The following is a 112,568-nucleotide window of genomic DNA, read 5'->3' as shown; positions in this document are numbered from 1 at the left end:
GTCGATGTTGCCGTGCCCGGTGGTGACTGCGGTCATCATATCGCCCACGCCTTCGTGCAGGGCTTTCTGGATTTCAGGCACTAAACGGTCGGGCAGATTCAGGCCAAACTTCAGGAAGGTATCGTCAATGTTGTCGAAGTTATCGACCAGTTCCAGACGGTGGTAATACAGCGCCGCCATCTCTTTTAATTCGTCGTTGTAGTGTTTCAGGGTGTAGGCGCTGCGTTTCCCGCAGGCGATGATTTCGACGTCCGGCAGGGTATGCAGAAAATCCACCACTTTGCTGAAATGCTCCGGGGAAAGTTCGCAGTTAAATACGTCTTCTCCGGCATCTCGTACCCAGCCGCCATTTTCAGCGACGAAGGCAATTTCATGCGCGATCTCCGGGAAGAAGGATATAAGCTGCCAGTACTGGTTGCCGCTGGCGACCACAAAACGAATGCCCTGATCCTTCATCTTTTGATACTGAGCGAGAAAGCGCGTGCGGTTATAGCGCTTTTCGTCGCTGAGAAACGTTCCATCCATATCCACGGCAATCAGTTTGATGCTCATGAGGCACTCTCCGTTACAGGTTCAGATTCAGGTTTGGCGACCGCGCGGGCAACCAGTGCGGCGATAATCACCAGGCTCAGTACCGCCAGCATGGCGCTACGCAGGCCATAATGTTCGCCGAGGAAGCCGAGCAGCGGCGGGCCAACCAAAAAAGCAAGGTAGCCTGTTGTCGCTACCACGCTGACGCGCGTTGGGGCATCCGGGCCAGTGTCGCTGGCGGCGGAAATGGTAAGAGGGAAGCCCAGCGATGCGCCAAGTCCCCAGAGGATCACCGACACGCCAGCAATCCAGTCCACATCCACAAAGATGATTAATGCGATGCCCAGCGCACCCATGATGGCGCTGGCGCGGACGACTGCCACGCGGCTGTAGCGATCGATAAACCAGCCGCCGGTGAAGCGTCCTACCGTCATGCCCAGCGTGAAACCTGCGTAAATCAGTGAGCCAGAAGTTGGGCTGAAGCCGTGTCCGTCCACCATCAGCAGCGGCAGCCAGTCGTTGGCTGAGCCTTCGGCAAACGCCATCGCCAGCACCACCACGCCAATCAGCATCAGCTGACCATCACGATAAAACGGCACGCCTTTCTCGTGATGTTCTGCATTCTCCGACGAGTTTTTGCCCGTGCCTTCGGGAATGGCTTTGATAGCAATGATAATCGGCGCAATGCCAACGAGAGCCGCCAGCAGAATGTGAATCGTGGCGGACAGGCCAAAGGCGGTCAGCGCCATGCCGATACCCGCGCCGACCAGCGTGCCGAAGCTGTAAAAGCCGTGCATCATCGGCAGCACGGTTTTATTCATTTCACGCTCAACCGCTGCGCCTTCGACGTTAATCGCCACTTCAGCCGCGCCAAAGCTGCCGCCAAACACCATCAGACCAAAGGCAAAGAAAACAGGGGAGGCGAGCCACAGCGCGAGGCTTAACATCACCATGCCGACCAGTGCACAGGACATGGTGGTGCGAATAACTTTGCGGGTGCCGAAGCGCTTAACCAGCCACGCCGAGCAGAGAATGCCGCTCATCGAACCAATCGACAGACCGAACAAGACGATGCCCATGCCCGCGGTGTTAACAGACAGAATGTCACGAATGGCGGGCGTACGCGTGGCCCACGAAGCCATCAGCAGCCCCGGTAAAAAGAAGAACATAAAGAGGGCCCACATGCGCAACTGCAGGGCTCTGCGTGAAGAGTGCGACGTCATCCGTAAACAGCCTGTGAAAAAAGAGGGAGAGACAACACTAGCAAGGTTGTGTACATTTGTACACAAATCGCAGGAGGAAAAATTATGGCTCGCCGACCGAACGATCCGCAACGCCGGGAAAGGATCCTGCAGGCCACGCTGGACACCATTGCTCGTCACGGTATCCAGGCCGTCACGCACCGTAAAATTGCCGATTGCGCTGATGTGCCGCTCGGCTCAATGACTTATTATTTCAGCGGCATCGATGCCTTACTGGAAGAGGCGTTTACAGGCTTCACCGACGCCATGCTGGTGCAGTACCAGGCATTTTTTGCCGAGGTGAAGGCGCCCGAGCAAGCGTGCGATGCGATTACCGATCTCATCTTTAGCGCACAGGTAACGACCACCCGCAATATGGAACTGATGTACCAACTGTATGCCTTTATCGGCTGCAAACCTGCGCTCAAGACAGTGATGCAAAACTGGATGCAGGGCAGCCAGAAGGTGCTGGAGCAGTGGTTTGATCCGGCTACGGCTCGCGCGCTGGATGCGTTTATTGAGGGCATGACGCTGCATTTTGTCACCGACCGTAAACCGCTCAGCAGGGCAGAAATCCGCGAGATGGCTGGAAGGATAGCGGGGCTGTAACGTGCTGAACCTGTTGAAAGCTCGGTGCTCGTAAACTCAGTACTTCAAACCCCAGAAAACAAAAAACCCATTTATGTAAACGGGTTAGTAAAAACAATGACTTGTAATATATTCAATAAGTTAGGTTGGTGATGAAATGTGGCGATTAGGGGGTAATGCCAACCGCTGTCGCCACTTTGTCGCCACTTATGAATTCACCTTGTCGTGTTGCCATAGGGGAAGATTCCTGCTGAAGAGTGATTGTTCGCAGGGGGTGATGAGTTCAATTTTTTTTAGTTTGCGAGGGATGAATTGGCAACGATTAGTACGTCGATTAAGCTTAATTTTCGCAACACCGATTTGGTATGTTCTCCATCCAATGGTCCTGAATATTTCTGCTTCAACTGTTCCAAGGTGCTTCAGTCTGCCTCGAACATAGAATGTCTCATCTAGATTAATTGAACATGTTAACTCTCCGCTTAAATTCCAGTCTCCTTGTGCCTTTTGTAAGCGAAGCAATAAGTTATATGGATAATGTATTGATATGTCACCCTCATTTCCCCATTCAACATCAACTAACTCTTTATAAGCCTTGGACTTTATCGATGAAATTATTGGTTGATATGCTGCAGGTATAACTATAAGTGCAGCTACAGCTCCAATAACTGAAAAAACATCCGCAATGCTGGCCATGAACCGGACACTCTGATTAAAAGATTGTCGATATTTTAATGGATTAATTGTCCAGTTCAATAGTTTGATTTGTTGCTGGTAATGTGGCTAACGGATTGAAGCGTAGAGCTGTTTCAAGGTGATCAGGGGCCAGATGAGCATAGCGCATGGTCATTTTTATGTCGTGGTGGCCTAGGATTTTCTGCAGGGCAAGGATGTTTCCTCCAGACATCATAAAGTGTGCTGCGAACGTATGGCGCAGGACGTGGGTAAGCTGCCCGCGCGGAAGCACGATCGAGGTTTTCTCCATCACCGACAAAAACTGGAAATAGCAGTCCGTGAAGAATTTGAATCCGTCCAGGGCAATGATTTCTTCATACAGCTCTTTGTTGATCGGAATGCTACGGTTTTTTTTGCCTTTGGTCCTGACAAACGTGATTCGGTACTTTGTGACCTGAGAGCGTGTGAGGTTCACCGCTTCGCGCCAGCGTGCTCCGGTGCTTAGGCAGATTTTGACAACCAAAGCGAGAAGGGCACTTTGACGATGGCAGTCGTCCAGGAGTTCTGTTATTTGCTCATGTGTCAGCCAGGCCATTTCTTTCTCGGCGGTGGTGAACTTGCGCATAGTTTCTAATGGGTTCGGTTGTGTCCATTCTCCCAGACGTGAAAGCTCACTGAACACGCTGCTAAGATAGCTTTGCTCAAGGTTGATAGTTACCGGGTCAGCGCCATTCTTCCACTTCTCGTTAAAGTAAATCTCACCGGAGAGACGTTTGTCGCGGTAGTGGGCGAACTGCTTAGCGGTGAAGTCGGCAGCCAGGGGATCTTGCAGGGCAGCGACAACTAATTTTAGCTTGTTATAAACACGTTCCCCGGCAGTAAGGGATTTGCCGTGCAGGTTATACCAAAGCGTGACCACCTCGCTTAGTCTGCGGCGATCTGCGGCTTCACCCAACCAGGGCTTGTTGGCGGCCTCTTCCATAGTGTGCCGCTCAAAAGCCAACGCTTCGCCTTTGGTAGCAAACTGCTTACGCACACGGCGTCCACTACGCCCGGCAGGGTAGCATTCACAAATCCATTTTCCTGTGGTGAGTTTTCGTACTGCCATAAAAAAGCCCTCATGTCTGAGGGCTAAATTTAACTGTATGTTTGAACAGTGGTCAATGTATGTTTACGTGAAATCACCCATGTCAGGCAACAACGAGCTCTTCGTTTGCAACCTGCGCTGCTGTGCGTTCATTCTCAATTGCTAGAGATTCTCTATATTCCTTGGCATCAGCAAACATCGTCCAATGCGCATCGATATTCATATTGGCTACAGTTGATTTAATATCTTTAATGCCGACATTGAAAAATTCTTTTCGAGAATTGACCTTGTTAACCTGTTTTTCATTAAATACTTTATGCAAGTGATTCTCTAATGATGGTGCGTCATCACTGTAAATCATTGCATGTACATCAAAGGCGAATGGAACACTGGCATCACCAAGTTCACGAACACGGTCTAGTGGTTCAAGCCGACGTGTCATCCCAATTTTATACACATCTTCACCGAACGAACCTATATTACTAATAACATAGACATGACCTGAACGTGTCTGTTGAGCCATTGAAATAGCACGCTGATTTTTGGCCTCAGCTTCTTCGAATTTAATTTGTAATTCAGCCAGTTTTTGCTCAAGAGCGAGTCGTTGCTCTTCACCTGCAAGCATTAGTTCTTTAGTCGCTTTGTCAATAGCCTGCTGAATTGTTTTCTCTTCTTTTTCAGCTTCTTTTATCGCTCTCTCATATTCGCGGCGAGCTTTTTCTTCTTCGCGCAATTGCTCTTTGATGCGCCTTTGTTCTTCTTTTTCTTCGAGCATAATTTCATTAACTGCAACGCCCCATTTAAGTTCGTTGAGTCGGGCTTGTAAGTATATATCAGTGATCTTGGCCGACCTAAAAGCGGAGCCGTTATAATTCACAAGCTGAAATGCGTCCTTAATTTCTTGGGAAAGTTTACCGTAATTATTATGTTTGATTTTAGAAAGCGTACTATCAACTTTTCCATTGAACGCATCTAAAACAAATTTTATTGCAGTATTACGTCTATTAGGTTCGACATATTCACAACTTGCCGCTTTGCTCGTTTTGATTAAAGATTTTGTTAACTCTCTCGCTTTTTGGAGTTCTCTGCCTGTATCAGTAAATTCATAATTCTCTGCAAGTTCATCCAAAACGCTTCGATTTGGAACTATCCATTCATCGCCGTACCCTTCAATTTTATTTTTCATTGACTTGGCTACAGCTTGGTAGGTTTCTGCAAACTCTTTCGCTTCATATGCAGAACCTGCAATTTCTTTTGCTCGGACCTCCGCATCTGAGATTATTTTCATTGCATTATCATTTGCGTTGGAAATTAGTTCATCAGCTTTACTATTTGCGTTATCTAACCGCTCTTTAGCTTTCAAACGAGCCTCACGGGCATCTTTGGTGATTGCTACTGCTTCGCTGTTCGCGTTGCTTATCGTGAGCCGGGCTTGGTTATGAGCTTCATTTACAGCTCTGGCAGCCTTTATTTGGGCTTCTTCAATTTTTTCTTTGGCTATTGAGTCAGCAGTTTTTATCTTTTTCTCAGCATCCAGGACTGCATCATGTAACTCTTGATACTGCCATAAGGGACCTGCTTTTCCTTCAAGTTCAGAGTGCTCTCGAACGGCTTGAGCTAAATTTTCTTCGGTTTGGCTAAGCTTCTCTTGGTTTTCATGTAACTCATTTGTGAGGGCTGTATTGCTCGCGATAAGGCTATCGACCTCCACCTTATGCTTTTTGCCTTTCTTCACCAGAATCACTGTCAGGATTGGAGAAAGTAACGCTAATACGAGTACTACTGTGACAAATAAATCCATTTCATAATCCTTTACTCGATCAGTTTGAAACTGTTGTGCTTCTCACACATGCAATTACTTCAATATCCGAAAAAGCACACTCAAAACTATTGTCTGTAGTGGAAATTTTAATCATTCCCTTAGGCAGTCTGGTGATCAGTCTAATGGAATACGTCCCATCGATATTGATCAACCAGTGCCCATCCAGCACTTCTGTAAACTTTTGCTCACAGATGTATGTGGTAGGTCCATCGAGAACGACAATCGGGGCCGAGAGCTTCGCAGGAAGAAATGATGAGTCAAACACGTATGATCCATCTTCAATCATTTTTCCCGCAGTAATACGAAACTTCACAAGCTCTTCAGTAGTGGCAGTTTGGGAGCTTTGTTTAAGACCTTGTCCGGTGGTTAACCAATTGAGAGAGATACCTGTTTCAAGAGCACATTGGATTATCCAATCGGCAGGAAAGGTATCCCGCATGTACCGGTTAGCCAAAGTACTTTTCGATATCTCTAAATGATCAGCTAAAGCCTGCCGCGTCGTAAAACCATAAGCCTCGACCAACCGTTCAATCGCAGCCTTACCACCCTGATTGGGATTTATTTTGATCTCATTTGGGTACTTTAATGTTGACATATCTCTTATGCGATCCTAGTATCAATTACGTTCCCATTTGGGGACTTGTCACGATTACTACAGGCTCACCACAAGCCAATAGGAGATGTTGCATCATGACCCCTAACATTTCAATCACTCTCAATACACCGCACGTCACAATTGAGCGCTACAGCGAGCTTACTGGCCTGCCAATCGACACCATCAATGACATGTTGGCTGATGGCCGCTTGCCTCGCCATCGCCTACGTAAAGATAAAAAGCGCGAAAAAGTGATGATTAACATCGTTGCTCTTACCGTAGATGCGCTCTCAGATTGCAATGTAACTATCAACTAGTTCCATTTTGAGACTTCACGGAGCAACTGACTATGTTTGACTATCGCATATCAAAACATCCCTATTTCAATGAAGCCTGCCGGGCTTTCGCTTTACGCCACAACATGGCGAAGCTGGCAGAACGTGCAGGTATGAACGTTCAAACCCTGCGTAATAAGCTCAACCCGGAGCAACCACACCTGCTGACTGCGCCAGATATCTGGCTGCTAACCGATCTGACTGAGGACTCAACACTGGTTGATGGCTTTCTGGCACAGATCCATTGCCTGGCGTGTGTGCCCACCAATGAAGTCGCACGGGAGAAAATGCCTCAGTACGTCCTGAAAGCCACCGCTGAGATCGGACGTGTGGCTGCCAGTGCGGTTTCTGGTGTGCATTTGAACGCGACGACTCGTCGGCAGGTTGTTGAAAGTGTCAATTCCGTTACTCGGCTTATGGCTCTTACAGCCATTTCTCTGCAGGCACGGTTGCAGGCTAACCCAGCGATGGCGAGCGTGGTCGATACCGTTACGGGCCTTGGCTCATCGTTCGGGCTGAGCTGAGGTGTTTATGCTGAACAACGAACCATCATTTGCGTCGTTATTGGTTAAGCAAAGCCCTGGAATGCATTTCGGTCACGGCTGGATTGTAGGAAAGGATGGTAAACGCTGGCATCCGTCCCGCTCACAGGCGGAATTACTGGCTGGCCTGTCTACCACGAAGAAGGGGAAGCCATGGCTATTGAAGGCGCTTCAACGACTCGTTCGATAAGCCCAGGGGAGCGCTATGAGGGACTGAACCACATAGCCGAATTACGGGCAAAGGTATTCGGTCATAACGTTGAGTCAGAGCTTGAGCGGTTTATTGAAGATATGAGCGACCCACGGGACGCCAACAATAAACAAAACAAGCGTGCATTAGCCGCCATCTATTTTATGGCAAATATTCCGGCAGAACGTCACAGCATCAAAATTAGTGAGCTGACGACTGACGAAAAGCGGGAGCTGATAAAGGCAATGAACCATTTTCGTGCAGTGGTGAGCTTATTCCCTAAACGGCTAACCATGCCGAATTAACCCACAACAGAAATTAATGGCGTAAACCCGCCGGGCATTCTTTTGCCCAAATTCAGGAGAAACACGATGCGAAATATTGAAACTAGAACCACCAAAACCGGACCAGATGATGCCGGGCTTAACCTGATGTTGACTGAGGCGCGCATGGAAGAACGCCGGGGCCGCGCTGATGTATTTGCTGCGCATCTTGAAAAACTGGCAGTGCATATCACCCGAGACAGACTCAATGGCACTGAGGCCGCAGAGCTTCTGCGTAATGCTGCTGAAACAATCCAGAACGAAGCGCAGGAGATCCACTGATGGCTAATTCAATGGACCTCGTGCAGCAGCGTGTAGAAGAAGAACGCCAGCGCCACATCCACACCGCCCGCAACAGAACGCCGGGCGTTTCCCGTGTGCTCTGCATTGATTGCGATGCACCGATCCCGCCAGCTCGTCGCCGTGTCATTCCTAGCGTGCAGTGCTGCATTACCTGTCAGGAAATCGCAGAGCTGAAAGGCAAGCACTACAACGGAGGTGCTGTATGAGCACCATCCTGAAATGGGCGGGCAATAAAACCGCTGTCATGCCTGAGCTGATGAAGCATCTGCCAGCCGGTTCTCGCCTGGTTGAACCGTTCGCGGGATCGTGCGCGGTGATGATGGCGACAAACTATTCTCATTATCTTGTCGCGGACATTAACCCTGATCTGATTAATCTCTATCACCAGATTAAATTGAACAGTGAGAGGTTTATTGCTTACGCGCAGGGATTTTTTGAGGGCGCGAAGGGCGAGACTGCTTATTACAACACCCGGCAGGATTTTAACCATTCATCGAATGTATGCGATTTCTGGAAAGCTATATTTTTCCTTTATCTTAATCGCCACTGCTATCGTGGATTATGTCGCTACAACCTGAGCGGACATTTCAATGTCCCTTACGGAAACTATAAAAAACCATACTTCCCCGAGAAGGAAATTCATGCATTTGCCGAAAAGGCCCAACGTGCCACGTTCATCTGCTCCAGCTATGACGAAACGCTGGCAATGTTGCAGGCGGGTGATGTGGTTTACTGCGATCCGCCTTATGACGGTACTTTTGCGGCATACCACACGGCAGGATTTACTGAGGACGATCAGTATCACCTGGCGTCTATTCTTGAGCGTCGTTCATCAGAAGGTCATCCGGTTATTACTTCCAATAGTGATACCTCCCTGATCCGTTCCATTTATCACAACTTCACCCGGCACTGCATCACCACAAAGCGAAGCATGGGTGTTGAGGCCGGAGACAGTAAGTCTGCAGCGGAAATTATTGCTGTTTCTAAACAACGCTTTTGGGTTGGATTCGATCCGGCGAGAGGTCCTGATTGTTCTGCAGTGCATGAGGTGCACGCGTGAGCCATCACGATGTTAAAAACTGCGGCGGCGCATCTGATGCCACCGCTGCTTTTGCCTGGAATGCCCCGAAAAAAGCCATCAATCCATATCACGACCCGGCAGAACTTGCGCCGGGTTCCGCGCTTTCAAACCTGATCACTCTCTACGCCGCGGATAATGAGCAGGAAAAGCTGCGCCGCGAGGCATTGAGTGATCAGGTATGGGAACGCTATTTCTTTAATGAGTCCCGTGATCCTGTCCAGCGAGAAATGGAGCAGGATAACCTCATTAGCCGCGCCAAAATGGCGCGGGAACAACAGCGAGCAAATCCCGACCTGGTGATTATCGCTGATGTAAGCGCTGAGCCATCCCACATCAGAAAACCGCTTCTGGAACGGATTAAATACTTTCATGGCCTGGGCAGGGCAAAGGCGTATTCCCGCTATCTGCGCAAAACTATCAGGCCATGCCTTGAGCGCCTGGCGCGTGTACGTGACAGCCAGGTGTCTGCTTCCTTCCGTTTTATGGCAAGCCATGACGGGCTGGAAGGCTTGCTGGTTTTACCTGAAATGAATCAGGACCAGGTAAAGCGTCTATCTACCCTGGTCGCCGCCCACATGAGCATGTGTCTGGATGCGGCTTACGGTGAACTTTTTGTCACGGATGACGTGAAACCCGAAGAAATCCGCCAGGCATGGGAAAGGGTAGCGGCAGAGGCGATGCGTCTTGATGTGGTCCCGCCAGCATTTGACCAACTGCGCCGTAAAAAACGCCGCCGTAAGCCTGTGCCCTATGACCTTATTCCGGGATCGCTGGCGCGGATGCTGTGTGCAGACTGGTGGTATCGCAAGTTATGGCGGACGCGTTGCGAGTGGCGCGAGGAGCAACTGCGCGCCGTCTGCCTGGTCAACAAGAAAGCGTCCCCGTATGTCAGCTATGAAGCTGTGATCCATAAGCGCGAACAGCGCCGCAAGTCGCTGGAGTTTTTCCAGTCGCATGAACTGGTGAATGCTGAGGGCGACACGCTGGACATGGAAGACGTGGTGAACGCCAGCAACAGCAATCCGGCGCACCGTCGCAACGAGATGATGGCCTGCGTTAAAGGTCTGGAGCTTATCGCAGAAATGCGCGGTGACTGCGCCGTGTTCTACACCATCACCTGTCCGTCACGCTTCCATGCAACCCTCAGAAACGGCAGGCCAAATCCAAAGTGGACCAGTGAAACGGTCCGGCAGAGCAGTGATTATCTGGTCGATACCTTCGCCGCATTCCGTAAGGCCATGCACAAAGCCGGGCTGCGCTGGTATGGCGTTCGCGTTGCAGAACCACACCATGACGGCACCGTACACTGGCACCTGCTGTGCTTCATGCGCAAAAAAGAGCGCCGGACCATCACCGCGCTGCTACGTAAATTCGCCATCCGGGAAGACCGCGAGGAGCTGGGGAACAATACGGGGCCGCGTTTCAAGTCTGAGCTGATTAACCCCCGCAAAGGCACTCCGACAAGCTACATCGCAAAATACATCAGCAAGAACATCGATGGACGCGGGCTGGCTAAAGAAGTCAGCAAGGAAACGGGCAGGTCATTGCGCGACAGCGCGGAGCTCGTCACCGCCTGGGCATCACTTCATCGCGTCCAGCAGTTCCGTTTCTTTGGCATCCCGGGCCGTCAGGCATACCGCGAGCTGCGTTTGCTGGCGGGTCAGGCTGGCAGAGTGCAGGGCGATAAAAAAGCAGGTGCACCGATTCTGGAAAATCCACGACTTGATGCTGTGCTGGCTGCTGCAGATGCCGGGTGTTTTGCCACCTACATCATGAAGCAAGGCGGCGTACTGGTTCCTCGCAAACATCACCTGGTCAGAACGGCATACGAACTTAACGATGAGCCGAGCGCCTACGGCGACCACGGTATTCGTATCTATGGCATCTGGTCCCCGATCATTGAGGGCCGGATCTGCACGCACGCAATCAAGTGGAAGATGGTCCGTAAGGCCGTTGACGTTCAGGAGGCGGCAGCCGACCAGGGCGCTTGCGCCCCTTGGACTCGTGGCAATAACTGTCCCCCTGTTGAAATTTTGAACCAATCAGGGGGCGAATTACCTGATACCAAAGAGCCGGAGGCGTTGCCTGACTTCCATGATTTGAGTGCGAAGGAACGGCGGGAGCTGACGGCCCGGCTGAGGCTGGTAAACCCGAAACGGCGGAAAGGATATAAACAAGAAATTACGGATCACCAGCGCCTGCAGCTCGATGCGGAACTGAGGTCCAGAGGCTTTGACGCGAGTGAAACGGAGGTGGATCTGCTGCTGCGTGGCGGCAGTATCCCGTCCGGTGCCGGGCTGCGTCTTTTCTACCGGAACCAGCGCCTGCAGGAAGATGACAAATGGCGGCAATGGTATTCATGAGCATTGGCTGATCAGCATGGTTGGTGATTCCTCTCAGAAGTATCTCATTGAAAGACAAAAAGCATTTTACATCCGGAAATTTCTTCTATACTGTATGTATAAACAGTGGATATATATACAGTTATTTATTCAGTAGTACCGATAGGAGGGAAGATGCAGGACTATTTCTTGGAGTCGTTGAAGCTCCAGCGCATTGATTTTTTTATCAAGCTTGTAGCGGCTAGTGAGTGTGATGATGAGGAAAAACGGTTGGCTATCCAGTGGGTTTCTGAGTTAACGGATGAGTTGATGGCGAAAATTCGTGCTCATGAATACAACCGCTCAATGGATCTTCCCAGTTAGTAGCAGGAACGTTGCTGGCGTGAGAACTTGATTCTGACGTCAGCAACTTTGAACTATGGCAAGCTAGATTAATTTCTCCGTTAGAACTAAATGCTAGCTTACACATTAATCGCATTTATTATTTTAGCTTACTGATTGATTGAGTACATTTTGAATATAACTCATGGCTGCCGTTGTTTTTTCAACATTAGTAAACAATCGAGCGAGATAGGCACCGTCATGATTTTGAGTTAGATAGAGCTCTGTAGAGCTTGTTAATGTATTGAATTTTAACTGTAAAGCGCTATCGTCATAGGAAGCAATTGTTCTTGTTTTCCACGACGGGTCAAGTTTAAACATCATGGCCGAAATATATCTGTTTCCGTGTGTTAGTATTCCGTAAAGTTTTTTATCGCGCTGCCGATTAATAGTTGAAAGCTTCTCATGTATTTTTCTTTCGATAATCTTGTTGAAATTTACTGTGTTAATTACTGTTACTCCCGAGACTGTAGAGTTGAATGTTGAACGATACAATGAACCCTCTAGGTTCTCAAAGAATTTACCGCGCTGTGATTTTAATGTGACAACTGTACTTGGTGTTCCGTTTGCACAAACTAAAGCATTTAGGGCTTCATCTATTGTTATTGTTTTCTCTGTTGTAACTTGAGCCTCATTAGTGCGTAGTAATTGGTATATGTAACCTTCAACAATAAGGTCTTTATTAAGCCTGACCTGTTCATGCTCTTGTGACGCAAAGTCTCGACCTAACACTCTATTTTGATGGTTATTAGCGCGCGTTATATTTTTAACCAGATCATTATCGTCTGTAACAATAAATCGAGCCTGCAATCTAATGCTCCGCAAATAGTCATCAGGTAAATTGTGTTGCTTACCAACTAGACCAATAGAACTTACTGTTTGTGCTCCATTAATAATGCTTATGTTATGAAAGGTAAAGAGGCCTCGAGCATTGTCAGATGTATTCCTCCGATGTGCATTCGCTTCCCTTACTAATACAGTGATTCCATTATTATAGAACCAAAAATTGCTTGGTTCATCTAGTACGGTTTTCTTAATTGAGTCATTAACATCAGTTTGCCCAAGTATGTTTCTGATGTTTTTGGAGAAAAGTTGTGTTCCGTGTGTAGACCACCATTCAGAAACTTGTTCTCCAGTAACCACTCCAAAGTAAGCATTATATGGCTCTGATACTTTCCCATACTCCATCATTTCAACATCTTCAAGATTGATGGCAGAGAGGGATTGCCCTTGGATCGCACTTGAAATATCCTCAGCTGAAAATAGATGTACTTGGAACGGATAATCAGATGAGGGTAGTGTCGAGGTGTTTACACACGCATCATCATTTAACTCAGACTGCCATGTCTGCATGTCAGCTAATATTTGATTTGCTGCACCGGTTTTACCTGTGTGTGCCATAACAAAATAAAACTTATAATCTATTGAATCTAGAGCTACAGCTATATCTTGAGAAATTGAAGAGACACGTTCATCAAAGCGATGATATTCCTCTCTTTGTAAATATGAACAAGCATCTTTGAATCTAAGAAAATCATTTAATGACCATGTGCTATTTCCACTTTGGTTATATTTTGCTTGAACACAAATAACTTTTTTTTCTACATGGGATACATATATTGCGTCAATTCCGCCATCACTCGAACTATCGCATACAGCATTGCCAGCTTCAATATCATCAGTCGCGCCATAGCATTGAATTGCGAAAGCAGCTATCGCCCGGCTTGTCATTTTCTCATTATACTGGCTACTTCCTACCGCGCATTCTCGGGGATCAATGTGCGCCTCGAACCGTTCGAGGAGTTTTTGCCCTATTCGGCGAGCTTGAACACCTGCGGTAGCAGAGGCTGGTATGCTATTAGCATTTTGAGGTATGTCAGTAACAATCGTCATTGCTTGTTTTTCTCAATATTCTAAAATGACTTCAATACTACAAAAATCAATAGGCTGCAATGTCGTCAGTCATAGTTCACCTGCTTCCTGAGAATTAATATTTAGTAACGCTTGTTAATCACTGACGCATTACGTGCAGCCAGACTCGGGAGTTGCGAGTCTAGGATCAGGCCAAATCTGTTCTCAATGATGCATACATATGCTGCATGAATACGCATGATCGTTTGAGGATAGTCACGGCTGAGGCCCCCCAGAACTGGCGGGCTTTTGCTTATGTCATGCAGGTGCATGAAAACCGCTACATAAAGCGGGCAGGCGTGGCGGGGATACGAGCGCGCGCTGGTGGGGATATTGTGTCTTTAGTAGAGTTATACGGTAGAATTTGAGGAAGGCATTTTTCGCAAATGAGGTGTGAATAGATGGACGTTGTTACTGGGTTGTTGGATTTTTTTAGAAAGATTCCAACGGCACTTCTTGTGGCCATTACATGTGGCTTAAGTCTGATCCTTTTTTTGCCTGAATCTTTAGCTGCTAAAGTTGCGGTTGATGGTTTCCGCAAAGAATACAGAAATTTCATAGGTCCAGCATTTTTATTGGCTGTATCTTTTTTAGTTGCAAGAGTGTATCAATTTTTTCATGATTTATATGGTGATAGGCAAAGGCAGAAAGTACGTATCTCTTATTTGGAGAAGTTAACTCCTGAGGAGAAGGGATATCTCTGGTCATATATCATTGATGGCGAAAACTCACTAATGTGTGGTCCTGACGATGGTGTAATGGGGGGGTTGGTCGCTAAGCGTATTACCTATAGAGCTGCAAACGTGGGCAGTATGATTGACGGATTTGCTTTCAATTTGCAGCCATGGGCGCGCGAGCATTTACAAAGTAACACTCATTTATTGGATGGAGCGGTTGGTCGGGCAATGACACCGGGTGAGAAACTAGGATTTAGACGTAGATTTTAACCAGCCACCCACACGCGATGTTTGACTGGTTAGGCCGCCGGGTTAATTTATTCAGCGTTCAACTGATAGGATTCGAAAGATACAATCGGCTCGCCTACCCATTCATTAAGTTCTTCAAGCCGCTTTTGTAGGGGATTTAACTCATTTCGCACAAACACTCGGCTTGCCTTCTCCACATCCCCAAACCCCCCAACATTACTTGGCATAATCCCCATCATCTGCGGTGGTACACGGTGTGCCGCCATCATGTCATCCCGGCTCACGTTCTTAATGTTCAGAAACTCATCCTTGGCAGCCACTTCTGACAGCGGGATGATCTGAATGCCGTCCTTCTTCCCGTTGGGTGAGTACATAAACAGGTTGCGGAAGTTGCCCGGCCCTTTGGCGCTTTTCATGGCCTGCCGGATGTTGTTCACGTCCTCCTGGTTCTGCGCGGCGTCGGTCATGTACATGATGAACCCCGCGTGGCTGCCGTTGATGTAATACTTCCGGCGGAAAAGCGTGGCTGACTCATTGAGCAGGGCAGAAGGAATGGCGGAGAGGTATTCCGGCAGGCCGTAAATCTCCTGGTTTAAGTCCGGCTCCATCAGGTGAAAGATACTGCCTTTGGTGAACTCATACGGCTGCGTGGTCAGACCATATTGCACAAACCAGTAAGTATCAAGGTCGATTCCGCGTCGGGTGTATTTCGCCAGTGATGGCTCAAGTGACAGAATCCCGCCCAGCCGGTTAGTGCGTTTCTCCAGATAGGCGTTACCAAATACCAGATAGTCCTGCACGAAACGGCTGAATGCCTGCTGGCTAAGCAGTGGATGTGGGATAAACGTGCTGGTCAGAATATTGCGCTTAACGGCAATCGGTGAGCTGTGATGCACGGCGGCGCGGTAAGTGCGGGCCAGCCCGTCAAAGCTCACGGGCGGCTCATACCATCTGTCCATCTGCACGCATTCCACGTAGTCCAGCAGTTCGCGGCGGTCCAGTACCGGGATCGGGTCGCCAAAGCTGAACGCTTCCGCGTGGGCGCTGTTCTGCATCTGCGCAGCTTCCTGCACTGGTGCGGTACTGGTCAGGGCGTCGTGTTCACTCATTAAAAAATCTCCACAATGTTGCTGGTATTGGCGGCCTCGCCCTGCAGCGGTTCGTTAAACAGTGCGTGCATCGTTGCCCAGGCCAAATCTGCATGGCTGGCTTCTTCGCTGCGGCTGGCTTCGTAGGTTGGGCGGTTGCCGCTGGCGGTGGTGGCCCGGCGGATAGCCATGAATGACTGCGCAATGTCGGTGTGCCCGGCGTCGAACTCCAGGCGGCGGTGGCTGATAATGTCGTAGGCCTTGAGCACCAGGGCGTTTTTCACGTTCGGGTTGTAAACAAACTCACGCACGGCAGGGAAAAATGCTTTCACGTTCTCATATACGCCGTGACCCACGCCCGTTGAGTCGATGCCGATATAGGTCACGTTGTACTGCTGGGTCAGCTGTTTGATGGCGTCGGCCTGGGCGCGGAAATCCATGCCGCGCCACTGATGGCGTTCCAGTATGCGGAACTTGCCGCCCGGCACGGCAGGCGGAGCCATGACCACGCATCCGGCGCTGTCGCCGTTCTGCGTGCCTTTTGCCGGGTCATAACCGATCCAGACTTCGCGCCAGCCAAACGGACGCAGGGCCAGGGCCTGGAAATCAGTCCACACTTCCCAGCTGTCCACCATGCACGCCTGCAGCTCGCTGAGCGGAAACACCGACGCGAGATCGTCGATAAATTCACACATCAGCAGGTTCTGGTACTCGTCGGGGCTATACTCCATCCGCAGCTGGTCAATGTCGAACAGGTTACAACCGCCACGCACCGCATCTTCCACGGTGACAATCTGGCGATATTGTCCGTCCGGGCAGAGCAGGCCAGGGGCAAGGCTGGCGTGGGTGAGGTCAATATCCACCTTGTCCGTTTTGGCGCGGCCCCGGTTGAACAGCGCCCCGGACCAGAACGGATAGGCACTGTGTGTCAGGCTGGATGGCGTTGAGAAGTAGGTTTGCCGCCAGCGCTTATGGATCGCCATGCCGGAGGCCACTTTGCGCAGCTCCTGGAATTTCGGTATCCAGAAATATTCGTCCAGGTACAGGTTGCCGTGGTAGCTCTGCGCCGTGCGGGCGTTGGTGCCCAGAAAATAGAGCGTTGCGCCGTTGGGCAGGACCATCGGATCGCCTTTCAGCTCCACATCCACCTCTTTGGCGAAGTCGATGATGTACTGCTTAAAGACGTGCGCCTGGGCCTTACTGGCTGACAGGAAAATCTGGTTGCGCCCGGTGGTGATGGCGTCAATCAGTGCCTCACGGGCAAAGAAGAAGGTTGCACCAATCTGACGGGATTTAAGCAGGTTGCGGATGCGGTGACGGTTGCCCGCCTCCCACCAGTGGCGCTGATAGGCGAACATCGAGCTGTGGAAAATCTCCTGCAGCTTTTCGGTCTGTTCGTCGCTGAAAACGTTCTTTTCCGCTGGCTTACGTGGGCCTTTGTTGCGGTTCGCCACGTTGGGGTTAAGGTCGGCCTCGTTGCCGCCGTCGTTAAATTTGCCGATGCGGGCATGGCGTTCTGACTGACGCGCCAGCAGGTCAATCTCTTTGAAGTCTTTCCCTTCCTTCTGCTCCTTCATGATGAGCTGGCAGTAACGCGCGGCAGTGGTGAGCTGCATCTGATCCAGCGGGCCATACTCGCCCCACTTGTCGCGCTTCTTCCAGCTGTGTACGGTTGCAACTTTCTCGCCCAGCATTTCAGCAATGCGGGCTACGCGGTATCCCTGAAAATACAGCAGCATGGCCTGCCGACGGGGATCGAAGTCTGCGGGAGTCAGTGTGGTGTTCATGGCACAAGATTACGGCCTTGCCTGACACCTTTCCCCGGCTGCGTTTTGTGTGGTGAACCCCACAAAGCCCGCGCGTTGTTTCACTCCCCCCATCCCAGCAAACATAAGGCTCCAGTAAGTTATTTCTAACGGAGCATGGCTCATGACAGCGAAAGCAAAGCGTTTCCGCATCGGGGTGGAAGGTGCCACCACTGACGGACGCGAAATCCAGCGTGACTGGCTGGTGCAGATGGCAGCCAGTTACAACCCGGCGGTGTACACCGCGCAGATTAACCTCGAGCACATCAAGTCCTACGTGCCGGACAGCACCTTTAACCGCTACGGCACCGTGTCGGCACTGGTTGCTGAGGAAATTAAAGACGGTCCGCTGGCAGGCAAGATGGCGCTGTATGCCGACGTCACCCCGACCGATGCGCTTGTGGCTCTCGTTAAGAAAGGGCAGAAGCTCTTTACCTCCATGGAAGTCAGCCCGCAATTTGCCGACACCGGGAAAGCGTATCTGGTAGGACTGGCGGCAACGGATGACCCGGCGAGCCTGGGCACCGAAATGCTGACCTTTAGCGCCGCCGCCACTCATAACCCGCTGGCAAACCGCAAGCAGAACCCGGAAAACCTGTTTTCTGCAGCTGCCGAAACGGTTATCGAACTGGACGAAACCCAGGACGACAAGCCATCCCTCTTTTCCCGTGTCACTGCGCTGTTTGCCAAAAAAGAGCAGACCGATGATGCGCGTTTCTCTGATGTGCATAAGGCCGTGGAGCTGGTTGCCACTGAGCAGCAGAGCTTTGGCGAGCGCACAGATAAATCCCTGTCAGAGCAGGAGGCGCGCCTGTCTGAGCTGGAAAACTCACTGCAGAAGCAGCAGGCCGATTTTGCGGCGCTGCAGCAGCAGCTGAGTGCCGAAGACAGCCGCAAGGATTACCGCCAGCGTGCGCCGGGCGGTGACGCTCCGGCTGGCACCGTGACTAACTGCTGATGGAGCACACAACCCGATGAAACAGAAAACCAAATTTGCCTTTAACGCCTACCTGATGCAGCTGGCCCGCCTGAATAATGTTCCGGTGGAAGAATTGTCCAGCAAGTTCACGGTAGAGCCGTCCGTGCAGCAGACCCTGGAAGACCAGATTCAGCAGTCCGCCGCGTTCCTGACCCTGATTAACGTCATGGGCGTGTCTGAGCAGTCCGGGCAGCTGCTGGGGCTGGGTGTGGGCAGCACCATCGCCGGGACCACCGACACCACCGCCAAAGAGCGCGAAGCGGTTGATCCAACGCTGATGACGGACGTGGAATACAAGTGTGAACAGACCAACTTTGACACGGTGCTGACCTACGCGAAGCTGGACCTGTGGGCAAAATTCCAGGACTTCCAGCTGCGCATCCGTAACGCCATCATCCAGCGCCAGGCGCTGGACCGCATCATGATCGGTTTTAACGGCGTGAAGCGTGCCAAAACCTCCAATCGCGTTGATAACCCGCTGCTGCAGGATGTGAACAAAGGCTGGCTGCAGAAAGTGCGTGAAGATGCGCCGGACTGCGTGATGGGTAGCACCACCGATGCAGATGGCACCACCACGGCAGCCCCGGTAAAAGTCGGGCCGGGTGGTCAGTACATCAATCTGGACGCGGTGGTAATGGATGCCGTTAACGAGCTAATCGACCCGATTTTCCAGGACGATGACGGCCTGGTCGTGGTCTGTGGGCGTGCCCTGCTGGCGGACAAGTATTTCCCGCTGGTCAACAAAGAGCAGGACAACAGCGAAAAAATGTCCGCCGATCTCATCATCAGCCAGAAACGCATGGGCGGTCTGCAGGCGGTGCGTGCGCCGTTCTTCCCGGCGAATGCTCTGCTGGTCACACGCCTGGATAACCTGTCCATTTACTGGCAGGAAGAAACCCGCCGCCGTGCCGTTATCGACAATCCAAAGCGTGACCGCATCGAAAACTTTGAATCCGTCAACGAGGCGTACGTGGTGGAAGACTACCGCTGCGTGGCTCTGGTGGAAAACATTGATATCGGTGACTTCAGCGCACCCGTTGCACCGGAAGGTGGGGAATAACGCATGAGCCTGAGTCCCGCACGGCAACACCGCCTGCGCGTTCAGGCTGAACAGGCCGCCCGCATGGGCGGCAGTGTTCGGCATGCGTCGGGCTATGACCAGATGCTGCTGCAGCTGGCGGAAGACAAGCGCCGCCTGAAAGGTATTCAGTCCACGGTGACAAAGGCGCAAATCAAGGTGGAACTGCTGCCGAAATATGCCGCCTGGGTGGAGGGCGTGCTGGCGGCTGACGCTGCGCAGCAGGATGACGTGGTGATGTACGCCATGCTCTGGCGCATTGATGCCGGTGATTATGCCGGAGCGCTGCAAATCGCCGGACACGCCCTGCGCCACGGCTGGGTGATGCCGCTGGGCAACCGCAACACGCAGACGGTACTGGTTGAGGAGCTGGCAGATGCAGCGCAGGCCGCCATCACCGCCTCACAATCTTTTGAGACGGAGTTTTTGCTGCAGGCGCTGGATATGACAGACGGCACCGACATGCCGGATCAGTCCCGCGCCCGTCTGCATAAAGCCATTGGCCTTTTGCTCTGTGAAGCCAGCCCGGCCTCCGCCCTGAATCACCTCACTCATGCACTGCAGCTCGACCCGCGCTGTGGCGTGAAACAAAACAAAGAACGGCTTGAGCGCAGACTGCGCAACGAGAGCCAGTGACGGAACGTGCCCCGCGCACGGGCGGCACGGGATGGCGACAGGCAGTGCCTTATCAAAATCCCGTCCACCGCCCACCTTTTCAGGAGAAAGCTGTATGCAGTTTGTTGCGCCTGAGCAGGCCCCGGAACAGGCGGAGGTCATCAAAAATACGCCGTTCTGGCCTGATGTGGACCTGTACGAATTTCGCAGCGTGATGCGCACTGACGGGACGGTAACGCCCGCCCGGCTGAAACAGCTGGCGCTCACGGCAATATCAGAAGTCAACGCGGAGCTGTACACCTTCCGCCAGCGCCAGCAGGTGCTGGGCTACCGGATGCTGGCAGATGTGCCTGCCGAAGAACTGGACGGCAAAAGTGAACGCCTGCACCACTACAGCAATGCGGTGTATTGCTGGGCGCGGGCGGTGCTGAATGAGCGTTACCAGGACTATGACGCCACGGCGTCTGCGGTAAAGCGCGGGGATGAGCTGACGGAGGCCAGCGCCGATCTGTGGCGTGATGCCCGCTGGGCTATCAGCCGGGTGCAGGATGCGCCGCACTGCACGGTGGAGCTTATCTGATGAAAGTGCGTGCGCACCAGTATGACACGGTGGATGCGCTTTGCTGGCGTCACTACGGGCGCACGCAGGGTGTCACTGAGCAGGTGCTGCGGGCAAATCCGGGGCTGGCTGAATATGGGCCCTTTTTACCTCACGGGCTGCAGGTGGAGCTGCCGGATATTACGGAAACGCCCACCGTGCAGACCGTTCAGCTATGGGACTGAACCATGACGCTTGAACGAATCAGCGCCTTTATCACCTGGTGTATCGCCGTTGTGCTGGCGTGGATGGGGGACCTGTCCATCAAGGATGCGTCCACGGTGGGCGGGGTATTGATTGGCGTGCTGATGCTGCTGATCAACTGGTACTACAAACACAAAACTTACCAGCTGCTGCGTGCCGGGCGGCTCTCGCGGGAGGCATATGAATCCATCAATCGTTAAGCGCTGCCTGGTGGGGGCGGTGCTGGCCATCGCCGCCACGCTGCCGGGCTTTCAGTCACTCCACACCTCACTGGATGGTCTGAAACTGATTGCGGATTACGAGGGCTGTCGCCTGCAGCCGTACCAGTGCAGCGCGGGGGTGTGGACCGACGGCATTGGTAACACTTCCGGTGTGGTGCCGGGCCGGAGCATCACTGAACGGCAGGCGGCGGGGATGCTCATCAGCAACGTGCAGCACGTGGAAAGGGCCCTGGAAAAATGTGTGCGGCAGACGGTGCCGCAAAAGGTCTATGACGCGGTGGTGTCATTTGCATTCAACGTCGGTACGGGCAATGCCTGCAGCTCCACGCTGGTTAAGTTGCTCAATCAACAACGCTGGGCAGATGCGTGCCGACAGCTGCCGCGCTGGGTGTATGTCAAAGGTGTATTCAATCAGGGGCTGGACAACCGCCGCGCGCGGGAAATGGCCTGGTGCCTGAAAGGGGCGGGCGCATGATGCGCGCACTAGCAGTAATGCTGGCGCTGGTACTGACGGCGCTGGGGTGGCAATCGTGGCAGCTCAATAACGCCAGCCACATCATCGAAACCCAGGAAGCTGCGCTGAAAAGCAAAAACCAGGCGCTGGCGAAGAAAAACAGCCAGCTGATCGGCCTGTCCATCCTGACAGAAACCAACAGCCGGGAGCAGACACGACTTTATGCAGCGGCGGAAGATACGCGCTCATTGCTGCATCAGCGTCAGAACCGGATCGAGGAGCTTAAACGTGAAAACGACGATTTGCGCCGCTGGGCTGACACTCCTTTGCCTCCTGATGTTGTCAGGCTGCGCGAAAGGCCCACACTCACAGGAGGTGCAGCTTACCGTGAGTGGCTGTCCAAAGGTGACGCAGTGCCGCCTGGAAAGGTCAGCGCCACGCAATAACGGCGATCTGCTGACCCTGCTGGATGAAACGGAGGCCGCCTGGGCGGTCTGTGCCGACAAAGTGGACACCATCGTGTCCTGTCAGGAGCGAGACAGTGAACAAGCCGCAGTCCCTACGCGCCGCGCTGAATAAGTCGGTGGCCTACGTTCGGGAAAACCCGGACAAGCTGCACCTGTTCGTGGATAAAGGCTCCCTGGTGGCTACCGGGGCCAGTTCCATGTCATGGGAATATCGTTACACCCTGAATGTGGTGATTGAAGACTTTAGCGGCGATCAAAACCTGCTGATGGCCCCGGTGCTGCTGTGGCTGATGGAGAATCAGCCTGATGCCATCAACAACCCGGAACTGCGTGAAAAACTGTTTTCCTTTGAGGTAGATATTCTGCGCAATGATATTTGCGACATCAGTCTGGACCTGCAGCTGACGGAGCGCATTCTGGTGAGTGAGGAAGGCGGGACCTCAACCGTTAAGGCGGAGCCGGAGCCAGATGAACCAGACGAAATGTGGACGGTGAATTGTGGATGAACTGCAGAAAGTTGACGCCTGGCTGGCGTCGCTGCTGGCAAATCTTGAACCAGCGGCGCGAAAGCGAATGATGCGGGAACTGGCGCAACAGCTGCGCCGGACCCAGCAGAACAACATCCGCCTGCAACGCAATCCTGATGGCACGGGTTACGAGCCGCGCCGGGTGACAGCCCGAACAAAGAAGGGCCGCATTAAGCGGCAGATGTTCGCCAAACTCCGCACCACCAAATACCTGAAAACCTCAGCCAGTGCCGATTCTGCCAGCGTGCAGTTTGCCGGGCAGGTGCAGCGCATTGCGCGGGTCCATCATTACGGCTTACGTGATCGTGTAAGCCGTAATGGGCCGGAGGTACGTTATGCTGAGCGAAAGTTATTGGGAGTGAATGATAAAACTAGAAGCATCATTTGCGAGCTTCTATTGAATTTTCTTAGCCCAGATTAAAATAAATACAATGATTTTTTTATATTATCTACTGCAGTGTATTATACAACTTTTTGACTATATTGTGAAAAATGGTAGAACTTTCATTTTATAATTCATTTTATGTATTGTTACTTGTGTTTTTTAATCCATACTCATTGGGAGTTAATGTTTTTAGTTGACTCAGTTTTTAACATTTCTTCTCATGAGGTGTTTTTATGAGTGATGAGCAAAAGGTAACGTCTGCAGAGCTTTTAAAGCTGTTTTCTGATGCTGGTGTTTTAAATTCAAACCTCAGTATTCCAGAGATCGTGAAACTAACTGAGGGTATTCTTGCTAAAAAAATGGTTACTCCTAGTTCTGTTATATGTGATAGTGATCATTATTGTTTTGTTGTTAGATGATTTTGTTAATTGAGGAAGTGGCGAATGTCTGAAAATGAAAATGCGGCTAATGCTCTTATAGAGTATTTTAGTGTTAACCCTGAGGATTTTTTGGACACTCGCCACTTAAAACGTTGCGCAGAGTTCCTTTCCTTTTTTCAGTATGCTGATGTTCTTAATTATAGTCAAAAATCAAAGTTGCATGATAAATTTTATTATTTAAAAGATCGCGCTGATTATCTTATTCGATCCTTCCCCCATTTATACCGACCAATACTATCCATTTGTAATAACCTCGAGTTGTTAACAGGTGAAAGTTTTGGCTTGGATAAAGCTTTCATATATTCTTTTGAAAAAAAAGTGTACCTCACTGAGTTGACTTTAATGAGGATGCTTGAAACTAAAAATATTTTTAGAAATAGAGGGTTCGATATTTTTCATGGTCTGGAGAACGAGGTTGTGAATCAAATAAATCCAGACAAATATACTTTTTATGATAGAGATTCAGCATACTTCTTTACCCATTATGTGTTTTTTTTAACAGATTTTGGAAATATGGCATTCAAGGGTGATAAAAAATCAGCTAAAGATAGTTGTATTCGATTGGGGATATATGCTTATGTTAGCGATGATTTAGATTTGTTGAGTGAAATTTGCTTGTCCTTATGGTGTCTCGATGAAAAAATACCGAGTCTATGGTGTGAGTATATTTTAAATAAGCAAGCTCAATTTGAGGTGGGGTCGAATAAATCGACGATGCTCCCTGACGAACAAGACTACCATCGTTTAATTGTTTCCAACTGGGCGTTATCTAAGATGCTATCTAATCACAATATTAATATTGTGATTTCTGGACGTAATTGTGGTGTGATTTACAAACACATCGAACATAATGAATTATTAGGCCTGTCTAATATGGCATTTCATTTTTTAAGTATTTTTGAACATGTTTCGTGTGGGCGAGGTCAAGTTAAAGATATGATTTTAAAATTAGCGGAATTTGAAAGGTCAAAAGAGATGTCTGAAATGTTCCCGGAGGTTGTTTGGATCCCCACCCCTTTGTTAGAATTGTAAGTGAGAGTATCCATTCCACTATGTAGTTAAATTATTTCCATAGCTAACGTCATGATTTAAATAGTGAGTTCCTAAGTTTTTTATTGCCCGCTCCCTTCATTCTAATTGATATTTTGGTTCATTTTTTTAGTTATTTTAATTTGAATGATTTCTCCTTCCTTCTCTAATCAAATTGTGTCGTACACCAGACAATTGACTCTCATTTCACATTCTTGAAATGAAAATCATACTTTGGTTATGAACACACAACTCACCGAAATCATGCGCCTTATCACCAACCTGATCCGCACCGGAACTGTAACGGAAGTGGACCAGGATAACTGGCTGTGCCGGGTGAAAACGGGCGACCTTGAAACCAACTGGATTAGCTGGCTGACGCTGCGTGCGGGCACGTCCCGCACCTGGTGGAAACCATCTGTTGGGGAGCAGGTTGTGCTGTTCAGTCTGGGCGGCAATCTGGAAACTGCGTTTGCGCTGCCTGCTGTCTACTCAAATCAGTTTCCTCCACCGTCCGATTCTGAGGACGGTAGTGTGACGGAATACCCGGACGGCGGCTGGTTTGAGTATGAGCCATCAACCGGGCGCTGGTACGTACGGGGCATCAAGTCGATGGTTATCGAGGCGGCGGATAGCGTCATCTTTAAAACCGGGGAATTTGTCGTGGAAGCTGACACCACCCGCATTAACAGCGACGTGGTGCTCAATGGCGCTGTCACCCAGGGCGGAGGCCAGATGAGTTCTAACGGGATCGTGGTGGATGACCACGCCCACAACAAAGTGAAATCCGGCGGCGAGACATCAGGAGGTCCGGTATGACGATGTATTCCGGCATGAGCAGCGCTACGGGCAAGGCCATCACTGACACCGAACATCTGCGCCAGTCCGTGAAGGACATTCTTATCACCCCACAGGGCAGTCGCATTGCGCGCCGGGAATACGGTTCACTGCTGTCAGCCCTGATTGACCAGCCACAAAACCCGGCGCTGCGTCTGCAGATGATGAGTGCGGTGTACGTCGCGCTGATGCGCTGGGAGCCACGGCTGACGCTGGACGGCATCACCATTAACAGCAGCTTTGACGGTTCGATGGTGGTCGAGCTGACTGGGCGGCGTAGCGACGGTGCGCCCGTTTCCCTTTCCGTATCAACAGGAGCAGAGAATGGCAGTTATTGACCTTTCCCAGCTACCGCCGCCGCAGATTGTGGATGTGCCGGACTTTGAGACGCTGCTGGCTGAGCGTAAAGCGGCGTTTGTGGCGCTGCACCCGGCTGACCAGCAGGACGCGGTGCGCCGCACACTGGCGCTGGAATCCGAACCGATTACCAAACAGCTGCAGGAAAGTGCCTACCGGGAAATTCTGTTGCGCCAGCGTATCAACGAGGCAGCGCTGGCGGTGATGGTGGCCTATGCCAACAGCAGCGACCTGGAGCAGCTCGGCGCTAATTACAACGTTAAGCGCCTGACGGTCACACCTGCAGATAACGAAGCCGTGCCGCCCGTGGCAGCGGTGAAGGAAACTGATGAAGCACTGCGCCTGCGCATCCCTGCAGCCTTTGAGGGGCTGTCCGTTGCGGGACCCACTGCGGCCTACGAGTTTCACGCCAAAAGTGCAGACGGGCGCGTGGCAGATGCCAGCGCAACCAGCCCGGCCCCGGCAGAGGTGGTGTTGACCGTATTAAGCCGGGAGGGTGACGGCACGGCGGATGCAGACCTGCTGGCGGTGGTGGAAAAAGCGCTTAACAGCGAGAGCATGCGCCCGGTGGCTGACCGCCTGACGGTGCGCGGGGCTTCCATTGTGAATTACAGCGTGCGCGCCTTGCTCTATCTCTATCCAGGACCGGAGTCCGAACCCATTGTGGAAGCGGCAAGGGCAAGCCTGCAGAAGTACATCGCCAGCCAGACCCGGCTGGGGCGGGATATTCGCCTGAGCGCCATCTATGCGGCCCTGCATGTTGAGGGCGTGCAGCGGGTGGAACTGCTTTCTCCGCTGGCGGACGTGGTGCTGGATAAAACCCAGGCCGCCTCCTGCACTGACTGGAGCGTGAGCGTCGGGGGCACGGATGAATAGTCTGTTGCCGCCGGGTTCGTCAGCACTTGAGCGCCGACTGGCGGAAAGCTGCAGCGGCATTTCCGATCTGCAGGTCCCCCTGCGTGACCTCTGGAACCCGGCAACGTGTCCGGTTGCCTTTTTGCCGTATCTGGCCTGGGCATTTTCGGTGGACCGATGGGACGAAAGCTGGGCGGAGAGCGTTAAGCGCCGGGTGGTGCAGGATGCCTTTTACATTCATCAGCACAAGGGCACAACCAGCGCCGTGCGGCGGGTGGTGGAGCCGTTCGGTTTTCTGATCCGCATTCTGGAGTGGTGGCAGACCAACGAGGCCCCCGGCACGTTCCGGCTGGACATTGGCGTGCAGGACCAGGGCATCACGGAGGAAACCTATCTGGAGCTGGAGCGCCTGATCGGTGACGCCAAACCCTGCAGCCGCCATCTGATTGGCATGTCCATCAACCTGCAGACCAGCGGTCCGTTTTGGGTCGGCGCTGGCACCTACATCGGGGAGGAAATCACCGTCTACCCGTATATCAACGAAACCATTACGTCCGGCGGCCCGGCCTTTGCGGGCGGGGCAGTCCATGTTATCGACACAGTGAGAGTGAACCCATGAGCGCAAGATTTTATACCCTGCTGACGGACATTGGCGCGGCAAAACTGGCAAGTGCCGCCGCGCTCGGTGTCCCGCTGAAAATCACCAAAATGGCGGTGGGCGACGGGGGTGGTGTGCTGCCGACACCCAGCGCGCAGCAGACTGCCCTGATTGCGGAAAAGCGCCGCGCCGATCTGAACATGCTCTACATCGACCCGCAGAACAGCAGCCAGATTATTGCGGAGCAGGTTATTCCTGAAACGGAGGGCGGTTGGTGGATTCGTGAGGTCGGTCTGTTTGATGAGACAGGCGCTCTGATTGCCGTCGGCAATTGCCCTGAAAGCTACAAGCCACAGCTGGCGGAGGGCAGCGGGCGCACGCAGACCGTGCGCATGGTACTGATCGCCAGTAGCACCGACAACATTACCCTGAAAATTGACCCGGCAGTGGTGCTGGCAACCCGCAAGTATGTGGATGACAAGGTGCTGGAACTAAAGGTGTATGTGGATGAGCAGATGGCGAAACATATCGCTGCGGTTGATCCGCACACTCAGTACCTCAAAGTATCTGATCTCACGAAATATACGCCTGTAGGTGTGCCACTACCATATCCGGGGGCGATTGCACCGGAAGGATGGCTCAAATGTAATGGGGCCGCATTCGATAAAGCGAAATATCCAGGGCTGGGGGTAATATTTCCATCAGGCAATTTACCAGATCTACGCGGTGAGTTTATTCGTGGCTGGGATGACGGGCGTGGGGTTGATACAGCCAGGGTATTGCTATCTGCACAGGCTGGCACAATCACTGGCGTTGACTGGAATTCAGATGTTGCGGCGTCGATTCTGCTCGTAACTGGAACGCCATATGACATTAGCGCCTTTAACGGTGACCCAGCCCCATCTACAGATAAGATTTATGCGCAAACTCTTCCGGGTTCATATGACATCCAAAAACAGACGGTTAACTATCAAAAGGCTGTTGTGACGCGTCCGAGAAATATCTCGTTTAACTACATTGTGAGGGCAGCATAATGGCTAAAGCGACACTCAATAAAAATGGTATTGCCATCAAGGCAGGCGAAATCACGGTCTATAACTTTGATGGCGCTACGTTCGAGTTCATTTATGAGTCTACCGAGTTTCTTGCAGTTGGCGTAGGTATACCAGCTATCTCTTGCATTGACGAGCCCGTTAAGGCTAAACAAGGTTATGCCATTTGCCGTAATATGAACCTTAATAAATGGGAATATGTTGCTGACCACCGCGGCGAAGTTGTTTTCGATACAGCAACAGGTCAGCAGGTCGAAATTACCACTCCGGGAGATTATGAGGATAATCTGACCACAATTGCACCTGCTACTCCTTACGATAGATGGACAGGCAGTGAGTGGCTGACCGACGAGGGCTTACTCAAATTTGCCCAGCAGAAGGAAAGCGAGGATGAAAAAAAAGCTTTACTGCTCTCTGCCATGAACACTATCAGCTTGTGGCAAACCGAACTACAACTCGGAAGCATCAGCGATGAGGATAAGTCCAACCTGATCGCCTGGATGAATTACATCAAGGCTCTAAACATGGTAGATACATCCCTCGCACCTGCTATTGTTTGGCCCTTAGCACCCCAAGCCTGATGGGCTGGGTTTATGGTAGTATGCGAAAAAAATTAAGAACCGGGATAAGCATTCAATGCATAACAGAATCCATTGGCTAGATGCAGCAAGGGCAATTGCTATTTTGTTGGTTGTCTTCACACATTGTCATGAGCAGGCAGGCATTTATGACCCACTTCGCGCCAGTGTTTTCTATACCATTGACCGTCTGGGCGTACCGATATTTTTTATGATATCCGGCGGTCTAATTTTCGATAAGGTTAAAGATGTGGACATTCTGAGCTTTTATCGGAAACGAGTCGTACAGTTTTTGGTGTTGCTCGTGGTCTACTCTGTTTTAACAAATACCGTGAAATTTATTCTTGAAACAGGTGCGGTGTATTCTGCGTTTGTTAATTCACTGGTGGGTTTTAATGGTGTTCTGAATACGACTGATAAGCTTGGTCCCTATGGTGGGGCAAGGCAACTTTGGTTTATGTATGCCATCATTCAGTTATATCTGATCGCTCCATTCGTTTCGAAGATGCTTGATAAGGCTCCGACTAAAAATATCATTATCTTTGCAGTGTTTTGCGTTTTATTGAATCAGGTCAGATTAACACTTACGACATTCGGCTTTGGTTGGACCTTCCTGGATATGATTAGCAACGACTTTGTGGGGCGCGAATTCTCAGGGGCTGACTTCACTGGTGCTTATCTACTGTACTTCCTGATTGGATACCTGATCATAAGCAGAGGCATCCTTAACAACCTTAACAAGGTGGTATTGGGTTCAATTGCCATTGCTCTTCTCGTTGTTCCATCATGGATCTTAATCAAGGCTGACATTAGCGTCGGGAAACTCATTCTTCCTATGCACTGGTATAACTCTTCACTGTTCATACTCCTCTCGAGTGTCGGTCTATTCATACTGATTAAAGTGCTATTTGAAAATAAGAGAGTCTGGATTTTTGAACTGTTAAGCCTCTGCTCGTTTGGTATTTATCTGTCACATTATGCATTTATATATATCTTCAAGCATATCCAGAGTGTTTATATGCCATCAATGGATGATATCGGACGCATGAATTTCTACTTCTTAGCATCATTCACTTTTAGCCTGTTCTTGGTTGTGTTCATGATGCGAGTAAAAGCATTAAGATATTTTGTTCGTTAACTCATCCCGTTAAATAAATTTTAAACTCAGGTGCTGGCGAACATTAGTCAGTCCTGAGATTTGTATCATCATCCACACAAAGCCTAACGCGTGCGCCGCGCGCGCAACGGCCAGAACATAGACGCACCCATGTAAACCGGAGAAATGCCTTATGGCTCAGGATTACCACCACGGGGTGCGCGTTGAGGAAATCAACGAAGGCACCCGCACCATTACCACGGTGAGCACCGCCATTGTGGGAATGGTCTGTACCGGGGATGACGCCGACCCGTCAGTGTTCCCCCTCAATAAACCCGTCTTACTGACCGACGTACTGACCGCCAGCGGCAAAGCGGGCGAGTCCGGCACCCTGGCCCGTTCACTGGATGCGATTGCCGACCAGGCTAAACCTGTCACCGTGGTTATCCGCGTGGCGCAGGGCGAAACCGAAGCGGAAACCACCACCAACATCATCGGCGGTGTGACGGCTGACGGCAAAAAAACGGGCATCAAGGCGCTGCTCTCGGCGCAGTCACAGCTGGGCGTTAAGCCGCGCATTCTCGGCGTGCCGGGCCATGATACGCAAGCCGTTGCCACCGAATTGCTGGGCGTGGCGCAAAGCCTGCGCGGGTTCGCTTACCTGTCGGCCTATGGCTGCAAAACGATGGAAGAAGCGATCACCTACCGTGAGAACTTTAGCCAGCGTGAAGGGATGTTGATCTGGCCTGACTTCATCAACTTTGACACCGTGCTGCAGGCCGATGCCACGGCATTTGCCACGGCCCGCGCCCTGGGTCTGCGTGCCAAAATCGACGAACAGACCGGGTGGCACAAAACCCTGTCCAATGTCGGCGTGAACGGCGTCACCGGGCTGTCGGCGGATGTGTTCTGGGACCTGCAGGACCCGGCAACCGATGCGGGGCTGCTGAACCAGAACGATATCACCACGCTTATCCGCAAAGATGGCTTCCGCTTCTGGGGTTCCCGTTGCCTGAGCGATGATCCGCTGTTCGCCTTTGAGAGCTACACCCGCACGGCGCAGGTGCTGGCTGACACCATGGCAGAGGCGCACATGTGGGCGGTGGACAAACCGCTTAACCCGTCCCTGGCCCGCGACATTATCGAAGGTATCCGCGCCAAAATGCGCAGCCTGGTGAGTCAGGGTTATCTGATTGGCGGTGACTGCTGGCTGGATGAGTTCGTGAACGACAAGGACACGCTCAAGGCCGGGAAGCTGCTGATTGATTACGACTACACGCCAGTGCCACCACTGGAAAATCTGCTGTTACGCCAGCGCATCACGGACCAGTACCTGATGAATTTCGCCAGCCAGGTCAGCGCATAAGGGGGCAACATGGCTTTACCACGCAAGTTAAAACACCTGAACCTGTTCAACGACGGGAACAACTGGCAGGGGATCGTTGAGTCCCTGACCCTGCCGAAATTCACCCGCAAGTTTGAGAAGTATCGCGGCGGCGGCATGGCTGGCGCGGTGGATGTGGACATGGGGCTGGATGACGGCGCACTGGACACCGAATTTTCCATTGGTGGCATGGAGTCGCTGCTGTTTAAACAGCTGGCGAAGACCACCGCCGACGGCGTGCAGCTGCGCTTTACCGCGTCCATCCAGCGCGATGACACCGGAGAAGTGCAGGCCGTCGAGCTGGTTGTGCGCGGGCGTCATAAAGAGATTGACTCCGGCGAGCTGAAAACCGGGGAGAGCAACGCCACCAAAGTCAGCAGCACCAACAGCTACGCCAAACTGACCATTAACGGCGAAGTGCTGTATGAGGTCGACACGATCAACATGGTTGAAATCGTTGACGGTGTGGACCTGATGGAAGCGCACCGTCGCGCAATCGGCCTCCAGTAACCCATAACGGCGCGGGCTACCGCGCCAGAACTCACTTTTTCAGGACAAGAACATGAGCGACAAAACAAACGAAAAAACCGTGGTACTGGATACGCCAATCCTGCGCGGCAAAAGCGAAATCAAAGAGGTGGTGCTGCGTAAACCCCAGTCTGGTGCGCTGCGTGGCACCCGTCTGCAGGCCATTATGGATATGGACGTCAGCGCGATGATGACCATCATTCCTCGTATCTCCAGCCCGACGCTGACCCCGCAGGAAATGGCGGAGCTGGACCCGGCGGACCTCACCGCAATGTCCGTGGAGGTGGTCACTTTTTTGTTGAAGAAGTCGGTGCTTGCCGATTTGCCGACAGCCTGACGGTTGATGACCTGGTGGCAGATATTGCCACCATTTTTCACTGGCCGCCGTCCGTCACTGAGGTTATGCCGCTGACTGAGGTGCTGGAGTGGCGGCATAAAGCAATCCTGAGAAGCGGGGCCAGCGATGAGTGATAACAACCTGCGTCTGCAGGTGGTACTGAATGCGGTTGATAAACTCACCCGCCCATTCCGAAAAGCGCAGGCCAGCACGAAAGAGCTGGCTTCTGCCGTTAAAAAATCCCGCGATGCCATCAAACAGCTGGACCAGGCCGGAAGCAGTCTGGACAGTTTCCGCAAACTCCAGACCGAAAGTCAGAAATTAGGTGACAGGCTTAACTACGCCCGGCAGCGATCATCCCTGCTTAAAAATGAGCTGGGGGCTATGGGGCCGCCATCACAGCGGCAGGTTGTGGCGCTGGAGCGTCAACGGCTGGCGGTGCAACGGCTGGAGGAAAAGCAGAAAAAGCTACAGCGCCAGAGTGAGCTTGTGCGCGCAGAGCTATACCGGACAGGGATTTCTGCAAAAGAAGGGGCCAGCGCCACGGCGCGTATTACCCGCGAAACAGAACGCTATAACAATCAGCTTTCAATCCAGGAAGCGAGGCTAAAGCGAGTTGGGGAGCAGCAGCGGAAAATGCACGCTGCCCGCGCGGAATATTCCCGCCGCCTGGAAGTGCGTGATCGTGTTGCCGGAGCAGGGGCGACCACCACCGCTGCCGGGCTTGCAATGGGTGCGCCGGTAATGGCGGCGGTGAAAAGCTACGCCAGCATGGAAGATGCCATGAAGGGTGTGGCTAAACAGGTCAACGGCCTGCGCGATGACAACGGTAACCGCACCGCCCGTTTTTATGAAATGCAGGACGCCATCAAGGCCGCCAGTGAACAGCTGCCGATGGCAAATGGCGCGGTGGACTTTGCCGCCCTGGTTGAGGGTGGCGCACGCATGAACGTGGCAAACCCGAATGACTCCTGGGCTGACCAGAAGCGTGACCTGCTGGCCTTTGCCGCTACAGCCGCCAAAGCCTCCACGGCGTTTGAGCTTCCGGCGGATGAGCTTTCTGAAAGTCTGGGGAAAATTGCCCAGCTCTACAAAGTCCCGACCCGCAACATTGAGCAGCTGGGCGATGCGCTGAACTACCTGGACGATAACGCCATGTCAAAAGGCGGGGACATTATCGACGTCCTGCAACGCATGGGCGGGGTGGCAGACCGTCTGGATTATCGCAAAGCCGCGGCGCTCGGCTCCACGTTCCTGTCCCTCGGCACTGCCCCGGAAGTGGCAGCCAGTGCGGCAAATGCCATGGTGCGGGAGCTGTCCATTGCCACCATGCAGAGCAAAAGCTTTTTTGCAGGCATGGACCTGCTGAAACTGAACCCCGCGCAGATTGAAAAAGAGATGACCCGGGATGCAATGGGCACCATTCAGCGCGTGCTGGAGAAGGTCAACAACCTGCCGAAAGACAAGCGCCTGGGCGCAATGACGCTGGTTTTTGGCAAGGAATTTGGTGATGACGCGGCGAAGCTCGCAAACAACCTGCCGGAGCTGCAGCGCCAGCTCAAACTCACGTCCGGCGGTGATGCTAATGGCTCCATGCAGAAAGAGTCTGACATTAACAAAGACTCCCTGTCCTCGCAGTGGTTGCTGGTTAAGACCGGGGCACAGAACACGTTCAGCAGCCTGGGTGAAACCCTGCGCCAGCCGCTGATGGATATTATGGACGTAGTGAAGGGAGTCACTGGCGCGTTACGCCGCTGGGTGGAGCAAAATCCGCAGTTAGTGGGCACGCTGATGAAGGTGGCAGCCGCCGTTGCTGCAATCACCGTGGTGCTGGGAACCCTGGCGATTACCGTTGCTGCGGTGCTGGGGCCGCTGGCGATTTTGCGGTTTGGCCTGAGTGTCATGGGCATTAAAACGTTGCCAACCCTGACAGCGGCATTGTCCCGTTCCGGCAGTGCATTGTCGTGGCTGGCAGGTGCGCCTCTTTCTCTGCTGCGTCGTGGCATGGCCTCGTCAGGTGGCAGTGCTGGATTACTGGCTGGGCCACTGAATGCACTGCGGCGCTCTGCCGGGCTGGCAGGAAATGCCCTGAAAGCGATAGCTGGCGCACCGCTGGCACTGTTTCGCGCCGGGATGGCAGGGTTGCGCGGGCTTCTGGGCGGGGTGATGAATCCGCTGGCACTGCTACGCAGCAGCCTGGGTGCAGTGGGTGGGGCATTGCGTTTTCTGGTATCCGGTCCGCTGGCTGTCCTGCGCATGGCGTTGTATGGCCTTTCTGGATTGTTGGGTGCCCTGCTAAGTCCGATAGGACTGGTTGTGGCGGCCCTGGCAGGTGTGGCGCTGGTTATCTGGAAATACTGGCAGCCCATCGGTGCATTTTTAGGGGGCGTCGTTGAAGGATTTAAAGCTGCCGCAGCCCCAATCAGTTCGGCGTTCGAGCCGTTAAAACCCGTGTTTCAGTGGATAGGTGACAAGGTGCAGGCGCTGTGGGGATGGTTCACCGATCTTCTGGCTCCGATTAAATCAACTTCTGCGGAGTTGAGTAGCGCAGCAGCAATGGGGCGCGTTTTTGGTGAAGCGCTCGCGGAAGGGCTGAACATGGTGATGCACCCGCTTGAGTCGCTTAAATCGGGGGTGTCCTGGCTGCTGGAAAAACTCGGTATTGTCAGCAAAGAAGCGGCTAAAGCCCGTCTACCTGATCAGGTTGTTCGCCAGCAGCCCGCCACGGTGAACAGTGACGGCAAAGTGATGTTGCCGCCGGGCGGATTCCCGTCCATGGGCTTTGCCGGGATGTATGACAGCGGCGGCGATATTCCCCGCGGTCAGTTTGGCATTGTCGGGGAGAACGGCCCGGAAATCGTCAACGGTCCGGCAAATGTGACCAGCCGCAGACGCACTGCCGCGCTGGCTTCCGTTGTTGCCGGGATGATGGGCACGGCAGCGGTGCCTGCAGAGGCGGTGCCACTACACCCGATGAGCCTACCCGCCGCTACGTATCGGGCACCGTCGGAAAAACCTGCCAGCCAGCCTTCGGTTGTGCGTTACGAAATTAACGCGCCAATCCATATCGTCACCCAGCCAGGACAAAATGCGCAGGACATTGCCCGCGAAGTGGCAAGACAGCTTGATGAGCGTGAGCGCCGGGCCAGAGCGAAAGCCCGCAGTAATTTCAGTGATCAAGGGGGATACGATTCATGATGATGGTGCTGGGTTTATACGTGTTTCAGCTGCGCACGGTTCCTTATCAGGAGCTGCAGTATCAGCGCAGCTGGCGACACGCGACCAACAGCCGGGTGAGCCGCCGTCCGTCCACGCAATTTCTTGGCCCGGATAATGATTCGCTGGCGCTTTCCGGTGTGCTGCTGCCTGAAATTACTGGCGGCAGGTTGTCACTTCTGGCGCTGGAACAGATGGCGGAGCTGGGCAAGTCGTGGCCTCTGATTGAGGGCAGCGGCACCATTTACGGCATGTTTGTGATTGAGAGTCTGAGCCAGACCAAAACGGAGTTTTTCGCCGGAGGGGAAGCCAGGCGGATTGAGTTTACGCTGACGCTCAAACGGGCGGATGAGTCACTGTCTGATATGTTCGGCAGCCTCAGCGACCAGTTGAGCAATCTGCAGGACTCCGCTGCTGGCGCGATTGGTAACATCACAAATGCTGTGGGAGGGCTGCTGCAATGAATGTCAGTTCTGATCTTCTGGACCTCAACAGCAAAACGCCCGCGTTCAGTATCGTGATTGAAGGTAAGAACGCGACGGAGGTGCTGGACAAGCGCCTGATGAGCCTGACTCTGACTGACAACCGGGGCTTTGAAGCGGACCAGCTCGATCTGGAACTGGATGATGCAGACGGGCAGATTATTCTGCCCCGACGTGGGGCAGTCATCACCCTGGCGCTGGGCTGGAAAGGGCAGCCTCTTTTTCCAAAGGGCAGTTTCACGGTGGACGAAATTGAACATACAGGCGCGCCGGACAGGCTGACTATCCGTGCCCGCAGCGCCGACTTCCGGGAAACCCTGAACACGCGCCGGGAGAAGTCCTGGCATCAGACAACGGTGGGTGACGTGGTGAAAGATATTGCTGCCCGCCACAATCTGACAATGGCGCTGGGCAAAGACCTGACCAGCAAACCGCTGGATCACCTGGACCAGACCAACGAAAGCGACGCGAGTTTTCTGATGAAACTGGCCCGGCAGTATGGTGCCATCGCATCCGTCAAAGACGGTCATCTGCTGTTTATCCGCCAGGGGCAGGGCAGAACTGCCAGCGGAAAGCCGCTGCCGGTAATCACCCTTACCCGCAGCGCCGGAGACAGCCACCGTTTTAGCCTGGCAGACCGGGGAGCTTATACAGGTGTGATTGCCAGCTGGCTGCATACACGGGAGCCTGCGAAGAAAGAAACCACTGGCGTTAAGCGTCGGAAGAAGACCACGGCAATAAAAGAGCAAGAAGCAAAGCAGGGGGATTATCTGGTCGGGACGGATGAAAATGTGCTGGTCCTGAACCGGACCTATGCCAACCGGGCAAATGCTGAACGGGCCGCGAAAATGCAGTGGGAACGCCTGCAGCGTGGAGTGGCTTCCTTCTCGCTGCAGCTGGCAGAAGGGCGCGCTGATCTCTACACGGAAATGCCCGTGAAGGTCAGCGGCTTCAAACAGCCGATTGATGAAGCGGAATGGACGATCACCACGTTGACGCACAACGTCAGCGCTGACAATGGTTTTACGACCAGCATTGAGTTTGAGGTGAAAATTGATGATTTCGAAATGGAATGATTAGTTCCAAATTGCGAACAATAATGTATCATTATTGCGAACTGGTTAATAATGAGGGCTGACGAAAATGATGAATTGTCCTATGTGCGGACAGGCTGCACATACCCGAAGCAGCTTCCAGGTTTCCAACGAAACCAAAGAGCGTTACAACCAGTGCACTAACATCGAGTGCGGGCATACGTTCGTGACACATGAAACTTTTGTGCGTTCAGTGTGCCGTCCGCAAAAAATTAGCGCCGCACCACCTCATCCCAAAGGTATGCAGGAACAATTTGCTTACTGAATCTGACCCGCCGCTGGCGGGTTTTTTAATGGCTATTGCCGCCATGACTAAACGGCTGTCGCCATTTTGTCGCCACTGGCGTCAAAGATGTGTTCTAACTGGTTGATTATAAAGGGTCTGAATTTCAGGCAACAAAAAACCCATCAACCTTGAACCAAAAATGGCGGGGTTGATGGGCTCCACAAAATGGGGACATCAAAGAAAAGCAGTGGCATTACTTATGACTGACGGACAAACAAAAAGTTCGCTCTGTCTCGCATTTTTTTCTGCCATTTTCATTCTTCGGATTTATCCCAGTCCTGGCCAGATGACGATGATCAGCGTACCGGCCAGCGTTAACAAGACGTTAGCTATCGCGTAGGTGCCTGCGTAGCCCAGCGCCGGGATGTTACTGCGTGCTGTGTCGCTGATAATTTCCATTGCCGGGGCGCAGGTTCGTGCGCCCATCATCGCTCCAAACAGCATCGCGCGGTTCATGCGCAGCACATAGGCGCCGAACAGGAAACAGATAACCACAGGCACCAGGCTGACGATTAAACCGGCGACCAGCATCTGGCCGCCGACAGCACCCAGACCGTGTCCGATGCCGCTGCCTGCACTCAGGCCAACGCCTGCCATAAACACCATCAGCCCGAATTCTTTCACCATATTCAGCGCGCCTTGCGGAATGTAGCCGAAAGTAGGGTGGTTTGCTCGCAGGAAGCCGAGCATGATCCCGGCGAACAGCAGGCCAGCAGCGTTACCTATCGCGAAACTGAAGTTGCTGAACTGGAAGGTGATCATCCCAATCATCAGGCCGACGATAAAGAACGCGCAGAAGGCTAACAGGTCAGTGACCTGGCTGTGAATCGAGATAAAGCCGATGCGGTCGGCGATAGTTTTCACGCGGCGTGCATCACCACTGACCTGCAACACGTCACCTTTATTGAGCACGATGTTGTCGTCAATCGGCATCTCAATCTGGCTGCGGATCACGCGGTTGAGGAAACAGCCGTGGTCGGTGAGTTTGACCTGCGCCAGACGGCGGCCCACGACATTGTGGTTCTTGACGACCACCTCTTCGGTGACGATGCGCATGTCGAGCAGGTCACGGTCGAAGACTTCTTTGCCGTTACGGAAACTTGGGTCAAGACGTGCGTGAGCATCCGGATAGCCTACCAGCGCGATTTCATCGCCCATTTGCAGTACCGCGTCGCCGTCCGGGTTTGCCAGGATGCCGTTGCGGCGGATGCGTTCGATATAGCAGCCGGTCTGGCGATAGATACCGAGTTCACGCAGGTTTTTGCCATCGGTCCAGGCCACCAGCTCCGGGCCGACTCGGTACGCGCGAATCACCGGCAGATAGACCTTGCGGTTAGCATCCGTGTCCAGCCCACGTTCGCGTGCGATTTGCTGTGCGCTGGTTTGCAGATCCTGGTGTTGCAGTTTTGGCAGGTAACGCGCGCCGAGGATCAGGCTGACAAGGCCAATCAGGTAGGTCAGCGCATAACCCAGGCTCAGGTGGTCCAGGGCCGAAGCCAGTTCGTTGCCCGCCATGCCGGAATGCCGCAAGGTGTCACCCGCGCCCACCAGTACAGGTGTTGACGTCATCGCCCCCGCTAACATGCCTGCGGTGAGGCCGATATCCCAGCCAAACAGCTTACCCAGCCCCAGTGCAATGACCAGCGCAGAGCCGACCATCACTAGTGCGAGCATCAGATAATTCTTGCCGTCGCGGAAAAAAATGGAAAAAAAGTTCGGGCCCGCTTCGACCCCGACGCAGAAAATAAAGAGCATAAAGCCCAGATTTAATGCATCCGTGTTAATACTGAAATGCTGCTGACCTAATAACAAAGAGGCTACTAAAACGCCAATGGAATTACCAAGTTGGATAGATCCTAAGCGTATTTTGCCCAGACACAGGCCCAGCGCCAGTACTACAAATAATAACAGGATGTAATTCCCGTTTAACAAGTCTGCGACGTTTATATTCACGGAAGCTAACTTCTCGTTTACTAGTAAGTTGTTGAAGACAATGATTATTTAGGCTAGGATTTTTCCCCGGGTTGGCTGAAAAATACCTTTTGAAGCGGGCCTGATGATAACCATCAAATTAAGGCCGCTAGTTTAATCGTTCCTGATTGCGGCGGCTAGTCACAATCGTTTGTCCTTATGCAGGTGCATTACGGCATGGAGTGCCGAAAAACTTTATCGACTGGGCGTTGTGGAGTTGGATAGAGAATATCAGGAGGAATTTTGAGATCTGAACGAGGTTGGGCGGGTGTTTTCTGCTGTTTTGCCCTTTTTATTGTGGTGTGCCTTTATTTGTTACTGAATATGAAAGGCGCATTTCGTGCGTCCGGGCATCCTGAGCTGGGGCTGTTGTTCTTCGTTATTCCCGGCGCGGTGGCGAGTTTTGTGTCGTCGGGTCAGCGCGTGTTGTTGCCGCTGGTTGGGGCGATACTGGCAACGCCGGTGTGTCTGGTGGTGATGCGTGTGTGGCTGTTTTCACAGCGATCTTTCTGGCAGGAACTGGCGTGGTTGTTCAGTGCGGTGTTTTGGTGCGCATTGGGCGCGCTTTGCTTCTTGTTTGTCAGTGCGTTGATTCGCGCAAAACGTGGGCGCCATTAACGCCCACGCCCTGTCTTAAGCGTAGAGACCCAAGTTTTCTTTGGCCCAGGCTTCGAAATCGGTGAAACCACCGATGTGAGTCTGGTCAACGAAAATCTGCGGTACGGTTTCTACTGGCTTACCCACGGTTTGTTCGAGGTCAGCTTTGCTGATGCCTTCGGCGTGAATATCAATATAACGGAAATTGAAGTCGTCACGCTCGGCAGTCAGTTTTTCTGCCAGTTCTTTCGCGCGAACGCAGTAAGGGCAACCTGGACGACCAAAAATTACGGTAAACATGTTTCTTCTCTCCTGATTCTGAGCCAGACGGCGAATGGGCGCTATGATGCCTGTACTCGCGCTTGCACGAAAGAAGGTTCTGCCTTTTGTTGCGATTTGTTCTGACGGCGAGAGGCTATGTTTCGCCAATCACAGTTGTTATCCTCCCCGCTATACTCATCGACCGGAGACTGACGATGCGCTCACTCGGGGCTTTGCCCAAAAGCGTGCTGATACTGGAGGCCATTGGCATGGTGCTTCTGGTGCTGGCGTGGCTTTCTCTCAACCTATACATCACCTTGCCTGTGCCTTTTGACAGCCCAACCGCCGGGCTGGTGATGATTTTCGCAGGGATTTTATTGATGGTCCCTGCGGCTGTGGCGCTGTTTCGGGGCATGGCGCAGACCCTTGCCCCGCAGTTAATGCAGCGCAACGACGATAAACCCGTTTCGAAAGACCAGGATAAACGTGATGACGCCGACCATTGAGAAGTTGTTAAACCACCGTTCGATTCGCCACTACACCGGCGAACCCATCACTCAGGCGCAGCGCGAAGCTATCATCGCCAGCGCTCAGGCCGCGTCCAGTTCAAGCTTTTTACAGTGCAGTTCGATTATCCGCATCACTGACTCTGAGATGCGTGAAAAGTTGGTCACGCTGACCGGCGGCCAACAGCATGTGGCGCAGGCCGCGGAATTTTGGGTGTTCTGCGCGGATTTCAACCGCCATCTGCAAATCTGCCCTGAAGCACAGCTTGGGCTCGCCGAGCAATTGCTGCTCGGTGTGGTCGATACCGCAATGATGGCGCAAAACGCGATGGCTGCCGCAGAATCTCTGGGGTTAGGCGGGGTGTATATCGGTGGAATTCGTAATAGCATCGAAGCGGTAACCGAACTGCTGAATCTGCCTAAGCATGTGCTGCCTCTGTTCGGGCTGTGCCTTGGCTGGCCTGCGGATAATCCGGATGTGAAACCGCGCCTTCCGGCAAGCCTGCTGGTCCATGAAAATCACTATCAGCCGGTCGATGCAGACGAACTGGCGCGCTATGACGAAGAGATTGCGAACTACTATCTTTCCCGTGGCAGCAATACCCGGCGTGATACCTGGAGCGACCATATTCGTCGCACCATCATCAAAGAGAATCGACCGTTCATCCTCGACTACCTGCACAAGCAGGGCTGGGCTATCCGTTAAATTTCACTGCGTGTATGATGATCGCGCCTTTTTCAGGTCATCACAGTGAGGTGCAGGGTGAAAATAGCCATTTTGTCCCGGGACGGAACGCTCTGGTCCTGTAAACGTCTTCGCGAGGCCGCCGCTCAGCGCGGCCATCTGGTCGATATTCTTGACCCGCTTTCCTGCTATATGAACATCAGCCCGGCGGCCTCGTCCATTCACTATAAAGGCCGCCAGTTGCCGCAGTATGATGCGGTTATCCCGCGTATTGGTTCCGCGATTACCTTCTATGGCACCGCGGCGTTACGCCAGTTTGAGCTGCTCGGCAGCTATCCTCTGAATGAATCCGTTGCCATAACCCGTGCTCGCGACAAACTGCGTTCGTTGCAGTTATTGGCGAGGCAGGGCATTGACCTGCCAGTGACCGGCATTGCGCATTCTCCTGACGACACCAGTGACCTGATTGACATGGTCGGCGGTGCGCCGCTGGTCGTGAAGCTGGTGGAAGGCACACAAGGCATTGGCGTGGTGTTAGCGGAAACTCGCCAGGCGGCAGAAAGTGTGATTGATGCGTTTCGTGGCCTGAATGCTCACATTCTGGTGCAGGAATACATTCAGGAAGCGAAAGGGCGCGATATCCGCTGTCTGGTGGTGGGCGACGAAGTTGTAGCCGCCATTGAGCGTCGCGCGAAAGAAGGGGATTTCCGTTCCAACCTGCACCGTGGTGGCGTGGCGACCATCGCGAATATCACTCCGCTTGAGCGTGAGATGGCGCTTAAAGCCGCGCATACGCTGGGGCTGGATGTGGCGGGCGTTGATATTCTGCGTGCCGAGCGTGGGCCGCTGGTGATGGAAGTGAATGCTTCGCCGGGGCTTGAAGGGATCGAAAAAACCACCGGCATAGATATTGCCGGGAAAATGATCCAGTGGATCGAACGCCACGCCCAGCCAGGCTTTTGTCTGAAAACGGGGGGATAGTCCAGGTTTTCACCAGTTTCGTAGCATCTGAGCCATTTTTTGCGTACCCTGTTACCGCTTTTATTCAGGTTTCGCTTTTCTTTCACAGCAAGAGGTTTCACGGTTTATGGATTCACTGATCGTTCCGGGTCTGGATACTCTGCGTCAATGGCTCGACGAAATGGGCATCAGCTTCTATGAGTGTGATACCTGTCAGGCGCTGCACTTGCCGCACATGCAGAATTTTGACGGCATTTTTGATGCCAAACTCGATCTTCTGGATAACGTGGTGCTGTTCTCCGCGCTGGCTGAAGTGAAGCCTTCCGCGCTGCTGCCGCTGGCCTCTGACCTGTCGTCCATCAACGCCAGTTCACTCACCGTGAAAGCGTTCCTCGATATTCAGGACGATAACCTGCCTAAGCTGGTGGTGTGCCAGTCGCTGTCGGTCAATGTGGGCGTGACGCGCGAACAGTTTGAATGGTTCTTCCGTCAGAGCGAAGAACAGGTCTCGATGGTTATCCTCGAAGCGGCTTCTCATCAGCTGTTGTATAAAGGTGATGAAGAAGAGCAACCGATGGAAGAGTCGCAATTCCATTTTCTTCACTAAGGCCTCTCCTGATTAACGCAGCCGCCACCAGTGCGGCTGTGTAAAACCCCGCAATATTCTGTTGTTAACCTCTTCTTAAAGAATTATTCACCACTCCCCGGCACATGCAGGCTTATGCCATAAAGTGATCTTGCATAAAAAATTGATAAAAGGCGTTTTTTTACCCGAGCTATAGCGGCAAACCCTGGCTAAAGTTATTCTTGCGAAACCTCAGCGAGGGCGCGCGAAACACTGCATTTAAAGCGATGTGGCGCGAAATATCCTGAAACAATCGCGAGCAATGCCTGCCGGGAGAGCGCCTCTCTCCTTTTCATAGCAGACTGACAAAATATGCATGATTTTTGCATGCATCGATGTGCAACTATTTTGGTCCGAATGTTAACGGACGTTGATAAGGAAAAGAGCTATGACCGCCTTAAGTAAGAAATGGTTAACGGGTCTGGTAACGGGTGCGCTGATGGCAGTCTCTGCAGGTGCGCTCGCCGCTGAACAAAAAACGCTGCATATCTATAACTGGTCTGATTATATCGCCCCCGACACGCTGGCGAATTTCACCAAAGAAACCGGCATTAAAGTGGTGTACGACGTGTTTGATTCCAACGAAGTGCTGGAAGGCAAACTGATGGCGGGCAGCACCGGTTATGACCTCGTGGTGCCGTCGTCCCAGTTCCTGGAACGTCAGGCGCAGGCAGGTATTTTCCAGCCGATTGATAAGAGCAAACTGTCGAATTACAAGAATCTCGACCCTGAAATGCTCAAGCTGGTGGCACAAAACGACCACGATAATAAGTACGGCATTCCGTACATGATGGTCACCACCGGCATCGGCTACAACGTGGATAAAGTGAAAGCGGCACTGGGTAAAGATGCGCCAGTGAACAGCTGGGATCTTATCCTCAAGCCTGAAAACCTCGAAAAACTGAAAAGCTGCGGTGTCTCCTTCCTGGATGCGCCGAGCGAAATTTATGCCGCCGTGCTGCACTACCTCGGTAAAGATCCGAACAGCTCCGATCCGAAAGATTACACCGGAGCCGCCAACGATCTGCTGTTGAAGCTGCGTCCGTTCATCCGTTATTTCCACTCTTCTCAGTACATCAACGATCTGGCGAACGGCGACATTTGCGTGTCGATTGGCTGGTCGGGTGACATTCTGCAGGCGGCAAATCGCGCCAAAGAAGCCAAAAATGGCGTGAACATCGCTTATACCATTCCGAAGGAAGGGGCGATGGTTTACTTCGATATGTTTGCCATTCCTAAGGATGCGAAAAATACCGATGAGGCTTATCAGTTCCTGAATTACCTGCTGCGCCCGGATGTGGTGGCGAACATCAGTAATCACGTTTATTACGCCAACGCCAACAAAGCGGCCACGCCATTACTGAATGCTGAAGTGCGTGATAACCCAGGGATTTATCCGCCAGCTGACGTTCGTGCGAAGTTGTTCACGCAGACCGTGTTGTCGCCAAAAATTGACCGCGTCATCACCCGTTCGTGGACGACGGTTAAGACCGGTAAATAAAGCAGACATGCCCGGTCAGCGAAGCGCTACCGGGCACTATCCGCACCAGGTCAGTGCATCTGCACTGTGAAGTTCTTTGTAGGGTACCGGACCTTACAAATGTTTGTTTTTACCGGAGAGCACCATCGTGACCGACGCAATCCCACGCCCACAGGCGAAAACCCGCAAGGCGCTGACCCCGCTGCTGGAAATCCGCAATCTGACCAAATCCTTTGACGGCCAGCACGCCGTCGATGACGTCAGCCTCACCATATACAAAGGCGAAATCTTTGCTCTGCTTGGCGCATCGGGCTGTGGTAAATCCACGTTGCTGCGCATGCTGGCCGGGTTTGAACACCCCACCGCCGGGCAAATTGTTCTCGATGGCGTAGACCTGTCGCAGGTGCCGCCGTACCAGCGCCCCATCAACATGATGTTTCAGTCCTATGCGTTGTTCCCGCATATGACCGTTGAGCAGAATATCGCCTTTGGCCTGAAGCAGGACAAACTGCCGAAGGCGGAAATCACGGCACGTGTTCAGGAGATGCTCAGCCTGGTGCACATGCAGGAATTTGCGAAACGTAAGCCACATCAGCTTTCAGGTGGGCAACGCCAACGTGTGGCGCTGGCCCGCAGCCTGGCCAAACGGCCTAAATTACTGCTGCTGGATGAACCGATGGGCGCGCTGGACAAAAAACTGCGCGACAGAATGCAGCTAGAAGTGGTCGATATTCTTGAGCGCGTCGGCGTGACCTGCGTGATGGTGACCCACGATCAGGAAGAAGCGATGACCATGGCCGGGCGCATCGCCATTATGAACCGCGGTAAGTTTGTGCAGATTGGCGAACCGGAAGAGATTTACGAGCATCCTACGACGCGCTACAGCGCCGAATTTATCGGTTCAGTGAATGTGTTCGAAGGGCTGCTGAAGGAGAGACAAGAAGACGGGCTGGTGATTGATTCCCCGGGGCTGGTGCATCCGCTTAAAGTTGACCCGGATGCTTCCGTTGTCGACAACGTGCCGGTTTACGTGGCGCTGCGCCCGGAGAAAATCATGCTCTGCGAAGACCCGCCTGCGGATGGCTATAACTTTGCCGTCGGGGAAGTGGTGCACATTGCGTACCTTGGCGACTTGTCGATTTACCACGTGCGGCTGAAAAGCGGCCAGATGATCAGCGCCCAGTTGCAGAACGAACACCGCTATCGCAAAGGTCTGCCAACCTGGGGCGATGAGGTGCGTCTGTGCTGGGATGCCGACAGTTGTGTTGTTCTGACGGTGTAGGGGGAAGGGCGATGAGCACTTTAGAACCCGCAACATGCGCGAAACCGCCCGCCGGTTTTACCGCGTGGCTGGCAAAAATGCAGATGAAACACGGTCGCAAACTGGTGATAGCCCTGCCGTATATCTGGCTAATCCTGCTGTTTTTGCTGCCGTTTCTGATTGTCTTTAAAATCAGCCTTGCCGATATGGCGAGGGCTATCCCGCCGTATACCGACTTGTGGGAATGGGCTGACGACCAGATAACGCTGACCCTTAACCTCGGCAACTTCCTGTCGCTGACCGACGATCCGCTCTATGTTGAGGCCTATCTGCAGTCTTTGCAGGTGGCGGCTATCTCGACATTTTGCTGCTTACTGTTGGGCTATCCGCTCGCCTGGGCCGTGGCGCACAGCAAGCCTTCAACGCGTAATATCTTGTTGTTGCTGGTTATCCTGCCGTCATGGACGTCGTTTTTGATTCGTGTGTATGCCTGGATTGGCATCCTGAAAAGTAATGGCATTCTGAACAACTTCCTGATGTGGACGGGGATAATCCACCAGCCGCTGGAAATTCTGCACACCAACTTAGCGGTCTATATCGGCATTGTGTATGCCTATCTGCCGTTTATGGTGCTGCCGATTTATACCGCTCTGACGCGTATTGATTACTCGCTGGTTGAAGCATCTCTGGATCTGGGGGCCAAACCGCTGAAGACCTTCTTCAGCGTGATTGTGCCACTGACCAAAGGCGGGATTATCGCGGGCTCGATGCTGGTGTTTATTCCAGCCGTGGGCGAGTTTGTTATTCCGGAACTGTTAGGCGGCCCGGACACCATCATGATTGGTCGCGTGCTGTGGCAGGAGTTCTTCAATAACCGGGACTGGCCAGTCGCTTCGGCGGTGGCGGTCGTCATGCTGCTGCTGTTGATTGTGCCCATTATGTGGTTCCACAAGCATCAGCAGAAACAGATGGGGGATCACGGATGAACAATTTACCGGTCGTTCGCTCTCCGTGGCGCATTTTGATTCTGGTGCTCGGGTTTACGTTCCTGTACGCACCCATGCTGATGCTGGTTATCTACTCGTTCAACAGCTCTAAACTGGTGACGGTGTGGGCTGGCTGGTCAACGCGCTGGTACGGCGAGCTGTTCCATGACGATGCGATGATGAGTGCCGTTGGCTTGAGTCTGACCATCGCGGCCTGTGCGGCCACGATGGCGGTGATCCTCGGCACCATTGCGGCTGTGGTGATGGTTCGCTTCGGGCGCTTCCGTGGCTCAAACGGTTTCGCGTTTATGATAACCGCGCCGCTGGTTATGCCAGACGTCATCACCGGCTTGTCGCTGTTACTGCTGTTCGTTGCGCTGGGGCACGCTATTGGCTGGCCTGCAGAGCGAGGGATGCTGACCATCTGGCTGGCGCACGTCACGTTCTGTACTGCGTATGTCGCCGTGGTGATCAACTCTCGCCTGCGTGAGCTTGACCGCTCGATTGAAGAGGCGGCAATGGATCTCGGTGCCACGCCGCTGAAGGTCTTTTTCATCATCACGCTGCCGATGATCATGCCTGCGGTGATTTCCGGCTGGCTGCTGGCGTTTACACTTTCGCTTGATGACCTGGTGATCGCCAGCTTCGTGTCCGGGCCGGGTGCAACCACGTTACCGATGTTGGTGTTCTCCAGCGTTCGCATGGGCGTTAACCCAGAAATCAATGCCCTGGCGACACTGATCCTGGGCGTGGTCGGTATTATTGGGTTGATCGCCTGGTTGCTCATGGCAAGATCCGAAAAGCAGCGGGCGCGCGATATCCAGCGTGCAAGACGAGGCTGAACCGCATAAAATCCTCTCAGTTGTGTCATCGTCTCCTCCGGATTGCGGGGGAGACGTTTTCATGGAAGGCCACAATTGCGACTTTTTTCTAAATCACGATATTCACATGCCAGTCTGAATGTACCTGCACTGGTGCAGGTGGCGGCGCTCGCCATCATTTTGATTCGAGCTCTCGATCTGTTAATGATTTTTGATTTGCTTGGCCTGCGCGGGCTGGAAGAATTTGTCCTGCGCAGCGTCCAGACCTGGACGCTGACCCTGGTGTTTCTTGCCAGCCTGCTGTTGGTGTTCGTCGAAATTGGCTGTGCGTTTTCACTGGTAAAAGGGCGCAACTGGGCGCGATGGGTGTATCTGCTGACCCAGGTCATCACCACCAGTTATTTATGGGCGTCCTCTTTGGGCTATGGTTATCCTGAGCTGTTCAGCATCGCCGGAGAGACGAAAAGAGAGATTTTCCGCTCGCTGGTGATGCAAAAATTGCCGGATTTGCTGGTGCTGTTGCTGCTTTTTGTCCCTGCGGCCAGCCGTCGGTTTTTCCGTCTGCAATAACGGTGATACAATTCCGCCCCTTCAAATTTCCAGGGTTACTCTATGCAGTGCGCACTTTATGACGCCGGGCGTTGTCGCTCTTGCCAGTGGCTTGAACAGCCGGTGTCCAGCCAACTTGCTGCCAAAATGGCCGATCTTCAGCAGTTGCTTTCAACCACCACGGTTGAAGAGTGGTGTGCGCCTGTCAGTGGCCCGGAAAGCGGGTTTCGCAATAAAGCCAAAATGGTGGTCAGCGGCAGCGTAGAAAAACCGCTGCTCGGTATGCTGCATCGCGACGGTACGCCGGAAGATCTCTGCGAGTGCCCACTTTACCCAGACACCTTCGCACCCGTTTTTGCCGCTCTGAAACCGTTTATCGCACGGGCGGGGCTCACACCGTATAACGTGGCTCGCAAACGTGGCGAACTGAAATATCTGCTGCTGACCGAAAGCCAGCTGGACGGCGGCATGATGCTGCGCTTTGTGCTGCGCTCAGAAACCAAACTCGAACAGCTTCGCGCAGCACTGCCTGCGTTACAGGCTGAGTTGCCGCAGCTGAAAGTCGTTTCAGTCAACATTCAGCCGGTACACATGGCCATCATGGAAGGGGAAAAAGAAATTTTCCTGACTCCGCAACAGGCACTTCCTGAGCGGTTCAACGGCGTGCCGCTGTGGATTCGCCCGCAAAGCTTTTTCCAGACCAACCCAACGGTGGCAAGCCAGCTGTACGCGACAGCGAGAGACTGGGTACGCCAGTTGCCGGTGAATCATATGTGGGATTTATTCTGCGGCGTGGGCGGCTTCGGCCTGCATTGCGCCACGCCAGAGATGACCCTCACTGGCATCGAAATCTCAGCGGAAGCCATCGCCTGTGCGAAGCAATCTGCGGAAGAGCTGGGATTAAAAAATCTGCATTTTCAGGCGCTGGATTCCACAAAGTTTGCCACGGCGCAAGGGCAGGTGCCTGAACTGGTGCTGGTCAATCCACCGCGTCGCGGCATCGGCAAAGCGCTGTGCGACTATCTCAGTGAAATGGCCCCGCAGTTTATTATTTATTCGAGCTGTAACGCGCAGACCATGGCGAAAGACATCCAGCATTTGCCAGATTATCGGATGGTTCGCGTGCAGCTGTTTGATATGTTCCCGCATACTTCGCATTACGAAGTGATGGCGTTGTTGGTTCGAAAGTAAGAGTTGAGGTTACCCCTCTCCCCAAAAGAGAGGGAGAATATCTTGATCCCCTCTCCCTGAGGGAGAGGGTTAGGGAGAGGGGGAAAAGCGCGCACTGACCGAGATTACTGACTCATCGCATCCTTTTTCGTGCCGTCTTTCGACATGTTATCCATTTTCCCCATGCTGTCCTTTTTCATGGCGTCTTTCTTCATGCCATCTTTGGCCATGCCGTCCTTACACATACCGTCTTTGCACATTTTGTCGTGCGGTTTCGCCATGCCATCTTTCGCCATACCGTCATGAGACATCGCCATACCGTCTTTTTTCATGGCGTCTTTGCTCATATTGTCAGCAGCCTGCGCGTTAACCATAAACAGGGCGGAAAGAGCAGCGGCAACAATCATCATCTTTTTCATGGTATTTCCTCGTCATCTTTGTGTTGGGTATTAACTTCCACCAAACCAGTTGTAACCCTGGTCTTCCCAGTAACCGCCCGGGAAGCGATTGGTGATTTCTATGGATAAAACATGCTTCGGGTTTTTGTAGCCCAACTTGGTCGGGATACGGATTTTCATCGGGAAGCCGTATTCAGGAGGCAGAATGCGGTTATCCCAGGTCAGGGCCAGTAGCGTCTGCGGGTGCAGCGCGGTGGCCATATCAATGCTGGTGTAGTAATCATCCGCGCAGCGGAAACTGACGTATTTCGCGCGTTTGTCTGCGCCGATGAGCTGTAAGAAGTGGTGAAACGGCACGCCGCCCCATTTGCCTATTGCGCTCCAGCCTTCCACGCAAATGTGTCGGGTTATCTGGCTGACCTGCTGCATGTGATAGAGCTCCGGCAGCGTCCAGCTTTTGCTGGTTTGCACAAGGCCGCGGATCTCCAGCTGGTAATCACGACCGTCGATTTGCGGGATGTCTTCCGGGCCGTAAAAGGCGTTAAACGGGAAGGGGCGGGTGATATCGGATTCGTGATATTCAGGGGCCAGATTACGGTGACTGAACAGAAACCCCTGAACCCGGTCATTGAAGCGAGACATGCGGGACAGCGCCGTCTCTACGCTTTGATTGTCGCTGATATCACAACCGGTCAGCATCATCACGCCTCCCAGTGTCAGCCCCTGACGCAGAAGGCGGCGACGCTCAGGGCTCAGCAACTTTTCGGCATCCTTCACCAGATAATGCGCATCGCTTTCGGAGAGAAAAGAAGGCTTTTTCATTCGGTTGTCCTTAGCGTCCACGCAGCATAGCCAGTAATGTTTTTGGCACCAGCAGCACCATCAACAGGTGAATCACAACAAAAGCGGCTATAGCGCTCATGCAGAAAAAGTGGATATAGCGCGCGGCTTCGTAGCCGCCCAGCAGTTCACGTAGCAGCGGAAACTGCACGGATTTCCACAACACCAGACCAGAAAGCACCAGCCCGATGCCAAGGAAAATGACCCCGACATACGCCAGTTTTTGCACCGCGTTGTAATGGCTGAGGTCGGCGTGTTGCAGTTTTCCGCGAAGAGCCTGAATCACGTCATGGCGCAATTCACGCAGAGAAAGAGGGAAGAATTTGCGACGAAAGCGCCCGGTCACGATGCCCAGCGACAGGTACACCACCGCATTGATAACCAGCACCCACATCATGGCGAAATGCCACTGCAACGCTCCACCAAGCCAGCCGCCAAGCGTCACTTCTGCCGGGAAACTAAAATCAAACAACGGGGAGGCGTTATAGATGCGCCAGCCGCTAAACATCATGCCCGCAATGGCGATGGCGTTAACCCAATGGCAGCAACGCAACCACAGCGGGTGGATCTTTTCAGGACGCGATGGGGACATGGTCGTCTCTCCGTGAATGACATGTCCACATCATGCAAGGTTTCTTATCACCACATCCTCACGGAAGTTTAAATAAAATGTGATAACTCACCGCGCTCGCGTACGGTAAGCTTTAGAAAAAGACTGTCGGTGAAAATTCATGAATAGCGCAAAGAAAATACTGCTGGTGGAAGACGATCAGGACATCGCCACATTACTGCGATTAAACCTGCAGGACGAGGGCTACCAGATTGTCCATGAAGCGAACGGAACTCAGGCGCTGGCGCAGCTTGAGAAGCAGGTGTGGGATGCGGTCATCCTCGACCTGATGTTGCCGGGTGTCGACGGGCTGGAGATTTGTCGGCGCATTCGCCAGATGACGCGCTATCTGCCGGTCATCATCATTAGCGCGCGCACCAGTGAAACCCATCGTGTACTGGGGCTGGAAATGGGCGCAGACGATTATCTGCCGAAGCCGTTTTCCGTGCTGGAACTGATTGCCCGCGTCAAAGCATTGTTCCGCCGACAGGAAGCCATGGGGCAAAATATTCGCATGGAAGGCGGGTCGATCAGCTCGCATGGTCTGGATATTGACCCGTTGTCGCGTGAGGTTCGTCTGCGCGGCGAGATGGTGGAGTTGACCCCTCGCGAATTTGATTTGCTGTACTGGTTTGCCCGCCATCCAGGCGAAGTCTTTTCCCGTTTATCGCTGCTCGACCGGGTTTGGGGCTATCAACATGAAGGCTATGAGCACACCGTCAACACGCATATCAACCGACTGCGAATCAAGATTGAGCACGACCCGGCAGAACCGGAAATCATTCTGACGGTCTGGGGGAAGGGCTACAAATTTGCCAGTGATAAAGCGGAGTCATCATCATGATCCGTCGTTTGAGTCTCAGCCAGCGCCTGACGCTGGTCTTCACCGCTATCCTGCTGCTGTGTGCCATGGCGGCATGCAGCGTTCAACTTTACAGCACCAGCCAGTACGGCAGTGCGATGGTTCAGCGCCTTTCTGCTGGGTTAGCACAGCAAATCGTCAATAGCGAGCCGTTGCTGGATAAACAGGGCGATGTGAACCGCCAGACGCTGAAAACGTTGTTTGATCGTCTGATGACCCTTAATCCCAGCGTTGAGCTTTATCTTGTTGCGCCCGACGGACAGCTTCTGGCAGATGCCGCACCTGCGGGCCATCTGAAGCGACAGAAAATCGATATTGCGCCGCTGCAAGCCTTTCTGGGTGGTGCAGCCTGGCCGGTATTTGGTGACGATCCCCGCAGCCTGAACAAAGAGAAAGTGTTCAGCGTCGCACCGGTGAGGCTGAATGGTGAACTGCACTGCTATCTGTACATTATTTTGCAGGGTGAGGATTTGAACGCACTATCAGACAGCGCCTGGCAAAAAGCGCTGTGGAGTACGGTGCTGTGGTCACTGTTGTTGGTCGCGTTGTTCGGCACAGTGGCAGGAATGATGGTCTGGTACTGGGTGACTCGCCCGGTAAAACAGCTGACGGCAGATGTACGCGGTGTTGACCAGGACAGTATGAATGCCATCAAACAACTAGCCCAGCAAACGCCTGAGCGCCAGCCGACCAATGAAGTTGAGATCTTACGAAATACCTTCATCGAACTGGCGCGCAAAATTGCCAGCCAGTGGGATCAGCTTTCGGACAGCGACAGGCAGCGTCGGGAGTTTATCGCCAATATTTCCCATGACTTGCGTACGCCGTTAACGTCCCTGTTGGGGTATCTGGAAACGCTGTCAATGAAGGCCGACACGCTTTCACCCGCCGATAACCGTCAGTATCTGGCGATTGCGTTGCGGCAGGGTCACAAAGTCCGGCATTTATCGCAGCAGTTGTTTGAACTGGCGAAGCTGGAGCATGGCGGTATCAAGCCGCAACTGGAACGCTTTGCTATCGGCGAGCTGATTCAGGATGTGGCGCAGAAATTCGACCTGGCGATTGAAACACGTCGCCTGAAGCTCAAAGTCGATATGTCGCATTCGCTGCCACTGGTCAATGCAGATGTCTCGATGATTGAACGCGTGGTGACGAATCTGCTCGATAACGCCGTGCGCCACACACCGGAAGGCGGCACCATTACGTTGCGAGTCTGGCAGGAAAACGCGCAGCTTCAGGTGGAAGTGGCGGACAACGGCCCGGGTGTCGAAGATGAATTGCGCGAACAGTTGTTCCAGCGTCCATCGGTATTAAACCCGCAAAGCGCACGAGAAAATCGCGGTGGCCTGGGGTTACTGATTGTAAGAAGGATGCTGGAGCTGCACGGCGGTGGTATCCGCCTGGTCGACGCAACTGCCGGGGCGTGTTTCCGTTTCTTTGTGCCTTTGTAAAAAGGCCGTTGCCCGGTGGCGCTTCGCTTACCGTGCCTACGAACTGCATTGCTCTTGTAGGCCCGATGGCGCTTCGCTTACCGTGCCTACGAACTGCTTTGCTCTTGTAGGCCCAGCGGTGCTTCGCTTACCGTGCCTGCGAACTGCTTTGCTCTTGTAGGTCCGGCGGTGCTTCGCTTACTGTGCCTATGAACTGCTTTGCTCTTGTAGGCCCGGCAAGCTTGCGCCGCCGGGCATGAAACCGATTACTGCGGGAACCACTGCTCGCTGATTTTCTGGTAGGTGCCGTCGGCTTTAATCGCTTTCAGCGCGCCGTTCAGCTTTTCCAGCAATGCTTTGTTGTCCGGGCGTACGGCGATGCCAAGACCGGTGCCGAAGTATTGCGGGTCGGTGACTTTCGGTGTGGCAACACCTAACTGTGGGTTGGTTTTCAGCCATTCGTTCACGACCGCGGTGTCACCAAACACGCCATCAATACGGCCGTTTTTCAGGTCGATAATCGCATTCTGGTAGCTATCGTACGCCACTGTTTTCACTTCCGGGTGTTTGTCCTGCAGATATTTCTGGTGGGTGGTGCCGTTTTCCATGCCGATGCGCTTGCCCTTCAGATCTTCAAAGCTTTTAAACTCGCCTTTTTTGGCAATCACCATCGCGGAGTTGGCGTAATACGCATCGGTGAACGAAACCTGCTTGCTACGTTCTGGCGTGATGTCCATACCGGAAATCACTGCGTCATACTTCCTGAATTTAAGCGCCGGGATCAGGCTGTCGAAGGCATGATTCGTGAAGGTGCAGTTGGCCTGCATTTGCTTGCACAGCGCTTTGGCTAAATCGATATCGAAGCCGACAATCTGGTTGCTGGCGTCAAGGGATTCAAAAGGAGGGTAGGTGGCTGAAACACCAAAGCTGATTTTATCGGCGGCGGATGCGCCCGCGGCAAAAGTGGCAAGGACTGCGGCCAGAATCATTTTTTTCATTGTAAAGCTCCCGTCGGTCAATCTTATGATAAACGCCCTGTCTGAGGCATAGGAATTACCTTGCCATTAAGTGAATTTATATTCAATAAAAACGATTAAATACTTTAGAATGGGTATAAAAAAAGCGGGAAGTTAGCCACTTACCCGCTTTGCTGATGATTTTGTATGCAGCGTTAATTGCGGCGTTCAAACGCCAGCGCTTTGCGTTCAACCAGGCGCATCAACAGCGTCAACAGGCCGTTAACCACCAGATATACCACGCCTGCTGCGCCAAAGACCATCACATCGTAGGTGCGTCCGTACAGCAGTTGCCCGTGGCCCATCACCTCCATCAGCGTGATGGTGTAAGCCAGAGAGGTACTCTTGAACACCAGCACCACTTCGTTGGAGTAAGAGGAGAGCGCGCGCTTAAACGCATACGGCAGCAGAATAGCCAGCGTGTCTTTCTTGCTCATGCCCAACGCCCCGCAGGACTGCCACTGACCGTCCGGGATCGCGCGAATCGCGCCATAGAACAGCTGCGTGGTATAGGCCGCACTGTTCAGCGACAAGGCAATCATCGCACACAGCCACGGCTCGGACAGCAGATGCCAGATAGCCGGGTAGTTCTGCAACTGCGGGAACTGGCCTGGGCCGTAGTAAATCAGGAAGATCTGCACCAGCAGCGGCGTACCGGTAAAGAGCGTGATATAGCCGCGCACAATCCACACCAGTACCGGCGTTTTTAACGTCAGAATGATGGTGAAAATCAGCGACAAAATCAGGGCGACGATGATCGACGCCATCGTCAGCGTCAGGCTGGTGTGCAGCCCTTTCAGCAGTTCGGGTAAATACTCAAGCATCAGCCTGGTCTCCGTTCAAAGCGAGTCGCGCGCAGGTCAATGCGTTTGAGGATGTACTGACTGAGCAGGGTGATAACCAGGTAAATAGCCGCCGCCACGATGTACCAGGTAAACGGTTCCTGAGTGCGGGTGGCAATGCTTTTGGTCTGCAGCATCAGGTCGTTGACGCTGATAAGCGACACCAGCGCGGTATCTTTCAGCAGCACCAGCCACTGGTTGCCGAGGCCCGGCAGCGCATGACGCCACATCTGCGGCATCACCAGACGGAAGAAAATGGCCGTTTTCGACAACCCTAACGCTTGACCAGATTCCCACTGACCCTGCGGTACTGCTTTCAGTGCGCCGCGCAGCGTCTGCGAGGCATAGGCAGAATAGAGCAGTGAAAGGGCAATCACGCCGCACAGGAACGGGCTGACGTCGAAGTTTTCAATCTGCACCTGCACCGGGATTTGCACAAACCCCAGCGGGATCGTGAAACCATCGGAAAGCAGCAGCAGAAGCTGTGAGGAGCCAAAATAGATAAACAGCACCACCAGAATTTCCGGCAGGCCGCGGAGCGCGGTGACCAGCGCTGTGCCAAGCCACGCAATAGGGCGCCATTTGGCTGACTCCCACACCGCGAACAGCATCGCCAGCACCAGACCGATGGCCAGCGCACAAACGGCAAGGCCGACGGTCATCCCGGCGGCGCTTGCTAAAGGAAACATTTCATTCATTTAGAATTACTTCTGAAACCATTTGGTGTAGATGGTCTGGTAAGTGCCATCTTTCTTCACTTTATCCTGCGCGGTGTTCAGCTTCTGCTGCAGGTCGGTGTTGCCCTGACGAATGGCAATGCCCAGACCGGTACCGAAGTAGTCTTTATCCGTGACTTTATCGCCAATCGCCGCCAGTTTCGGGTCGGCTTTCAGCCACTCGGTGACGACCGCTGTATCACCAAATACCGCGTCGATACGGCCATTCTGCATATCCAGTTTGGCGTTCATGTAGCTGTCGTAAGGCACAACGGTAATTTCCGGGTGCTTATCGGTGATGTATTTCTGGTGAGTAGACCCGTTCTGCATCCCGACTTTTTTGCCTTTCAGCGCCGCGATATCCGCGACTTTGCCTTTCTGGCCGACGAACAGCGCAGAGTTTTCATAGTAAGGCTGGGTGAACAGCACCTGCTTTTCACGGTCTGGCGTGATGTCCATACCGGAAATGACTGCGTCGATGCGACGGAATTTCAGGCTTGGGATCAGGCTGTCAAACGCCTGGTTGGTGAAGGTACAGGTGGCATCGATTTCTTTACACAGGGCATTCGCCAGGTCGACGTCGAAACCGACAATCTTGTTGCTGGCATCCATCGATTCAAACGGAGGGTAAGACGCTTCCATGGCAAAACGGATAGTCTGAGCAGCGCTGGCAGACAGGCTAACACTGGCGAGCAGCGCGGCAATCACGATTTTTTTCATTGTCATTGTTCCCGAAAACATCAGTGTGAAAGATAGTTTTTAAAGGCGTCGGTCTGCGGCTCGGCAAAGCAGCTCGCATCCCCTTGTTCTACGATATGACCGTTTTCCATATACACCACCCGGCTCGCGGTTTTACGCGCGACTTCCACTTCATGGGTGACGATCACCTGAGTAATTTGGGTTTGTGCCAGCTCGCGAATGATGCTGACAATCTGCGCGGTGATTTCAGGGTCCAGCGCGGCAGTGGGTTCGTCAAACAGCAGAACCTGTGGTTCCATCATTAGCGCACGGGCAATGGCCACACGCTGCTGCTGACCACCAGAAAGGTGCAGCGGATAGCGATCGCTGTAAGGTTTTAAGCGCAGACGTTCCAGCAGTTTTTCGGCGCGAGCCATCGCCTGAGCTTTTGACAGACCCAGCACTCGGCAAGGGGCTTCAATCAGGTTTTGCACCACGGTGAGGTGCGGCCACAGGTTGTACTGCTGGAAGACCATCCCGACGTTTTGGCGCAATTCACGGATCGCGGCGTCAGAAGGGGCTTTGCTGAAATTAAACTGATTTCCCGCAATCGAGAGTTGCCCGGAACGTGGCATCTCCAGCAGGTTAAGCACGCGTAACAGCGAACTTTTTCCCGCGCCGCTAGGGCCAAGCAGCACCAGCGTTTCACCCTGCGGGCAGGCCAGGGTTATGTCGAACAGCGCCTGATGTGCGCCGTAAAAGCAGTTAATGCCTTCTAGTTTTATACTCATCCGGGAAATCTGATACCGATAGTAATTGAGGCCGCAAATAGTAACGTTGGCAGAATAGTTATGCAATATTTATGCGTTAAAACTTAAATATAAACCGTGTTTACACTTAAAGTTAGCACAAAATAGCGAGAGCATGAGGGCTTAGGAATAAATGTCGGCATCCGTCACAGAATGCCAGACATTTACCCTGAGTTATTAGGTGGGAATGGGGGAGGAATTACTGCTCAAGCACCTGACGAAGCGTGCCAGCCGGGGCGTGAACGGTGCCGCCAAGGTAGCGAACATCATCAACAGCCCAGCACTGACCTTCACGGATCATCAGCACTTCATCCTGCCAGCTCTGCGTCCCCTGCTTCAACGCAACGCGCAGCGGAATGTTGCGGGCATCGGTGTTTGGGATCGTAGAGGCATCGGCCACGTCTGCGCTGTCAGGCGGTGTGGTACGGCTGGAGAACAAGTCTTGCTGCAAAAGTGCGCGTTTATTCGGATCGTTGTTCGCATCGTTAAGCACTTTGGCCAGTGAATCGCTTAAGTAAGGACGCAGCGCGGTTAAATCGGTCGCGCGGTGCTGAATGCGGTAGTCGTAAAACTTCTGCGCCACGGCGTCCGGGCCGCCTTCGACACAAGGGCCGGAGCGAGTGCCAATATCCTGAAAGGCGGGCGTAACGGTGGTGCAGGCGCTGAGCAAAAGGGCGCACGGCGCAAGAAGAGCGGCAACAGAGTAGCGCATGAGTGATTTCCTTATAGACTGACTACGGTATTAAGATGTTTTCAAGCATAGCGTATCGGGACAATAATGTGTTTGATTAACCGAGCTAAGGCATTGACGCAGGAGGACGAATGCAATTCTCAACAACCCCAACCCTGGAAGGGCAACCCATTGTGAAATACTGCGGAGTGGTGACCGGTGAAGCGATTCTCGGGGCCAACATTTTCCGCGACTTTTTCGCGGGCATTCGCGATATCGTCGGCGGCCGTTCCGGAGCCTATGAAAAAGAGCTGCGTAAGGCACGCGAAATCGCTTTTCAGGAATTAGGCGAACAGGCAAAAGCGCTGGGCGCAGATGCGGTAGTCGGGATTGATATCGACTATGAAACCGTCGGCAAAGACAGCAGCATGCTGATGGTCAGCGTCAGCGGAACCGCGGTGAAACTTCGCTGATGAAACGTTCGCTGTTAGTTCTGGCTCTCCTGCTGGCCGGTTGTGCCAGTGACAACGCCAACAATGGCAAAAAGGTGATTGAGAAGCCGGGGTATTTCCTCGACACCAGCCATCCGGCGCAAAACGCTTATCCGCGAATTAAAGTGCTGGTGATTCATTATACCGCCGGTGATTTTGACACCTCGCTGCAAACCCTGACGGATACCAAAGTCAGTGCGCATTATCTGGTGCCAGAAATTCCGCCGATGCGCAAGGGCAAACCGCTCATCTGGCAACTGGTGCCGGAGCGAGATCTGGCCTGGCATGCCGGGGTTAGCTTCTGGCGCGGGGCTACGCGCATCAATGATACGTCGATTGGCATAGAGCTGGAAAACGAGGGCTGGCAGAAAACGGCGGGGGTAAAAAGCTTTGCGCCGTTTGCGCCGACGCAAATCGAGGCGCTGATCCCACTGGCAAAAGATATTATCGCCCGCCACCAGATTGAGCCGGAAAACGTGGTGGCACATGCGGATGTTGCTCCGCAGCGTAAAGACGACCCGGGCCCTGAGTTTCCATGGCGTGAACTGGCGCAGCAGGGGATAGGGGCGTGGCCAGAGCCTGATCGGGTGGCGTTCTATCTTAACGGACGCGCGCCATCGCTGCCGGTCGCGACGTCATCGGTACTCGATTTACTGTCGCGCTATGGCTATGAGGTGACGCCGGGCATGAGCTATACCCAGAAAAAACGGGTGATCATGGCCTTCCAGATGCACTTCCGTCAGTCCCGTTGGGATGGCGTAGCCGACGCGGAAACGCAGGCGATTGCCGAAGCATTGTTGGAGAAATACGGACAGGGGTGATCCTCCGGGATCACTTGCCAGCTTTTTTAGTGTCTTCTTTTAGACCTGTTTATCTGTACCCATTCAGCACATGAATGCTTTATAGTTTCCGCAGTCGAAATTACTCTGCAAAGCGCTGGACAATTCTTCTCAGACAGTGTTATCAGAAAAGATGTTTAGCGTTGGGCTTAATATCTGCATCTCTACCGTTTTAATGTGGGTTTTCTAATGGATTGCAAAGGCAATCTGTTTACTCTTTTATTATTTAACTTCTCTAATGGGTATAACAATGTTAAGAATTTATGGTAATGCCAATCGTCCTGAAAAAGAACTTGATGTCCTTATTTCTTCCACCGTCGGGTGCGAAGAAAAAGTCTTAAAAAAATGGCAGCGTATTAACACGACTGACTCAAATTATATTTATGTGGTGGTCAGTGGTGAAGTCGAATTTCGTCGCGAGTCTGACGAACTCTGCGTCTTTACGCTCAGCGATAAATGCCTGTTCGGCTTCTCTTCCGTATACTGCAATTCACAACATATGTACGGTCTGGTTCGTGCCGACACCATAGTGCGTCGCATCAAGAAAGACGAGTTTTCACAGCTCATGCATGAACGCGGGCTGTGGGAAGAACTGATGAAAGTCCTCTCCTGGTACATCAGTCTGCTGAGCAAACGTGATGATGTCTTAATTGCGCGCAGCGCTTACTCCATTGTCCGTGAGTTTTTGATAGAAATTGACCAACTCATTATTCAGCACCAACGTGATGTTAATATTTACGACTATATTCAGGAATACACTAATCTTGCCCGCAGCACTATTATTAAAATCCTCGCCGATCTTAAAAAAGGCGGCTATATTGTGGTGGAAAAAGGCCGGTTGATGAATATCACCTCATTGCCAGAAAAATACTAACTATTCCAGCTGATGCTCTTTGGGCGTAAAGGGCGATGTCTTTATTTCCGGTTGTACATCATGTTTTTCCGTACTGGCCTGCGCTGTGCCCGAGGTTTCATCCGTCGGCGGCGCAGGCACTTTTCCCTGTGAATAATCCTTCTGCTGATCTTTTATTGCCTGTAGCAATAACTCTTTAATGGCACTGTCATCCTTTGTCGGGGCGTTATCATCCGTGCTGTGCATGTCTGAACCGGGCAGGGTATCGCGCGAACTATCTCGCGGGGGATCAGCATCCGGAGCCTGTTGCCAGTCGGCATCATCGGCATTGATCGGCATGTCCTGCAAAGGCGGTATGTCGCTTTGCTTTGGCACCGGTTTTGCTACTGGCTGTGGGAACGGCTTGCTGACATAGACATAGTGCATATCAGAAAGCTGAGCTTCCGGTTTGCTGTGATTGACCCTGGCCGTTTCAGGCGTGGGATGCTGCAAATTCCAGTAAAGGTGTGCATACACGCCCGACATCGCCAGGGCCAGCAATCCCAGTAGCCACAAAAGCGTGGTACAGAACAATTTTTTCACAGACGGCAACCGGTACGAAAACCACACCGGTTCGTTTGTCGTGTAGCTGCGTTGAGCAGCAAGTTGAATCGTCGACATTATAACGTCTTCTCGTGAGGAGTCGGGCTGGTTGTCTTAAGCAGAACCGCAGGCGTGGTATTGGTGTCACGCATCAATTGCATTAGCGTTTCTTCGCCCGCGATCCCATCCACCTTCAGTTGCATTTTTTTCTGGAACGTACGGGTACGCGCCATCATTTCTGCCGTCCAGTTATGGGCATGCGTCACCGGCAGGCTCAGCGCCTGGCTTAATTCCTGATCCATCCACACCACATCTTTGCTGCTGCTTTCTGACGTGATGGCATCTTTCCCTTCAGGCGTCAGACGGTGGATCTGGGTGAAATTGCCTGTCGCGTGCTGAGTAAACCAGCGGCGGCTGACCTGCCAGGTACGGTTATTCATCAGTAAATCCAGCGAGTTATCGCTCACTCTGGCCACTACGGCATAGTTAAGATGGTCGCCGGTTTTGATTTCGCTGATCCACGGATAACCTTCACTGGCCAGGCTCTCAGGCGTGGCATTGCCCTCTTTGCACATCAAATTGACTCGCGCAGCGCTCTGGCATAGAGCCTGATCTGCCGTGGCATCGTATCCCCACATCGCATACAGCTGGTGCATCGCATCGGGCTTATTCACCACTTCGTTTTCAATCACCGGCACCACAGACGCAGGTGGCTGAACGGCTTGCGGTTTCCAGCTCGCCATGACGGGCAGCTCGACCGGTAACATCGCGGTGAGTGTCGGCATTAACGTCCAGCCTCCGGCGGCAAACAGAACGGAAGCAGCAAGGCCCATGGCGGCAAGCCGTTTGCCTTTGCGTTTTACCGGCAGCGTTTCTGCTGCGGCCAGCCGTAAATGGCGTGCCGTTACTTGGGGAGCGCGTTCGGTCCACGCCGCTAACAGCGCCAGATCGGCCAGTGCGTTAACTTTCCCAATCTGGCCTTGAGTAAGAGAGTGCATTTTGCGCACCCGCGTTGCATTGAACGGGGAGGTATCGCTGCCGTGATGTTCGCACTGTGCCTGAACATAATTCAGACATTCCCGCTGCGTGAGTGGGCGCAGAATGTGCAGGGTATGAAGAGCCTCACCCAGTCCGGATTGCTGCAGTGGCTTTTGTTGGTCAGCACTTCCCATCAGCACAACGGACAACGGGAAATCCAGTTCCTGTGCGCGGGTTAACAGTTGAGACAGCACCGGCAGGCAGCTGGCTTTCAGTGCCTGACAGTGCGAAATCACTAATACTTTGCCTTTACATTTACGGGCCGAAGGCTCCTGCTGCCACTGGTGCAGCACGGCATCAATCGCCTGAAATTTGGTTTTGCTCTCTTTGGTGGTGGTGTTGAGCTTGTAGAGCAAACCCGTGGCGTTGAGTTTTGGAAACGCATTAATCAACAGCATGCCAGTATTCTGCGCTTTCAGCGCATCAGCAAACTGGGCAGTGAGGAAAGCATCATCGCTAAGCAGAGCGGTCACGCCAGGCAGCTGGCTCTTTTCGTTGATCAGGCCGAAAACGTCCTGGTGATAAGGAACCATAAACGCATCATGAGACCGGGTAAGGGTCCGGAATGGCTGAGTCGTGAAATTATAGTGGCGCAGGTACATAACGTGAGTTGTCTCTTTCATTCATAGCAATGGAAGCGAAAAAGTAAAGCAGACAGAAGAAGGGGGCAATGTATCGGGAGAGTAAAAATATCCTTGTCTCGGCGCTAACAGTTTATTTTTTCACGGTCAATGTTTTTCTACAGCAAAGTTGCTGGCATCGTCATTAGTCATATTACCCGGTACTCATTAGTATTTGCCTCACTGAATTATGCAGCCCTGTGCTGCTTGTGTTTGCTTTATTAAAGGCCAATGAAATAATGAGGATGTCATTTGTTACCCAATTGATTACGCCTTGCATAATGTTTGTGCTGCTCATTTTTTGCAGCCAGCAAGGGTATGTCATTTATAAAGATTATAAAAAGGTTACGAATAAGTTGGCTGATGCTAAACAGGATTTGAAAAGCAAACGTAACCCTGAAAAAGCCTTCACCCTTTTTACCCCTGCGACACAAACCCAGACCCAGACAGCTGCGCTGAAAAAGCCGTGAATGCGGAAATTGAAGGGATCGTGAGCAGTGATGAGGCCTGGATGTCCTTCGCGGTTATCAAGACGCCAGGCGGGCAAAAGAGCTATCGCGAAGGCGAAAGCTTGGCCGGGTTCGACAACGCCTGGGTCGAAGAAATACAGCAAAATAGCGTGGTGATTAACTATGAAGGTGCCACTCAGACCCTGGCGCTGAATAAATCAAGTTATTTTAAAGGCGGTGCAGAAAGTGCCCCGGTAACCAAATCGACCACCGATGCAGGTGCCGATAATTTGCATCTTGACGATTATCTGGTGTTAAAGCCATTAATCGAAAAAGGGCAACTGGAAGGCTACAACATTAATCCTCGCAATGCGTCTTCTTTCTTTAGCCAAAGCGGGCTTGAGAAAGGGGATGTGGTGGTAAAGGTAGATTCCGTCGATATGACAAAAGCAGCACAGGCGCAAAACATTATTACCCATTGGTCAACAATGAAAGAAGCGCAGGTGGTCGTCAAACGTCACGCTCAGCTGAAAAATATTCAGGTGAATGTTCTAAACAATTAATAAGTGTAAAGACATGAAGAAATTTCCATGGGCGTGCGTGGCGCTGACCGCGTTGTCGTTCTACTCCGGTTCGCTGTTTGCAGCGAACTTTAGCGCCAGCTTTAAAAATACTGATATTCGCGAGTTTATCGACACGGTAAGCCGCAACCTCAATAAAACCATTCTGGTCGACCCGTCCGTACAGGGCTCGGTGTCCGTCAGAACGTATAACGTGCTTTCGGAAGAGGAGTATTACCAGTTCTTCCTGAGCGTGCTCGACCTTTACGGTTTGTCGGTTATCCCGATGGATAACGGCATGGTGAAAGTTGTGCGTTCATCGGTGGCTCGTACTGCGGGTGCGCCGATTGCCGACAGCAAAAACCCAGGTAAAGGCGATGAAATCATCACCCGTGTGGTGAGGATGGAAAACGTGCCGGTTCGCGAACTGGCCCCGCTATTGCGCCAGCTCAATGATGCCAGTGGCATCGGTAACGTGGTGCACTTCGAGCCCTCCAACGTACTGTTGCTCACGGGCAAAGCGTCGGTGGTCAATCGGCTGGTGGATTTGGTTCAGCGTGTTGATCAGAACGGCGTCCAGCGTCGTGAGATTGTCGGGTTGCGTTATGCTTCTGCAAAAACGCTGTCTGACATGCTGAACAACCTCAATAACGAGGAGCAGAAAGGGCAGAACGCGCCGCAGCTGGCGACCAAAGTGGTGGCCGATGAGGAAACCAACAGCCTGGTGATCAGCGGCAGTCAGGATGCGCGTCAGCGTACCCGAACGCTGATTTCTCAGCTCGACCGTGAGCAAAATAACGAAGGCAATACCCGCGTCTTTTACCTGAGGTTTGCCAACGCCAGCAAAGTGGTGCCGGTATTAACCGGGATTGGCGATCAGCTGAAAGACAAGCCGGGCAACGGCAAAAGTAAATCGACGCAGACCTCCGGTGACCTGAACATCACTGCCGATGAATCCACCAACTCACTGGTGATCACCGCGCAGCCAAACGTGATGAATTCGCTGGAAAAAGTGATCGCTAAGCTGGATATCCGTCGGCCTCAGGTGATGGTGGAAGCCATCATTGCCGAAGTTCAGGATGGCAGCGGGCTTGATCTCGGCGTGCAGTGGACCAGCGAACACGGCGGCGTGCAGTTCGGTTCCACCGGCCTGCCCATCAGTCAGATGAAGAAAAATAAAGTGTTGGGCAGTTTCACGGGCCTGGCGACCGGTTTCTTTAACGGTGATTTTGGTGCGTTGATGACTGCGCTGTCGACCAACGGCAAGAACGACATTCTCTCCACCCCAAGCGTGGTGACACTGGATAACAAAGAAGCGTCGTTCAACGTCGGCCAGGATGTGCCGGTGCTGTCCGGCTCGCAGACCACCAGTGGCGATAACGTCTTTAACTCGGTTGAGCGTAAGACGGTCGGGACCAAACTCAAGATTGTGCCGCAGATTAACGACGGCGACATGATCCACCTGAAAATCGAGCAGGAAGTGTCGAGCGTAGATAACAGCGCGACGGAAGATGCCAGCCTGGGCCCAACCTTCAATACTCGCACCATCAATAACGAAGTGATGGTACATAGCGGGCAAACCGTGGTCTTGGGCGGCTTGATTGAAAATGTGACCAAGCAGTCGGTCTCGAAAGTGCCCCTGCTCGGAGATATTCCGCTGGTCGGCCAGCTGTTCCGCTACACCTCGCAGGACAGCGCCAAACGTAATCTGATGGTCTTCATTCACACCACGGTGCTGCGTGATGACGACAACTACAGCGCGGCGTCGAAAGAGAAATATGACCAGATTCAGGCGCGTCAGCAGCAACGTATGGAAGAGCGCAAGCTGGGCATTATCGAAAACAGCAACAACCCGGTGTTGCCGGATTATCCGAACCAGAGCCGTTCTGAGCCGGTGAGCGCCGAAGCGCCAGCAACGCCTCACGATCCATTCAGCCAGTGAAGCCGGGGGATGCGATGAACGAGCTAAGCAAAACGCTGTGTACCAGCAACTACGCGAAAGATAACGGCATTCTGTTTTTCGAAGATAACGTGTACTTGCGTGAAGACGCGCAGGCGCACGCATTACTGGAGATGCGTCGGGTGCTGGGGCGCACGTTCGCGCCCAACGTGCTAAGCGCCGAAGCGTTCGACGAATTGCTGACCAAAATCTGGCAGCAAAACAGTGGGGTTTCGCAGCAGATGGTCGACGACATGGACGCCGACATCGACCTGCTCGCGTTGACCGAAGAGATCCCCGACAACGAAGATTTGCTGGATAACGACGAGAACTCTCCGGTTATCCGCCTGATCAACGCCATCATGAGCGAAGCGGTAAAAGAAGGTGCGTCGGATATTCATATTGAAACCTTCGAGCGCACGCTGAGCATTCGTTTTCGCGTCGATGGCGTGCTGCGCCCGGTATTACAGCCTGCGCGTAAACTCGCACCGCTGCTGGTTTCTCGTATCAAAGTCATGTCCAAACTGGATATTGCTGAGAAGCGTTTGCCCCAGGATGGCCGTATTTCACTGCGCATTGGTCGCAAAGCGATTGACGTGCGTGTGTCGACCATTCCGTCGCAGTACGGCGAACGAGTGGTCATGCGTTTGCTCGACAAGAGCAATCTCAAACCGGATATCAACAAACTTGGGCTGATTGATGAAGAACTGGTGAAGCTGAAGGGGCTGATTGAGCGCCCGCACGGCATCATTCTGGTCACTGGCCCAACCGGTTCGGGGAAAAGTACCACCCTGTACGCGATCCTTTCGGCGTTGAACGGTCATGAACGCAACATTCTGACCGTCGAAGATCCTATCGAATATGAACTCGAAGGGGTCGGGCAAACTCAGGTTAACCCGCGTGTGGACATGACGTTTGCTCGCGGTCTGCGTGCCATTCTGCGTCAGGACCCTGACGTGGTGATGATCGGTGAAATTCGTGACGGCGAGACGGCGCAAATTGCCGTGCAGGCGTCACTTACCGGTCACCTGGTGATGTCCACGTTGCACACCAACAGCGCCGCCGGGGCCATTACGCGCCTGCGGGATATGGGGCTGGAGTCATTTTTAATCGGTTCGTCGCTCCTTGGCGTTATTGCCCAGCGTCTGGTTCGTCGGTTGTGTTCGCACTGCCGCACCGTCAGTCCGCTGGAAGACAATGAGAAGCCACTGTTCAGTTTCATGGAGAAACCACCGAAGGCGATTTATCGCGCGGTGGGTTGTGAGCAGTGTCGCCAAAGCGGCTACCAGGGACGTGCCGGTATCCATGAATTTCTGGTGGTGGACAGCGGCATGCGTCGCGCCATTCACGAAGATAAAGATGAAATGGCGGTTGAAACGCAGCTGTTTAAAGAAGCCTACAGCCTGCGTGAAAACGGCTTGCTGAAGGTGATTTCTGGCGTGACGTCGCTGGAAGAAGTGATGCGCGTCACCGCCGAACGCGGAGGTGACGAGTAATGGCCTGGTATGCCTGGTCCGCAACGGACGCCACGGGAAAAAGTCAGCGTGGCACTTTGCAGGCTGAAGGGCCAAAACAGGTGCGTCAGACGCTGCGCGAGCAGAAATTGATGCCGGTGTCGATAACCGAAACACGCAACCCGGCGGAAAGCAAAAGTGCACGCAAAGGCGCCAAACTGTCGATTCCGGTGCTGTCGATGTTTACCCGCCAACTGGCGACGCTGGTGAATGCCGCGCTGCCGCTGGAAAGTGCGTTGAAAGCTATCGCCAAACAAACGGAAGACAAAACGCTGGCGAAGATGGTGACGGAAATTCGCGACAAAGTGGTGGAAGGGCACACGCTGTTTGATGCCTTTAGCCAGTTTCCGCGCAGCTTCGACAAGCTCTACTGCACGCTGGTGATGGCTGGGGAAAAAACCGGGCATCTCGGCGACGTGCTGGAAAAACTGGCGGAGTTCAACGAGCAACGCCAGAAGATGAAAAGCAAGCTGACGCAGGCGATGGTTTATCCCATCACCTTGACGGTAGTAGCGGTGGCGGTGATCTCGATTTTGCTGGTGGCGGTTGTGCCGCAGGTCATAGACCAGTTCACCCACATGAAACAGCAGTTGCCGATCACCACCCGCACCCTGATTGCGGTGAGTGATTTTTTACAGGCGTGGGGCATTTTTATTGCCGGTGGCCTGTTCGGGGCATCGGTGTTTTTTAAAGCGTGGCAGAAAAAAGAGAAGAACCGTTTCACTTATCACCAGTGGCTGTTAAGCCGTTCGCCGCTGAAGAAACTGGTTTGCGCCATCAACAGCGCGCGCTATATCCGCACGCTCAGCATTTTGCAGGCCAGTAGCGTTCCGCTGCTGGAAGGCATGTATATCGCGATGGACGGCATCGAAAACCTGTATGCCCGCAAGGTGCTGGAACAGGCTGCCGATAGCGTGCGTCAGGGCTCATCGCTGTATAACGCGCTGGAGCAGGCCAAAATATTTCCACCCACCATGTTGTATATGGTGGCCTCCGGTGAGGAGAGCGGCGAGTTGGGGCCTTTAATGGACCGCGCGGCGGAAAACCAGGAATCTGCATTACAGCATCGCATTACGTTAACGCTGTCGGTCTTTGAACCGGCACTGGTCGTCACAATGGCGACGGTTGTTTTATTTATCGTTCTTGCAATATTACAACCGCTGCTTCAACTTAATAATATGGTGGGTTAAACATGTCTGTGAAAATAAAACGTCTGCAACATCAGGCGGGGTTTACATTGCTCGAATTAATGGTCGTTATCGTTATTCTTGGCGTATTAGCCAGTATGGTGGTGCCGAATTTAATGGGCAATAAAGAGAAGGCCGATGTGCAAAAAGCCACCAGTGATATTGTGGCGCTGGAAGGCTCTCTCGATATGTACAAACTGGATAACCATCGCTACCCCACCACCGAACAAGGCTTGCAGGCACTGGTGACCAAACCTGAAATCGCGCCAATTCCAAAAGGGTATCGCGATGACGGCTATATTCGCCGCCTGCCACAAGACCCGTGGGGCAATGACTATATTCTGGTCAGCCCTGGTGAACACAGCGCGGTCGATATTTTTTCTTCCGGCCCGGATGCTGAAGCTAATACCGCCGATGATATTAGCAACTGGTCTGCTGATACCAAAGAAAACTAATGAATAAGCAACGTGGGTTTACCTTGCTGGAGATTATTGTGGCGCTGGTGATATTTTCCTGCTGCGCCATGATGGTGGTCTCAACCATTCCTTCTCGCAGCGGCGCAGATATATTGGGGCAGCAAATGAAATCCCTCGTTGAATATGGTTCTGACCGCGCGGTGATGGACGGCAATATTGTTGGGCTGGTGGTGACCTCAACGGAATATCAACTGGTGACCCAAACAGGCAGCGATAACGGCCGTCACTGGGTGCCGCTAGCCGCAGGTCGAATTCTGACTCATGGCCAGTTTCCGGAAGAGATGTACGTCTCGCTCAGCCCGCAACGTCTGGCGGCGACGCTGGATGACGTGCCGCAGATTGTCTTTTTACCCGATGGCGAGCTGAGCCGATTCAAACTCAGCCTGCAAAGTGCGGACAAAAAAGTGCGCTTTCACGTGGCCTCGCAGGGCGCGACGCCGGTTGAGGTGGAGAACGATGACTGACAGCAACAAGAAAGAGCAGGGCATGACGCTGCTGGAAGTGATGGTCGCGTTAGTGATTTTCTCCACCGCGGCGCTGGCGCTAATGAACTCCGTCTCCCTGAACGTGCGCTTTACCCACAGTTTGTCGGAAACCCTTCAGGCGAGTTGGGTCGCGGAAAACCTGCTGGCGCAAGCTCAGTTGATGCAAAAGGATTTTCCCGACGATGAACTGGAAGGCAGTGAAACGATGGGCGGGCGCACCTGGAACTGGCATATCCAGCGGGTGAAAACCTCAGCCAATGCCTTTGCCGATGAGGTGCGGGTGTATGGCGAAGGTGAAGAAACGCAGCCGGTGATTGCCCTCCAGTTGACGCAGCCGGGAGAAGGGGAATGAGCAAACAGACGCAACGCCAGCAGGGCTTTACGTTGCTGGAAATCATGATTGCGCTGACCATTTTTGCGGTGATCAGCACGCTGGCCTGGCAAATTCTGGATGGCGCGATGCGCACTTCTTCAGCCAGCGATGCTGCGGCCGTGAAGATCACCCAATTGCAGCGTACCTACAATCTGCTCTCGCGCGATTTTTATCAGGCACAGGCACGCGCGCCGCGTAATGAAGGGGATGCTTTTGTTGAACGAGCCGATGGCCTTGAACTGACCACCCTGAGTGGGATCAGTGGGCAATTACAACTGGAACGTGTGCGCTGGCGGCTGAAAGACAAACGGCTGTGGCGTGATGTCTGGAGCACTATCGACAGCCCGGCAGGCGTCGAACCGGAAGAGGTGCCCATTCTGAACGAAGTGAGTTCGATGACATGGCGCTTCTGGAGTGACGGCTGGCAGGACGAATGGCCGGAAACAGACCATCAGCCCGCCGGCGTGGAGCTGACACTGACGATGGAAAACGGCGACACCTGGCGCTGGATTTTTATGACGCCGGGCGATATGCCGGAAAGCCAGACTCTCCAACCGGAAGAGAAAACCGACCCGGCCCAGCCGGTACCCGTTGAACCACAGCCCACGCTCGCGGCTGAAACGGGGGCGAAATAATGCGTGATATTTCATGGCGTAAACAGCGCGGGGTCGCTCTGCTGATGGTGCTTATTTTGCTGGTGATGATGTCGGCGCTGGCCGCCAAAATCAGCCAGCAGTTTTGTCGGCATTTGCAGAAAACCCATTATCAGGTGAGCCAGCAGACGTTGCGCTGGGCCATTCAACGCCAGCAAACCGTTCTCGAAAATGGGCTGCAAAAAGAGGCCAGCAGCGAAAGCAAAGGCCTGTCGCCGAACGGTGACTGGGCGCAGCCGCTGGAAACGCAGGGTGAAAACTACACCGTGACAAGCCAGGTAGAGGACGCGCGAACCTGCTTTAACGTCAACAGCCTGATTGCTGAAGACAGCGCAGCGGCAAAACCTGCCGACGCGCCAGGGGCGTTACCGGAGAAACCAGTCAAAGAGCAGATTACCGAACAGTTGCTTATCGACAGCGGTGTCAGCGCGACGACAGCCGAAGAGGTGTATCAGCAACTGGTGGATGACCTCGACGGTGACAACCTCACGGCGAAACAAGGTCAGGAACAGGATGCCTGGGCGAGCGTCATTCCGGCTCGTGGACCGGCCAACCAGATGATGCGCACTATCGATGAAATCAAACAGTTGCCAGCCTTCCCGCTGACGGCATGGGCGAAAGCCAGCAAGCTGCTGTGTGCGCTGCCCGATACCGACGGCAAGGTGAACGTCAATACCTTAACGCCCGAACAGGCCCCGCTGCTGGCGGCAATTTTTACCGGCACGCTGAATACCGATGCCGCGAAACGGCTGATTGAGTCCCGTCCTGAAGAGGGTTGGGACTCGCTGGAGGCGTTCAGCAAGGTGCTGGAAACCGAGTATCCGCAGACCAAAGAACTTATGGCGCAGATTCAGGAGCGGATTGCGGTGGGGAGCCGTGATTTTCGGGTCAGCAGCACCGGCAGTACCGACGATTTAACACTGCGCGTTGTCAGTCAGCTTCATGTTGATAGTGAAGCTGGCAAGGTGATTACCTGGCAACGTCGTTACCGAATGGCTGAATAACACAAGTAAAACACGATGAAACAGGTGCTATTTATTCGTCCCGGCACGCATGAGGACGACAAGATTTTGTGGTGCGAATCCGGGAGTCAGCAGGTTGGCACGCTGGCGGGATGGGGTGAGCTGAACACGCTGGCAGACCATCCGTGGGCGAGCAATATCTGCTTGCTGCTGCCGGCCAGCGAAATGATTTTCCGTCACTTTTCACTGCCAAAAAAAGGCGCTTCCGCACAAGGAACGGTCTTTTCATGGATGGCCGAAGAGACGCTGATTGGCGATGTTGACGGCCTTCACTGGACGGTAGTGAACAAAAAAGGGCGGGAAGTAGATGCCATGGCAATCCACGCCGATGTGCTGCGTCGCTGGCTGACGCTTTTTTCCGAAGCCGGGTTGGGCGTCACCCAGGCGCTGCCGGACGCGATGTTGCTGCCCGTCAGTGATGGCGGTACCACGCTGGTGGCGCTTGAAGAAAGCTACTGGCTGCGCTTCTCGCCGTTCAGTGCGTGTGAAGCGGATGCAGGCCTGTTGCCGTTGCTGATGAGCAAATGCGGTGAAGGGGAAGTGCGTTGCTACGGCGATGCGCCAGAAGGCGTTCGCGTGGATGAGGCGCTGGCGTGGCAACACCCGCTGGTGCTTATCCAGCCGCAGTGGGAGGCGTGTCGCATTAATTTGCTGCACGGCGAGTTTTCCTTACGCAGTGCTCAAGGTCCGCGCTTTAAGCATACCAAAGCGCTGATGACCGCCGTGGTGTTGCTGGGAATTGGCCTGTTGTTAGGGCCACGCCTCGGGGCGGCCTGGATGTTGAGTCAACAGCAGGAACAGGTGGCCAGTGAGATGCTCGAAGTGGCGCAACACTATTTCCCCACTTTGCGTCAGACCACCAACCTGAAATATCACGTTGGGCAGAGCCTCAGCAAAGTACAGAAGGGGTTCTTTATTCAGCTTGATGCCCTGGAGCAAATCAGGCAATCGCAGCCAGCTGTGGAAGTCAGTGAAGTGGAATACGACGATACGCAGGGGCAGCTCACGCTGAATGTGAAATCGATGGACGCCCAGGCGATTCAGACTTTTGTGAATCAGGCCAATGAGCACTTTGCGTTAACCCTGCAGCCCATTTCCAGCGAAGCCCCTTATACCGCGATAGTTACCGGGAAATTCAAATGAAAGAACGTGTCGCCCAATTAAAAGCCCGCTGGCAGAATTACAGCCCGCGTGAACGCTTATTATTTAAATTCAGCGCCGGGGTGCTGTGCTGCGCCGTTATTTATTACGGTGCGATGACGCCGCTGGATGCAATGATTAAAGATAACCAGACAGCTTTATTCAAACAGAAACAAACCCTGAACTGGATGCGTGAAGAAATTAACAAAAATCACCTTCAGGCCAAAGTATTGAAAGTCAGCAATCCTCGCAGCGTAGTGGAAGACAGCGCGAAAGAGATCCACCTTTCACTGACGGAATTGCGTCAGGATGGGCAGTCATTATCTTTTAGTATCGACAGAGTCAACGTTTATACCCTCAAAAACTGGCTGCGAGAGATGAATATGACCTCCGGGGTCAGAATGGTAAAAGTCGATTTGACGCCAGTCGATCACCTGAGTGATGTGAGCGCGCACATTACGCTGAGTTGGGGCAAAATCGCGTGAATCCGTTGATGCTGATACAGACCCAGAATCTCCCCGGGCTTTGCGCGTTGAGCGCCGGGCTGGGGGCCATTATCGGCAGTTTTCTGGGCGTGGTGGCAGAACGTATTCCGCCGTTGGTGATGGGTGAAGAAGGGGCGGGGAATCTGCTGTTTCCGGCTTCCCATTGCCCTGAATGCTCTCATCCGCTAAGCGGCTGGGAAAATATTCCTGTGCTGAGCTGGTGCTGCCTGCGTGGGCGTTGCCGCCACTGCCAGGCTGCTATCCCGGTTCGTTTGCTGCTGGTCGAAGTGTTCAGCGCACTTTTCTTCGCTTTCAGCGCTGCCTTTGCGCCTTCATTGCCCGTGTTGCTTTCACTGTGGCTGCTGTGGAGCTTGCTGTTGCCACTGGTGATTATCGATGCACGGCATTTGCTACTACCGGATAGCCTGACTCAGCCGCTGCTGTGGGCTGGCTTGTTGACCAGCGCCTTATTTCATACGTTGCCATTGACCGACGCGCTGTACGGCGCGGTCGCCGGGTATCTTTCGCTGTGGCTGCTGTACTGGGCATTTCGGCTATTGACCGGGCGAGAAGGGCTGGGGTACGGAGATTTTAAACTGCTGGCAGCCCTTGGAGCCTGGTGTGGCTGGCAGTCATTGCCGACGCTGGTGCTGATTGCCGCCCTGAGCGGAATTGCCGTTTCTGTGTTGTTTATTCAATCCGAGCGTAAAAATACGCTTATTCCTTTTGGTCCTTCTCTTGCTATTGCCGGAATGGTGACCTTTATTCTGCGAATGATGAATTTCTCGTTTTAAATCGGCCAGTCAAGTTTTATTTGAAGTTTTTTCACCAGGGAAAGGAATGAGGGAAATATAAAACGCCCTGTATTCTTGGTGTCACGAAAAGGACCTTGCAGCAGATTTTATTTTAGGGAGGGAGTCGGCGTAATACAGTCGTTGTTTCGTAAGTCGTTTTTTATACGTTGTTCTTAAGAAGGGTTATTCATCATAACTTGTCCATGTTGAATGGAATGACATGGGTATTTACTTTCACAAATCGTATTATCAGGATCTAATAATGAAATTTCTGAAGCCTAAATATCTGGCGCTCTTTGTTGCCGCGGTGGCAAGCCCGGTATTTGCAGCTGTACCGGGTAAAGCCACTATCTCCAGCGGTAATGATAAATTTGCCATTGTTGAAGTGGACCAGTCCGCCACGGCTTATAACAGTCTGGTTAAAGTCCACGACGGCGCTGACGTAAAAGTGCAGTGGGACGTCTGGAGCGGGGCGGCCCCCACGTCTGCAAAAGTGCTGCTGGATGGTAAAACCGTCTGGACCGGCGCGGGCAGCATGAACGGCACCGCAAGTTTTAAAGTCATGAAAGGTGGCCGCTATCAGGAAACGGTTGAGCTGTGTAACACCAGCGGGTGCAGCACCAGCGCCAGCAAACTGATTATCGTTGCCGACACCGACGGCAGTCATCTGCTGCCATTGGCCACCACGATGCAAGAAAACAACAAAACGCTTGCTCAGCACACCGACAAAGTCGTCGGCGCTTATTTCCCAGAGTGGGGCGTTTACGATCGTAATTTCCCGGTGGATAAAATCCCTGCGGCGAACCTCAACCATATCCTGTATGGCTTCATTCCTATTTGTGGCGGCGACGGTATCAACGACAGCCTGAAAACCATAGAAGGCGGCAACAGCTTTGAAGCGCTGAAACGCTCTTGTAACGGTCGTCAGGATTTCCAGGTAGCGATTCATGACCCATGGGCGGCATTGCAGAAGCCGCAAGCTGGTGTTTCTGGCTGGGATGACCCGTACAAAGGCAACTTTGGTCAGCTGATGGCAATGAAAAAAGCGCATCCGGACCTGAAAGTGCTGCCATCCATCGGCGGCTGGACCCTGTCTGATCCGTTCTACAGAATGCATGACAAAGTGATCCGCGATCGCTTCGTGGCGTCTGTGAAAGACTTCCTCAAAACCTGGAAATTCTTCGACGGTGTGGATATCGACTGGGAGTTCCCGGGCGGCGGCGGCGAGAATGCTGCGCTGGGTAACCCTCAGCAGGATAAAGAAACCTACACCCTGCTGATGCAGGATCTGCGCGCTATGCTCAACGATCTGTCGGCAGAAACCGGCCGTAAGCTTGAGCTGACCTCGGCGATCGGTTCCGGTCAGGATAAAATTGAAGACGTGGATTACACCACCGCGCAACAATATCTCGATCATATCTTCCTGATGAGCTACGACTTCCACGGCGGCTGGAGCATGGACGAACTGGGCCATCAGAATGCGCTGTACGGTGCGTCCTGGAAACCAGATACCCAATACACCACTGACAACGGCGTGAACGCGCTGCTCGGTCAGGGCGTGCAGCCAGGCAAGATTGTGGTGGGTACCGCCATGTACGGCCGCGGCTGGACAGGGGTTCACGGTTATACCGGCAACAATCCATTCACTGGCACCGCGACCGACAAAGTGAGAGGCACCTGGGAACCAGGCGTAGTTGACTACCGTCAGATTGCCAATGAATACAAAGGCAAACCAGGCTGGGAATACAGCTATGACACCGCGGCAGAAGCCCCGTCTCTGTTCAATAAATCAACCGGTGAGTTGATCACCTATGAAGATGCGCGCTCTGCAACCGCCAAAGGCAAATATGTGCTGGCGAAAAACCTGGGCGGCCTGTTTGCCTGGTCTATCGACTCCGATACCGGCGACATCCTGAACGCGATGAATGAAAGCCTGGTCGGCGGCGGTTCAACGCCGGTTGATCCTGTGGTCACCAACCATGCACCGATTGCGACTGCAGCCGATCAGATGGTGACTGGCCCGGCAACCGTGACGCTGGATGGTTCTGCCTCCACCGATCCGGATGGCGATGCGATCACCTACAAATGGACTCAGGTTTCTGGAACGTCTGTCAACATCACTAACAGCACGAATGCGAGAGCAACCTTCAATGTGGCGGCTGTCACCAGCAACCAGACTCTGGTGTTCCGCCTGACGGTTACCGATGCGAAAGGGCTGACCAGCACGGCAGATGTTCAGGTTGTGAACAAAGCGCCAAAAGCGAACCAGGCTCCGGTTGTTAACCAACTGGAAGCGGTAACGCTGGAATCGGGTCAGACTTACTCCCTGCACGCTCAAGCGACCGATCCAGACGGTGACGCGCTGACGTACACCTGGAGCGTTCCGGCAGCAATGCAGGCAACGGGTAACGGCACCGCCAACCTGAACATTACTGCGCCAGATGTAGAATCTCAGGCTACTTATACCGTGACCGTGGTGGTTAACGATGGCAAGACCAGCGTCCAGTCAAGCGTAGAAGTCACCGTCACGCCGAAAGCAGCAGAAGTTCCGGCTGATGAAGGCAACGTGCCTGCGGACGAAGGCAATACCCCGTCTGATGAAGGGAACACCCCGTCTGACGAAGGGAATACACCAGCAGACGAAGGCAACACGCCAGCGGATGAAGGTCAGGCAACCGGTAGCTGCGATGCGCCTGTTGATGCTAACGCCAGCAAACATGCAGCGTGGAGCGCCAGCAAGGTCTATAACGCGAACGATACCGTCAGCGCTGATAACCTGGTCTGGAAGGCAAAATACTGGACTCAGGGTAACAAACCTGGCTTCGGCGTGGATGCCTGGGAACTGGTTAGCCAGGTGAAATTCAACTGGCGTTCTGATGTGGTTTACAACAGCGGCGATACCACCACCTACAACGGCTCGGCTTACCGTGCTAAATGGTGGACGAAGGGTGATATGCCGGGCAACAGCGATGTGTGGGTGAAAACCGGCGCGGCAACTGACTGTCAATAATTTCCAGCCTTAACCCTGCGGGCAGCATTCTGCCCGCAGGATAAACAGGCCCGGAAGTGAATAAGTGGAAAGGATTAACGGGCAATGAAAAATAACGGGATTGAATATGAAGACGCTATTTTTATTGTTGATGATAATGAGCCAGAGTGCGTTGGCCAATTGCTGGAATAACGCCGCCCATTATTATCATGTTGATCCTTATTTACTCTACGCTATTGCTAATGTTGAATCAGGCATGAATCCTTCAGCCATCGGTCAGAATCATGATGGCACTTACGATGTCGGATTAATGCAGATTAACAGTTCGCATTTTGCTGAACTTCAGCGCAGTGGCATTGATGAATACCGCCTGATAACTGAGCCCTGTACCTCTATTATGGTCGGCGCTTCAATACTCTCAGGCATGATTAAAGTTTATGGCTATAACTGGGAAGCGGTCGGCGCTTATAACGCCGGGCTGAGAAAAGAAAACTTCCCAAAGCGAATGGTGTATGCCCGAAAGGTTTGGGCTAAATATCAAACGCTGAAAAAACACGCCGGGAATGATTATTTTCATTAACGTGAAATACCCCCCGGGCTTGTTTTCCCCCACGGACGAATAAGCAAACTGAAATCAGTTTTCATCCGCATCCATCATATTATTGTATTTAACAGGAATTACCGAGATGAACAAAAGGACATTATTAAGCCTGCTGGTTGCCGGGGCTTGTGTTGCACCGTTTATGGCACAAGCTGCACAGCTTCAGGCCAGCAGCGAGCCGTACACCGTCAAAGCCAGTGATCTGCAACAAAAAGAGCAGGAGCTGACCGACTTTCCGCTGATGGCCGCAGTGAAATCGACCATCCGTACGCTGGACAACAGCCTGGTTGAACAGATTGAACCTGGCAAAGCGTCGAACCCGGAAAACGTCAAACGCGTTGAAGGGCTGGTGAAAGCCAGCGACTGGGATTATCTGTTCCCGCTGCGCGCGCCTGAATACACCTACAGCAACTTCCTCAAAGCAGTAGGTAAATTCCCGGCACTGTGCCAGACCTATACCGATGGCCGTGACAGCGATGCTATTTGTCGTAAATCCCTGGCCACCATGTTTGCGCACTTCGCGCAGGAAACCGGCGGCCATGAAAGCTGGCGTCCAGAAGCCGAATGGCGTCAGGCACTGGTGTATGTGCGTGAAATGGGCTGGAGCGAAGGGCAGAAGGGCGGTTACAACGGCGAATGTGCGCCGGATATCTGGCAGGGTCAGACCTGGCCGTGCGGCAAAGATAAAGACGGCGATTTCGTCAGCTACTTCGGTCGCGGTGCTAAGCAGTTGTCTTACAACTACAACTACGGCCCGTTCTCTGAAGCGATGTACGGCGACGTTAGCGTGCTGCTGGAAAAACCTGAGCTGGTGGCGGATACCTGGCTGAACCTGGCCTCGGCTATCTTCTTCTTCGCTTACCCGCAGCCGCCGAAACCAAGCATGCTGCAGGTGATTGATGGCAGCTGGCAGCCAAACGATCATGACAAAGCCAACGGCCTGGTGCCGGGCTTTGGTGTGACCACGCAGATCATCAACGGCGGCGTTGAGTGCGGCGGCCCGACTGAGATTGCTCAGTCTGAGAACCGTATCAAGTACTACAAAGAGTTCGCTAACTACCTGAAAGTTCCGGTTCCGGCTAACGAAGTGCTCGGTTGCGCCAACATGAAGCAGTTCGATGAAGGCGGTTCCGGTTCCCTGAAAATTTACTGGGAACAGGATTGGGGATGGAGTGCGGATACGCCATCAGGCCAGACTTACTCTTGCCAGTTGGTGGGCTATCAGACGCCATTCAGCGCCTTCAAAGAGGGTGACTACACCAAGTGTGTGAAACACTTCTTCAACGTCAATGTGACGGGCGAAGACGATACCGTGCAGCCTCCAGTGGTGCCTGAAGAGCCCGTGACTCCGGTTGAACCTGTCACGCCGGTAGAGCCAGTCACTCCTGTTGAGCCTACGGTTCCTGACGAGCCAGTAACCCCAGCAGAGCCAACGACCGTGAATCATGCGCCAGTCGCGCAGATTGCCGGGCCAATTGGTGCCGTTGATGCAGGGGCTACCGTTTCGCTGAGCGCTGCGGGGTCGACTGACGAAGACGGCAACACCCTGACCTACACCTGGACCACTCAGAATGGCCAGTCTGTCAGCGGTGAAGATAAAGCGGTGATCACCTTCAACGCACCAGAAGCAGCGGCGGCGGCTCAATACGAAGTCAGCCTGACCGTTAGCGATGGCGAGTTGAGCAGCACCACCACTTATCTGCTGAACGTGAACGCGAAAGCCTCTGCTGGCGACCAGACCGGGACTTACCCGGCGTGGAGCGCGAACACCAAATGGAAAGCGGGCGATATCGTGAATAACCACGGCCAGCTGTTCCAGTGCAAACCTTACCCGTACAGCGGCTGGTGTAACAATGCACCAACTTACTACGAGCCAGGTAAAGGCCTTGCATGGGCTGATGCGTGGAGTGCTCTTTAAGAGTGAGTAAAACAGAAACGGCAACCTTCGGGTTGCCGTTTGAGAGTGATGACAAACCTCTAACGAATGAAGATTTGTCATAGGGTGCCTAATAAGAAACAAGGAAAATCAATTTATTGATTTTCGGCTGATAACCACAAAGAAGGAAAAACCACGCTTTTTCCTTCTTTGTCAGCAGTCTGAAACGGCAACCTTCGGGTTGCCGTTTTTTTAACTGTTATTGCCGGGTGACCGGCCTGGCCAACATTGTAGGCCTGGCAAGCGCAGCGCCGCCGGGCGATAAAGAAACATTAGCGGTGTAGCTTACCGTGATCTTTCAGCCAGTTTGCTGTCTGCACTATGCCCTCATCGAGCGTCACAATCGGCTGGTAGCCCAGCTCTTTCTCTGCGCGGCTGATATCCAGCGTAAAATCAAAATTGAGTTTCGACACACCATAATGCGTAAATGACGGCTCTTTGGCGGCTTTGTTGCCAAAGCGCTCCATGCTGCGGGCCACCATATCCAGCATCGGGTAGGGCACAGAACGCACGCGGCAATGGATATCCAGCTCATCAATCAGCTTTTGCACAATACTTTTCAGGCTGCGCGGTTCGCCGTTGGTGATGTTATACGCCCGGCCTGACGGCAGTGAGTCACAGACAGGTTGACTCGCCAGCCACATTGCATGCACCGCATTCTCGTAATACGTCATATCAACCTGCGCAGCGCCTCCGCGAGGCAAAAGCACGCTGCCGTAGTGGTGCATCATCTGCGCCAGGCGTGGAATAAACACTTTATCGTGCGGGCCGAACAGGCTTTGCGGACGCAACACGGTGAAACGCGTGTTGGGGTTCGCCTGCGCCAGCAAATGAATGACTTCTTCCCCGGCCGCTTTGCTGCGGGCAAATTCATTGGCAAAACGCTGCGGACGAAAATCTTCCTGAATGTTTCGGCGATGGTGATAGTCGAAGTACAGCGACGGCGAAGAGATATGAATAAAGTTACGCACGCCCCAGGCAACCGCCCACTCGCCAAGGCGACGGGTTGCCCGCACGTTGGCTAAATCGAAGGCTTCCTGTGTTCCCCACGGTGAGGTGAAGCTGGAACAGTGCCACAGGGTATCGACCCCGGCGAGCATCACTTTGGCCTGAGAAGACACCAGTTCGGTTAAATCTGCATGGACGAATTCGGCGCCCATTTTTTCCAGCAGTCTGCCCATCGCTTCGTTGCGACCGGTAGCTCTGACGCTGATGCCTTTACGGCGCAGATAGTCCACCGCATTACGGCCTAAACCGCTGGTGGCGCCGGTGACCAGTACCTTCATATCCATCCACTGTGTCTGAAAAGAATTTCGTGCGCATTTTTCCGTGAATTACGCTGACTTGCAATGGGAAACTATGAAGAAAAAACTCATTTCGGCTGATTGCGCGAGATTTCTTCCGCCAGTTTCGCAATGCGCCTGGCCATGCCTTTAAAAATGAACAGATGCGCGGGGATCATCAGCAGCCAGTACAGTAAGCCTGGCATACCGTGCGGATGCCACCAGGCGCGAACGTCGATTTCCCGGTAGCTGCCTTTGTCTTTCAGCGTAAAAGTGAGACGACCAAGCCCAGGCGCTTTCATGCCGAACAGCAGCGAGAGCTGTTTCTCCGGCTCGACGATAATGACTTTCCAGCTGTCTACCGCGTCACCGGTTTGTAAAAACGCGTGTTCCGGGCGGCCTTTCGCCAGCTTATGGCCGATAAGCCGGTCCAGAGAAGCGCGGATATCCCACAGAATATTACCGAAGAAATAGCGTTCTTTGCCGCCAAGCTGATTCACCACCTGCCACAGCGAGGCGAGGCTGGCTGACGTACTGACGGTACAGCCCGCCTGCTTCGGAAAGTACCCATATTCAGGCCGCCAGCGGGCAAAAGCCTGGGCATCGTAGCCCCAGTCGCTGGAGTTCATCAGCTGTTCTTCTTCTTTCAGCGTGCGTTTCACCGCTTCATCAAAAGAGAGAAGCGTTTGCGGGATCAGCGCGCGCAATTCGCGGTCATCGGCAAGCAAATCGTGCTTCAACCCCTGAATCAGCGCTTTGGCTGTAGTCGGGGGAACCGACGTAATGACATTCAAAAACCAGACGGAAATCCAGCTGGTCGGGAACGGAATGGGGATCAACGGACGATGGCGGCCGCTGATCCGCATAAAGTGTTCGAACTGTTCCTGATAGCTCAGTTCGTCCGGCCCGGCGGCTTCCAGCACGCGGTGTTCGGCGGTAGGATGGTCGAGCAGAGCCACCAGATAATGCAGCAGGTTTTCCAGTGCGATTGGCGTAGTGCGCGAACGCACCCAACGTGGTGGCGTGAGAACCGGCAGGTTGTAAACCATATCTCGCATCACTTCAAAAGCCGCAGAGCCTGCGCCGACAATAATTCCCGCTCGCAATTCTGTCACCGGAACACCCGCTTCACGCAGCACATCACCGGTGATCTGGCGGGCGCGTAAGTGATCGGATTGCTCGCTTTCGGGAGCCTGAAGCGAACTCAGAAAAATAACCTGCTTCACTGGTTGTTCCCGCAGCGCATCGCGAACGTTCAGCGCGGCCTGTCGCTCATGGGCGATGAAGTCGCCGCCTTCGCCCATGCCGTGCACCAGATAGTAAAGTGTATCGACACCTTCAAGCAGCTTCGGCAAGTTAACAGGCCAGTGCAAATCGATGTGATGACAACTGACGCCAGGTAGCGCCAGTTTTTGCAGACGATCCGTGTTACGTGCCGCAGCCCTCACGGGATAACCCTGCGAGCTCAGTTCGGTCACCAGATGCTGGCCGATATAGCCGCTGGCGCCGAGCACCAGAATAGTTTGCGGCACGTTATTCCCTCAGTTCTTCAGAAAGGATTGCCAGTGGCGAACCACTTCAGTCAACTGCTCACGGCTGACATCCAGGTGCATCACCAGACGCACGACAGGCGAGGCGTTGATCAGAATACCGTTGGCACGCAGATGTTCGCCCAGTGCCGCTGCATTTTCTTCACCGACGCGCACGAACAGCATGTTGGTGTCGTGGCGCATTACGTCTGCACCAATTTCCTTCAGCGCTGTCGCCATCCAGGCGGCGTTGTCGTGGTCTTCCTGCAAACGCTGAACGTTGTTTTTCAGCGCATACAGACCAGCCGCAGCCAGAATGCCCGCCTGACGCATGCCGCCGCCAGTCATTTTACGCCAGCGGTTGGCGCGTTTGATGTACTCCGCGCTGCCGACCAGCAGAGAACCGACCGGCGTACCGAGGCCTTTTGACAGGCAAATGGTGAAGGAATCGCAGTATTGCGTGACGTCTTTCAGCTCGCAGCGGTAATCGACAATGGCGTTAAAGATACGCGCGCCGTCAACGTGCAGGCCAAGCTTGCGTTCACGGGTAAATTCCCACGCTGCTTTCAGGTATTCGCGCGGCAGCACTTTGCCGTTGTGGGTGTTTTCCAGACTGAGCAATTTGGTGCGGGCGAAGTGGATATCATCGGCTTTGATTTTCGCCGCCACTTTATCTAGCGGTAACGTCGCGTCGGGCGCGGCGTCGATAGGCTGTGGCTGAATACTGCCAAGCACGGCAGCTCCGCCAGCTTCGTACAGATAGTTATGCGCACCCTGGCCGACAATGTACTCTTCGCCGCGCTCACAGTGGCTCAGCAACGCCACCAGGTTGGCCTGCGTTCCCGTTGGCAAAAACAGGGCGGCTTCTTTGCCACCCAGCTCTGCCGCATAACGTTGCAGTTCATTGACGGTCGGGTCATCCCCGTACACATCATCCCCGACCGGGGCGGCCATCATCTCTTCGAGCATGGCACGACTCGGACGGGTAACGGTATCACTACGTAAATCGATCACGGCATTTCCTTTTTTGCATCAGGGTTATGCCTCTCTTTTTACCTGAGCCAGTTGGTTTTCGCCAGTTCGATAACTTCATCCCCGCGTCCGCTAATGATGGCACGCAGCATATACAGGCTAAACCCTTTCGCTTGTTCCAGCTTGATTTGCGGTGGGATGGCCAGCTCTTCCTTCGCCACCACCACGTCGACCAGAACCGGCCCTTCAGTACTGAAAGCTCGCTGTAAAGCTTCATCCAGATCGGCGGCTTTCTCCACGCGGATGCCGGTTATGCCGCAGGCTTCAGCGATGCGCGCGAAGTTGGTGTCATGCAGTTCAGTACCGTCGGTGAGGTAGCCTCCGGCTTTCATTTCCATCGCCACAAAACCGAGCACGCTGTTGTTAAAGACGATGATTTTCACCGGCAGTTTGAGTTGTGCGACTGAGAGAAAATCGCCCATCAACATACTGAAACCGCCGTCGCCACACATGGCCACCACCTGACGCTCTGGCGCGGTGGCTTTAGCACCCAGCGCTTGCGGCATGGCATTAGCCATCGAACCATGGTTGAAGGAACCGAGCAGGCGACGCTTGCCGTTCATCTTCAGATAGCGTGCCGCCCAGACGGTTGGGGTGCCGACATCACAGGTAAAAATGGCGTCATCGGCAGCAAAATGACTGATCTGCTGCGCCAGATATTGCGGGTGAATCGCTTTCTCGCTGGGTTTCGCCAAATCATCGAGCCCTTTACGCGCTTCGCGATAGTGTTCCAGCGCTTTATCCAGGAAATGACGGTCAGTTTTTTCTTCCAGCAGCGGGGTGAGCGTTGCCAGTGTGGTTTTGATATCGCCGACCAGCGCCATATCCACTTTGCTGTGCGAGCCAATGCTGGCCGGATTGATGTCAATCTGGATGATTTTGGCGTCGGTCGGATAAAAGGCGCGATAAGGGAACTGGGTGCCGAGCAAAATCAGGGTGTCGGCATTCATCATGGTATGGAAACCTGAAGAGAATCCGATGAGCCCGGTCATCCCGACATCGTAAGGATTGTCGTATTCCACATGCTCTTTGCCGCGCATCGCGTGAACAATTGGCGCTTTCAATTTTCCGGCAAATTCCAGCAGCTCTTTATGCGCGCCAGCACACCCACTGCCGCACATCAGGGCGATATTGCTGGAGTAGCGCAGCAACTGGGCGAGCTTGTGCAGTTCTGCCATTTCAGGCACCACAACGGGCTGCGGGGCGGAATACCAGTGCGTGCTCGCCGTTTCTGGCGCGGGCTTCAGCGCCACGTCACCGGGCAATACCACCACCGAAACGCCTCGGTTAAGCACGGCTTTGCGCATGGCAATCGCCAGCACTTGTGGGATCTGTTCTGGTGTCGAGACCAGCTCACAGTAATGGCTGCACTCGCGGAAAAGCTCTTGTGGGTGAGTTTCCTGGAAATAGCCGCTGCCGATTTCACTGGAAGGAATGTGTGCCGCAATTGCCAATACGGGAACGTGATTGCGGTGACAGTCGAATAAGCCGTTGATCAAATGCAGGTTTCCTGGCCCACATGACCCGGCGCAGACCGCCAGTTCACCGGTTAACTGCGCTTCAGCACCTGCTGCAAAGGCGGCCACTTCTTCGTGGCGGGTCGACATCCAGTCGATGGTACCCATTCGGTTGAGGCTGTCGCTGAGCCCGTTGAGGGAGTCTCCGGTCACACCCCAGATACGTTTTACCCCGGCTTGTTCAAGCATTTTCGCAATGTAAGCGGCCACAGTTTGCTTCATAAATTCCTTCTCCTTTTTGTGCTGGCGCTTACAAGCTTAGATGAAACTCGCTTGTCTGCCTGGCAAAATCCCCTTATTTTCAGCAGGTTTATTTGCGCAATTATTCGGCATAAGCTGGTTTTACTTCTGGGAAAACAGGGAATACTTTCAAATGGTTAAATCATTGTTAAATACAATCAATAAAACGCTGGCTTGTGATGATCTGGGTAAACTGCTGCTGCGTCTGGCGGTGGGCGGGTTGATGCTGTTTCACGGCCTGCACAAATTGTTTGGCGGCGTTGAGGGCATTAGCGGCATGCTGGTGGCGAAAGGGTTGCCAGGGTTTATTGCTTACGGCGTGCTGATTGGCGAAGTGGTTGCGCCAATCCTGATTATTCTGGGCATTCTGACACGTCCTGCTGCGCTGGTGCTGGCGTTTACTATGGTCGTGGCGTGGTTGATGGTGGGTACCGGTAAAACTTTTGCTCTGGACGTTGTGGGCGCGTGGGCGATTGAAAGCCTGGTGTATTTCTTTATCAGCTCGCTGGCGGTTGCTTTCCTGGGCGCAGGCCGTTTTGTTTTAGCCAAAGATTCAGCCTGGAAATAAAAAAATCCCCACGCTGAGGTTATCGCGGGGACTTTACCGGGCGGCACTGTGTTTGCCCGGCCTACGGTTCGATGCCTTTGTCGGCCCGGTAAGCATTGCGCCACCGGGCGTTTTTTATCAGGCCAGCACCAAATCCCCTTGAGGATGGCAGGAGCAGGCCAGCACGTAGCCACTCGCCACTTCTGCCTCAGTCAGCGTCATGGTACTGCTGACGGTGTACTCGCCCGAAACGACTTTCGTTTTACAACTCCCGCAAACACCCGCCCGACAGGCCGCATTCACGGGCACTTTATTGCTTTCCAGCGCAGCCAGTAATGTGGTGCCAACTGGCGCAAAAAATTCCTTCGCCGGTTGCAGCTTGGTGAATTTCACTCCGCTGGTGGCGGCTTCTGTGACCGGCGTAAAGAACTGCTCTTTGAAGAAACGCGTGACGCCCAGCGCTTTAACGTTCTCTTCAACCCACTGCATATAAGGCGCAGGGCCGCAGGTCATTACGGTGCGGGAAGCCAACTCCGGCACGCATTCCAGCAGCGAGGTTGTCAGCCGCCCGGAAACAAAGCCGTGCGTGGCATTATTTTCGGCGACCAGCGTCACCGGATAGTCACGCCATTCATCGGCAAAAATCACATCCTGTGGCGAACGCACGCTGAATATCACCTGCACATCCGCTTCCGGGCGATATTTCGCCAGCCAGCGGCGCATCGACATGATCGGCGTGACGCCACAGCCAGCCGCGAGAAGCAGCAGCTTGTCTGTCGGTTTGTCTTCACAGGTAAATTCACCTTGCGCATCGGACAGCCACAGGTAGTCGCCGCGCTTAACATCACGCGTCAGCCATTCTGAACCTTTACCGTCCTCAATGCGGCGAACGGTCAACGTGATGTATTCGCTCACACCCGGCGTGGAAGAGAGCGTATAGGCGCGCAGCGTGTCGGCAGAATTACCGATACTCACCAGCGCATATTGCCCGGCTCGGTAAGGGTAATAGTCGTGACACAGCAGGGAAAGCGTCCACACATCCGGTGTTTCCTGATGAATGTGATGGACCTGCATCCGCCATGGGCACTGTGGAGTTGGCATGGTCATGAGTTTCTCCTTACGCGCACAGCATTTGCTGCAAGTCTTGCTCGACGTTGGTGATCGAACGCAGACCAAATTTTTCGTTCAGCACTGCTAACAGATCTGGCGTCAGGAAGCCCGGTGCGGTTGGCCCGGTGACAATGTTTTTCACGCCGAGCGAGAGTAGCGTCAGCAGAATAACAATCGCTTTCTGTTCAAACCAGGAGAGCACCAGTGACAGCGGCAGATCGTTCACGCCGCAGCCCAGTTTTTCCGCCAGAGTGACAGCCAGAATGATGGCGGAGTACGCATCATTACACTGACCAGCATCGACCAGGCGCGGCAGGCCTTCAATGTGGCCGAAATCCAGTTTGTTAAAGCGATATTTGCCACAGGCGAGGGTCATCACCAGGCAGTCATCCGGCACGCTGGTAGCGAAATCGGTGAAGTAGCTGCGCTCGGTACGTTCGCCGTCACAGCCGCCGACGAGGAAGATGTGGCGCAGTTTTTCACGGCTAACCAGATCGATGAGAGTATCTGCCGCGCCCAGTAACGTTTGGCGGCCAAATCCAACGGTGATCAGATGCTCAATTTCACTGTACGGGAAGCCCGCCATGCTTTGAGCCTGAGCGATAACCGGGGCGAAATCGTCGCCTTCCAGATGGTTCACGCCCGGCCAGCCGACGATGCTGCGGGTCCAGATGCGGTTATCGTACTCGCCGACGGTTGGGTCGATGATGCAGTTGGAGGTCATCACCACTGGGCCCGGGAAGCGGGCAAATTCGACCTGCTGGTTCTGCCAACCGCTGCCGTAGTTCCCGACCAGATGTTTGAACTTACGCAGTTCCGGGTAGCCGTGCGCGGGCAGCATTTCGCCGTGGGTGTAGACGTTGACGCCGGTGCCTTCTGTTTGCAGCAGCAGGTTATAGAGATCTTTCAGGTCGTGACCGGAAATCAAAATCGCTTTGCCTGCCACCGCTTTCACGTTGACCTGCGTTGGCGTTGGGTGCCCGTAAGCGTTGGTTTCCCCGGCATCCAGAATGCTCATGACTTTGAAGTTCATCTGGCCGATGTCCATCGAGCACTCAAGCAGAGCGTTCATGTCCGCAGGCCAGGTGCCGAGCCACGCCATAATCTGGTGATACTGGGCGTAAATAGCGTTGTCGTACTGGCCGAGGACGTGGGCGTGTTCCATATAGGCTGCCGCGCCTTTCAGGCCGTACAGGCACAGCAGACGCAGGCCAAGAATATTGTCGCCTATGGTGGCTTTGTCTTTGTTTGGCGTAAAGGCTTCGGCCTGACGCTGCAACTCACCGAGATCGTCGCTGACCAGTTGCAGACCGGCCATCGGATTATCGACAGCAGCGTTTGCATCAATGCTCAGACACTCAGCTTTCAGCGCTTCGCGCAGGGCAATGGCTTCACGCGCGTAACCGACGATTCGTGGGGAATCAAAATTCACGTTAGTGAGGGTCGAAAAGAAGGCGCGAGGGGCAAAGCTGTCAACTTCATGGCTGATGATGTTGAACTCACGGGCTTTGACTGCCCAGGCGGAAAGCCCTTGCAGCGCGGCAATCAGCAAGTCCTGCAGATCAGAGGTCTGTGCCGTCTTCCCGCACATCCCTTGCGCATAAGCGCAGCCATTGCCCGCTGGCGTACGAATAGTTTGTTCACATTGCACACAAAACATGATCAGATCCTTTAAGTTATATTTAAAATACATGTTTAAGGTTAAGCCTCGTCAGAAACGCTGAAAAGGGTTTTGTGTGGCAACTTAAAGGGAGATTGATTTAAAGCAATTTTGGCGGCAGAAAGCTACCGCCATAGAGGTATTACGCCGTGAAGAAGGCCATCAGCAGCGGGACTAACAGGCTTAAAATAAAGCCGTGGACGATGGCCGCAGGGACGATTTCAAGCCCACCGGAGCGTTGTAAGACCGGCAGCGTGAAGTCCATCGACGTTGCCCCGCACAGGCCCAATGCCGTGGAGCGGCTACGTTGCACTAATCCAGGAATCAGCATAATGGCAATTAATTCGCGGCCGAGATCGTTGAAAAAGGCGGCGCTGCCAATCACCGGGCCAAACGCTTCGGTCATCAAAATACCGGACAGGGAATACCAGCCAAAACCGGAAGCCATGGCGAGGCCGGTTTTCAGTGGCAAGCCGAGAATAAAGGCATTGATGATTCCGCCCGCCAGTGAACTGACTGTTACGACCACGGCAACCATCATTCCCCGGCGATTAAGAATGATTTGTTTCAGGGTCATGCCATTATTGCGTAACTGAATACCAATCAGGAATAAAAGGAAAATAAGGGTATATTCGCTGGCCTCGGTGGCATGTTGTAAAACCGACCAGCCGGTGAGCCCAAGCAGGAAGCCAAGTAATACCACGCCGCACAGCTGTAATGACTCCAGCGCCATCGCAATACGTGAAGGCAATTTTTCCTGTGCATGATGATGACGCCAGGGGAGGGCACGTTCCAGCCACAGCAGGGCAATAATATTGCACAGCAGAATAACCGTAATACTGACAGCGGAATAATGAAGAATAGCTAACAGATTGCTGGCGAGATTATCCAGGAAGGCCAGGCTAATCCCCATGAAAAAGAGAATGACGTAAACAATCCAGCTGAGCAGGCGGTTAATCAGCTGCAGCGCAGGGCGGCTACGCAGCGGGATCAAGTAACCCACAATCAGTGGCACAAGAATAATCAGCAATCCTGAAAACATGAAAGACCCAGACCTTTAGTGTGGAAAAAGCACACCAGACACTACCGAAAGAGCCCGGGCGAGTAAAGCCACCCGAAAAAAGAAAAAGCCCGGCATTTGCCGGGCTTATGAGACGGATGACAAACCTCTAACGAGTGAAGGTTTCTTTTGGGCACCAGACTGAAAACAAGGAAAATCGATTTATTGATTTTCGGCTGATAACCACAAAGGAGGAAAAACCACGCTTTTTCCTCCTTTGTCAAAGAACAAAAAGCCCGGAATAAACCGGGCTTTCAGGGAATCTATTTGAACCTTATTTTTTCTCAAGCAATGTGCGGTACAGCACACCCCCGAGGATACCGCCGATGATTGGCATCAGCCAGAACAGCCACAGCTGCTGCAACGCCCAGCCACCCTGGAAGATTGCCACCGCGGTGCTACGCGCTGGGTTCACAGAGGTGTTGGTCACTGGAATGCTGATCAGGTGAATCAGCGTCAGTGCCAGACCGATGGCGATTGGCGCGAAACCGGCAGGTGCGTTTTTATCGGTTGCACCGTGGATAACAATCAGGAAGCCACAGGTCAGCACAATTTCAATCACGATAGCGGAAAGCATGGAGTAACCGCCTGGTGAATGTTCGCCGTAACCGTTAGACGCGAAACCACTGGCCGCTGCATCAAAGCCGGTTTTACCGCTGGCAATCAGATAAAGAATGGCTGCTGCAATAATACCGCCGACAACTTGCGCGATGATATAACCGATAACGTCTTTCGCCGGGAAGCGACCGCCCGCCCACAGACCTAAAGTCACAGCCGGGTTGAAATGACCGCCGGAAATATGACCTACGGCATAAGCCATGGTCAGCACGGTTAAACCAAATGCCAGCGCGACGCCGGCAAAACCAATGCCTAATTCCGGAAAAGCCGCAGCCAGAACCGCACTACCACAACCACCGAATACAAGCCAGAATGTACCAAAGCATTCTGCTGCCAGTTTTCTGAACATAACCACCTCAAAGAAATAACAGTGACGGTGTCAGGGAAACCTGCACCGGACATTATTTATCGCCACCAAGGGAAGACGACATAATTAAGAGCCGTTATTTTAAAAACGAACGCCATCCCTTCACCAGTTAAATAACTTCACTAATCTTGATTTAAGGCAATTTGCAGGAGTCCCTTGGGTTAAATTCGGATAATTCCAGTATAGATTAATTCCAGATTATCAAATGGGCAGTTCAGGATTTTTTTATCACATAGGTTTATTAACTACAGGGTTATTAGTTTCGCCCCAAAAGTATTCTGGACATTTTTTGACATAATATGGCTTTTTTGCGGGTGTCGTCGCCGGGAGCGTGCCGCTATACTGCTGTAAGGAAAGGGATGTTTTCAGCTGGAGGGCATATGCTTCTCGAACGAGTAGAGATAGTGGGTTTTCGCGGTATCAACCGTTTGTCGTTGATGCTGGAACAAAATAACGTGCTGATAGGCGAAAACGCCTGGGGTAAATCAAGCCTGCTGGATGCGCTGACATTGCTGCTGTCACCGGAATCCGATCTCTACCATTTTGTCCGCGAAGATTTCTGGTTTCCACCGGGGGATGTGCAGGGCCGCGAACACCATCTGCATATCATTCTGACTTTCCGTGAACTTGAACCGGGTCGCCATCGCGTGCGGCGCTATCGTCCGTTATCTGACTGTTGGGTGCCTTGTGACGACGGCTATCAGCGTATTTTCTACCGGCTTGAAGGCGAGCTGGCGGAAGATAACAGCGTGATGACTTTACGCAGTTTTATTGATGGTCGCGGGGAATCGCTGCCCTTTGCCGATATTGATGACCAGGCACGCCATCTGGTGCGGTTGATGCCAGTATTGCGTTTACGTGATGCGCGCTTTATGCGCCGCATTCGTAATGGCACCGTGCCAAATATGCCGGATGTGGAGATCACCGCCCGCCAGCTTGATTTCCTCTCACGTGAGTTAGTCACCAGCCCGCAGAACCTTTCCGATGGTCAAATACGCGAGGGACTGTCGGCGATGGTGCAACTGCTCGAACACTATTTTTCTGAACAAGGCACCGCCGAATCTCGCCATCGGCTTATGCGCCGTCGCTCGCACGATGAACAACGCAGCTGGCGTTATCTCGATATCATCAACCGCATGATCGACAAACCCGGAGGCCGCAGCCATCGGGTGATTTTGTTGGGGCTGTTTTCGACATTGTTACAGGCTAAAGGCACCGTCAGGCTGGACAGAGACGCGCGCCCTTTGCTGCTGGTGGAAGATCCTGAAACCCGGCTCCATCCCATTATGCTGTCGGTGGCGTGGAATTTGTTGAATCTGCTGCCGTTGCAACGTATCACCACGACCAATTCTGGCGAGTTGCTTTCCATGACGCCCGTTGAGCATGTTTGCCGTCTGGTGCGTGATTCTTCTCGCGTCGCTGCCTGGCGTTTGGGGCCGGATGGCCTGAACGCGGAAGACAATCGGCGCATCGCCTTTCATATTCGCTTTAACCGCGCTTCCTCACTTTTTTCCCGCTGCTGGCTATTGGTGGAAGGCGAAACGGAAACGTGGGTGATAAACGAACTGGCGCGCCAGTGTGGACATCACTTTGATGCGGAAGGGATTAAGGTGATTGAGTTTGCTCAGTCTGGCCTGAAGCCCCTGATTAAATTTGCCCGACGAATGGGTATTGAATGGCATGTGCTGGTGGATGGTGACGAAGCAGGCAAGAAATACGCCGCCACGGTGCGCGGCCTGCTGAATAATGACCGCGAGCTGGAGCGCCATCATCTGACTACGCTGCCCGCGCTGGATATGGAACACTTTATGTATCGTCAGGGCTTTGACGATGTGTATCACCGGGTGGCGCAAATTCCGGAAGGCGTTCCCATGAACATGCGGCGGGTGATTATTAAAGCCATTCACCGTTCATCGAAGCCCGACCTGGCGATTGAAGTGGCGATGGAAGCAGGGCGGCGCGGCGTGGAAGCCGTGCCGAACCTGCTGCGCAAAATGTTCTCCCGCGTGCTATGGCTGGCACGCGGGCGAGCGGACTAGCCCTGGCAGACGTTGTGTGTCTGCGCTTGCAGGCTGTCGAGTAACTCGTAGCGGCGGCGATACTCAGAGCGCTTCTTGCTGGCAATCTCTTCCATTGGCTTGCGTGGAATGGTCAGCGGCAGCAGAAAATCGCCATTGCTGTCTGCGGTTGCCCCGAGCGACGCCCAAAAGCTGTTGTAATCGGCACGAAGCTGACCCTGTTTTTTCTTGCGGTAGCGAACGTTGCGATAGATGTGCGTTTCGTTACTGACCGCACGAATCGCGCTGACACCCATCTGCTGGGCCATCACCATCGCCGCTTCAACCAGCAGACGTTTCGGGAACAGGCCGTTGCAGGATTTGGTCGCGCTCTGAATGCTTTCATGAGGCACATGGGATTTCGCCCCCTGCATGCCGCCGATGTACAGTGTCTCTTTCCCTTCAAATGGGCAGAGGGTGAAGGTTAGCTCCGCCAGAACGGTGTCTTGTGCATCGCAAAAGATAAGTGTGGCTTCACCTTCTTTATCCAGAAACGCGTCGGCGAGAAGGCGAATGCTGTAAGTCGTTTCATCGCGCCCGGTCAACGTTGTCAGGGTGACGCCGCTCTGGCTTAGATACCCGTTCATCACCCACTCAGGCAGACGGTCAGACATGCGCTCGTAGTGCCACACCAGCGCACTTGCGGCCTGTTTGCGTGGCATATTCATGGAAAGCCATGGGCGATGCAGACGACACGGCAGACCCGGCTGCACTTTCAACATTTGGGGCAATTGCGGCAGCGCGGCCAGGCGAGAAAGCAGCGTTGAAGTGCTGAATGGCGTGAGCATCGAGCGCAGAATAAATTTGCGGCGGTAAGCCGGATTTTGCCAGGCCAGACCTGGTGTTAACTCTCCACGGCTCAGAAGCTGGAAAAGTTGTTTGCCCGATTCTGGTCTCGCTTTTTGTGAGTATGAGTGTTCTGCAATGAGTGACATAAGAAAAGGCCTTGCCAAAAGGAGAAAAGTTCATTTAATCAGCAGGCATCTCAACGTCACTTCAACGGCTTAGGGAGTAAAACAAAAGAGAGGGTTCCGTTGATGAAATGTTTAGATACAATCGGCTCAGGACACAACATTCGGGATTTTTATGAATCTGAAGGGAAAGCGTAGAAAAACGTATTTGTTTCTTGCCGTGCTGTTGGTACTGGCAGGATTCTGGTTGTGGCGCACGCTAAACGCGCCACAGCCGCAATACCAGACGCTGATCGTCCGTAAGGGTGATTTGCAGCAGAGCGTGCTTGCCACCGGGAAGCTGGACGCGCTGCGTAAGGTTGACGTCGGGGCGCAGGTTAGCGGTCAGTTGAAAACGCTGTCGGTGAACATTGGCGATAAGGTGAAGAAAGATCAGCTGCTGGGCGTTATCGACCCTGAACAGGCGCAGAACCAGATAAAAGAAGTCGAAGCCACGCTGATGGAACTGCGTGCGCAGCGCCTGCAGGCTATCGCTGAACGCAAGCTGGCTCAGGTCACTTATGCGCGTAATCAGCAACTGGCGGCTAAGCAGCTCATTTCACGTCAGGATCTCGACACCACCGCGACCGATGTCGCGGTGAAAGAAGCGCAAATTGGTACGATTGATGCGCAGATCAAACGGAATCAGGCCACGCTTGATACGGCCAAAACAAATCTGGATTACACCCGTATTCTGGCTCCGATGGCGGGTGAAGTGACACAAATCACCACCCTTCAAGGCCAGACCGTGATTGCCGCGCAGCAAGCGCCAAACATTCTGACCCTGGCCGACCTCAGCACCATGTTGGTGAAAGCTCAGGTGTCTGAAGCGGATGTGATTCATCTCAAACCGGGGCAAAAAGCCTGGTTCACCGTGCTGGGCGACCCGTTGACGCGCTATGAAGGCACGTTGAAAGACATTTTGCCCACACCGGAAAAAGTGAACGACGCTATTTTCTATTACGCTCGTTTCGAGGTGCCTAACCCTCAAGGCGTGCTGCGTCTGGAAATGACCGCTCAGGTTCATATCCAACTGGCAGGCGTCAGCAATGTGTTGAGCATTCCTCTTTCTGCACTTGGCGATGCCACCGGAGACAACCGCTATAACGTGCGTTTACTGCGTAATGGTGAAGTGAAGGAGCGTGAAATTAGCATTGGTTCGCGGAACGACACCGATGTGGAAGTGGTGAAAGGGCTGGAAGAGGGCGACGAAGTGATTACCGGCGAGGGAAAACCGGGAGCCGCTAAATGACCGCGTTGCTTGACCTGAGCAACATTCGCCGCAGTTATCCCTCCGGCGACAGCAGCGTTGAAGTGCTGAAGGGCATTACGCTCAGCATCCATGCGGGTGAAATGGTGGCGATTGTCGGGGCCTCAGGTTCCGGTAAATCAACACTGATGAACATTCTCGGCTGCCTTGATAAACCGACCAGCGGCACTTATCGGGTCGCCGGTACCGACGTTGCGACGCTCGATGGCGATGCGCTGGCACGTTTACGCCGTGAACATTTTGGTTTTATTTTTCAGCGTTACCATTTGCTTTCGCACCTGAGTGCCGCGCAAAACGTTGAAGTGCCCGCCGTCTATGCCGGAACCGAGCGCAAACGCAGATTTGAGCGAGCGCTGGAGTTGCTTCAGCGTCTGGGGCTTGGCGACCGTGCCGACTATCAGCCATCGCAACTGTCAGGCGGGCAGCAGCAACGAGTCAGTATTGCTCGTGCTTTGATGAACGGTGGTCAGGTTATTCTGGCGGATGAGCCCACTGGTGCACTCGACAGCCATTCTGGCGAAGAAGTGATGGCTATCCTGCATCAGCTGAAAGCGCAGGGCCACACGGTCATTATCGTCACCCACGATCCGCTGGTGGCGGCTCAGGCTGAACGCATCATTGAAATCCGCGACGGGGAGATTATCAGCAACCCGCCGTCGAAGCTGGCTGGCGTTCCCGCGGCGGTCAATACCGTTGAATCCGGAACCCCTGGCTGGCGGCAGTTTGTGAGCAGCTTCCGGGAAGCGCTGACCATGGCGTGGCTGGCGATGGCGGCGAATAAGATGCGTACGCTGTTAACCATGCTCGGCATCATTATCGGTATCACCTCTGTGGTGTCGATTGTGGTGGTGGGCGATGCAGCCAAACAGATGGTGCTGGCCGATATCCGCGCGATTGGCACCAACACCATTGATGTTTACCCTGGTAAAGATTTTGGCGATGACGATCCGCAATATCAGCAGGCGCTGAAATATGATGACCTGTTAGCGATTCAGAAGCAGCCGTGGGTGCAATCCGCCACGCCAACAGTCTCCAAAAGCTTGCGCCTGCGCGTGGGCAATACCGACGTGTCAGCCAGTGCCGAGGGCGTGGGCACGCAGTATTTTAACGTCTACGGCATGACCTTCAGTGAAGGCAATACCTTCAACGAGGTGCAGCTAAACGGGCGGGCGCAGGTGGTGGTGCTGGACAGCAATACCCGCCGTCAGCTTTTCCCCAATAAGGCTAAAGTGGTGGGGGAAATCATTCTGGTCGGGAATATGCCTGCCACGGTTATCGGCGTTGCAGATGAGAAGCAGGGCATGTTTGGCAGCAGTAAAATCCTGCGCGTTTGGTTGCCGTACAGCACGATGGCCGGGCGCGTGATGGGGCAGTCGTGGCTCAATTCGATCACCGTACGTGTGAAAGACGGGCATGACAGCGCGCTGGCAGAACAACAGCTCACGCGACTGCTGTCATTACGTCACGGCAAGAAGGATTTCTTTGCCTGGAATATGGACAGTCTCTTGAAAACGGCGGAACGGACCACACATACATTACAGTTGTTTTTAACGCTGGTGGCGGTCATTTCGCTGGTTGTTGGCGGCATTGGGGTGATGAATATCATGCTGGTGTCAGTCACAGAGCGTACGCGGGAAATCGGTATTCGCATGGCAGTCGGAGCCAGAGCGAGCGATGTGCTGCAACAGTTTTTAATTGAAGCTGTCCTGGTGTGTCTGGTAGGCGGCGCGATGGGGGTCGGATTATCTTTACTTATCGCCTTCACGTTGCAGCTCTTTTTACCTGACTGGGGCATCGGTTTTTCCCCGCTGGCGCTGCTGATGGCGTTTATTTGTTCGACGCTGACGGGCGTTTTGTTTGGCTGGTTACCGGCAAGAAATGCCGCAAGGCTCGACCCGGTGGATGCGCTGGCGAGAGAGTAAGGGCAATAAAAATGCCAGTCATCAGGACTGGCATTTTGACTGCAGGATGTCCACAATGGAACGGATGCGTTACGCGACGGCTTCCGCTTCAACAGGGACAATCACGCTGGCGTGATTGCCTTTTGGCCCCTGGTGGACATCAAACCGAACGGCTTGTCCGGCTTTTAACGTTCTGTAGCCATCCATCTGGATGGTTGAATAATGAGCGAAAATGTCTTCGCCGCCGCCTTCAGGGCAGATGAAGCCGAACCCTTTAGCATTGTTAAACCACTTAACAGTACCCATTTCCATACTTCGACATCCTTCGTAAATCTTATAATCAGATGGAAAGAACCGGTGGTGGAGTGGTCGGGCTGTTCAAAACCTCGCCAACTCTCGCCTGTACAATTTAGATAAAACAGGCAACGCGTCAAGCGACAGAGTGCGAAGTATGGTGGAAAATGCGTCAAAATTTGAAGCAGTTAACGCTATTGCAAGGATTGTGACCAACGTCGCGAATAGCAGGAATGGCGAATGGCAGGAATAGAGGAAAGTTATCTACTCTTTACTGTAGATTCAATGAAGACAGGCTCTGGTCAGTGACGGGAAGCATCCCGCCGGGGCCGTAACCGAAGATGAATACTGACAATGGGTAAGACTCGTGACTGGCTGGATTTTGACCAGCTGACGAAAGACCAGGTACGCGATGCGTTACAACCGCCGTCGATGTATAAAGTGATATTGCTCAATGATGATTACACGCCGATGGAGTTTGTTATTGACGTGTTACAGAAATTCTTTTCTTATGATGTAGAACGTGCAACGCAACTGATGCTCACCGTTCACTATCAAGGCAAAGCCATCTGCGGCGTTTTTACGGCGGAAGTGGCGGAAACCAAAGTGGCGATGGTGAACAGTTATGCCAAGGAGAACGAGCATCCGTTGCTGTGTACGCTGGAACAGGCCTGATGACAGGCCATAATTGGGGGAGGTGCCTATGCTCAATCAAGAACTGGAACTCAGTTTAAACATGGCTTTCGCCAGAGCGCGCGAGCACCGTCATGAGTTTATGACCGTCGAGCATCTGTTGCTGGCTCTGCTCAGCAACCCATCCGCCCGCGAAGCGCTGGAAGCCTGCTCCGTGGATCTGGTGGCGCTACGTCAGGAACTCGAAGCCTTCATCGAACAAACCACGCCGGTTCTGCCTGCCAGCGAAGAAGAGCGCGACACTCAGCCGACGCTCAGCTTCCAGCGCGTATTACAGCGTGCCGTTTTCCATGTGCAGTCGTCAGGTCGCAGCGAAGTGACCGGGGCGAATGTGCTGGTGGCCATTTTCAGCGAGCAGGAGTCGCAAGCGGCTTATCTGCTGCGCAAGCATGAAGTGAGCCGTCTTGATGTGGTGAACTTCATCTCCCACGGCACGCGTAAAGACGAGCCGAGCCAGTCTTCCGATTCCGGAAGCCAACCCAATACCGAAGAGCAAGCAGGCGGGGAGGATCGTATGGAAAACTTCACCACCAACCTCAATCAGCTTGCTCGCGTGGGCGGCATTGATCCGCTGATTGGTCGCGACAAGGAGCTTGAGCGTGCCATTCAGGTGTTATGCCGTCGCCGTAAAAATAACCCGTTGCTGGTCGGTGAATCCGGCGTCGGGAAAACCGCCATTGCCGAAGGGCTCGCCTGGCGTATCGTGCAGGGCGACGTACCGGAAGTGATTGCCGATTGCACACTTTACTCACTCGATATCGGTTCGCTGCTGGCGGGCACCAAATATCGTGGTGATTTTGAAAAACGCTTCAAAGCACTGCTCAAACAGCTGGAGCAGGATACCAACAGCATCCTGTTTATCGATGAGATCCACACCATTATCGGTGCGGGGGCGGCATCGGGCGGCCAGGTGGATGCGGCTAACCTGATTAAACCGCTGCTTTCCAGCGGCAAGATTCGGGTGATTGGCTCGACCACCTATCAGGAATTCAGCAATATTTTCGAAAAAGACCGTGCTCTGGCGCGTCGCTTCCAGAAAATTGATGTGACTGAGCCTTCCGTGGAAGAGACCGTGCAAATCATTAACGGTCTGAAACCGAAATACGAAGCTCACCATGACGTGCGCTACACCGCCAAAGCGGTGCGTGCAGCGGTTGAGCTGGCGGTGAAATACATCAACGATCGTCATCTGCCTGATAAGGCTATTGACGTGATTGATGAAGCAGGCGCCCGTGCGCGTCTGATGCCTGTCAGCAAACGCAAGAAAACCGTCAACGTGGCGGATATCGAGTCTGTGGTGGCACGCATCGCGCGTATTCCAGAGAAGAGCGTGTCGCAAAGCGATCGTGACACGCTGAAAAATCTGGGCGACCGCCTGAAAATGCTGGTCTTTGGTCAGGATAAAGCCATTGAGGCTTTAACCGAAGCCATCAAGATGAGCCGTGCCGGGCTTGGGCAGGATCACAAACCTGTCGGTTCCTTCCTGTTCGCCGGGCCAACCGGGGTCGGGAAAACCGAGGTGACGGTCCAGCTGTCGAAAGCGCTGGGTATTGAACTGCTGCGCTTCGATATGTCCGAATACATGGAACGCCATACGGTGAGCCGCCTGATTGGTGCGCCTCCGGGTTACGTTGGTTTTGATCAGGGCGGTTTGCTGACAGATGCGGTGATTAAGCATCCTCACGCGGTGCTGCTGCTGGATGAAATCGAGAAAGCGCACCCGGATGTCTTCAACCTGCTGCTGCAGGTGATGGATAACGGAACGCTGACCGACAACAACGGCCGCAAAGCAGACTTCCGCAACGTGGTGCTGGTGATGACCACCAACGCCGGGGTGCGTGAAACGGAGCGTAAATCCATCGGCCTGATCCACCAGGATAACAGCACCGATGCGATGGAAGAGATCAAAAAAATCTTCACGCCGGAGTTCCGTAACCGTCTCGACAACATTATCTGGTTCGATCACCTCTCTACCGAGGTTATCCATCAGGTTGTCGACAAGTTCATCGTGGAACTGCAGGTGCAGCTTGATCAGAAAGGGGTGTCGCTGGAAGTTAGCCAGGAAGCCCGCAACTGGCTGGCGGAAAAAGGCTACGACCGCGCAATGGGCGCACGTCCAATGGTGCGTGTGATTCAGGACAACCTGAAGAAACCGCTCGCCAACGAACTGCTGTTTGGTTCACTGGTGGACGGCGGTCAGGTGACGGTGGCCCTGGACGCGAAGAACAACGCGCTGACGTATGACTTCCAGGCTGCGCAAAAACGCAAAGCCGAAGCCGCACACTAAGTTTTCTGATGTGATACAAAACGAAACCGGGCAATCGCCCGGTTTTTTTATGCCTGATGACCGTCGGTTCAGAAGGCGACGGCCACATCCAGTAAACCGGAAACCCCATCGCTGTGCGTATCGGCTGTCAGATAGTTGACGCGAGTATTCACAGTCACATTGCGGTAGCTGGCGGCCAGTTGTAATCCGGCTTTATAGAGATTTTTGCTGCCAAAAGCTGACGTTTGATCAACGCCAAAGCCATACAGCGTGCCGTGGCTGGTGGAGGATTGATCATTCAGCATACGTTCATAACCGAGCGCTATGCCCGGTTTCAACGTCCAGCTACCTGCCTGCTGTGGCAGAATTGAGATGCCTAAATCGGCGGTCAGGCTGGTCTGGGTATCATTGACGCCCGCCATATCCAGCGCCAGTTCGCTGTCGCGCTCTTTGAACCCATCGATATTCAGATGCGTCACCTGAACCCCTATTGCCGGGTCGAGGCTTAACGTTGAAGCGCTTGTCAGCCAGCCAACGGACGCTCGACCGCTGACATAGTGCCCGCTTGAGTCGCCATTGGCGGTACCGAGACCGCCACCCAGATGGCGTTCACTTTGGTAGTCGATATAGCCCGCACTGCTCTGTAACCCCATCCAAGGGCCATTATCGAGCGTGTTCAGGCCATAACGCGCCCCAAGGTTTAATGTCGTGGTGTTGGTTTTGACATTGCCATCTGCCGAAGAAACAGAGCCGTGGCTGTACCCGATACCGCCGTTGGCAGAAGTGCGGCCATCAAGGCGCCATGTCGCGCCGACTATTGCCCCGTTGGTATGTTCATTGCTGGAGCTGGCCTGCGTGCTGCCGTCGGTACCCAGATAACCCGAAAGGCCCTGTAACCAGACCAGAGATTGTTGCTCTTGCAGGCCTCGTCCTGAAATGACAGGTGCCAGCGCGTCATAAAGTTGTGAAGGCTGACGAAGCAAATAGCTTTCTGCGTCGGCATGAACCTGGCCACCGACTTGTTTTTCTACACCAGCTAAAGAACCCTGATCGATGGCGTTTTGCAGGAAAGAGTTGTAAGCGGTGTAACGACCGGAAAGAGGGGAATCCTGCAGGGCATTCAGCAAGCCAGCACCTTGTGCGGCGTTACCCTGAAATGCGCTTTCACCCGGCAGCGTTGCGTAGCGAACCATCTTACCGCGCAGGACGTAAATCGTTGCCTGATCGAGCCCCAGGCCTTCTTTCAGGTAATTATCCATTGAGCCATAGCTGGTGATGACCTGATCAAGCCCGGCCTGCAGCCAGTTGGCGCGTACGCCCATCAACGCCCCATAAGTGCCTTGCATTGAAGCTGGGAGCGCTGCAAGCGTCGCATTCACGCGCGCCGCAGTGTAATCGTTGGTGGCGAGATAGTTGGCCATGATATCGTTTTTATCAACGCCTGCGATGGTTTGCAGGACTGCGCTCACCCAGCCTGTGCGATCCTTTCCTGCTGTGCAGTGGAAGAGGGCGGCGTCGTCTGCTGAAGCCAGCTCCCTAAAGACTTCACCTAAACCCTGACGAGCGTAATCACTGGTGACGAAGTTACGTTCTCCGTCCTGCATCATGGCATCAACGTCGCTGACGGTCATTTTGCTCAGATCCAGCACAAAGGTGCCGCTATTGCCGATCAGGTCTACATTCACGTATTTGCTGTTGGCGGGCAGAGTATCGGCCTGAGCGGCCACTTCGGCCGGTGAGCGCAAATCCACCACGGTACTGATGTTCAGACTTTCCAGCACAGATAAGTCATCACCTTTTGGCGTAAGGGCATTGGAGCGATAGAAGACGCCGGTACGCATCACGCCATCGTTGGCAGTGGTATAGGCCGTCGTGATCCCCGCAACGTCGCGGAAGTTATCTATCCCCGAAAGGCGTGGGGTTGAGATTGCCTGGTCGTCTGCTTGTGCAGCTACGCAGGTGAAAGCGATGAAAAAAGCCAGAGGGCGAACCGAAAATTTCACAACACGACTCCTTGCCATTAAATGTTAACAAGGCGCGGAGTATAGGAACTGATTGTTACGTTTATGTGTCTTTCATTGGGTGCGCGGCATGAATTAAATTCAATAAGAACAGTGAGATATTGTTCATTGATGGAACTATAAAGCCGGGCTTATTGCTGTTTAATTCTGGGTTAACTTTTGGCGGGTTGGGAAGAGGTGATAGGTGAACAGAAATGAAAAAGGTCGGGAAGACCCGACCTTTCAGCATTCAGTTGCCCTTGGGGCTTGATTGCGATTAGCGACTACGGAAGACAATGCGGCCTTTGCTCAGGTCGTACGGGGTCAACTCAACAGTCACTTTGTCGCCCGTCAGAATGCGGATGTAGTTTTTACGCATTTTACCGGAGATATGCGCTGTTACCACGTGACCGTTTTCCAGTTCTACGCGGAACATAGTGTTAGGTAACGTTTCGAGAACGGTACCCTGCATTTCAATATTGTCTTCTTTGGCCATCTAGTCCTCTGGGGTATCACTACCGTAGTTTTGAACCGGCAAGATAATGCCGAAATTCACCAATTAAGTAAAGATTTACCCGTCATCTTTCCACTTTAAGCGTGGCGTAAGGGGTAAAAAGGGATCGTTTTTGCGTATTGCCCACAATCACACGCACACTCCGCATGACGAGTGCAAACGTTTAAGAGGGAGAGTCCAAACGAAGGCGGGGCAACAGGCAGAAACGACTTCCGGCACAATTATATCACCCTGACAAAAAATGTGCCGAAAACATTTACACTGTTGGCATAAACAGTGTGCGAGGTACCCAGAAATGCCCCGCAAGCGGCTGGGAACGGAGTGCTTCAAGGTGTTCAAGGTAGTCACGACGAGGGATTTCAACGGCACCAAGCGAAGCGGTATGACTGTTTAGCACCTGGCAATCCATCAGCTTACCGCCCTCGCGAGCAAATTCCTGACAGAATACCAGCAGCGCGCTTTTCGAGGCGTTCTCTGCCCGGCTGAACATTGACTCCCCACAAAACAATGCGCCTTGTGCTACGCCATACATGCCACCCACCAGTTCGTTGCCAAGCCACACTTCGACAGAGTGTGCATGGCCAAGCTCATGCAAGCGATGATAGGCGAGAACAATGCTTTCGGTTATCCACGTGCCTTCATCTCTGTCGCCAGCGCACCCCTCAATCACTCTGCCAAAAGCGTGATTTAACGTGATGCGATAGGGCGAAGATTTATGGAAGCGCTTCATACTGCGACTGACGTGAAATTCCTCCGGCCATAAAATGGCTCGGGGATCGGGTGACCACCACAAAATAGGATCGCCCGGTGAAAACCAGGGGAATATCCCACGCTGATAGGCCATCAGCAGCCGTGCAGGGCTGAGATCGCCGCCCAGCGCGAGCAAACCATTGGGCTCGCGCAGGGCACCTTCAGGGGAGGGGAAGGTAATCGAATGACGTGACAACTGGACCAGCCGCATACTTCACAACTCCACGCCTGATAATAGAGAATAGTAGTCTACAGACGCTGTCTGAACTGATAATAACGCCCCTGTTGGGCCAGCAATTCTGCGTGATTACCTTGCTCAATAATTTGCCCGTTGTCCATCACAATTATTTGGTTAAAACGCGCCAGTCCGCGCAGGCGGTGAGTGACCATCAGGACGGTTTTGCCCTGCATCACATCAGCCAGCAAATCAAGGATTTGGCTTTCCGTTGTGGCATCAAGCCCTTCAGTGGGTTCATCCAACAGCATCAGCGGTGCATCGTGCAGCAAAGCGCGAGCAATCGCCAGACGGCGGAGTTCGCCACCGGAAAGCTGACGGCCACCTTCGCCCAGCCAACTGTTGAGACCTGCATCTTCCAGTAACTTTTCCAGCCCCACGCGCGTGAGGATTGCGGAGAGCTGTTCGTCGGACGCTGACGGAGCGGCCAGCAGCAGGTTATCGCGAAGTGTGGCGCTGAACAGATGCACTCGCTGAGGGACGACGCTAACAGAACGGCGCAGCGTGGATTCATTCAGTGCCGCTATCGGCTGGTCATTCAGCAATAATTCGCCTTCTTGCGGGTCCCAGGCTCGGGTCAGCAATTGCAGCAACGTCGATTTCCCACACCCGGTTCGGCCCAAAATGGCGACATGTTCACCGGCATTCACCTGCAGGTTAATTTTGTTCAGTGCAGGTTGTGCTTGCTGGGGATAGCTGAAGCTAACGTTTTTCAGCGTCAGGCTAATGTGTTCTGCGACATCAGAATGCGCTTCCGGGAATGTCACTTCAGGCGACTGACTGGTCAGCTCCGTGACCCGTACAGCGGAGGCCATTACCTGGCCCAGATGCTGGAATGCTCCGGTCACAGGCGCAAGCGCTTCGAACGCCGCCAGCGCACAGAAAACAAACAGCGCAATCAGCGCGCCAGGCTGGCTGTTATCCCCCACGCCGCCTGCCGCCATCCACAGCATGGCGATGATAGCCGCCGCGCCAATCAACAGCATCACGGCCTGAGACAGAGCCGTCAGTTCCGACTGGCGACGCTGGGCTTCGTGCCAGTTGAGCTCGGTCTGTTCCATTTGCTCGCGGTAACGGTTACTGGCGCCAAAAATAGTGAGTTCTGCCTGGCCGTGCAGCCAGGATGTGAGCTGCTGGCGATACTCACCGCGCAGTTGCGTCAGACTCTCACCCGTAGGCTTTCCTGCACGGTAAAACAGCGGCGGAAGCACGAACAGGGTTAGGAGCATGATCCCGCCGAGGGTCAACGCGAGCGTGACATCGAGGAAGCTCAGGCCAAAAGTGACCACAACAATAACGACTAACGCGCCAATCAGTGGAGAGATGACGCGCAGATAAAGATGATCGAGCGTATCGACATCTGCAACCACACGGTTGAGCAATTCCCCCTGGCGAAAACGTGCCAGCCCGGCAGGGGAGAGGGGGAGAAGCTTACTGAAGGTGAACACTCGCAGATGTTGCAGCACGCGGAAGGTGGCATCATGGCTGACCAGACGTTCGAAATAACGGCCCGCTGTTCGGATGATGGCCGCACCACGCACACCTGCCGCAGGCAACATGTAGTTAAAACTGTAGGCACCCGCAAAGCCGACGACGGCCGAGGCCGAGAGGAACCAGCCCGAAAGGGTTAACAGGCCAATGCTCGCGAGGAGGGTGACTATCGCCAGCACAACGCCCAGCGACAGTAGCCATTTATGACGTTTATACAGCGCCAGGTAGGGAGCTAAGACACGCATTTAAATTTCCTCCTGACGATGGGCCAGCAAACGGCTGAAATGCCCTTGTGACTGCGCCAACTGCTCAAACGAACCTTGCTCAACAATCTTGCCCTGATCCATGACCCAAACGGCATCCCAGGCAGCGAGGTTCTCCAGTTGATGTGTCACCATCAGGGTCGTCTGGTTGGTCGACGCTTCGGTTAATGCCTGCATGACACGCTGCTCGCTGTGAGCATCAAGGCTGGCAGCCGGTTCATCGAGTAACAATAAACGGCAAGGCGACAGCAGCGCACGAGCCACAGCCACACGCTGAGCCTGACCAACGGAAAGTCTGGCGGCCTGATCGCCCACCGGCGTATCCATTCCCTGAGGCAGTTGGTCGATAAATTCGTTCACCCATGCTCGCTCCAGTGCATGGTGCAACTGCGCTTCGCTGGCATCCGGCGCGGCAAGCATCACGTTTTCGCGTAGTGTGGTTGCGGGGAGTTGCGGGTTTTGCCCAACCCAACTCAGCAGGCGACGCCAGGCCTCTGGCTCCAGCTCACTTAACTCTTCACCATTAATCTTTAATGAGCCTTCGTAAGGCAAAAAGCCGGCCAGCGTATTGAGCAGCGAGGTTTTGCCCGACCCGCTTTGTCCGACTAAAACCACGCGTTCCCCGGCTGTCAGAGTAAAGGCCAAGGGCCCCGCGAGCACTTTGCCTTCAGGTGATTTGATCACCAGGGCCTGAGCTTCCACGCTCACCATTTTGTTCTCGTCAAGAGTAAGGTGGCCGCGCTGAGGTTGTGCAAGCGGAGCTTCAAGGAAGGTTTTCAGGCTATCAGCGGCCCCAACTGCCTGCGCTTTGGCATGATAAAACGTGCCGAGGTCGCGAAGCGGCTGGAAAAATTCAGGGGCCAGAATCAACGCCAGGAAACCGGATAACAGCGTTACGGGCGTGCCGTAGCTGCCAAAATTAAGTTCGCCGAGATAAGAGAAACCGAAATAGACGGCAACTAAGGCAATAGAAAGTGAGGTGAAAAACTCAAGGACGCCAGAGGAGAGAAACGCCAGGCGAAGCACTTCCATTGTCCGCTGACGAAAATTCTCGGAGGCCTGACGGATATTTTCTGTTTCTGCTTCACCGCGACCGAAGATACGTAAAGTGTCCATGCCTCGCAGTCGGTCGAGGAAGTGACCGCTCAGACGTGCCAGGGCAAGAAAGTTTCGACGGTTGGCATCGGCGGCACCCATGCCAACCAAAGCCATAAACAGGGGGATCAACGGCGCTGTGCAAAGCAGGATTAATGCCGCGGCCCAGTTAGAGGGGAAAATCGCCAACACAATTAATAGCGGTACAGAAGCCGCGAGCGCCATCTGTGGCAGATAGCGGGCGTAGTAATCGTGCATATCGTCGATTTGTTCGAGGATAAGCGTGGCCCAACTGCCTGCCGGTTTTCCCTGAATCCAGGCTGGCCCCGCCTGCTGGAGCCTGTCCAGCACCGTTTTACGAATCTCAAAACGGATATGCTGCCCGGCATGAAAACCCACGCGCTCACGAAGCCAGACCACCCAGGCACGCAAAATAAAGACCAAAACAAGCATCACAAACGGCATGATCAGTGCTTCGCGCGGGATGTTCTCCATAATCATATGATGAAGCATGCGCGCCAGAAGCCAGGCCTGAGCGATGATCAGCACGCCGCTCACTGCGCCAAGCAGACGGGAAAGCATCAGCCAACGACGGGAAATAACACTTTGCTGTTTTAACCAGCGGGTAAGCTCTTGTTGACGGGTTTTATTCATTGCGCGCTTAGCAGGTGTCTTATAGGTGATTTTGGGCACGGCAATGTTACAACGAGGAAAAAATAAAGGCGACTTATCGTCGCCTTATTTACCTTTGTTACTGACTTGTAAAGATTATTTAGCCTGATCGGCCAAACCGTCCAGATAACGTTCAGCATCAAGGGCAGCCATACAACCTGTACCGGCAGAGGTAATTGCCTGGCGGTAGATGTGGTCCATTACGTCACCGGCGGCAAATACGCCAGGGATGCTGGTCTGGGTCGCATTACCGTGAATACCTGACTGGACTTTGATATAGCCGTTTTCCAGTTCCAGCTGGCCATCGAAAATGGCGGTATTCGGGCTGTGGCCGATAGCAACGAACAGACCTGCTACTTCCAGCGATTCAATGTTATCGCTGTTTTCGGTATCACGCAGACGCAGACCCGTCACACCCATCTGGTCACCGGTTACTTCTTCCAGTGTGCGATGCGTGTGCAGCACGATATTGCCGCTCTCGACTTTGTCCATCAGGCGCTTAACAAGAATTTTTTCAGCGCGGAAGGTGTCACGACGGTGAATCAGATGCACTTCAGAGGCAATGTTTGCCAGATACAGCGCTTCTTCTACTGCGGTATTCCCGCCGCCGATCACCGCGACTTTCTGATTGCGGTAGAAGAAACCATCACAGGTCGCGCAGGCAGAAACGCCGCGGCCTTTGAACGCTTCTTCAGAAGGCAGACCGAGGTAACGTGCAGAAGCGCCAGTTGCAATGATCAGTGCATCACAAGTGTACTCTCCGCTATCGCCAGTCAGGCGGAAAGGACGGTTTTGCAGATCGACCTTGTTGATGTGATCAAACAGGATTTCTGTCTCGAACTTCACCGCATGCTCATGCATACGTTCCATCAGCAGCGGACCGGTAAGATCGTTCGGGTCGCCTGGCCAGTTTTCCACTTCCGTGGTGGTGGTCAACTGACCGCCTTTTTCCAGCCCGGTAATCAGCACCGGGTGCAGGTTAGCGCGTGCAGCATAGACCGCAGCGGTATATCCCGCAGGTCCAGAACCAAGAATAAGCAGTTTACTGTGTTTGGCCGTGCCCATGAGATCCCCATAAATGTTGGCAGACAATGGGCGGGATTGTAGGGAATTTACGGAAGTAATAAAAGCGTTCAGGAATTTTGTTAACGATATGTGTAATAGAATCCACCGATGGATTGATGGATTTATCAGCAATGACCATAACTAAATCTACTGCCAATGGGGCGATTATAAGGAGATAACATGAGGATCAACCCCGGGCGATAATGAATATCTGGCATGTTGTACTAAAAATCGATGTTTTGCTTTGACAATCCCCTGTGCTTTTGCGAAAACAGGAAGGGAGAAAAAATCAGTGTTTGCAGTGTGGTGAATTTTTATGCACGCAAATGCCATTTTTAACCGGGTCAGCGTAATCAGCGCATGGTGTGGACAGACGCCATACGAGATAACGGTGACTGCCGCAAGGCAACGGCTTCTCAACACGTACCCATGGGTTATGCGTGACATCTGGTGACAGATGAACAGCGCAGACGGCGGGGGCAGGCTCTGAACAGTGAAGTGCACAGAGTCAAGACAGGAGTAGGGAAGGAATACAGAGAGACAATAATAATGGTAGATAGCAAGAAGCGCCCTGGCAAAGATCTCGACCGCATCGATCGTAACATTTTGAATGAATTGCAAAAGGATGGGCGAATTTCCAACGTTGAGCTTTCTAAACGTGTGGGACTTTCTCCGACACCTTGCCTTGAGCGTGTCCGTCGACTGGAAAGACAAGGGTTTATTCAGGGCTATACTGCGCTGCTGAACCCGCATTATCTGGATGCATCGCTGCTGGTTTTTGTTGAGATAACTCTGAATCGTGGCGCGCCGGATGTGTTTGAACAATTTAACGCCGCTGTGCAAAAACTTGAAGAAATTCAAGAATGTCATCTGGTTTCCGGTGACTTCGACTACCTGTTGAAGACCCGCGTACCGGACATGTCAGCGTACCGTAAATTGTTAGGTGAAACCCTGCTGCGCCTGCCGGGCGTGAATGACACCCGTACCTACGTGGTCATGGAAGAAGTCAAGCAGAGTAATCGTCTGGTTATTAAGACGCGCTAATACGGAACAGGTGCAAAATCGGCGTAAGTTGATTACACTCCTGTTAATCCATACAGCAACAGTGCCGGGGAGACCCGGCGCTGTTGTCCGTTTTAGCATCAAGGACCTGGAGAGCCTTTCTTGAGCCAGGAATACACTGAAGACAAAGAAGTCACCATTAACAGATTAAGCAGCGGGCGCCGACTTCTCGAAGCGTTCTTGCTTTTGTGTTCCCTTTTCGCCATCTGGTTGATGGCTGCATTACTCAGCTTCAACCCTTCCGATCCCAGTTGGTCACAGACCGCCTGGCATGAGCCTATTCATAATCTGGGCGGTCAGCCTGGTGCGTGGCTGGCGGATACGCTGTTTTTCATTTTCGGCGTGATGGCTTATACCCTGCCAGTGATGATTATTGGGGGTTGCTGGTTTGCCTGGCGACACCGAGCCAGCGATGAATACGTCGACTACTTTGCTGTCGCGCTACGCCTGATAGGCGTGCTGGCGATGATCCTCACAATGTGCGGCCTCGCGGCAATCAACGCAGATGATATCTGGTACTTTGCCTCTGGCGGTGTGATTGGTAGCCTGCTTAGCACGGCACTGCAACCGATGCTACACAGCAGCGGCGGGACACTTGCGCTTCTGTGCATCTGGGCGGCAGGGTTAACCCTGTTCACCGGTTGGTCATGGGTAAGCATTGCCGAGAAAATTGGCAACTGGATCCTCAATGTTCTTACGTTCGCCAGCAATCGCACACGCCGTGACGATACCTGGGTGGACGACGAAGAGTATGAAGACGAGTACGAAGATGAGCAGGATGACGCTCCGCGCAAAGAAGGGCGTCGCGCCCGTATTCTGCGTGGTGCTCTGGCTCGCCGCCAACGTATCGCCGAAAAATTCAGCAATCCGAGAGGCCGTCATACCGATGCTGCACTGTTCTCGGGCAAACGCATGGATGATTCAGAAACGGAAGTTCAGTACACCGCGCACGGCCAAGCGGCCGATGCAGACGATGTCCTGTTCTCGGGGAATAGTGCTGCACGCCAGCCGGACGTTGATGATGTCCTGTTCTCTGGCAACAGCGCGGCTCGCCCGCAAGTCTGGGATGAAACCGATCCGTTACTGAATGGTCATTCCATCAATGAACCTGTTGCCGCGGCCGCTGCTGCAACGGCTGCCTCTCAGGCCTGGGCTGCACCAGCAGATCCTGTCATGCAAACTCCTTCAATTCCTGGCGCAGGGGCAGAAATGACCGCATCGGGTGTTGAATGGCAAGCCGTGCCTGCGCCTCAGTCGCCTGAACCGGTTATTGCACCTTCACCAGATAACTGGCCGCCGCAAGCGCCTGCAGCAAAACCAGATTATGTGCAGCCAGAAGCTTTCCGCCAGCAGCCTTCTATCGAAGAACTGTGGCAGGAGCCAGTGCAGCAGCCCGCTGCGCCAGCGTGGCAGCAAGAAACGCACTATCAAACCGAACAACCGCATTATCAGGCAGAGCAGCCACAGTATCAGGCTGAGCCTGACTATGCGCCAGCGCCGGTTAATCCTGTTCCGCCTGCACAAGACATCGCGCCGGAACCAGAGGAAGAAGTCAAACCGCAGCGTCCTCCTCTCTATTACTTTGAAGAAGTGGAAGAGAAGCGTGCGCGTGAACGCGAGCAACTGGCGGCGTGGTATCAGCCAACGCCGGAACCCGCTACAGCGAAACCGTCTGCTATCCCAACCCCAACAATGCCTGTTGTTGATCCTGGCGCGGCAGTTGCACCGATTGCTGCCGGTGTGCATCAGGCAACTGGTGCCGCTGCGGCTGGTGCAGCAGCAGCGGCACCGCTGTTCAGTCTTGCCGAGGGTCCACGAACTCAGGTGAAAGAGGGGATTGGTCCACAGTTGCCGCGTCCTAACCGTGTTCGTGTGCCGACACGCCGTGAACTGGCATCAGCCTCCTTCGGCATCAAACTGCCTTCACAACGTATGGCAGAAGAACGCGCACGCGAACAAGAACGTCATCAGTATGACTCAGATGACCTGATGGGCGACGAAGAAGCGGCGCTGCAGCAGGAGCAGGACGAACTGGCACGCCAGTTTGCTGCCACGCAGCAGCAGCGTTACGGCGAACAGTACGAAGAAAACAACGGCACGCAAGAGGATGAAGAGAGTCTTGCTGAGGCCGAACTGGCGCGTCAGTTTGCTGCTCAACAGCAACAGCGTTATTCCGGTGAGCAGCCACAAGGCGCGAATCCGTTCTCTCCAGCAGATTTTGAATTCTCGCCAATGAAAACGCTGGTTGATGACACGCCTAAAGCCCCGCTGTTTACGCCGAGTGTGATGCCAGAGCAACAACCTGTTCAGCATCAACCTGTGCAGCCACAACAGCAGCATTATCAGCAACCTGCCCAGTATCAGGCTTATCAACAGCCGCAGCAGCCAGTGCCTCAGCAACCTGCTCCACAACCGCAGGAAAGTCTGATTCACCCGCTGCTGATGCGTAATGGCGACGATCGCCCGCTGCAAAAACCGACCACACCTCTTCCGTCATTGGATCTTTTGACTCCGCCGCCGACAGAAGTGGAACCGGTTGATACCTTTGCACTGGAGCAAACGGCTCGCCTGGTGGAAACACGCCTGGCTGACTTCCGTATCAAAGCGGATGTCGTCAACTATTCCCCTGGCCCGGTGATCACCCGTTTTGAGTTGAACCTGGCACCAGGTGTAAAAGCTGCGCGAATCTCTAACCTGTCACGAGATCTTGCTCGTTCACTTTCTACCGTTGCTGTGCGTGTGGTTGAAGTTATTCCAGGCAAGCCTTATGTGGGTCTGGAATTGCCGAACAAAAAACGCCAGACCGTGTATCTGCGTGAAGTGCTGGACTGCGCGAAATTCCGTGAAAGTCCATCGCCGCTGACCATCGTGCTCGGTAAAGACATCGCCGGTGAACCGGTTATTGCGGATCTGGGGAAAATGCCGCATCTGCTGGTCGCAGGTACCACCGGTTCCGGTAAGTCGGTCGGTGTGAACGCCATGATCCTCAGCATGCTCTATAAGGCGACACCGGAAGACGTGCGCTTTATCATGATCGACCCGAAAATGCTGGAGCTGTCCGTTTATGAAGGCATCCCACATCTGCTGACGGAAGTGGTGACAGACATGAAGGATGCGGCCAACGCTTTGCGCTGGAGCGTCAATGAAATGGAACGTCGCTATAAGCTGATGTCTGCGCTCGGGGTGCGTAACCTTGCGGGTTATAACGAGAAAATTGCTCAGGCGGCACAGATGGGCCGTCCGATTCCGGACCCATACTGGAAACCGGGTGACAGCATGGATGCCGTGCATCCGACACTGGAGAAACTGCCGTACATTGTTGTGCTGGTCGACGAGTTTGCTGACCTGATGATGACCGTGGGCAAGAAAGTGGAAGAGCTGATCGCCCGCCTGGCGCAGAAAGCTCGTGCTGCAGGGATCCACCTGGTTCTGGCCACTCAGCGTCCATCGGTTGACGTTATCACCGGGCTTATCAAAGCGAACATTCCAACCCGTATCGCCTTTACGGTATCCAGTAAAATTGACTCCCGTACCATTCTTGATCAGGGCGGCGCTGAGTCCCTGTTGGGTATGGGCGATATGCTGTATTCGGGCCCGAACTCAAGCGCTGCACCAACCCGTGTTCACGGCGCCTTTGTCCGCGACCAGGAAGTGCATGCGGTAGTTCAGGACTGGAAAGCGCGTGGTCGTCCTCAGTATGTCGATGGCATCACGTCAGACACAGAAAGTGAAGGTGGCGGCGCAGGTCTGGACAGCGGTGAAGAGCTGGATCAGCTCTTCGATCAGGCGGTGAACTTC

115 protein-coding genes and 1 pseudogene (2 of these 116 cut by a window edge) are annotated in these 112,568 nt (G+C 53.4%); 78 read left to right on the top strand and 38 right to left on the bottom strand.

Features of this window, described 5'->3' with window-relative positions; translation table 11 throughout:
* Window positions 1–552 carry the 5' portion of a Cof-type HAD-IIB family hydrolase gene (locus ACI2I2_RS05995; RefSeq protein ID WP_404657064.1) on the bottom strand. 261 nt of this gene lie to the left of the window's left edge, so 552 of the gene's 813 nt are visible here — the first part of the coding sequence; its start codon is at window positions 550–552; its stop codon lies off the left edge, out of view.
* Window positions 549–1,754: an MFS transporter gene (locus tag ACI2I2_RS05990; protein ID WP_330983492.1), complete on the bottom strand. Its 1,206-nt coding sequence runs from the start codon at window positions 1,752–1,754 to the stop codon at window positions 549–551. Before ACI2I2_RS05990 ends, ACI2I2_RS05995 begins: the two co-directional genes overlap by 4 nt.
* An 84-nt stretch (window positions 1,755–1,838) precedes the next feature.
* Here ACI2I2_RS05990 and ACI2I2_RS05985 point away from each other — a divergent pair, with 84 nt between their 5' ends.
* Complete coding sequence (locus ACI2I2_RS05985; protein WP_404657063.1) at window positions 1,839–2,381, top strand: TetR/AcrR family transcriptional regulator; 543 nt, start codon at window positions 1,839–1,841, stop codon at window positions 2,379–2,381.
* Window positions 2,382–2,567: 186 nt separating this feature from the next.
* Here the strand turns inward: ACI2I2_RS05985 and ACI2I2_RS05980 are convergent, their stop codons facing one another.
* The 4 genes from ACI2I2_RS05980 to ACI2I2_RS05965 form a co-directional block, all read right to left on the bottom strand.
* The gene (locus ACI2I2_RS05980) at window positions 2,568–3,053 is read right to left on the bottom strand and encodes a hypothetical protein (RefSeq protein ID WP_404657062.1); all 486 of its coding nucleotides are present in this window, start codon (window positions 3,051–3,053) and stop codon (window positions 2,568–2,570) included.
* Window positions 3,054–3,096: 43 nt separating this feature from the next.
* Window positions 3,097–4,140 carry a tyrosine-type recombinase/integrase gene (locus ACI2I2_RS05975; protein ID WP_404657061.1) on the bottom strand — a complete coding sequence of 348 codons (1,044 nt, stop codon included), beginning with the start codon at window positions 4,138–4,140 and terminating at the stop codon, window positions 3,097–3,099.
* A gap of 82 nt (window positions 4,141–4,222) precedes the next feature.
* Complete coding sequence (locus ACI2I2_RS05970; RefSeq protein WP_404657060.1) at window positions 4,223–5,920, bottom strand: DUF4041 domain-containing protein; 1,698 nt, start codon at window positions 5,918–5,920, stop codon at window positions 4,223–4,225.
* 19 nt (window positions 5,921–5,939) lie between these two features.
* On the bottom strand, window positions 5,940–6,536 hold the full coding sequence (locus tag ACI2I2_RS05965) for a phage repressor protein CI (protein WP_258981248.1): 597 nt from the start codon (window positions 6,534–6,536) through the stop codon (window positions 5,940–5,942).
* 95 nt (window positions 6,537–6,631) lie between these two features.
* Between ACI2I2_RS05965 and ACI2I2_RS05960 the strand changes: the two genes are divergently transcribed.
* From ACI2I2_RS05960 to ACI2I2_RS05920, 9 genes are all read left to right on the top strand, one after another.
* A complete protein-coding gene (locus tag ACI2I2_RS05960) occupies window positions 6,632–6,853 on the top strand; it encodes a regulator (RefSeq protein ID WP_258981247.1) in 222 nt (73 codons plus the stop codon).
* A gap of 32 nt (window positions 6,854–6,885) precedes the next feature.
* A complete protein-coding gene (locus ACI2I2_RS05955) occupies window positions 6,886–7,395 on the top strand; it encodes a phage regulatory CII family protein (protein WP_404657059.1) in 510 nt (169 codons plus the stop codon).
* Between the two features lie 7 nt (window positions 7,396–7,402).
* Window positions 7,403–7,603, top strand: a complete 201-nt coding sequence (locus ACI2I2_RS05950) for a phage filamentation protein Fil family protein (RefSeq protein ID WP_319787197.1) — start codon at window positions 7,403–7,405, stop codon at window positions 7,601–7,603.
* The gene (locus tag ACI2I2_RS05945; protein ID WP_404657058.1) at window positions 7,567–7,908 is read left to right on the top strand and encodes a DUF5347 family protein; all 342 of its coding nucleotides are present in this window, start codon (window positions 7,567–7,569) and stop codon (window positions 7,906–7,908) included. Before ACI2I2_RS05950 ends, ACI2I2_RS05945 begins: the two co-directional genes overlap by 37 nt.
* Before the next feature lie 66 nt (window positions 7,909–7,974).
* On the top strand, window positions 7,975–8,208 hold the full coding sequence (locus ACI2I2_RS05940; protein ID WP_404657057.1) for a DUF2732 family protein: 234 nt from the start codon (window positions 7,975–7,977) through the stop codon (window positions 8,206–8,208).
* Window positions 8,208–8,435, top strand: a complete 228-nt coding sequence (locus tag ACI2I2_RS05935; protein ID WP_404657056.1) for a TraR/DksA family transcriptional regulator — start codon at window positions 8,208–8,210, stop codon at window positions 8,433–8,435. Before ACI2I2_RS05940 ends, ACI2I2_RS05935 begins: the two co-directional genes overlap by 1 nt.
* Complete coding sequence (locus tag ACI2I2_RS05930; RefSeq protein ID WP_404657055.1) at window positions 8,432–9,289, top strand: DNA adenine methylase; 858 nt, start codon at window positions 8,432–8,434, stop codon at window positions 9,287–9,289. Before ACI2I2_RS05935 ends, ACI2I2_RS05930 begins: the two co-directional genes overlap by 4 nt.
* The gene (locus ACI2I2_RS05925; RefSeq protein WP_404657054.1) at window positions 9,286–11,673 is read left to right on the top strand and encodes a replication endonuclease; all 2,388 of its coding nucleotides are present in this window, start codon (window positions 9,286–9,288) and stop codon (window positions 11,671–11,673) included. The genes ACI2I2_RS05930 and ACI2I2_RS05925 overlap by 4 nt, the downstream gene beginning before the upstream one ends.
* A 153-nt stretch (window positions 11,674–11,826) precedes the next feature.
* Window positions 11,827–12,015, top strand: coding sequence for a hypothetical protein (locus ACI2I2_RS05920; RefSeq protein ID WP_166430153.1), 189 nt, complete (start codon window positions 11,827–11,829; stop codon window positions 12,013–12,015).
* A 123-nt stretch (window positions 12,016–12,138) separates the two neighbouring features.
* Here ACI2I2_RS05920 and ACI2I2_RS05915 read toward each other — a convergent pair whose 3' ends face one another.
* A complete protein-coding gene (locus ACI2I2_RS05915) occupies window positions 12,139–13,926 on the bottom strand; it encodes an AIPR family protein (protein WP_404657053.1) in 1,788 nt (595 codons plus the stop codon).
* Window positions 13,927–14,345: 419 nt separating this feature from the next.
* Here ACI2I2_RS05915 and ACI2I2_RS05910 point away from each other — a divergent pair, with 419 nt between their 5' ends.
* The gene (locus ACI2I2_RS05910) at window positions 14,346–14,891 is read left to right on the top strand and encodes a superinfection exclusion B family protein (RefSeq protein ID WP_404657052.1); all 546 of its coding nucleotides are present in this window, start codon (window positions 14,346–14,348) and stop codon (window positions 14,889–14,891) included.
* A gap of 47 nt (window positions 14,892–14,938) precedes the next feature.
* Here the strand turns inward: ACI2I2_RS05910 and ACI2I2_RS05905 are convergent, their stop codons facing one another.
* Both ACI2I2_RS05905 and ACI2I2_RS05900 read right to left on the bottom strand, forming a co-directional pair.
* Window positions 14,939–15,979, bottom strand: coding sequence for a phage portal protein (locus ACI2I2_RS05905; protein WP_404657051.1), 1,041 nt, complete (start codon window positions 15,977–15,979; stop codon window positions 14,939–14,941).
* Window positions 15,979–17,745: a terminase ATPase subunit family protein gene (locus ACI2I2_RS05900; RefSeq protein ID WP_404657050.1), complete on the bottom strand. Its 1,767-nt coding sequence runs from the start codon at window positions 17,743–17,745 to the stop codon at window positions 15,979–15,981. The genes ACI2I2_RS05905 and ACI2I2_RS05900 overlap by 1 nt, the downstream gene beginning before the upstream one ends.
* A gap of 142 nt (window positions 17,746–17,887) precedes the next feature.
* Here ACI2I2_RS05900 and ACI2I2_RS05895 point away from each other — a divergent pair, with 142 nt between their 5' ends.
* The 28 genes from ACI2I2_RS05895 to ACI2I2_RS05760 all read left to right on the top strand — a co-directional run bounded on the left by ACI2I2_RS05895 (window position 17,888) and on the right by ACI2I2_RS05760 (window position 37,439).
* Window positions 17,888–18,721 (top strand): GPO family capsid scaffolding protein, encoded by an 834-nt coding sequence (locus ACI2I2_RS05895; protein WP_404657049.1) that lies wholly within the window; start codon window positions 17,888–17,890, stop codon window positions 18,719–18,721.
* Between the two features lie 16 nt (window positions 18,722–18,737).
* Complete coding sequence (locus tag ACI2I2_RS05890; RefSeq protein WP_404657048.1) at window positions 18,738–19,802, top strand: phage major capsid protein, P2 family; 1,065 nt, start codon at window positions 18,738–18,740, stop codon at window positions 19,800–19,802.
* 3 nt (window positions 19,803–19,805) lie between these two features.
* Window positions 19,806–20,456 carry a phage terminase small subunit gene (gene gpM, locus ACI2I2_RS05885; RefSeq protein ID WP_404657047.1) on the top strand — a complete coding sequence of 217 codons (651 nt, stop codon included), beginning with the start codon at window positions 19,806–19,808 and terminating at the stop codon, window positions 20,454–20,456.
* A gap of 94 nt (window positions 20,457–20,550) precedes the next feature.
* Window positions 20,551–21,015: a head completion/stabilization protein gene (locus ACI2I2_RS05880; RefSeq protein WP_404657046.1), complete on the top strand. Its 465-nt coding sequence runs from the start codon at window positions 20,551–20,553 to the stop codon at window positions 21,013–21,015.
* The gene (locus ACI2I2_RS05875; protein WP_166515006.1) at window positions 21,015–21,218 is read left to right on the top strand and encodes a tail protein X; all 204 of its coding nucleotides are present in this window, start codon (window positions 21,015–21,017) and stop codon (window positions 21,216–21,218) included. The genes ACI2I2_RS05880 and ACI2I2_RS05875 overlap by 1 nt, the downstream gene beginning before the upstream one ends.
* Window positions 21,219–21,221: 3 nt before the next feature.
* Window positions 21,222–21,437, top strand: coding sequence for an HP1 family phage holin (locus tag ACI2I2_RS05870; RefSeq protein WP_276333839.1), 216 nt, complete (start codon window positions 21,222–21,224; stop codon window positions 21,435–21,437).
* Window positions 21,418–21,933 (top strand): lysozyme, encoded by a 516-nt coding sequence (locus ACI2I2_RS05865; protein WP_404657045.1) that lies wholly within the window; start codon window positions 21,418–21,420, stop codon window positions 21,931–21,933. Before ACI2I2_RS05870 ends, ACI2I2_RS05865 begins: the two co-directional genes overlap by 20 nt.
* The gene (gene lysB / locus ACI2I2_RS05860; protein WP_404657044.1) at window positions 21,930–22,358 is read left to right on the top strand and encodes an Rz-like lysis system protein LysB; all 429 of its coding nucleotides are present in this window, start codon (window positions 21,930–21,932) and stop codon (window positions 22,356–22,358) included. The genes ACI2I2_RS05865 and lysB overlap by 4 nt, the downstream gene beginning before the upstream one ends.
* A complete protein-coding gene (lysC, locus tag ACI2I2_RS05855) occupies window positions 22,249–22,491 on the top strand; it encodes an Rz1-like lysis system protein LysC (protein ID WP_404657043.1) in 243 nt (80 codons plus the stop codon). The genes lysB and lysC overlap by 110 nt, the downstream gene beginning before the upstream one ends.
* A complete protein-coding gene (locus ACI2I2_RS05850) occupies window positions 22,454–22,885 on the top strand; it encodes a phage tail protein (RefSeq protein WP_404657042.1) in 432 nt (143 codons plus the stop codon). Before lysC ends, ACI2I2_RS05850 begins: the two co-directional genes overlap by 38 nt.
* Window positions 22,878–23,327, top strand: coding sequence for a phage virion morphogenesis protein (locus ACI2I2_RS05845; RefSeq protein ID WP_404657041.1), 450 nt, complete (start codon window positions 22,878–22,880; stop codon window positions 23,325–23,327). The genes ACI2I2_RS05850 and ACI2I2_RS05845 overlap by 8 nt, the downstream gene beginning before the upstream one ends.
* Window positions 23,328–23,524: 197 nt before the next feature.
* A complete protein-coding gene (locus tag ACI2I2_RS05840) occupies window positions 23,525–23,710 on the top strand; it encodes a hypothetical protein (protein WP_404657040.1) in 186 nt (61 codons plus the stop codon).
* Between the two features lie 24 nt (window positions 23,711–23,734).
* Window positions 23,735–24,763 (top strand): DUF6902 family protein, encoded by a 1,029-nt coding sequence (locus tag ACI2I2_RS05835; protein WP_404657039.1) that lies wholly within the window; start codon window positions 23,735–23,737, stop codon window positions 24,761–24,763.
* Window positions 24,764–25,000: 237 nt separating this feature from the next.
* The gene (locus ACI2I2_RS05830; protein ID WP_404657038.1) at window positions 25,001–25,579 is read left to right on the top strand and encodes a phage baseplate assembly protein V; all 579 of its coding nucleotides are present in this window, start codon (window positions 25,001–25,003) and stop codon (window positions 25,577–25,579) included.
* Window positions 25,576–25,935, top strand: coding sequence for a GPW/gp25 family protein (locus ACI2I2_RS05825; RefSeq protein ID WP_404657037.1), 360 nt, complete (start codon window positions 25,576–25,578; stop codon window positions 25,933–25,935). The genes ACI2I2_RS05830 and ACI2I2_RS05825 overlap by 4 nt, the downstream gene beginning before the upstream one ends.
* Window positions 25,922–26,830: a baseplate assembly protein gene (locus tag ACI2I2_RS05820; protein ID WP_404657036.1), complete on the top strand. Its 909-nt coding sequence runs from the start codon at window positions 25,922–25,924 to the stop codon at window positions 26,828–26,830. The genes ACI2I2_RS05825 and ACI2I2_RS05820 overlap by 14 nt, the downstream gene beginning before the upstream one ends.
* Window positions 26,823–27,428, top strand: coding sequence for a phage tail protein I (locus ACI2I2_RS05815; protein WP_110512032.1), 606 nt, complete (start codon window positions 26,823–26,825; stop codon window positions 27,426–27,428). The genes ACI2I2_RS05820 and ACI2I2_RS05815 overlap by 8 nt, the downstream gene beginning before the upstream one ends.
* Window positions 27,425–28,441: a phage tail protein gene (locus ACI2I2_RS05810; protein ID WP_404657035.1), complete on the top strand. Its 1,017-nt coding sequence runs from the start codon at window positions 27,425–27,427 to the stop codon at window positions 28,439–28,441. The genes ACI2I2_RS05815 and ACI2I2_RS05810 overlap by 4 nt, the downstream gene beginning before the upstream one ends.
* Complete coding sequence (locus tag ACI2I2_RS05805) at window positions 28,441–29,040, top strand: tail fiber assembly protein (protein ID WP_404657034.1); 600 nt, start codon at window positions 28,441–28,443, stop codon at window positions 29,038–29,040. Before ACI2I2_RS05810 ends, ACI2I2_RS05805 begins: the two co-directional genes overlap by 1 nt.
* Window positions 29,041–29,095: 55 nt before the next feature.
* Entirely contained in the window at window positions 29,096–30,175 is a 1,080-nt protein-coding gene (locus ACI2I2_RS05800) for an acyltransferase (protein WP_404657033.1), read from the top strand.
* A 151-nt stretch (window positions 30,176–30,326) separates the two neighbouring features.
* Window positions 30,327–31,499, top strand: a complete 1,173-nt coding sequence (locus tag ACI2I2_RS05795; RefSeq protein WP_404657032.1) for a phage tail sheath protein — start codon at window positions 30,327–30,329, stop codon at window positions 31,497–31,499.
* A 9-nt stretch (window positions 31,500–31,508) separates the two neighbouring features.
* On the top strand, window positions 31,509–32,027 hold the full coding sequence (locus ACI2I2_RS05790; protein WP_110512037.1) for a phage major tail tube protein: 519 nt from the start codon (window positions 31,509–31,511) through the stop codon (window positions 32,025–32,027).
* A gap of 52 nt (window positions 32,028–32,079) precedes the next feature.
* The gene (locus ACI2I2_RS05785; RefSeq protein ID WP_110512038.1) at window positions 32,080–32,382 is read left to right on the top strand and encodes a phage tail assembly protein; all 303 of its coding nucleotides are present in this window, start codon (window positions 32,080–32,082) and stop codon (window positions 32,380–32,382) included.
* A 14-nt stretch (window positions 32,383–32,396) separates the two neighbouring features.
* Window positions 32,397–32,516, top strand: coding sequence for a GpE family phage tail protein (locus tag ACI2I2_RS05780; protein ID WP_166430180.1), 120 nt, complete (start codon window positions 32,397–32,399; stop codon window positions 32,514–32,516).
* Complete coding sequence (locus ACI2I2_RS05775; RefSeq protein ID WP_404657031.1) at window positions 32,509–35,580, top strand: phage tail tape measure protein; 3,072 nt, start codon at window positions 32,509–32,511, stop codon at window positions 35,578–35,580. The genes ACI2I2_RS05780 and ACI2I2_RS05775 overlap by 8 nt, the downstream gene beginning before the upstream one ends.
* The gene (locus ACI2I2_RS05770; RefSeq protein WP_404657030.1) at window positions 35,577–36,062 is read left to right on the top strand and encodes a phage tail protein; all 486 of its coding nucleotides are present in this window, start codon (window positions 35,577–35,579) and stop codon (window positions 36,060–36,062) included. The genes ACI2I2_RS05775 and ACI2I2_RS05770 overlap by 4 nt, the downstream gene beginning before the upstream one ends.
* On the top strand, window positions 36,059–37,156 hold the full coding sequence (locus ACI2I2_RS05765) for a phage late control D family protein (RefSeq protein ID WP_404657029.1): 1,098 nt from the start codon (window positions 36,059–36,061) through the stop codon (window positions 37,154–37,156). Before ACI2I2_RS05770 ends, ACI2I2_RS05765 begins: the two co-directional genes overlap by 4 nt.
* A gap of 67 nt (window positions 37,157–37,223) precedes the next feature.
* Complete coding sequence (locus ACI2I2_RS05760; RefSeq protein WP_058842448.1) at window positions 37,224–37,439, top strand: ogr/Delta-like zinc finger family protein; 216 nt, start codon at window positions 37,224–37,226, stop codon at window positions 37,437–37,439.
* Between the two features lie 288 nt (window positions 37,440–37,727).
* On the opposite strand, the gene ACI2I2_RS05755 is transcribed toward ACI2I2_RS05760, so the two are convergent.
* A complete protein-coding gene (locus tag ACI2I2_RS05755) occupies window positions 37,728–39,413 on the bottom strand; it encodes an aspartate:alanine antiporter (RefSeq protein ID WP_404657028.1) in 1,686 nt (561 codons plus the stop codon).
* Window positions 39,414–39,674: 261 nt separating this feature from the next.
* Here ACI2I2_RS05755 and ACI2I2_RS05750 point away from each other — a divergent pair, with 261 nt between their 5' ends.
* Window positions 39,675–40,049 (top strand): inner membrane protein YbjM, encoded by a 375-nt coding sequence (locus tag ACI2I2_RS05750; protein ID WP_404657027.1) that lies wholly within the window; start codon window positions 39,675–39,677, stop codon window positions 40,047–40,049.
* A gap of 15 nt (window positions 40,050–40,064) precedes the next feature.
* Here the strand turns inward: ACI2I2_RS05750 and ACI2I2_RS05745 are convergent, their stop codons facing one another.
* The gene (locus ACI2I2_RS05745) at window positions 40,065–40,328 is read right to left on the bottom strand and encodes a GrxA family glutaredoxin (RefSeq protein WP_404657026.1); all 264 of its coding nucleotides are present in this window, start codon (window positions 40,326–40,328) and stop codon (window positions 40,065–40,067) included.
* 176 nt (window positions 40,329–40,504) lie between these two features.
* Between ACI2I2_RS05745 and ACI2I2_RS05740 the strand changes: the two genes are divergently transcribed.
* From ACI2I2_RS05740 to rlmC, 10 genes are all read left to right on the top strand, one after another.
* Entirely contained in the window at window positions 40,505–40,795 is a 291-nt protein-coding gene (locus ACI2I2_RS05740) for a DUF1418 family protein (protein WP_404657025.1), read from the top strand.
* Entirely contained in the window at window positions 40,779–41,501 is a 723-nt protein-coding gene (nfsA, locus tag ACI2I2_RS05735; protein ID WP_404657024.1) for an oxygen-insensitive NADPH nitroreductase, read from the top strand. Before ACI2I2_RS05740 ends, nfsA begins: the two co-directional genes overlap by 17 nt.
* 57 nt (window positions 41,502–41,558) lie before the next feature.
* Entirely contained in the window at window positions 41,559–42,461 is a 903-nt protein-coding gene (gene rimK / locus ACI2I2_RS05730; protein ID WP_404657023.1) for a 30S ribosomal protein S6--L-glutamate ligase, read from the top strand.
* Window positions 42,462–42,567: 106 nt separating this feature from the next.
* Window positions 42,568–43,047: a YbjN domain-containing protein gene (locus ACI2I2_RS05725; RefSeq protein WP_404657022.1), complete on the top strand. Its 480-nt coding sequence runs from the start codon at window positions 42,568–42,570 to the stop codon at window positions 43,045–43,047.
* Between the two features lie 406 nt (window positions 43,048–43,453).
* Window positions 43,454–44,566: a spermidine/putrescine ABC transporter substrate-binding protein PotF gene (gene potF, locus ACI2I2_RS05720; RefSeq protein WP_404657021.1), complete on the top strand. Its 1,113-nt coding sequence runs from the start codon at window positions 43,454–43,456 to the stop codon at window positions 44,564–44,566.
* A gap of 127 nt (window positions 44,567–44,693) precedes the next feature.
* Entirely contained in the window at window positions 44,694–45,827 is a 1,134-nt protein-coding gene (gene potG, locus ACI2I2_RS05715) for a putrescine ABC transporter ATP-binding subunit PotG (protein WP_404657020.1), read from the top strand.
* An 11-nt stretch (window positions 45,828–45,838) separates the two neighbouring features.
* Window positions 45,839–46,792 (top strand): putrescine ABC transporter permease PotH, encoded by a 954-nt coding sequence (gene potH / locus ACI2I2_RS05710; protein ID WP_404657019.1) that lies wholly within the window; start codon window positions 45,839–45,841, stop codon window positions 46,790–46,792.
* A complete protein-coding gene (potI, locus tag ACI2I2_RS05705; RefSeq protein ID WP_404657018.1) occupies window positions 46,789–47,634 on the top strand; it encodes a putrescine ABC transporter permease PotI in 846 nt (281 codons plus the stop codon). Before potH ends, potI begins: the two co-directional genes overlap by 4 nt.
* 75 nt (window positions 47,635–47,709) lie before the next feature.
* Window positions 47,710–48,183 carry a YbjO family protein gene (locus ACI2I2_RS05700; RefSeq protein ID WP_404657017.1) on the top strand — a complete coding sequence of 158 codons (474 nt, stop codon included), beginning with the start codon at window positions 47,710–47,712 and terminating at the stop codon, window positions 48,181–48,183.
* A 42-nt stretch (window positions 48,184–48,225) separates the two neighbouring features.
* Complete coding sequence (gene rlmC / locus ACI2I2_RS05695) at window positions 48,226–49,353, top strand: 23S rRNA (uracil(747)-C(5))-methyltransferase RlmC (protein WP_404657016.1); 1,128 nt, start codon at window positions 48,226–48,228, stop codon at window positions 49,351–49,353.
* Between the two features lie 104 nt (window positions 49,354–49,457).
* On the opposite strand, the gene ACI2I2_RS05690 is transcribed toward rlmC, so the two are convergent.
* Genes ACI2I2_RS05690 through ACI2I2_RS05680 form a run of 3 tightly spaced genes read right to left on the bottom strand, consistent with a single transcriptional unit; the run spans window position 49,458 to window position 51,162 of the window.
* Window positions 49,458–49,751 (bottom strand): pentapeptide MXKDX repeat protein, encoded by a 294-nt coding sequence (locus tag ACI2I2_RS05690; RefSeq protein ID WP_404657015.1) that lies wholly within the window; start codon window positions 49,749–49,751, stop codon window positions 49,458–49,460.
* Between the two features lie 30 nt (window positions 49,752–49,781).
* The gene (locus tag ACI2I2_RS05685; protein WP_404657014.1) at window positions 49,782–50,552 is read right to left on the bottom strand and encodes a molybdopterin-dependent oxidoreductase; all 771 of its coding nucleotides are present in this window, start codon (window positions 50,550–50,552) and stop codon (window positions 49,782–49,784) included.
* Between the two features lie 10 nt (window positions 50,553–50,562).
* Window positions 50,563–51,162 (bottom strand): cytochrome b/b6 domain-containing protein, encoded by a 600-nt coding sequence (locus ACI2I2_RS05680; RefSeq protein ID WP_404657013.1) that lies wholly within the window; start codon window positions 51,160–51,162, stop codon window positions 50,563–50,565.
* Between the two features lie 139 nt (window positions 51,163–51,301).
* Between ACI2I2_RS05680 and ACI2I2_RS05675 the strand changes: the two genes are divergently transcribed.
* Complete coding sequence (locus ACI2I2_RS05675) at window positions 51,302–52,024, top strand: response regulator transcription factor (protein ID WP_404657012.1); 723 nt, start codon at window positions 51,302–51,304, stop codon at window positions 52,022–52,024.
* The gene (locus ACI2I2_RS05670) at window positions 52,021–53,493 is read left to right on the top strand and encodes a sensor histidine kinase (protein WP_404657011.1); all 1,473 of its coding nucleotides are present in this window, start codon (window positions 52,021–52,023) and stop codon (window positions 53,491–53,493) included. Before ACI2I2_RS05675 ends, ACI2I2_RS05670 begins: the two co-directional genes overlap by 4 nt.
* 245 nt (window positions 53,494–53,738) lie before the next feature.
* Here ACI2I2_RS05670 and artJ (ACI2I2_RS05665) read toward each other — a convergent pair whose 3' ends face one another.
* The 6 genes from artJ (ACI2I2_RS05665) to ACI2I2_RS05640 all read right to left on the bottom strand — a co-directional run bounded on the left by artJ (ACI2I2_RS05665) (window position 53,739) and on the right by ACI2I2_RS05640 (window position 58,245).
* Window positions 53,739–54,470 carry an ABC transporter substrate-binding protein ArtJ gene (artJ, locus tag ACI2I2_RS05665; protein ID WP_404657010.1) on the bottom strand — a complete coding sequence of 244 codons (732 nt, stop codon included), beginning with the start codon at window positions 54,468–54,470 and terminating at the stop codon, window positions 53,739–53,741.
* A gap of 173 nt (window positions 54,471–54,643) precedes the next feature.
* Complete coding sequence (gene artM / locus ACI2I2_RS05660) at window positions 54,644–55,312, bottom strand: arginine ABC transporter permease ArtM (protein ID WP_404657009.1); 669 nt, start codon at window positions 55,310–55,312, stop codon at window positions 54,644–54,646.
* Entirely contained in the window at window positions 55,312–56,028 is a 717-nt protein-coding gene (artQ, locus tag ACI2I2_RS05655; RefSeq protein WP_404657008.1) for an arginine ABC transporter permease ArtQ, read from the bottom strand. The genes artM and artQ overlap by 1 nt, the downstream gene beginning before the upstream one ends.
* Window positions 56,029–56,034: 6 nt before the next feature.
* On the bottom strand, window positions 56,035–56,766 hold the full coding sequence (gene artJ, locus ACI2I2_RS05650) for an arginine ABC transporter substrate-binding protein (RefSeq protein WP_404657007.1): 732 nt from the start codon (window positions 56,764–56,766) through the stop codon (window positions 56,035–56,037).
* A 20-nt stretch (window positions 56,767–56,786) separates the two neighbouring features.
* Window positions 56,787–57,515, bottom strand: coding sequence for an arginine ABC transporter ATP-binding protein ArtP (gene artP / locus ACI2I2_RS05645; protein WP_404657006.1), 729 nt, complete (start codon window positions 57,513–57,515; stop codon window positions 56,787–56,789).
* Between the two features lie 217 nt (window positions 57,516–57,732).
* The gene (locus ACI2I2_RS05640; RefSeq protein WP_404657005.1) at window positions 57,733–58,245 is read right to left on the bottom strand and encodes a lipoprotein; all 513 of its coding nucleotides are present in this window, start codon (window positions 58,243–58,245) and stop codon (window positions 57,733–57,735) included.
* Window positions 58,246–58,355: 110 nt separating this feature from the next.
* Between ACI2I2_RS05640 and ACI2I2_RS05635 the strand changes: the two genes are divergently transcribed.
* The 3 genes from ACI2I2_RS05635 (at window position 58,356) to ACI2I2_RS05625 (ending at window position 60,407) form a co-directional block, all read left to right on the top strand.
* Window positions 58,356–58,676, top strand: a complete 321-nt coding sequence (locus ACI2I2_RS05635) for a heavy metal-binding domain-containing protein (protein WP_404657004.1) — start codon at window positions 58,356–58,358, stop codon at window positions 58,674–58,676.
* Window positions 58,676–59,515 (top strand): N-acetylmuramoyl-L-alanine amidase, encoded by an 840-nt coding sequence (locus tag ACI2I2_RS05630; RefSeq protein ID WP_404657003.1) that lies wholly within the window; start codon window positions 58,676–58,678, stop codon window positions 59,513–59,515. The genes ACI2I2_RS05635 and ACI2I2_RS05630 overlap by 1 nt, the downstream gene beginning before the upstream one ends.
* Before the next feature lie 268 nt (window positions 59,516–59,783).
* Entirely contained in the window at window positions 59,784–60,407 is a 624-nt protein-coding gene (locus tag ACI2I2_RS05625; protein WP_404657002.1) for a helix-turn-helix domain-containing protein, read from the top strand.
* On the opposite strand, the gene ACI2I2_RS05620 is transcribed toward ACI2I2_RS05625, so the two are convergent.
* Entirely contained in the window at window positions 60,408–61,046 is a 639-nt protein-coding gene (locus tag ACI2I2_RS05620; RefSeq protein WP_404657001.1) for a hypothetical protein, read from the bottom strand.
* Window positions 61,046–62,608, bottom strand: coding sequence for a peptidoglycan-binding protein (locus ACI2I2_RS05615; protein WP_404657108.1), 1,563 nt, complete (start codon window positions 62,606–62,608; stop codon window positions 61,046–61,048). Before ACI2I2_RS05615 ends, ACI2I2_RS05620 begins: the two co-directional genes overlap by 1 nt.
* 299 nt (window positions 62,609–62,907) lie before the next feature.
* Between ACI2I2_RS05615 and gspC the strand changes: the two are divergent.
* From gspC to ACI2I2_RS05540, 15 genes and pseudogenes are all read left to right on the top strand, one after another.
* Window positions 62,908–63,638: pseudogene (gspC, locus tag ACI2I2_RS05610) on the top strand (type II secretion system protein GspC).
* A gap of 13 nt (window positions 63,639–63,651) precedes the next feature.
* Entirely contained in the window at window positions 63,652–65,577 is a 1,926-nt protein-coding gene (gspD, locus tag ACI2I2_RS05605; RefSeq protein ID WP_404657000.1) for a type II secretion system secretin GspD, read from the top strand.
* A 14-nt stretch (window positions 65,578–65,591) separates the two neighbouring features.
* Window positions 65,592–67,070, top strand: a complete 1,479-nt coding sequence (gspE, locus tag ACI2I2_RS05600) for a type II secretion system ATPase GspE (RefSeq protein ID WP_404656999.1) — start codon at window positions 65,592–65,594, stop codon at window positions 67,068–67,070.
* On the top strand, window positions 67,070–68,278 hold the full coding sequence (gene gspF / locus ACI2I2_RS05595) for a type II secretion system inner membrane protein GspF (protein ID WP_404656998.1): 1,209 nt from the start codon (window positions 67,070–67,072) through the stop codon (window positions 68,276–68,278). Before gspE ends, gspF begins: the two co-directional genes overlap by 1 nt.
* Window positions 68,279–68,280: 2 nt before the next feature.
* Window positions 68,281–68,730: a type II secretion system major pseudopilin GspG gene (gene gspG, locus ACI2I2_RS05590; RefSeq protein ID WP_404656997.1), complete on the top strand. Its 450-nt coding sequence runs from the start codon at window positions 68,281–68,283 to the stop codon at window positions 68,728–68,730.
* The gene (gspH, locus tag ACI2I2_RS05585) at window positions 68,730–69,215 is read left to right on the top strand and encodes a type II secretion system minor pseudopilin GspH (RefSeq protein ID WP_404656996.1); all 486 of its coding nucleotides are present in this window, start codon (window positions 68,730–68,732) and stop codon (window positions 69,213–69,215) included. Before gspG ends, gspH begins: the two co-directional genes overlap by 1 nt.
* Entirely contained in the window at window positions 69,208–69,588 is a 381-nt protein-coding gene (gene gspI / locus ACI2I2_RS05580; RefSeq protein ID WP_404656995.1) for a type II secretion system minor pseudopilin GspI, read from the top strand. Before gspH ends, gspI begins: the two co-directional genes overlap by 8 nt.
* Window positions 69,585–70,244, top strand: a complete 660-nt coding sequence (gene gspJ, locus ACI2I2_RS05575) for a type II secretion system minor pseudopilin GspJ (RefSeq protein ID WP_404656994.1) — start codon at window positions 69,585–69,587, stop codon at window positions 70,242–70,244. Before gspI ends, gspJ begins: the two co-directional genes overlap by 4 nt.
* A complete protein-coding gene (gspK, locus tag ACI2I2_RS05570; RefSeq protein WP_404656993.1) occupies window positions 70,244–71,266 on the top strand; it encodes a type II secretion system minor pseudopilin GspK in 1,023 nt (340 codons plus the stop codon). The genes gspJ and gspK overlap by 1 nt, the downstream gene beginning before the upstream one ends.
* A 15-nt stretch (window positions 71,267–71,281) precedes the next feature.
* Window positions 71,282–72,427: a type II secretion system protein GspL gene (gspL, locus tag ACI2I2_RS05565; protein WP_404656992.1), complete on the top strand. Its 1,146-nt coding sequence runs from the start codon at window positions 71,282–71,284 to the stop codon at window positions 72,425–72,427.
* On the top strand, window positions 72,424–72,909 hold the full coding sequence (gene gspM / locus ACI2I2_RS05560) for a type II secretion system protein GspM (protein ID WP_404656991.1): 486 nt from the start codon (window positions 72,424–72,426) through the stop codon (window positions 72,907–72,909). Before gspL ends, gspM begins: the two co-directional genes overlap by 4 nt.
* Entirely contained in the window at window positions 72,906–73,703 is a 798-nt protein-coding gene (locus tag ACI2I2_RS05555; RefSeq protein ID WP_404656990.1) for a prepilin peptidase, read from the top strand. Before gspM ends, ACI2I2_RS05555 begins: the two co-directional genes overlap by 4 nt.
* A gap of 262 nt (window positions 73,704–73,965) precedes the next feature.
* Complete coding sequence (locus ACI2I2_RS05550) at window positions 73,966–76,713, top strand: glycosyl hydrolase family 18 protein (RefSeq protein ID WP_404656989.1); 2,748 nt, start codon at window positions 73,966–73,968, stop codon at window positions 76,711–76,713.
* Window positions 76,714–76,819: 106 nt separating this feature from the next.
* Window positions 76,820–77,272 carry a type III secretion system invasion protein IagB gene (gene iagB, locus ACI2I2_RS05545; protein WP_404656988.1) on the top strand — a complete coding sequence of 151 codons (453 nt, stop codon included), beginning with the start codon at window positions 76,820–76,822 and terminating at the stop codon, window positions 77,270–77,272.
* A gap of 106 nt (window positions 77,273–77,378) precedes the next feature.
* The gene (locus ACI2I2_RS05540; RefSeq protein ID WP_404656987.1) at window positions 77,379–79,211 is read left to right on the top strand and encodes a glycoside hydrolase family 19 protein; all 1,833 of its coding nucleotides are present in this window, start codon (window positions 77,379–77,381) and stop codon (window positions 79,209–79,211) included.
* A 290-nt stretch (window positions 79,212–79,501) separates the two neighbouring features.
* Here the strand turns inward: ACI2I2_RS05540 and ACI2I2_RS05535 are convergent, their stop codons facing one another.
* The 4 genes from ACI2I2_RS05535 to poxB all read right to left on the bottom strand — a co-directional run bounded on the left by ACI2I2_RS05535 (window position 79,502) and on the right by poxB (window position 84,812).
* Window positions 79,502–80,515, bottom strand: coding sequence for an NAD-dependent epimerase/dehydratase family protein (locus ACI2I2_RS05535; RefSeq protein ID WP_404657107.1), 1,014 nt, complete (start codon window positions 80,513–80,515; stop codon window positions 79,502–79,504).
* Between the two features lie 86 nt (window positions 80,516–80,601).
* A complete protein-coding gene (locus ACI2I2_RS05530; protein ID WP_404656986.1) occupies window positions 80,602–82,044 on the bottom strand; it encodes a DUF2867 domain-containing protein in 1,443 nt (480 codons plus the stop codon).
* 9 nt (window positions 82,045–82,053) lie between these two features.
* The gene (ltaE, locus tag ACI2I2_RS05525; protein WP_404656985.1) at window positions 82,054–83,055 is read right to left on the bottom strand and encodes a low-specificity L-threonine aldolase; all 1,002 of its coding nucleotides are present in this window, start codon (window positions 83,053–83,055) and stop codon (window positions 82,054–82,056) included.
* Window positions 83,056–83,093: 38 nt separating this feature from the next.
* Window positions 83,094–84,812 carry a ubiquinone-dependent pyruvate dehydrogenase gene (poxB, locus tag ACI2I2_RS05520; protein WP_404656984.1) on the bottom strand — a complete coding sequence of 573 codons (1,719 nt, stop codon included), beginning with the start codon at window positions 84,810–84,812 and terminating at the stop codon, window positions 83,094–83,096.
* Window positions 84,813–84,963: 151 nt separating this feature from the next.
* Here poxB and ACI2I2_RS05515 point away from each other — a divergent pair, with 151 nt between their 5' ends.
* Window positions 84,964–85,398: a DoxX family protein gene (locus ACI2I2_RS05515; RefSeq protein WP_404656983.1), complete on the top strand. Its 435-nt coding sequence runs from the start codon at window positions 84,964–84,966 to the stop codon at window positions 85,396–85,398.
* A gap of 117 nt (window positions 85,399–85,515) precedes the next feature.
* Here ACI2I2_RS05515 and hcr read toward each other — a convergent pair whose 3' ends face one another.
* The 4 genes from hcr to aqpZ form a co-directional block, all read right to left on the bottom strand.
* Window positions 85,516–86,484, bottom strand: coding sequence for an NADH oxidoreductase (gene hcr, locus ACI2I2_RS05510; protein WP_404656982.1), 969 nt, complete (start codon window positions 86,482–86,484; stop codon window positions 85,516–85,518).
* 10 nt (window positions 86,485–86,494) lie between these two features.
* A complete protein-coding gene (gene hcp, locus ACI2I2_RS05505; protein WP_404656981.1) occupies window positions 86,495–88,147 on the bottom strand; it encodes a hydroxylamine reductase in 1,653 nt (550 codons plus the stop codon).
* Window positions 88,148–88,289: 142 nt separating this feature from the next.
* Window positions 88,290–89,189, bottom strand: a complete 900-nt coding sequence (locus ACI2I2_RS05500; RefSeq protein WP_404656980.1) for a lysine exporter LysO family protein — start codon at window positions 89,187–89,189, stop codon at window positions 88,290–88,292.
* A 292-nt stretch (window positions 89,190–89,481) separates the two neighbouring features.
* The gene (aqpZ, locus tag ACI2I2_RS05495; protein ID WP_404656979.1) at window positions 89,482–90,174 is read right to left on the bottom strand and encodes an aquaporin Z; all 693 of its coding nucleotides are present in this window, start codon (window positions 90,172–90,174) and stop codon (window positions 89,482–89,484) included.
* A gap of 398 nt (window positions 90,175–90,572) precedes the next feature.
* Between aqpZ and ACI2I2_RS05490 the strand changes: the two genes are divergently transcribed.
* On the top strand, window positions 90,573–92,231 hold the full coding sequence (locus ACI2I2_RS05490) for an ATP-dependent endonuclease (protein WP_404656978.1): 1,659 nt from the start codon (window positions 90,573–90,575) through the stop codon (window positions 92,229–92,231).
* On the opposite strand, the gene ACI2I2_RS05485 is transcribed toward ACI2I2_RS05490, so the two are convergent.
* Entirely contained in the window at window positions 92,228–93,184 is a 957-nt protein-coding gene (locus tag ACI2I2_RS05485; RefSeq protein WP_404656977.1) for a VirK/YbjX family protein, read from the bottom strand. The genes ACI2I2_RS05490 and ACI2I2_RS05485 overlap by 4 nt on opposite strands.
* Before the next feature lie 151 nt (window positions 93,185–93,335).
* On the opposite strand from ACI2I2_RS05485, the gene macA reads away from it, so the two are divergent.
* Together macA and macB are read left to right on the top strand one after the other, a co-directional pair.
* Window positions 93,336–94,451, top strand: coding sequence for a macrolide transporter subunit MacA (gene macA / locus ACI2I2_RS05480; protein WP_404656976.1), 1,116 nt, complete (start codon window positions 93,336–93,338; stop codon window positions 94,449–94,451).
* Window positions 94,448–96,391, top strand: a complete 1,944-nt coding sequence (gene macB, locus ACI2I2_RS05475; protein WP_404656975.1) for a macrolide ABC transporter ATP-binding protein/permease MacB — start codon at window positions 94,448–94,450, stop codon at window positions 96,389–96,391. The genes macA and macB overlap by 4 nt, the downstream gene beginning before the upstream one ends.
* 69 nt (window positions 96,392–96,460) lie before the next feature.
* Here the strand turns inward: macB and cspD are convergent, their stop codons facing one another.
* Window positions 96,461–96,682, bottom strand: a complete 222-nt coding sequence (gene cspD / locus ACI2I2_RS05470) for a cold shock-like protein CspD (protein ID WP_404656974.1) — start codon at window positions 96,680–96,682, stop codon at window positions 96,461–96,463.
* Window positions 96,683–97,018: 336 nt separating this feature from the next.
* Here cspD and clpS point away from each other — a divergent pair, with 336 nt between their 5' ends.
* Both clpS and clpA read left to right on the top strand, forming a co-directional pair.
* Window positions 97,019–97,339, top strand: a complete 321-nt coding sequence (clpS, locus tag ACI2I2_RS05465) for an ATP-dependent Clp protease adapter ClpS (RefSeq protein ID WP_330984284.1) — start codon at window positions 97,019–97,021, stop codon at window positions 97,337–97,339.
* A gap of 28 nt (window positions 97,340–97,367) precedes the next feature.
* Window positions 97,368–99,644, top strand: a complete 2,277-nt coding sequence (gene clpA / locus ACI2I2_RS05460) for an ATP-dependent Clp protease ATP-binding subunit ClpA (protein WP_330984285.1) — start codon at window positions 97,368–97,370, stop codon at window positions 99,642–99,644.
* Between the two features lie 68 nt (window positions 99,645–99,712).
* Here the strand turns inward: clpA and ACI2I2_RS05455 are convergent, their stop codons facing one another.
* The 6 genes from ACI2I2_RS05455 to trxB all read right to left on the bottom strand — a co-directional run bounded on the left by ACI2I2_RS05455 (window position 99,713) and on the right by trxB (window position 107,708).
* The gene (locus ACI2I2_RS05455; protein ID WP_404656973.1) at window positions 99,713–101,626 is read right to left on the bottom strand and encodes a tyrosine-protein phosphatase; all 1,914 of its coding nucleotides are present in this window, start codon (window positions 101,624–101,626) and stop codon (window positions 99,713–99,715) included.
* Window positions 101,627–101,900: 274 nt separating this feature from the next.
* Complete coding sequence (infA, locus tag ACI2I2_RS05450; protein WP_001040187.1) at window positions 101,901–102,119, bottom strand: translation initiation factor IF-1; 219 nt, start codon at window positions 102,117–102,119, stop codon at window positions 101,901–101,903.
* A gap of 274 nt (window positions 102,120–102,393) precedes the next feature.
* Complete coding sequence (gene aat / locus ACI2I2_RS05445; protein WP_404656972.1) at window positions 102,394–103,098, bottom strand: leucyl/phenylalanyl-tRNA--protein transferase; 705 nt, start codon at window positions 103,096–103,098, stop codon at window positions 102,394–102,396.
* Window positions 103,099–103,136: 38 nt separating this feature from the next.
* Complete coding sequence (cydC, locus tag ACI2I2_RS05440; protein WP_404656971.1) at window positions 103,137–104,858, bottom strand: cysteine/glutathione ABC transporter ATP-binding protein/permease CydC; 1,722 nt, start codon at window positions 104,856–104,858, stop codon at window positions 103,137–103,139.
* Window positions 104,859–106,625, bottom strand: coding sequence for a cysteine/glutathione ABC transporter permease/ATP-binding protein CydD (gene cydD, locus ACI2I2_RS05435; RefSeq protein ID WP_404656970.1), 1,767 nt, complete (start codon window positions 106,623–106,625; stop codon window positions 104,859–104,861). It lies immediately after the preceding gene.
* Window positions 106,626–106,739: 114 nt separating this feature from the next.
* Window positions 106,740–107,708: a thioredoxin-disulfide reductase gene (gene trxB, locus ACI2I2_RS05430; protein ID WP_330984291.1), complete on the bottom strand. Its 969-nt coding sequence runs from the start codon at window positions 107,706–107,708 to the stop codon at window positions 106,740–106,742.
* Between the two features lie 549 nt (window positions 107,709–108,257).
* Between trxB and lrp the strand changes: the two genes are divergently transcribed.
* Window positions 108,258–108,752: a leucine-responsive transcriptional regulator Lrp gene (lrp, locus tag ACI2I2_RS05425; RefSeq protein WP_000228469.1), complete on the top strand. Its 495-nt coding sequence runs from the start codon at window positions 108,258–108,260 to the stop codon at window positions 108,750–108,752.
* Between the two features lie 120 nt (window positions 108,753–108,872).
* On the top strand, window positions 108,873–112,568 hold the 5' portion of the coding sequence (locus ACI2I2_RS05420) for a DNA translocase FtsK 4TM domain-containing protein (RefSeq protein WP_404656969.1). 165 nt of this gene lie beyond the right edge of the window; the window shows 3,696 of its 3,861 coding nt (coding positions 1–3,696); its start codon is at window positions 108,873–108,875; the stop codon falls past the right edge of the window.

Origin of the sequence: Scandinavium sp. NPDC088450, assembly GCF_044900545.1 — a bacterium.
Lineage (GTDB): Bacteria > Pseudomonadota > Gammaproteobacteria > Enterobacterales > Enterobacteriaceae > Scandinavium.
The sequence above is the reverse complement of the archived record's forward strand: the minus strand, read 5'-3'. Positions and strand labels throughout refer to the sequence as shown.

Excerpts from the sequence above, each read along its gene's own strand:
- ACI2I2_RS05905 (WP_404657051.1), bottom strand. The coding sequence starts at position 15,979 with ATGAGTGAACACGACGCCCTGACCAGTACCGCACCAGTGCAGGAAGCT.
- poxB (WP_404656984.1), bottom strand. The coding sequence starts at position 84,812 with ATGAAGCAAACTGTGGCCGCTTACATTGCGAAAATGCTTGAACAAGCC.
- potF (WP_404657021.1), top strand. The coding sequence starts at position 43,454 with ATGACCGCCTTAAGTAAGAAATGGTTAACGGGTCTGGTAACGGGTGCG.
- gspG (WP_404656997.1), top strand. The coding sequence starts at position 68,281 with ATGTCTGTGAAAATAAAACGTCTGCAACATCAGGCGGGGTTTACATTG.
- ACI2I2_RS05800 (WP_404657033.1), top strand. The coding sequence starts at position 29,096 with ATGCATAACAGAATCCATTGGCTAGATGCAGCAAGGGCAATTGCTATT.
- ACI2I2_RS05725 (WP_404657022.1), top strand. The coding sequence starts at position 42,568 with ATGGATTCACTGATCGTTCCGGGTCTGGATACTCTGCGTCAATGGCTC.
- aat (WP_404656972.1), bottom strand. The coding sequence starts at position 103,098 with ATGCGGCTGGTCCAGTTGTCACGTCATTCGATTACCTTCCCCTCCCCT.
- ACI2I2_RS05880 (WP_404657046.1), top strand. The coding sequence starts at position 20,551 with ATGCAGTTTGTTGCGCCTGAGCAGGCCCCGGAACAGGCGGAGGTCATC.
- ACI2I2_RS05805 (WP_404657034.1), top strand. The coding sequence starts at position 28,441 with ATGGCTAAAGCGACACTCAATAAAAATGGTATTGCCATCAAGGCAGGC.
- ACI2I2_RS05950 (WP_319787197.1), top strand. The coding sequence starts at position 7,403 with ATGCTGAACAACGAACCATCATTTGCGTCGTTATTGGTTAAGCAAAGC.
- cspD (WP_404656974.1), bottom strand. The coding sequence starts at position 96,682 with ATGGAAATGGGTACTGTTAAGTGGTTTAACAATGCTAAAGGGTTCGGC.
- ACI2I2_RS05955 (WP_404657059.1), top strand. The coding sequence starts at position 6,886 with ATGTTTGACTATCGCATATCAAAACATCCCTATTTCAATGAAGCCTGC.
- ACI2I2_RS05825 (WP_404657037.1), top strand. The coding sequence starts at position 25,576 with ATGACGATGTATTCCGGCATGAGCAGCGCTACGGGCAAGGCCATCACT.
- ACI2I2_RS05485 (WP_404656977.1), bottom strand. The coding sequence starts at position 93,184 with ATGTCACTCATTGCAGAACACTCATACTCACAAAAAGCGAGACCAGAA.
- ACI2I2_RS05640 (WP_404657005.1), bottom strand. The coding sequence starts at position 58,245 with ATGCGCTACTCTGTTGCCGCTCTTCTTGCGCCGTGCGCCCTTTTGCTC.
- gspM (WP_404656991.1), top strand. The coding sequence starts at position 72,424 with ATGAAAGAACGTGTCGCCCAATTAAAAGCCCGCTGGCAGAATTACAGC.
- ACI2I2_RS05975 (WP_404657061.1), bottom strand. The coding sequence starts at position 4,140 with ATGGCAGTACGAAAACTCACCACAGGAAAATGGATTTGTGAATGCTAC.
- gspI (WP_404656995.1), top strand. The coding sequence starts at position 69,208 with ATGACTGACAGCAACAAGAAAGAGCAGGGCATGACGCTGCTGGAAGTG.
- ACI2I2_RS05875 (WP_166515006.1), top strand. The coding sequence starts at position 21,015 with ATGAAAGTGCGTGCGCACCAGTATGACACGGTGGATGCGCTTTGCTGG.
- gspD (WP_404657000.1), top strand. The coding sequence starts at position 63,652 with ATGAAGAAATTTCCATGGGCGTGCGTGGCGCTGACCGCGTTGTCGTTC.
- ACI2I2_RS05910 (WP_404657052.1), top strand. The coding sequence starts at position 14,346 with ATGGACGTTGTTACTGGGTTGTTGGATTTTTTTAGAAAGATTCCAACG.
- ACI2I2_RS05935 (WP_404657056.1), top strand. The coding sequence starts at position 8,208 with ATGGCTAATTCAATGGACCTCGTGCAGCAGCGTGTAGAAGAAGAACGC.
- ACI2I2_RS05490 (WP_404656978.1), top strand. The coding sequence starts at position 90,573 with ATGCTTCTCGAACGAGTAGAGATAGTGGGTTTTCGCGGTATCAACCGT.
- gspL (WP_404656992.1), top strand. The coding sequence starts at position 71,282 with ATGAAACAGGTGCTATTTATTCGTCCCGGCACGCATGAGGACGACAAG.
- ACI2I2_RS05635 (WP_404657004.1), top strand. The coding sequence starts at position 58,356 with ATGCAATTCTCAACAACCCCAACCCTGGAAGGGCAACCCATTGTGAAA.
- ACI2I2_RS05500 (WP_404656980.1), bottom strand. The coding sequence starts at position 89,189 with ATGTTTTCAGGATTGCTGATTATTCTTGTGCCACTGATTGTGGGTTAC.
- ACI2I2_RS05815 (WP_110512032.1), top strand. The coding sequence starts at position 26,823 with ATGAATAGTCTGTTGCCGCCGGGTTCGTCAGCACTTGAGCGCCGACTG.
- ACI2I2_RS05915 (WP_404657053.1), bottom strand. The coding sequence starts at position 13,926 with ATGACGATTGTTACTGACATACCTCAAAATGCTAATAGCATACCAGCC.
- ACI2I2_RS05790 (WP_110512037.1), top strand. The coding sequence starts at position 31,509 with ATGGCTTTACCACGCAAGTTAAAACACCTGAACCTGTTCAACGACGGG.
- artQ (WP_404657008.1), bottom strand. The coding sequence starts at position 56,028 with ATGAATGAAATGTTTCCTTTAGCAAGCGCCGCCGGGATGACCGTCGGC.
- cydC (WP_404656971.1), bottom strand. The coding sequence starts at position 104,858 with ATGCGTGTCTTAGCTCCCTACCTGGCGCTGTATAAACGTCATAAATGG.
- ACI2I2_RS05760 (WP_058842448.1), top strand. The coding sequence starts at position 37,224 with ATGATGAATTGTCCTATGTGCGGACAGGCTGCACATACCCGAAGCAGC.
- ACI2I2_RS05930 (WP_404657055.1), top strand. The coding sequence starts at position 8,432 with ATGAGCACCATCCTGAAATGGGCGGGCAATAAAACCGCTGTCATGCCT.
- hcp (WP_404656981.1), bottom strand. The coding sequence starts at position 88,147 with ATGTTTTGTGTGCAATGTGAACAAACTATTCGTACGCCAGCGGGCAAT.
- ACI2I2_RS05980 (WP_404657062.1), bottom strand. The coding sequence starts at position 3,053 with ATGGCCAGCATTGCGGATGTTTTTTCAGTTATTGGAGCTGTAGCTGCA.
- rlmC (WP_404657016.1), top strand. The coding sequence starts at position 48,226 with ATGCAGTGCGCACTTTATGACGCCGGGCGTTGTCGCTCTTGCCAGTGG.
- artP (WP_404657006.1), bottom strand. The coding sequence starts at position 57,515 with ATGAGTATAAAACTAGAAGGCATTAACTGCTTTTACGGCGCACATCAG.
- gspF (WP_404656998.1), top strand. The coding sequence starts at position 67,070 with ATGGCCTGGTATGCCTGGTCCGCAACGGACGCCACGGGAAAAAGTCAG.
- ACI2I2_RS05835 (WP_404657039.1), top strand. The coding sequence starts at position 23,735 with ATGTCTGAAAATGAAAATGCGGCTAATGCTCTTATAGAGTATTTTAGT.
- ACI2I2_RS05770 (WP_404657030.1), top strand. The coding sequence starts at position 35,577 with ATGATGATGGTGCTGGGTTTATACGTGTTTCAGCTGCGCACGGTTCCT.
- potI (WP_404657018.1), top strand. The coding sequence starts at position 46,789 with ATGAACAATTTACCGGTCGTTCGCTCTCCGTGGCGCATTTTGATTCTG.
- gspK (WP_404656993.1), top strand. The coding sequence starts at position 70,244 with ATGCGTGATATTTCATGGCGTAAACAGCGCGGGGTCGCTCTGCTGATG.
- gspE (WP_404656999.1), top strand. The coding sequence starts at position 65,592 with ATGAACGAGCTAAGCAAAACGCTGTGTACCAGCAACTACGCGAAAGAT.
- ACI2I2_RS05740 (WP_404657025.1), top strand. The coding sequence starts at position 40,505 with ATGCGCTCACTCGGGGCTTTGCCCAAAAGCGTGCTGATACTGGAGGCC.
- ACI2I2_RS05675 (WP_404657012.1), top strand. The coding sequence starts at position 51,302 with ATGAATAGCGCAAAGAAAATACTGCTGGTGGAAGACGATCAGGACATC.
- lrp (WP_000228469.1), top strand. The coding sequence starts at position 108,258 with ATGGTAGATAGCAAGAAGCGCCCTGGCAAAGATCTCGACCGCATCGAT.
- trxB (WP_330984291.1), bottom strand. The coding sequence starts at position 107,708 with ATGGGCACGGCCAAACACAGTAAACTGCTTATTCTTGGTTCTGGACCT.
- ACI2I2_RS05985 (WP_404657063.1), top strand. The coding sequence starts at position 1,839 with ATGGCTCGCCGACCGAACGATCCGCAACGCCGGGAAAGGATCCTGCAG.
- iagB (WP_404656988.1), top strand. The coding sequence starts at position 76,820 with ATGAAGACGCTATTTTTATTGTTGATGATAATGAGCCAGAGTGCGTTG.
- nfsA (WP_404657024.1), top strand. The coding sequence starts at position 40,779 with ATGACGCCGACCATTGAGAAGTTGTTAAACCACCGTTCGATTCGCCAC.
- potH (WP_404657019.1), top strand. The coding sequence starts at position 45,839 with ATGAGCACTTTAGAACCCGCAACATGCGCGAAACCGCCCGCCGGTTTT.
- ACI2I2_RS05685 (WP_404657014.1), bottom strand. The coding sequence starts at position 50,552 with ATGAAAAAGCCTTCTTTTCTCTCCGAAAGCGATGCGCATTATCTGGTG.
- ACI2I2_RS05680 (WP_404657013.1), bottom strand. The coding sequence starts at position 51,162 with ATGTCCCCATCGCGTCCTGAAAAGATCCACCCGCTGTGGTTGCGTTGC.
- artJ (WP_404657007.1), bottom strand. The coding sequence starts at position 56,766 with ATGAAAAAAATCGTGATTGCCGCGCTGCTCGCCAGTGTTAGCCTGTCT.
- ACI2I2_RS05970 (WP_404657060.1), bottom strand. The coding sequence starts at position 5,920 with ATGGATTTATTTGTCACAGTAGTACTCGTATTAGCGTTACTTTCTCCA.
- ACI2I2_RS05865 (WP_404657045.1), top strand. The coding sequence starts at position 21,418 with ATGAATCCATCAATCGTTAAGCGCTGCCTGGTGGGGGCGGTGCTGGCC.
- ACI2I2_RS05795 (WP_404657032.1), top strand. The coding sequence starts at position 30,327 with ATGGCTCAGGATTACCACCACGGGGTGCGCGTTGAGGAAATCAACGAA.
- macA (WP_404656976.1), top strand. The coding sequence starts at position 93,336 with ATGAATCTGAAGGGAAAGCGTAGAAAAACGTATTTGTTTCTTGCCGTG.
- ACI2I2_RS05785 (WP_110512038.1), top strand. The coding sequence starts at position 32,080 with ATGAGCGACAAAACAAACGAAAAAACCGTGGTACTGGATACGCCAATC.
- ACI2I2_RS05960 (WP_258981247.1), top strand. The coding sequence starts at position 6,632 with ATGACCCCTAACATTTCAATCACTCTCAATACACCGCACGTCACAATT.
- ACI2I2_RS05690 (WP_404657015.1), bottom strand. The coding sequence starts at position 49,751 with ATGAAAAAGATGATGATTGTTGCCGCTGCTCTTTCCGCCCTGTTTATG.
- ACI2I2_RS05745 (WP_404657026.1), bottom strand. The coding sequence starts at position 40,328 with ATGTTTACCGTAATTTTTGGTCGTCCAGGTTGCCCTTACTGCGTTCGC.
- clpA (WP_330984285.1), top strand. The coding sequence starts at position 97,368 with ATGCTCAATCAAGAACTGGAACTCAGTTTAAACATGGCTTTCGCCAGA.
- ACI2I2_RS05890 (WP_404657048.1), top strand. The coding sequence starts at position 18,738 with ATGAAACAGAAAACCAAATTTGCCTTTAACGCCTACCTGATGCAGCTG.
- ACI2I2_RS05615 (WP_404657108.1), bottom strand. The coding sequence starts at position 62,608 with ATGTACCTGCGCCACTATAATTTCACGACTCAGCCATTCCGGACCCTT.
- clpS (WP_330984284.1), top strand. The coding sequence starts at position 97,019 with ATGGGTAAGACTCGTGACTGGCTGGATTTTGACCAGCTGACGAAAGAC.
- hcr (WP_404656982.1), bottom strand. The coding sequence starts at position 86,484 with ATGACCATGCCAACTCCACAGTGCCCATGGCGGATGCAGGTCCATCAC.
- ACI2I2_RS05870 (WP_276333839.1), top strand. The coding sequence starts at position 21,222 with ATGACGCTTGAACGAATCAGCGCCTTTATCACCTGGTGTATCGCCGTT.
- ACI2I2_RS05620 (WP_404657001.1), bottom strand. The coding sequence starts at position 61,046 with ATGTCGACGATTCAACTTGCTGCTCAACGCAGCTACACGACAAACGAA.
- gspJ (WP_404656994.1), top strand. The coding sequence starts at position 69,585 with ATGAGCAAACAGACGCAACGCCAGCAGGGCTTTACGTTGCTGGAAATC.
- lysC (WP_404657043.1), top strand. The coding sequence starts at position 22,249 with ATGTTGTCAGGCTGCGCGAAAGGCCCACACTCACAGGAGGTGCAGCTT.
- ACI2I2_RS05670 (WP_404657011.1), top strand. The coding sequence starts at position 52,021 with ATGATCCGTCGTTTGAGTCTCAGCCAGCGCCTGACGCTGGTCTTCACC.
- gspH (WP_404656996.1), top strand. The coding sequence starts at position 68,730 with ATGAATAAGCAACGTGGGTTTACCTTGCTGGAGATTATTGTGGCGCTG.
- ACI2I2_RS05920 (WP_166430153.1), top strand. The coding sequence starts at position 11,827 with ATGCAGGACTATTTCTTGGAGTCGTTGAAGCTCCAGCGCATTGATTTT.
- ACI2I2_RS05775 (WP_404657031.1), top strand. The coding sequence starts at position 32,509 with ATGAGTGATAACAACCTGCGTCTGCAGGTGGTACTGAATGCGGTTGAT.
- artM (WP_404657009.1), bottom strand. The coding sequence starts at position 55,312 with ATGCTTGAGTATTTACCCGAACTGCTGAAAGGGCTGCACACCAGCCTG.
- ACI2I2_RS05895 (WP_404657049.1), top strand. The coding sequence starts at position 17,888 with ATGACAGCGAAAGCAAAGCGTTTCCGCATCGGGGTGGAAGGTGCCACC.
- ACI2I2_RS05625 (WP_404657002.1), top strand. The coding sequence starts at position 59,784 with ATGTTAAGAATTTATGGTAATGCCAATCGTCCTGAAAAAGAACTTGAT.
- ACI2I2_RS05830 (WP_404657038.1), top strand. The coding sequence starts at position 25,001 with ATGAACACACAACTCACCGAAATCATGCGCCTTATCACCAACCTGATC.
- ACI2I2_RS05535 (WP_404657107.1), bottom strand. The coding sequence starts at position 80,515 with ATGAAGGTACTGGTCACCGGCGCCACCAGCGGTTTAGGCCGTAATGCG.
- ACI2I2_RS05820 (WP_404657036.1), top strand. The coding sequence starts at position 25,922 with ATGGCAGTTATTGACCTTTCCCAGCTACCGCCGCCGCAGATTGTGGAT.
- ACI2I2_RS05550 (WP_404656989.1), top strand. The coding sequence starts at position 73,966 with ATGAAATTTCTGAAGCCTAAATATCTGGCGCTCTTTGTTGCCGCGGTG.
- ACI2I2_RS05940 (WP_404657057.1), top strand. The coding sequence starts at position 7,975 with ATGCGAAATATTGAAACTAGAACCACCAAAACCGGACCAGATGATGCC.
- artJ (WP_404657010.1), bottom strand. The coding sequence starts at position 54,470 with ATGAAAAAAATGATTCTGGCCGCAGTCCTTGCCACTTTTGCCGCGGGC.
- cydD (WP_404656970.1), bottom strand. The coding sequence starts at position 106,625 with ATGAATAAAACCCGTCAACAAGAGCTTACCCGCTGGTTAAAACAGCAA.
- macB (WP_404656975.1), top strand. The coding sequence starts at position 94,448 with ATGACCGCGTTGCTTGACCTGAGCAACATTCGCCGCAGTTATCCCTCC.
- ACI2I2_RS05810 (WP_404657035.1), top strand. The coding sequence starts at position 27,425 with ATGAGCGCAAGATTTTATACCCTGCTGACGGACATTGGCGCGGCAAAA.
- infA (WP_001040187.1), bottom strand. The coding sequence starts at position 102,119 with ATGGCCAAAGAAGACAATATTGAAATGCAGGGTACCGTTCTCGAAACG.
- ACI2I2_RS05765 (WP_404657029.1), top strand. The coding sequence starts at position 36,059 with ATGAATGTCAGTTCTGATCTTCTGGACCTCAACAGCAAAACGCCCGCG.
- ACI2I2_RS05945 (WP_404657058.1), top strand. The coding sequence starts at position 7,567 with ATGGCTATTGAAGGCGCTTCAACGACTCGTTCGATAAGCCCAGGGGAG.
- aqpZ (WP_404656979.1), bottom strand. The coding sequence starts at position 90,174 with ATGTTCAGAAAACTGGCAGCAGAATGCTTTGGTACATTCTGGCTTGTA.
- gpM (WP_404657047.1), top strand. The coding sequence starts at position 19,806 with ATGAGCCTGAGTCCCGCACGGCAACACCGCCTGCGCGTTCAGGCTGAA.
- ACI2I2_RS05540 (WP_404656987.1), top strand. The coding sequence starts at position 77,379 with ATGAACAAAAGGACATTATTAAGCCTGCTGGTTGCCGGGGCTTGTGTT.
- ACI2I2_RS05840 (WP_404657040.1), top strand. The coding sequence starts at position 23,525 with ATGAGTGATGAGCAAAAGGTAACGTCTGCAGAGCTTTTAAAGCTGTTT.
- ACI2I2_RS05900 (WP_404657050.1), bottom strand. The coding sequence starts at position 17,745 with ATGAACACCACACTGACTCCCGCAGACTTCGATCCCCGTCGGCAGGCC.
- ACI2I2_RS05515 (WP_404656983.1), top strand. The coding sequence starts at position 84,964 with ATGGTTAAATCATTGTTAAATACAATCAATAAAACGCTGGCTTGTGAT.
- ACI2I2_RS05630 (WP_404657003.1), top strand. The coding sequence starts at position 58,676 with ATGAAACGTTCGCTGTTAGTTCTGGCTCTCCTGCTGGCCGGTTGTGCC.
- lysB (WP_404657044.1), top strand. The coding sequence starts at position 21,930 with ATGATGCGCGCACTAGCAGTAATGCTGGCGCTGGTACTGACGGCGCTG.
- ACI2I2_RS05990 (WP_330983492.1), bottom strand. The coding sequence starts at position 1,754 with ATGACGTCGCACTCTTCACGCAGAGCCCTGCAGTTGCGCATGTGGGCC.
- ACI2I2_RS05965 (WP_258981248.1), bottom strand. The coding sequence starts at position 6,536 with ATGTCAACATTAAAGTACCCAAATGAGATCAAAATAAATCCCAATCAG.